We start from the raw sequence: 113,476 nt of genomic DNA, 5'->3' as shown, positions 1-113,476 counted from the left end.
GCCCGCATGTAGTCGTCCTCGGTCGCCTCGGGATTGGCGTAGATGGCGTCCCGGTCGGCCATGGCCTTCCACATCTCGACGTGGCCCATCATCACCACGTCCAGCACGCGCACGTCCTCGAAGGCGAACTGGTCCTGGCGCAGCTTGCCCAGCCGCAGGCCGGGTTCCAGCGCGACGTTGCCCGAGGTCGGCTCCAGGTCGCCGCCGATGATCTTCATCAGGGTGGACTTGCCCGAGCCGTTGGCGCCGATGAGGCCGTAGCGGTTGCCGTCGCCGAACTTGACGCTGACGTTCTCGAACAGGGGCTTGGAGCCGAACTGGATGGTGAGGTTGTTGGTGGAGATCACGGTGGCGGTGGGGAAAATTGGAGTCAAAACAACCTGCTAGTTTAGCAGGTGGGCTACCATGCCATTTTGACCGGAGGCCGAGGACGGGGACCGACATGAATGGCCCATTGAATGCCCTGCTGCAAACACCTGAAGGCAAAACGCTGGAATTCAAGCGGGACATGTCCTCTCCGCGCAATGTCGTCAAAACCCTGGTGGCCTTCGCCAATTCAGCCGGTGGGCGCCTGATCATCGGCGTGGATGACGGGCGACGACTGATCGGGGTGGCGGATCCTCTGGACGAGGAAGAGCGTATCTGCAACCTGATCGCGGACTCCATCCACCCAAGGCTGATCCCCAACGTGGAACTAATCAGTCAAGGAAATCGTACAGCGCTGGCTGTAGAAGTCTTTCCCAGCAGCAACCGGCCGCACCATGTAAAAGCCCAGGGTCCGGAACAAGGCGTCTACGTGCGCCTGGGGTCCAGCAACCGCCAAGCGGGGCCGGACCTGATCGCCGAACTGCAGCGATCCGCGCGAGGCGTGGTGTTCGATGAGATCACCATGCCGGAGCTCACTCTGGAAGATCTGGACCTGACCGCCGCCCAGAAGCTGTTCGGCGACCGCCGAACGCTGGACGAAAAATCGTTGGCCACGCTGAAGCTGGTCCGCCGCGAACAGAACCGTCTGGTTCCCACCCAAGGCGCCGTCCTGCTCTTCGGCAAGGATCGGGAACAATACTTTCCAGACGCGTGGGTGCAGTGCGGGCGGTTCCGAGGCACGGACAAGGTCCATATCTTCGACCAGATGGAAATCCATGATCCACTGCCGCAGGCGGTGGAAGCCATCGAATTCTTTCTGAAAAAACATGCCTTCAAAAGCGCGCGGTTCGGCGCCATGCGCCGCGAAGACGTGTGGAGCATCCCGCTGACCATCCTGCGCGAGGCAATCGTCAACGCCCTGGTGCACAGCGATTATTCCCAACGCGGCACCCCGATCCGCATCGCATTCTTCGATGACCGCGTCGATGTCGAGAGTCCTGGCCTGCTGCTGCCCGGCATGACGGTGGAGGACATGAAAAGCGGCGTCTCCCGCATCCGTAATCCCGTCATCGCGCGGGTGTTTCGGGAATTGGGAATGATCGAGCAATGGGGCAGCGGCGTCAGACGGATCTTTGATGAAGCGGTTGCCCAGGATCTGCCGGAACCGAAGGTGACGGAAATAGCCACCGGCGTGCGGCTGAGCATCTATTTATCGCAGGACCGGCGGTCCGTTCAAATCAAGGAACCGTCACCTCCGGCCCATTCTCTGGGCACTGCCGGCATTTCACGGCTAGAGTCACGGCTAGAGTCACGGCTAGAGTCGAAGCTGGCGGCCAAAGTCGTATTGCTGCTGAAAGAGCATGAGTCAGGCAAAGCCCAGTTGGCCGGAGCCCTGGGGCACAAGACAGTTTCCGGAGAATTGCACAAACAGATTCGGCGGCTGCTCGAAATGGGCATGATTGAAATGACCTTGCCCGATACGCCCACCAGCCGCATGCAGCGCTACCGCCTGACGGTGGAAGGCCATGCCGCCGTAGCCGCCCCGCCGAAAGGAGCTCGGGATTGAGCAAGACTGCCCCCCTCTGGGGTCAGCCGCTTGAGCAGGAAGAAATAAACGATAAGCCCGCCGACCGATGCCGCCAGGCCGAGATACGCCAGGGCGGCCCAGGAATTTGCGGTGACCAGGGAAAGGTCCGGGTGCTCAACCAGCAACCCGGTCACGAACAGCCCCAAACCCGCGATTCCGATCGGCAGCGTATTGAAGGTAATGACCCCGATGTCCGCGCCCCGCTGTTTGGTGATGACATAGACGAGCGCATGCATCACCGCCGCCGCCAAGATGGCGACGACGCCCAGAAGCTCCGAGTAATCCAGGTGCAGGCCCTGGGATTAAAAGCCCCAACCTGCTGTTGCCCGGCAACCCACCCGAATCAACAAACCGGGCCGCACGGGCCTGGCCCCGAACGAAAAAACCCTCACGGCCAGAGTTACAGCTAGAGTCAAAGCGAGTGCTCCCGCAGCACCAGGTGCGCCATGCCGTCTTCCGTGGCGATGCCCACGCGTGCGCCCACCGGCAGGGTCGCCTTGACCTTCACATGGCCGTAGGGCAGGCCCGTGACCACCGGCACGCGCACGGTCTTGCGCAGCCAGCGCACCACGGAATCCAGGTCGTAGCCCTTGTCGTGCGGCGCCAGGCGGTAGTCGGTGAACTGGCCCAGCACGATGGCGTGCTGCTTTTCCAGCACGCCCGCATGCCAGAGCTGGGTCAGCATGCGCTCGATACGGAAGGGGTGCTCGGAGACGTCCTCCAGGAACAGAATGCCGCCCTTCACGTCGGGCAGGTAGGGCGTGCCGACCAGCGAGGCCACCATGGCCAGGTTACCGCCCCACAGGACGCCGCGCGCGTCCACCGGATCGGCGTCGGGGGATTCGAAGCTGAGGATTTCCAGTTCGCCCGACAGGGTTTCCTGGAACAGGGCCTGGGTCAGGTCGTCCACCTTCTTGCCGCCGAAATCGAAGATCGCGGTGGGGCCGGCCAGGCTGACCGCGCCGGTGCGCGCCAGCAGGGCCAGGCTGAAGGCGGTGAAGTCGCTCTGGCCGATGAAGGTCTTGCCGCTGTCGGCCACGGCCCGCCAGTCGATGTGCGGCAGCAGGCGGCTCAGGCCGTAGCCGCCCCGCGTCGCCATGACGACCGGATGCTTCTGCTTCAGGGCGCGCTGGATGGACGCCAGGCGCTGCTTGTCGGTGCCGGCGAAGCGTTCGTGCACGGCCAGCGCCGTGCGGTCGACGGCGACGCGAAAGCCCAGGGCGCGCAGCCGCTCGACGGCCAGGTCCAGCGCGGCGGGATCGGCCACGGCGCCCGAGGGCGAGATCAGGTAGATCCCCGAAGGCTGTTCGTGCACGTGATGCACGCCGCACTCGGGATCGTCGCAGACCAGGTGGGTGTGTTCGCCGCCGGGGGCCGGGCGGGACGCCAAGGCGGCGGACGCGGAGGAAGCGGATTTCTGTTTGGGCATGGGGGGATGATTCCGGAAAAGAGCGGCGTCGGCCACGGGGGCCTCGGCGCAGGACACGGACGCCGCGCACGGTGCCAGAGTAGCAGTTGCGGCAGGCGCGGGGGAGACGGGCGCCACATCCGGCGCCGACGCGGGCGCGGCGGTGCCCGGTGCGGAAGCGAGCGCACCCGCTGTCCGCGCGGCGCGGGCGGCCTCGCGCCGAGCGCGGAAGAAGCCGCGCAGCAGGTCGCCGCAGGCCTGCGCCCCCACCCCGCCCCGCACCCGCGCGTGGTGGTTCAGGCGCGGCTGGACGGACAGGTCGACCACGCCGCCGCAAGCGCCGGTCTTGGGGTCGGGCGCGCCGTAGACGATTTCCGCCAGCCGCGCGTGGAACATGGCGCCCAAGCACATGGCGCAGGGCTCCAGCGTGACGTACAGGCGCGCGCCGGTCAGGCGGTAGTTGTCCAGCCGCCGGGCGGCGGCGCGCAGGGCCACGACTTCGGCATGCGCGGTGGGATCGCGGTCCAGGATGGTGCGGTTGTGGCCGGCCGCCAGCAGGCGGCCGCCGGCGTCCAGCACCACGGCGCCCACGGGCACCTCGCCCAGTTCCGCCGCCCGGCGGGCCTGTTCGAGCGCCAGCGCCATGGCGCCGTCGTCGTCCAGGGACTCAGCCACGATACATCCGCGCGCGCAGCACGATCTTGGAGGCCAGGCTCTCGACGGCAGCCTCCAGCCACTGGTAGAGCTCGGCGTCCTCGCCGAAGCGCGCCTGGTTCAGGTTGGACACCCGCCCGTCCTCGATGAAGCCCCAGGCGCGGCTGCGCTTTTCCTTATGGCGCGGGTCCCAGACCCCGAATGCGACCCCGCCCGAGCGGCGGATCAGGGAAAAGCAGGGAATGTCGGTATAGCCGTCGCCGACGAAGATCATCTGCTCGAAGGGCACGCGCAGCTTGTCGGGATCGACCTTGCGGTTGACCTCGAAGGGCTTGTTGCGCGATTCGGGACCGATGATGCCCTTCTGGATGTGGAACAGGTAGCGGGTCTTGTCGGTGAAGCTGACCACGCGGCGCGGAAATTCGATGACGCCGCCGGCGTCGTAATGGAATTCGGACGCCCAGATGTCGGAGAACCAGCCGGCGATGGGGGTTTCGCGCAGCACGTCGCCGATGCCGCTGGAAATCAGGTAGAACTCCAGTTGCACGGTCGGATGCGCGTGGCGCAGCCGCGCCCGCAGGCGTTCGAACAGCGTCGTCACGCCCTCGTGCAGCGGCAGCCGGCGCCCCCAGTCGCGCAGGCGGTCGCGGGTGATGGGGCCGTGGCTTCCCGAACGGGACAATTCCAGCATCCGGTACAGGTAGGCGGGGACCGGATCCCAGTCCTCGCGGTTCAGCAGCGGATCGACCTGCCCATGCCAGAAGGCCGGCACGTCCACGCCCATTTCCCGGAGAAAGCCCGAGGTGCTGTCCGGCGCCAGGGTGTCGTCGAAATCGAAGACCAGCGCGATCACGTCCGCCATGGGCATGCCTCCCCGGAATTCCGGTCCATGTCCGCCAGGACGGCCAGCGCCCCCGGCAAGGCGCCCGGGAGGTCCTCGGCCAGCAGCCCCCAGCCCAGCCGGTCGGCCGCCAGGCCGTGCAGCCAGACGGCGGCGCAGGCCGCATCGAAGGCCGGCATGCCGGCGGCCAGCAGGCCGGCGATGCAGCCCGCCAGCACGTCCCCCGACCCGGCGGTGGCCAGTGTCGGCGGCGCATTGTCGTTGATGACGCAACGGCCGTCGGGCGCCGCGATCACGGTGTCGGCGCCCTTGAGCACCACCACCGCGCCGCCCCGCCGCGCCGCGCCGCGCGCGCGCCGCAGCTTGTCGCCGCCCGCGCCGGACGCCGCGTCGCCCGCCCCGCCCGGCGCCGGATCGAAGAGGCGCGCGAACTCGCCCTCGTGAGGCGTGAGCACGCATTGCGCATGCAGGGCGCCGAACAGCGCGTCCGGTTGGCCGGCGAAGACGCTGAGGGCATCGGCGTCCAGCACGCAGGGGCGCCCGGTCGCCAGGATGTCCAGGACCTGGCGGCGCCCCCGGGGTTCGCGGCCCAGCCCCGGGCCGATCAGCAGCGCGTTGCGGCGCGGGTCCGCCAGGGCCTGGTCCAGCGTGCCGTCCGGCGGCAGGGCCTCGACCATGACCGAGGTCAGCGCCCCGGCCTGGATCGCCCAGGCGGCCGGCGGCACCGCCAGCGTCACCAGGCCGGCGCCGATGCGCGCGGCCGCCAGGCAGGCCAGGCGGCTGGCGCCCGTCATGCGCTCGCCGCCCACGGCCAGGACGTGGCCCCGGCGGTATTTGTGGCCGTCGGAACGCGGCCAGGGAAAGGCGTCCGCCCAGAGATCGGGATGATTGGCGTAGGCCTCGGGGACGATGGATTCCAGCGCGGCGTCGGGCATGCCGATGTCGGCGCAGGCCTGCGCGCCGCACAGCGCGCGCCCCGGCAGCAGCAGATGGCCGGGCTTGCGGCGGCAGAACGTGACCGTCAGTTCGGCCTGGACGGCGGCGCCCGGGCAACGGCCGCTGGCGCCGTCCAAGCCCGTGGGCACATCGATGGCGCACACTGGCGCACCGGCGGCGTTGATGGCATGGATGAGTGCTTCCAGCCCGCCGGACGGCGCCCGGCTCAGGCCGGCGCCCAGCAAGGCGTCGACGATCAGCCCCGCGCCATCGAGGCAGCCGGGGGCGGCGGGCTCGACCGGCCCGCTCCAGGCCTCGGCCGCCCAGGCCGCGTCTCCGCGCAGGGCGTCGCGATCGCCCCACAGGGCCACCCGCACCGGCCAGCCGGCTTCCCGCAGCAGGCGCGCGACGACGAAGCCATCGCCGCCGTTGTTGCCCGGGCCGCACAGCACCCGCACCGGCGTCGGCGCCCAGCGCTCGCGGATCGCCCGGGCCGCGGCGGCGCCCGCGGCCGCCATGAGCCGGGTGCCCGGCACCCCCGCCGCCGGGGCGGCGCGGTCGGCGGTGCCCATCTGCTCCGGACTCAGCAGGGCATGCGGCGACAGGCGCGCCGGGCCGGACGGGGAATGCCGGATCGTCATGCCCTGCCTCAGGCGGACTGGGTCGCCCGCTGGCGCAATTCGAACTTCTGGATCTTGCCGGTCGAGGTCTTGGGCACTTCGCCGAAGACGATGTGGCGCGGCACCTTGTAGCCGGCGAGATGGGCCTTGCAATGCGCGATGATGTCCTCGGCCGTCACCTGGGCGTCGGGCTTGAGCTCGACGAAGGCGCAGGGCGTCTCGCCCCAGCGTTCGTCGGGCCGCGCGACCACGGCGGCCGCGAGCACGGCCGGATGGCGGTAGAGCACGTCCTCGACCTCGATCGAGGAGATGTTCTCCCCGCCGGAAATGATGATGTCCTTGCTGCGGTCCTTGATCTTGATGTAGCCGTCCGGATACATCACCGCCAGGTCGCCGCTGTGGAACCAGCCGCCCTCGAAGGCCTTGTGGGTCGCCTGCGGGTTCTTCAGGTAGCCCTTCATGCAGATGTTGCCCTGGAACATGATCTCGCCCATGGTCTGGCCGTCGGCGGGCACGGGCCGCATCGTGGCCGGGTCCAGCACGGCGGCGGCCTTCTGCAGGTGGTAGCGCACGCCCTGGCGGGCGTTGAGCTCGGCCCGCTTGCCGATGTCCAGCGCATTCCAGTCGTCGTGCTTCACGCACACGGTCGAGGGGCCGTAGACTTCGGTCAGGCCGTAGACGTGGGTCAGGTCGATCCCCAGGGCTTCCATGTCCTCGATCATCGAGGCCGGGGGCGCGGAACCGGCCACCATCCCCTTGATGCCCTGGGGGATCGCGTCGCGCAATTCCTTGGGCGCGTTGGCCAGCATGCTCTGGACGATGGGCGCGCCGCAGTAATGGGTGACGCCGTGCTCGCGCATGCGTTCGATCATGGCGGCGGCGTCCACCCGCCGCAGGCACACGTTCACGCCCGCGCGGGCGGCCAGCGTCCAGGGGAAGCACCAGCCGTTGCAGTGGAACATCGGCAGGGTCCAGAGATAGACCGAATGCTTGGGCATGTCCCATTCGAGGATGTTGGACACGGCATTCAAGGCCGCGCCGCGATGGTGGTAAACCACGCCCTTGGGGTTGCCGGTGGTGCCGCTGGTGTAGTTCAGGGCGATCGCGTCCCATTCGTTTTCGGGCATGAGCCATTCGGCTTCCGGGTCGCCCTGGGCCAGCAGGGCCTCGTAGTCGAGGGTGCCGATGGCTTCGCCGGGACCATCGTATTCGGGATCGTCCACATCGACCACCAGGATCGGCTCGGTGCGCGTGCGCATCGCCAGCGCCTGGCCGGCGATGCGGGCGAATTCCCGGTCGACGATCAGCACGCGCGCTTCGCCGTGGTCGAGCATGAAGGCGATGGAAGCCGGGTCCAGGCGGGTGTTCAGGGAATTCAGCACGGCGCCGCACATGGGCACGCCGAAATGCGCCTCGACCATGGCGGGGATGTTCGGCAGCATGACCGCGACCGTGTCGCCGCGGCCGATGCCGTGGGCGGCGAGCGCGCTCGAGAGACGGCGGCAACGCGCGTACAGCTCGGCCCAGGTATGGCGGATGGCCGTCTCGCCCAGACCATGAACCACCGCCAGACGCTCGGGATGAACCTGAGCGGCGCGCTCGATGTAGGGCAGCGGCGTCAGGGGCGCGAAATTGGCGGGGGTCTGAGGAAGGTCCTGATCATACATATGGGTCATTGGATGTGTCTCCGTCCAAAAAGCAAGGGAGGACTTCCCTCCCGTTAGGCAACTGCGCATGCCCCATCCCGCGCGGCAAGTCGTGCGCCGCCCCCGGACATGCAGGTATGAAGGCCATTTTAGCGAGGCCGAGGCCGCCGCACCCTGTCTTTGCTCAAAGATCCGGCAAATTCCACGCCGTAGGCGGCGGCTCAGAGATTCCAGATGCCGCCCGCGCGCCGGGTCCTGCGCCGCACGGCATGGTCCAGCAGGGCATCCCCTCCCGGCAGCACCAGGGCCAGGGCGCTGCGCGCGCGGGTCGCGCCGGTGTAGAGCAGTTCCCGCGTCAGCAGGGGCGATTTCCGGTCGGGCAGCACCAGCGCCACGCGGTCGAATTCCGAGCCCTGGGACTTGTGCACGGTCAGGGCATAGACGGTCTCCACTTCCGGCAGGCGCGCCGGCGACACCCAGCGCACGGCGTCCCGGGTGGCGCCGGCGAAGGCCACCCGGATCATCGATCCGCCGTCCCGTTCCGGATCGGGCACGGGCAGGGCCACACCGATGTCGCCGTTGGCCAGCCCCAGGGCGGCATGGTTGCGCAGCACCAGCACCGGCCGGCCGGGATACCAGACGTCCTCGGCCGCCGGGACCCAGCCTTCGGCCCGCAGGCGGGATTCGATGCGCCGGTTGAGCCCGCGCGCGCCCCAGGGGCCGTCGCGCAGGGCGCACAGCACCTGGAAGCGGGCCTGCCGCGCCAGGACGGCGCGGGCCCAGCGGTCCCAGTCCGCCTGCGGCGCCCGCGGATCGGGAGCGGCCCGCAGGGCGCGGAACAGCGCGGGGCAGCCGGCCTCCTCGTCCAGGATGCCGCTGTCGTACAGCCAGTCATCGCCGGACGCGATCCGCGCGCCCTCGGCGGGCGAACCGGCCCGCACCAGGCTCAGGCCATCCGGCGGATGGCGCAGCAGTTCGGCCACGGCCGGGGCGTCGCCCCGGTTCACGGCGGCGGCGAACCGGCCGATGCCGCTGTCGGCCTGGAAGCGGTGGCTGTGGCGCAGCATGACGACGGCCTGGTCCAGCGCGGCGCCGGCCGGATCCCGCCATTGCTCGGGCACCGTCTCGCCGCAGCATTCGAGCAGGCGGCGGCATTGCGCCGGGGTATAGTGGCCCCCCTCCGCGCGCGCGCACAGTTCGCCCAGCACCGCGCCGGCCTCGACCGAGGCGAGCTGGTCCTTGTCCCCCAGCAGCACCAGGCGCGCATGGGCGGGCAGCGCGGCCAGCACGGCGTCCATCATCTCGATGTCCATCATCGAGGCCTCGTCCACCACCAACACGTCCAGGTCGAGCGGATTGCCGGCGTGGAACTTCAGGCGCCGGGTGTCGGGCCGGCTGCCCAGGAGGCGATGCAGGGTGAGCACTTCGGCGGGCACGCGCCCGAGCGCGGCGCGCAGCGAGGCGTCGGCCGATGCCGCCAGGCGTTCCAGGGCGCCAGCGATGGATTCGTTCAGGCGCGCCGCCGCCTTGCCCGTCGGCGCCGCCAGGCGGATGCGCAGGCCGCGCTCCAGGCCGCGCGCCAGGGCCAGGCCCTGGAGGACCGCCAGCAGGCGCACGACCGTGGTGGTCTTGCCCGTCCCCGGCCCTCCCGTGACGATGCTGAAGCCGTGCAGCAGGGCCGTGGCGCAGGCGATCTTCTGCCAGTCCGGCGACTCGGCGGCGGGGCCGGCGAACACCGCGTCCAGCCAGGCGCGGATCCGGGCGGGCTCGCGCACCTCCGGCGGTTCCAGGGCGAGGCGCCGGCCGAGATCCTCGCGGATGCGCCGCCCGGCGCGCCAGTAGCGGGCCAGGTACAGGCGATGCCCGTGCAGGACCAGCGGCTGCGGACCGCCGCCGTCGCCCGCGAAGCCGGCCGCCGCCAGCGCGGCCAGGCAGCCGTCCAGACCGCCGTCGATCCAGGCCGGCGGCCCCGTCCGGCCATCCGCGTCCGGATCGTCCGCCGGCGTGTCGGCATCCGGTTCGCACAGGGCCTTCAGGTCCAGGCAGGGGTGGCCGTGCGCCAGCCGGGCGCTGCACAGGACCGCCAGGCGCAGGGCCAGTTCCGGCGCATGCGGCGCCTGGCGGGCCAGCAGGCGGCCGAATGCCACGTCCAGGTCGCGCAGGCCTTCCTCGGGCTGTCCGAACGCCAGCCAGCCGGGAAACTCATGCATCGTCCGCCTCCCCTTCCCCGCCGTCGAACAGCGCGTCCAATGCCTCGATCAGTTCCGGCTCGGGCCGCAGCGCCACCAGGCCCTGGCCGGGCGCCTCCTGGCCGCGCAGGAACAGATACAGCGCGCCGCCCATGTGGCGCGCATAGTCGTAGTCCGCCAGCCGGGCGCGCAGCTGCCGGTGCAGCGCCAGCACGTACATCAGCATCTGCGCGTCGTAGCGGGACGCGCGCATGGCCGCCGCCAGCGCCTCGGGAGCGTAGTCGGCTTCGCGGGGCCCCAGATCGTTGGACTTGTAATCGACCAGGTAGTAGCGGCCGCCGGCCTGCAGGACCAGGTCGATGAAGCCCTTGAACATGCCGTTCAGCCGGCCCGCCGCCAGGGCCGGCCGGGCTGCGCCGCCGAACGTCCCGCGGCGCAACAGCCCGTCCAGCCGTCCGATGTCCACCCGATGCGCCGGCAGCCAGAATTCCATTTCCGGCAGGCAGGCCTGCAGGTCGTCCAGGCGCAGCACGGGATCGCCCGGCAGGGCCGGCCGCCATCGCGTGCTCGCCAGGCGCAGCAGCCAGCCGTGCAGCGCGTCGATGTGCGCCTCCCAGCCGCGCACCGCGCAGCGCCGGGCGATCAGGTCGCGCGCCTCCGCGTCCAGGTCGCGGAAGCCGCGCCGCGCCGCCCATTCCAGCAAACCATGCAGGAAGGTTCCAGCCTCGCTGCCGCGCGGAAAATCCCGCAGGCCCGAGGCGACCGGAGCCGACGAAGCGCCCGCCGCCCGGGGCGCAGGCGCGGGGTCGGCCTGGCGGCCTTCGCGCAGCACGTCCTCGGCGGCCGTCTCGGGCGCGGCGGCATCGGCCAGGCACAGCGCGGAATAGCTCGAAATCCACCAGGGCTGGCCGACGGCCGGCGCGGCCAGGCGGCGGGCGTCGCCCAGCGCCTCGGACGCCTCGTCGGCGGCCGGCGCGGAAGCGGTATCATCCACCGCTTCGTCCCAAGCCATCAGGCCGGGATGGGACCGCGCCAGCCCGTCCCAGGCTGCCCGCAAGTCCTCGCCCAGCAGGTGGCCGATGCCGCTGCCGCCGGCCTTCAGCGGCCCCAGCGCCATCCAGACGGCATGGCGCGCACGCGTCAGCGCCACGTACAGCTTGCGCACGTCCTCGCCCAGGCGCTCGCCGTCCAGTTGCAGCAACTGGCCGGCATCGGCCTCCATGACCCACGTCCGGTCCGTTTCCCCGGGCAGCAGGTAAGGCCCCCGGCCCGCCTCGACCGGACGCGCCTTGCAGACGAAGGGCAGGAAGACCAGGGGATATTCCAGCCCCTTGGACTTGTGCACCGTCACGACCCGCACCAGGCCCTCGTCGCTTTCCAGGCGCAGGCGGCGGCCGTCCTCGCCCTGCGGGGCCTGGGCCTGCCGGTGCAGGTACCGCAGCACGGCCTGCTCGCCGTCCAGGTGCGCGGCGGCCTGCTGCAGCAGCTCGGCCAGGTGCAGGAAATCGGTCAGGCGCCGCTCGCCCTCGTAGCCGTCGGCCAGCAGGCGGGCCGGCACGTCGAAATCGTGCAGCAGCCGGCGCAGCATGGGCAGCACGCCGCGCTGGCGCCAGATCTGGCGGTAGGCCTGGAAACGCTCGACCTGCGCGTCCCAGGCGCGCTCGTCCTCGACCAGCCGGTCCAGCGCCTGCCAGTCCAGGCCCAGCGCCGGGGCGGCCAGGGCTGCGCGCACGGCGCGCTCGTCCTCGGGATGCGCGCAGGCGTCCAGCCACAGGGCGAGTTCCGCAGTCTGCGGCGATTCGTAGACGGAATCCCGTTCGGACAGGTACACGCTGCGCACCCCGGCCCGGGCCAGCGCCTGGCGCACGCTGCGCGCCTCGGCGTGGGTGTTGACCAGGATGGCGATATCGGAGGGCCGCGCCGGCGTCCACCGCTCGCCGTCGCGCATGCCCGCCGCGCCGCGGCGGCCCAGCGCCAGGATTTCGGCCACCCGCCGGGCGCAGAGCCCGGCGGCTTCCTGCTCGTACTGGGTCGAGGACAGGGGCTTGCCTTCCGCCGCCGGTTCGATCCAGCAGGCGCTCATGGCCGGGGCCGGGCGGCCGAGGACTTCCCAGCGCTCCGGGCGGCCCTCGGCCTGCACGGGATGGAAGTCGATGCCCACTCCCGGCAGGCCGGTGGGAAAGGCCTGGACGCCGGGCCGGGCGAAGCACTGGTTGACCGCCGCGACCATGGCTTCGGACGAGCGGTAGTTGCGGCCCAGCGTCCGCACCCGTCCGGCGCAGGCCCGGCCCGCCCGCAGATAGGTGTGGACGTCGGCGCCCCGGAAGCCGTAGATGGACTGCTTGGGGTCGCCGATGAAGACCAGCGCGGTGTCGGGGTCGTCGTCGGCCACCCGATAGACGCGGTCGAAGATGCGGTACTGCACCGGATCGGTGTCCTGGAATTCGTCGATCAGCACCACCGGAAACTGCCGCCGCAGGGTCTGCGCCAGCCGGACACCCGACGCGCCCGCCAGGGCGGCGTCCAGATGGCCGAGCAGGCCGTCGAAACCCAGCAGCGCGGCGCTGGACAGGGCCTGGCGCAGGCGCCGGGCCATCCAGGCCAGGGCATGGCGCAGCAAGCGCGCGCGCGCGGCGGGCAGCGCGTCCAGGTCGGCGCGCAGGCGGCCCAGCGCCGCGCTGGCGGGATGCTCCGGCGCCGGGCCCTCGCCCTGCCACTTGTCCCGGATGCCCTGCGGCGTCAGGCGATCCCAGCCGGTCTTCAGGTCCAGGGCGTCCTGGTCGGGATCCCGCGCCCAGGTCCGCAGCGCCTGCGTCCAGCGGCGGAAATCGGCCGGCCGGACCTTGAGAGGCTTGCCCAGCGACACCAGCCAGTCTTCCAGCGCGTCGGCGGCCTCGATCCAGGGGGCTTTCAGCGCGGCCAAGCGTGCCCGCCGGTCTGCGCGGTGGCGCGCCAGCACGTCCGCCAGGGTTTCATCGGCGGCCTCGGGCAGGGACTCGCGGGTCAGCAGGCCGGACAGGCCCAGCAAGGCGTCCGGACCGGGCCAGACGGCCAGCGTTTCGGCCAGCTCATCCGGCGCCAGCGGCGCCACGTGCGCGCGCCAGTAGTCCCAGGCCGCCTGGCGGATCTCGGCGCCCAGGTCCGGCTCCAGCCGCTGCTCGAACAGGCTGCCGCTGTCGAAGGCGTGTTCCTGCAGGACCCGCGCGCACCAGGCGTGGATGGTGGAGATGGCGGCCTCGTCCATGGACTGCGCCGCCAAGTCCAGCGTGCGGGCGCAGCCCGCCCACCGCTCGCGCGGCCATTCCCGGCGCAGGGATTCCAGGAAGGGATCGGCCGGGCGGCCTTCCGCCGCATCCTGGGCGAACCAGGCGGCGGCCTCGGCCAGGCGGCCTCGGATCCGGTCGCGCAATTCCTGGGCGGCCGCCTCGGTGAAGGTGAGGACGAGGATCTCGGTGGGCAGGCGCGGATCCTGTCCGCCATGCCCCAGCACCAGCCGGACGTACAGCGCGGCGATCGTCCAGGTCTTGCCCGTCCCGGCGCTGGCCTCGATCAGGTGGCTGCCCCGCAGGGGGAATCGCAGCGGATCGACCTGGGGAATCGAGGGCGTGCCGCTCATGTCCCGGACTCCGCCGCGGCCGGATACGGCTGGATGGCTTGAGACGCCTCGCCGTACAGGGTCCTGGCCCAGTGAAAGAAGCCGCCATCCGCGCACAGGGAATCGAAATCGGGATAGCAGCGCCGCAGGTACAGATCGTCTTCCACCCGCCGGGCGTAGCTGGCCTCGGCCTCGCGCCGGGCCGTGCTGCCGGGAGCCGGATCGGCGCCCGCCCGCAGCCAGGCGCCCGCCGCGTCGATTTCCACCGGCAGCGCGGCGCGCATGCCTTCCCGCCAGGCGGCCCACAGGGCCTGCCACTGCCCGGCGGCCCGGTCCGGATCCAGCGGCTCGAAGCGCACGCTGCCCTGGGGACTGACGAGCACCGTCGTCAGGGACCGGCCATGCGCGTGCGCGGCCAGATGATCCAGCCAGGCCGGCATCATGGGCGCGATGCGGTAACGGCTGCCGCGCACCAGGTGGCTGGCGAGCAGCACGATCCGGCCCCATCCGCCCTGCCCGTCCCGGCGCCAGCCGGCGAGCGTATCCTCGAACGTCCAATGGGTGTCCGGCACGGCGCTCTCCATGCGCAGCGTCGAGGCGGACACCTGCGGCCAGTCCTCGCAGGCGCGCCGGTAGGGATCGACGGCAGCCTCCACGCTGTCGCGCAGCGCCCGGGCCGCCGCCTCGCCCAGACCGCCGGCGACCAGCGCGCCGCGCCGGCGCATGCGCTCCAGGCAGTCCCGGAACGCCGGCTCGGCATCGGCCGGGTCGGGGACCCGCCGCAGGGCCTCGAGCAGCTCGGCGCGCAGCTGCCATTGCGCCAGGACGTCCCGGACATAAGGTTCTCCCTCGTCCAGGTCGGGATCCGGCGCCTCGAAGAACACCTGCAGGCGCTGCTGGAAGAAGGCGCGCACGGGATGCCGCAGGAACTGGCGCAGGACGTCCAGCCGCACGGCGGCCTCCCGGCGCGGCGGCGGCAAGGCGGAGGGCGGCGGCGCGGCGGCGGCCCGCCGGCGGGCGCGGCCTCATTCGGCCGCATAGGTGAACAGCGCGCCGGGGCCGGTCTGCGCCCGCGCGGGAAAATAGCGGCGGCTGAAGGGCTGCAACGGATGATGCAGGCTCAGGGCGCGGGACAGGGCCCCGTCCCCGTCCGCGCGCCGCCAGCCCCGGTCCAGGTGGTCCATGAGCTGGGACACCAGCACGGAGGGCGGCTGCGGCGTGTTGTCGTGGATGCTGTGCCCGATCCAGGAAATGTAGAGCTGGTCGCGCGCGGACAGCAGGGCTTCCAGGAACAGGTAGCGGTCGTCCTCGCGCCGGGAACGGTCGCCGGGACGCGGGTGCAGCGCCATCAGGTCGAAATCGACCGGCACGCGCTGGCGGGGAAAGGCGCCGTCCTGCATGCCCAGCAGGCACACGCGCCGGAACGGGATCGCCCGCATGGGCATGAGCGTGGCGAAGGTCACCGCGCCCGCGAAGAAGCGCTGCGACAGGCCGGCCTGGTCCAGCCGGCCCAGGCAATGCTCGGCGACAATGGGCACCGGCAGGGCCTCGTCCACCCCGGCGGCCTCGCACAGCAACGCCCAGTCCTGCAGGATTTCCCGGAAACGCGCCAGCGTGTGCTCGTCGGCGTCGGACGCCGGCAGGAAGAAATCATCGAGCAGCGCCCGCAGGGACGCCGCCCATTGCGCGGGCGCGGCGTCCTGGCGCAACAGCCGCCAGTGGCGGTCCAGCGTGTCCAGCAGGCGGGCCAGCGCGCCCAGCGCCTGGGCCTGCAGCCCGCCCGTCTCGCCATAGGGCTCGATGGCCTGCCAGGCCGGCGCGTCGGGTCCCGCCGCGTAGCCGAGCAGCATGCGCTCCAGGCCGAAGCGCCAGGTGTGCCCATGGGCCGCCTCCGGCGTCTGCTCCAGGCCGAAGGCGCCGCGATGCTCGGCATGCAGCCCCCAGCGCACCTCGGCGTCCCGCGCCCAGGCCTGCAGCAGCGGCAGATCCCCGGCCTCGATGCCGAAGCGCGCCCGCAGCGCCGGCACGTCGAGCCATTCCAGGACTTCCTGGATGCCCAGGCGCAAGCGCGGCAGGGACAGCAGCTGCTCCAGGACGATGACCAGCGGATCGGCCTGGCGCTGCCCGCGATCCGCCAGGGCATAGGGCACGTGGCGCCGGTCCCCGGCGCCGTACTGGCCGAAGACCGCCTGCACGTGGGGCGCGTAGGCCTCGATGTCGGGCACCATCACGATCACGTCGCGGGGCTGCAGGCCCGGATCGGCGGCGAAGGCCGCCAGCAATTGGTCGTGCAGGATCTCGACCTCGCGCTGGGCGCTGTGGGCGACATGGAAGCGCAGCGAGTCGTCGCGCGACGCGTCCACCGCCGGCCAGCGCTCGCGCGTCTCGGCCAGGGGCCGCAGGTCGCGGATGTCGTCCTGCAACTGCTCCAGCAGCGTAGCCCCGGGCAATTCCTCGAAGGCGTCGATGCGCTGGTGCAGTGCCTCGAAGGCCAGGCCACAGCGCGCCCGGTGCGCCGGATCGTCGATGTCGTCGAGCAGGCCGATGAAATCGCGCCCCTGCCGCCCCCACGAAGCCAGCAGCGGATGCGTCTGCTGGTGCAGCGCGTCCTCGTCCAGGACTTCCGGCATGCCCGGCCGGCGCGCCTGGCGCCGGAAGCGCGCCCGCAGCAGGTCGCGGTCGCCCAGGATGTCGGCCCAGTAGTGGGCGCAGGGGTTGTTCACGCACACCAGGATCTGGATCCAGCGAGACAGGCCGGACAGGGCTTCCAGGGTCTGGCGCGGCATGGCGGAAATGCCGAAGACCAGCAGGCGGCGCGGCAGCCCGGCCGGGCGCGGCATGTCGCCCGGTGCCCGGACCCGCGCCATGAAGGCCGCGTGCACGGCGGCGCGGCCGACCGGCTCGCCGCCGGCCGCGCCCAGATCGTCCAGCAGGGCGCGCCACAGGCGGACCTGCCAGGCCTGGGAATCAGGCAGGGGCCGGTCCCGGCCCAGGGCGTCGGGCAGGACGATTTCCCCCCGGCTCCAGGCGTCCAGCCAGTCGGCCCGATAGACCTGGTACTGGTCGAACAGGTCCGCCAGCCGATGGGCCAGTTGATGGCGCTTACGCACGCCGGCATCGTCGGCCAGGAAGCGCGCCACCGGTTCGAAGCCGGGCTGGCCGGCCAGCGCCGGCAGCAGGCGCATCAGGCGCCAGGCCAGCGGGTCCTTGTCCAGGGGGGATTGCTCGGGAACCGCGTGCGCGCCCAGCACGGCGCGATAGGCCTGCCACATGAAGCGCGAAGGCAGCAGGAAATCCAGCGCGGCCGCGATGCCGCAGCCCCGGTCGCGCTCGGCCAGGGCCAGCCGCAGCCACTGCGCGATGCCGTTGCTGTGCACCAGCAGATACTCGTTTTCCAGGGGATCGAGCGGAGAATGGCGCAGCCACGCGACCAGCACCTCGCGCAGCTGTTCCGCCCGATTGCCGTGGACCAGCATCAGCCCTGGAGTGAGTTCCGCCACGCTTTTCCCTTCTCGCCTGTCGTTCCAGACTAGATGATAAAGGCTTTCGGTCCCGGGCCAGGCCGGCGGACGGAGCCGGCGCATTGGGATTGCCGCGCATTGGGGTTATCCTAGGGGCTCCCCGTGAACCATCATCCCGATTCTGTCCGAGACCGCCGCAAATGAACGCTGTGCCATCCCCCGTCCGGCCCGCCTACCGGACGGCCGCCACCCAGGAGGAAATCCAGGCCAACCTGGCCGACATCCGCGCCCGCATCGACGCGGCCTGCGCGCGTGCGGGCCGCGACCCGGCCGAAGTCCGCCTGCTGCCCGTCAGCAAGACCGTGGACGAATCCCGCATCCGCATGGCCTATGCGGCCGGCTGCCGCCTGCTGGGCGAGAACAAGGTCCAGGAAGCCTACGGCAAATGGGAGGCCATGGCCGACCTGACCGACCTGGACTGGGCGGTCATCGGCCACCTGCAGACCAACAAGGCCAAGTTCGTGGCCCGCTTCGCCCGCGAATTCCAGGCCCTGGACAATCTGCGCGTGGCCGAGGCCCTGGACCGGCGCCTGCAGGAAGAAGGCCGCGGCCTGGACGTCTTCGTCCAGGTGAACACGTCCGGCGAGGCCAGCAAGTTCGGCCTGGCGCCTGAGCAGGCGCTGGACTTCGCCCGCGCCCTGCCCGCCTATGGCGCGCTGCGGGTGCGCGGCCTGATGACGCTGGCCCTGTTTTCCCCGGACGAGGCCCGCGTGCGCCCCTGCTTCCAGTTGCTGCGCGACCTGCGCGACCGGCTGCGCCAGGACGCTCCCCAGGGCGCGGATTTCGCCGAACTGTCGATGGGCATGTCCGGGGATTTCGAATGGGCGATCGAGGAAGGCGCCACCACCGTGCGCGTCGGCCAGGCGATCTTCGGCGCCCGCGCCCTGCCCGACAGCCACTACTGGCCCGAGGGCAAGACGGTCCCGGGCTGATCCGCGCATGGCCGCCCTCCCGTTCGCAAGGATCAGGCCGAACCCGTTGCCGGGCTGGCGCGCCGTCCGCGCCCTGGCGGTCTGCCTGCTGGGCCTGTGGCTGGCGGCCTGCGCCGGCCCGGGCGCGCGCAGGCCGGCCGCGGCCAACCCCAACATCGATCCGGCGCAGCGCACCGAGGTCGTCATGACGGCCCTGAGCCTGCTGGACACCCGCTACCGCTACGGCGGATCGCAGGCCCGCCAGGGCTTCGACTGCAGCGGCCTGGTGAAATACGTGTTCGGCACGGCGGCCGGCGCCGTCCTGCCCCACAACACCGAGCAGATCGCCCGCATGAGCCGTCCCGTGCCGCGCGGCGACCTGCAGGCCGGCGACCTGGTGTTCTTCGACACGCTGGGCCGGCCGAATTCGCACATGGGCATCTACCTGGGCGACGGGCGCTTCATCAACGCCCCGTCCACCGGCGGCCAGGTCCGGATCGACCGGCTGGACAACCCCTATTACCAGCGCCACTTCCAGTCGGTGGGGACGCTGTTCGCCCGATGAGAAAAACCCGGAACCGACGCAATGCCGGCTCCGGGTTTCAAGCGCCCGATATTTACCGGGCCGGTCCGGGGCGGGGACGCCCGCCGTCGACGACGGCGATCAGGACTTCGCGGGCTTGCCGGCCTTCCGGGGCGCGCGCATGTCGGCCAGCTTCTGGCGCTGTTCGGGCGTCAGCACCGCGCGGATCTGGGCGCCGGTCTGGGCGCGCAGCAGGGCCAGTTGCGACTGGGCCTGGCCCAGGGCGTCGGCGGCCTGCTTGGCCTTGGCTTCGTCGAAGGTGTCGGCCTGGCTCAGTGCGCGCAGCGATTCGTGCGCGGCGCGCAGGGCCTTCTTCTGGTCGTAGAAGGCCTGTTCCTGGTCGTGGCGGATCTTGAAGATCCGGTCCTGCTGGTCCTGGCTGAGGTCCAGGGCGCGCATGCCGCGATCGCCGCCGAAGTGCCCGAAATCGCCGCCGCGGGGGCCGAAGTCGTGCCCGCCCTTCTGGTGGTGGCGGGGGCCGCCGTCGGCCGGCATGCCGGGGGCGGCCGAGGCGGCCAGGGGCGCGGCGACCAGGGCGGCGGTCATGGCCAGGGCGGAGAGCGAACGGGCGCGGGTGACGTAGGTGAAGTTCATGTCGGTCTTCCTTTCTTCGTTTCCGGCGGCCCCCCGATGGAGCCGCGATGAAGACAGATTAAGGGCCGACTGCGGCGCAAAAATGGGCAAATCGTGAAGACTTCATGGAGAAGCGTCAGCGGATCCTGCGGGAGTCCGCCGCACGGGCCGCGCGGGAACCGGGCGCCGCGGCCGGTCCGGGGACCTCAGAGGTCCAGCCGGTAGCCCACCCCGTAGACGGAGCGGATCAGTTCCTCGTCCGGACGCACGGCGGCCAGCTTGCGGCGCAGGTTCTTCACGTGGCTGTCCACGGCCCGGTCGGTGACGACGCGGCGGTCGTCGTACAGGCCGTCGAGCACCTGGTCGCGGGAAAAGATGCGCCCCGGCTGGCTGGCCAGCAGCGCCAGCAGGCGGAACTCCACCGGCGTCAGGTCCAGCGGCACGCCGTCCAGGCGGGCGCTCCAGGCGCCCTCGTCGATGTCCAGTCCGCCGATCCCGCTCGGCCGCGCTGGCGCCGGGTCCGCCGCGCTGCGGCGCAGGACCGCCTTGACGCGGGCCACGACTTCGCGCGGGCTGTAGGGCTTGCAGATGTAGTCGTCAGCGCCCAGCTCCAGGCCCAGCAGGCGGTCGATCTCCTCGGTCCGGGCGGTGACCATGATGACCGGGATGGAGGTCCTGGCGCGGATGTCGCGGCACAGGTCCAGGCCGTCGCGCCCGGGCAGCATCAGGTCCAGCAGCACCAGGTCGGGCGGCCAGTCCTCGATCAGGGGCATGACCTCCAGGCCGTCGCCCGCGCAGCGCGCCTCGTAGCCGGCCGCCTCCAGGTAGGTCCGCAGCACCTCGGCCAGTTTGGGTTCGTCCTCGACCACCAGAATCCGCATGCTTCACTCCTCGTCCATCGCGGGAAAGCCGTCCGCCGCGCCCGCCGCGCCCGCCGCCCGGCCATCGGCCAGGGGCCATTCGACGCGAATGGCCAGTCCGCCCAGGTCGGACGCCGTCGCCGAAATCTTGCCGCCATGGGCCTGGACGATGGAGCGGCAGATCGACAAGCCCAGGCCCGATCCGCCATGCAGGCGGCTGCGCGAGGATTCCACCCGGTACAGGCGGTCGAACAGGCGGGGCATCTGATCGGGCTCCACCGAAGGCGCGGTGTCGGCGACTTCCAGCACGATGCGCCCGCCGCGCCGGCCGGCCCGCAGGCGCACGCGCCCCGGGCTGTCGGTATAGCGCAGGCTGTTTTCCAGCAGATTCGCCAGCAGCTGTTCCAGGCGGCGCTCGTCGCCGGACAGCCGCAGCCCGGGCTCGATCGCCTGCTCCAGCGCCAGGCCGGCCCGGGCGTACCGGTCCCGCACGGCATCCAGCGCCCGCGCGGCCAGCGTCGACAGGTCCAGCGGCCGCATGCGGTAGTCCAGGGCGCCGGCGTCGGCCAGCGACAGTTCGCGCAGGTCGTCGACCAGCCGGTTCAGGCGCCCGATCTCGTGCGCCAGCGAGGCCAGGGCGGCCTCGTCCGGCTCGCGCAGGCCGTCCTGCAGGGCCTCGATTTCGCCGCGCAGCACGGCCAGGGGGGTCCGCAGTTCGTGGGACATGTCCGCCATCAGTTCGCGGCGCAGGCGGGCATTGCGCGCCAGGCTGTGCGCCAGCCGGTTGAAATCGCGCGCCAGGCTCCCGAGTTCGTCGGGCGCCCCGACCCGCACCCGGATGTCAAAATCGCCGTCGGCGAGCCGGCGGGTGGCCTGGGCGATGCGCCGCACCGGCACCAGCAGCAGGCGCGCCAGCAGCAGGCTGACCAGCGCGGCCAGCAGCACGGACAGGCCGACGATCACCCACGTCGCCCGCAGTTGCCGGGACTGGAACTGGCGGTCGATCTCGTCGTTCAGGACCATGGGCATGGGCGGAGGGCTGAGCAGCCAGCCTACCGCCCGGCCATCGACGGTCACGGGATGGCGGCGCAGTTCGGCCCCGGGACGCACGCGCGGCCCCGCCAGCCAGCCGCCGTCGGCGTCCAGCAGCGTGACGCGGGGCGGCGGCCCCGGCGGCGGGCCGCCATCGCGATCGTGGTCGCCCGGCCGCGCGTAGCGCGACAGGCGCAGGCTGCGCCACCAGCGTTCGCCGCCCTCGCCCAGGAAGCTCCAGCTGCCGGTCTCGGCGTAATCGGTGGCCAGCGCCTGCGCCAGGCTGTCCAGCCGCTGATTCTCGCGTTCCCGGATATAGTTGTCGAAGCCGCTGTCGAAGCTGTAGCGCACGGCCATGCCCATGGCGAGCGCCACGACGATGCAGGTCGCCAGGATGGCCAGGAACAGCTTGAAGGTGATGCTGGATCGCATGGAGTCTCTTCCGCTGGCGGAGACGCGGCCCCCGCCGTCCGCGATATCGTACCGTAGGCGGCCCCGGGACGGCGGCGACACCCCTCGCGGGCTACACTTGGGGCCGGAAAACCCCCGCTATGGAGACCCGCATGACGCCTTCATCCGACCCGACGCCCTTCGCCGCCCTGCTGGCCCGCTGCGCCCCCGAATGGGAGGCCTACTGCCAGCACGAATTCGTGCGCCGGCTCGCGGACGGCACCCTGCCGGCCGGATCCTTCCGCCGCTACCTGCGCCAGGATTACCTGTTCCTGGTGCACTTCGCCCGCGCCTGGGGACTGGCGGTCTACAAGAGCCGCACCATCGCCGAACTGCGCCAGGGCCTGGACAGCCTGAAGGCCATCGTGGACCTGGAAATGGGCCTGCACGTGGACTACTGCGCCCGATGGGGCATCGCCGAGGCCGAGCTGGAAGCCCTGCCCGAGGCCCGCGAAACCATGGCCTACACCCGCTACGTGCTGGACGCCGGCCACCGCGGCGACCTGCTGGACCTGCACGTGGCGCTGGCCCCCTGCCTGATCGGCTACGCGGACATCGCCCGCTGGATCGAAGCCCAGCCGTTCACCGTCCGGGGGCCGGCCAATCCCTACGAGGACTGGATCGCCATGTACGCCAGCGAGGAATTCCAGGCGGCGGCGCGGGCCGAGCGCGACTGGCTGGACGCCCGGCTGGCCGGCCAGACCGCCGAACGGCTGGACGGGCTGGCGGCCACGTTCCGCGACGCCACCCGCCTGGAGATCGACTTCTGGCAAATGGGGCTGGACGGCGCCTGAGGCCCATGCCCGGGCGCCGCGCCCGGATCCGATTACGCCTGGATCCGGTCCAGCGCCCGCGCCAGGGTATCGACGGTGCGCTCGACGTTGTGCAGCTTGTCCAGGCCGAACAGGCCGAGACGGAAGGTCTTGAAGCCCTCGGGCTCGTCGCAGGCCAGGGGTACGCCGGCGGCGGCCTGCAGGCCGGCCTCGGCGAACTTGCGGGTCGTATGGATGCCGTCGTCGGTGGTGTAGCTGACCACCACGCCGGGCGCCTCGAAGCCGGGCGCCGCGACACTCTTGAAGCCGCGCTCGCGCAGCAGCGCGCGCACGGCCTCGCCCAGCTGGCGCTGCTCGGCCTTGACCCGGTCGTAGCCGTAGGCCTCGGTTTCGGCCATCACGTCGCGCAGCACGGCCAGGGAATCCGTGGGCAGGGTGGTGTAGTAGGCATGGCCGCCCTTTTCGTAGGCTTCCATGATGCCCAGCCACTTGCGCAGGTCGCAGGCGAAGCTGGTGCTCTGCGTGGTCTCGATGTGCTTGCGGGCGGCCTCGCCCAGCATCACCAGGCCGCAGCAGGCCGACGAGGTCCAGCCTTTCTGCGGCGCCGAGATCAGCACGTCCGCATGCACGTCCCGCATGTCCACCCACATCGTGCCCGAGGCGATGCAATCGAGCACGAACAGGCCGCCCGCCTCGTGCGCGGCGTCGGCCACCTGACGGATGTAGTCGTCGGGCAGCATGATGCCGGAGGCCGTCTCCACGTGCGCGGCGAAGACGACTTCGGGCTTGAACTCGCGGATCGCCGCGACGACTTCGGCCACCGGCGGCGGCTCGAAGAAGGGCTGGGCGCCGGCCTCGGCCGGGCGGGCCTTGAGCACGCGCTCTTCGGACGGAATGCGGCCGGTTTCGAAGATCTGGCTCCAGCGGTAGCTGAACCAGCCGTTGCGGATCACCAGGCAGCGCCGGCCGGTGGCGAACTGGCGCGCCACGGCCTCCATGCCGAAGGTGCCGCTGCCCGGCACGACGATGGCGGAATGCGCCCCGTACACCGACTTGAGGGTGCGCGAGATGTCACGCATCACCTGCTGGAACGACGAGGACATGTGATTCAGGGCGCGGTCGGTGTAGACCACCGAATATTCCATCAACCCTTCGGGGTCGACATTGGGCAGCAATCCAGGCATGGGTTTCTCCGGCGGAACGATGCTGCGATTGTAGACCACCCCCGGCGTCCGGCCCGAGGCGGGACGAAAGCGACGCGCCGCGCCGGAAAGGACGCGGACCGGTGCTGACCCCGGGCGGCGGGCACAGTACAATGCTGGGCGGCACCCACGCGCGCGGGCGCGCCGCGATTGGCCGGACGTCCCCGTGACGAGCGCAAGTAACAAGACAAGACAGCCGTTTCAAGATCAAGACAGGACCGCCCCCGCACACGACCGCGCCCCCGCGACAGGCACCGCGGGCGCCGAAAAGGAGATTCGATGGAACCCACCCTGACGACCGACCCGACCACGGACGCCGCGGCCGACGCATCCGCCCCCCCGCCGCCCCGCCTGATCCGTCGCGAGCCGATCCTGGACCAGAACAAGGGCCTGGCCGGCTACCGGTTGCGCGTCCTGTGGGCCGAGCCGCAGGAACCGGACATGGACACCGGGGCCGCCCTGATCGAAACCGCGCGCGCGCACGGCGCCAGCGCCTTCTTCGCCTATGCCCCGCACTGGATCGACGGCACCCCCGGCCTGCTGCAGAACGCCTTCGCGCACATGCTGCCGCGCCACCGCACCTACCTCGAATTCCCGGAAACGCTCGAAATCACACCGGAACTGATCCAGTCGCTGCACAGCCTGGCCCACGGCGGCACCAAATTCTCCATCCGTGGCGACATCGCCGCCCAGCCCGGGCGCGAGGCGCTGCTGCCGTTCTGCAAGGTCGTGCGCTTCGATCCCAGGCTGAGCACCAAGGCGGACATTTTCCGCCAGAGCTTCCAGCACAAGCAGGCGGGCCGCCAGCTGATGGCCGTGGACACGCCGGACAAGGCCACGCACGACAACTTCATGCTGCTGGGCTTCACCCTGTTCCAGGGCCATTGGCCCGCGGACCTGGCCTCCACGGCCTCGCTCACGCCGCGCCAGAAGACCCTGCTGCGCCTGATCACGCTGATCATGGGCGAAGGCGAAGCGCCGGAAATCCAGGCCTGCCTGCAGCAGGACCCCGAACTGGTCAAGACGCTGCTGGACATGGTCAACACCCCGGCTTTCGGCCTGAGCCAGGAAGTCGAGTCCCTGAACCAGGCCATCATGCTGCTGGGCCGCCGGCAGCTGCAACGCTGGATCCAGGTCCTGATGTACACTGAAACCGGCCGCCCGGCGGGCTACCTGTCGCCCATCCTGGTCCAGGCCAGCGCGCGGGCGCACCTGATGGAAGCCCTGTCCACCCTGATCCACCCCGAGCAGACGGTACGCGCGGAAGCCGCCTTCACCACCGGCATCCTGTCCATCATGGACCAGATGTTCCAGGGCACCATGCAGGACCTGCTCTCGCAGGTCCGCGTCGACGTGCCGGTGCGCGACGCCCTGCTGCGGCGCGAGGGCGCCCTGGGCCCGGACCTGCGCCTGGCCACCCTGATCTTCCCCTCGGACCGCGACGCCGAGGAAGACCCCGCCCCCCTGCTGCGCGAGCTGGGCGTCACCGCCGAACAGCTCGACCCCCTGGTCCAGCAGGCCTTCACCTGGGCGCACAGCATCACACAAGCGGCGCCCTGAGAGAACCATTTAGAATGGCGTCCATGTCGGGGCTTGCACGCCGCTTCGATTCGTCTGGCATGGGACAGTCCGCAAAGGACTGTCCCATGTCCCGCCTCATCCAAGGAAACGCATGAGCACGGACACGATGGCTGGAGGTATCGCGGGCTGGCTCCGGATCTCGCACATCTCGGCCGGTTTCATCGCCGTCCTGGTCGGCTACACCAGTTCCGTCGCCATCGTGTTCCAGGCGGCGGCCGCCGCCGGGGCGCGGGACGCCCAGCTGGCCTCGTGGATGTGGGCGCTGGGCATCGGCATGGGCGTCACCTGCATCGGCCTGGCGCTGGCCTGGCGGGCCCCCGTGCTGACGGCCTGGTCCACCCCCGGGGCCGCCCTGCTGGCGACCAGCCTGGGCGACATCGGCCTGGCGCAATCGATCGGCGCCTTCCTGGGCTGCTCGGTCCTGATCACGCTGTGCGGCGTCACGGGCTGGTTCCAGAAGATCATGGACTGGGTGCCCCGGCACCTGGCCTCGGCGATGCTCGCCGGAATCCTGCTGCGATTCGGCATGGACCTGTTCGTCTCGATGCAGGGCCGCCCGCTGCTGGTGGGCGTGATGCTGGCCGCCTTCCTGCTGGCCCGGCGCGTCCTGCCGCGCTACGCCGTTCCCCTGGCCCTGGCCGCCGGAATCGCCTGCGCCGCCCTGCAGGGCGGCCTGTCCCTGGCGGGCCTGGACTGGACGCCCGCGAAGCCGGTCTGGATGACGCCCGAATTCTCGCTCTCGGCCTTCGTGGGCGTGGCGCTGCCGCTGTTCATCGTCACCATGACCTCGCAGAACGTGCCCGGCCTGGCCGTGCTGCGCGCCAACGGCTACGCGCGCGTGCCCGCCTCGCCGCTGATTTCCTGGACGGGCGCGACGGGCATCGTGCTGGCGCCCTTCGGCGGCTACGCCTTCAACCTGGCCGCCATCACGGCCGCCATCTGCATGAGCCCCGACGCCGACCCGGACGCCACGCAGCGCTACAAGGCCTCGGTCTGGGCGGGCGTCTTCTACCTGTTCACGGGCATCTTCGGCGCCACGGTCGTGGCCCTGTTCGCCGCCTTCCCGCACGAACTGGTCGCCGCCATCGCGGGACTGGCCCTGCTGGGCACCCTGAGCGCGGGCATCCATGACGCGCTGCAGGCGCCCGAACACCGCGACGCGGCGCTGGTGACCTTCCTGGTCACCGCCTCGGGCATGAGCCTGCTGGGCATCGGCAGCGCCTTCTGGGGACTGGTGCTGGGCGGCGCCTGCCACCTGGTCCTGCGGCGGCGGAACTGAGCCGGACCGCCGTCCGGCCCGGGCGCACGGAACCCGGCCAGGGCGGCGCCCCGGATCAACGGCCGGCCGAAAATTCCTTGACCAGATTGCGGGCGGCCGCATACAGGTCGGCGCCCTGGCCGCCCTTCTTGTCGACCGCCTGGATCCACAGGTCGCGCACGCCCTGCGTCGCGTCCACCCAGCGCTGGTATTCGGCCTCGTCCATCATGTGGAATTCGCTGCCGTTCTCCCTGGACGTCTTCATGAACCCGGCCTCCCGCTCGTCGAAGACCGTGCGGCCCGCCCAGGCGGACACCTCGATCCCGCTGTTGTCGTCGATGACCTTCCTCAGATCGGGCGGCAGGCTGTCGTAGCGCGCCTGGTTCATGCCGAACAGGAAGATCGAATTGCCCATGCGCGGCTTGCCCTTGGGCACGTCCAGGTGGTAGCGCGAGATCTCGTCGAGCTTGATGGCCGGCACGCCCTCCCAGGGCACCGCCGCGCCGTCGACCACGCCCTTGGCCAGCGAATCGGGCACGGCGGGCAGCGGCATCTGCACCGGCACGGCGCCGATGGCCTCCAGCATCTGGGAGTTGACGCGGTTGGCCGAACGGATCTTCAGGCCCTTCATGTCCGCCAGGGTCTTGGGCCGCTTGCCGACGAAGTGGATCAGGGTGCCGCCATGCACGTGCATGAAGATCGGATGCACGCCCTTGTACTCGTCCAGGGCGTATTTCTGCGTGAAGGCCCACAGGGCCCGGCTGCCGGCCTCGGCGTTCGGGACCAGCCAGGGCAGTTCATACACGGCGCTCTTGGTGAAACGGCCCGCCGAATACGTCGGCAGGGTCCAGACGATGTCGGCCACGCCGTCCCTGGCCTGGTCGAACAGCTGGGCCGGCGTGCCGCCCAGTTGCATCGCCGGGTAGATCTGGCAGACCATGCGCTGGTCCGATTCCCGCGCGATCCTGTCGCACCAGGGCTGGATCATGTTGAGCTGGGCGTTGGAGGTCGCGGGCAGGAAATGGGCGACCCGCAGGACGACCTCCGCCCCATGGGCGGACGCCGCCAGCGCCAGGCCGGCGGCCGCGCCCGCCAGCATGCGCAGTGCGTATCGGGGTGATTTCATGAGATGTCTCCTTTGAGTGGTGAAATGCGCGATGCCCGGGACGGCCGCCGCGCCGCGCGCACATGCGCGCCCCGCGGCTACAACGCCCCGAACGTCCTGACCAGCACCAGCGCCAGGCTGGGAAACAGCACCAGCGCCGCGATCCGGATGAAATCCGACGCCAGGAACGGCAGCACGCCCTTGAAGGTTTCCGTCAGCGGGACGTCCTTCGCCAGGCGGTTGATGATGTAGACGTTCATGCCGACCGGCGGATGCACCAGTCCGATCTCCACCACCATCAGCGCCAGAATGCCGAACCAGATCGACTTGTCGTCGTGGCCCATGCCGTAGAAATCCAGCCCCATCACCATCGGATAGAAGATGGGGATGGTCAGCAGGATCATGGCCAGGGAATCCATGACGCAGCCCAGGAAGATGTAGACCAGCAGGATGGCGACAATGACCAGGAACGGCGACAGGCCGCTGTGCTGTACCCAGGACGCCAGCCCGGCCGGCAACTGCGACAGCGCCAGGGCCACGTTCAGCATGTCGGCGCCCAGCAGCACCAGGTAGATCATGGCCGTCGCCTGGGCCGTCCCCAGGACGCTTTCCAGCAGTCCTTTCCAGCGCAGACCGCCCGAGGCCACGGCGATCACGCCGCAGGCGGCCGCGCCGATGGCCGCCGCCTCGGTCGGCGTGGCCCAGCCCGCGTAGATGCCGACGATGACGATGACGAACACCGCCAGCACCGGCCCGACCTGGATCAGCGCCCGGATACGTTCCGGCCACGCGGTCCGCGCGCCGGCGGGGCCCATTTCGGGATGACGGCGCACGATGATCTGGATGACGATCATGTAGCCGATCATGGCCAGCAGGCCGGGGATGACGGCCGCCATGAAAAGCTTGCCGATGGACTCCTGGGTCAGGATGGCGTAGATGATCAGGGGCACCGACGGCGGGATCATGATGCCCAGCGTCCCGCCCGCGGCCAGCGTGCCGGTTGCCAGGCTGCCGGCGTAGCCGTAGCGGCGCAGTTCCGGCAGGACCACCTGCCCCATGGTGGCTGCGGTCGCCAGGGACGACCCGCAGATGGCGCCGAAGCCGGCGCAGGCGCCCACCGCCGCCATCGCCACCCCACCCCGCCGGTGGCCGATGAAGGCGCTGACGAAGCGGAACAGGCTGCGGCTCAGCCCGCCGTGCGTCGCGAACTGCCCCATCAGCAGGAACAGCGGAATCACCACCAGGTCGTAGTTGGACAGGCGTGCATACGCCAGGTTTTTCAGGGAGGCCATCAGCGGCGCCCAGCTGCCCGTCAGCCAGGCGTAGCCCCCGGCGCCGGCGACGAACATCGAAATGCCGATGGGAATGCGGATCACCATCAGGGCGAGCAGCGCCGCGAACATGATGAAACCGACGGACATGCCGCTCATGGCCGATCCTCCCCGGAAACCCGGGCGGCCCGCAGATGCAGGGCGCACATGTAGAAGCCGGCTGCCGCCATCAGGACGAAGCCAGGCACCATGGCCGCCTGGGCGACCCACACGGGCCAGCCCAGGATGGCCGAAGTCTCGCCCGCCTCGCGCAGGGCGGCCGCGCCCGCGCCGGTGCGCCAGGCGATCAGCGCGCCGAACAGCCCCACCAGCAGGGAGCCGAGGGCGTCCAGCCCATGGACGACGGACGGCCGGGCATGGGCGGTGAAGAAGTCCACCTTGACGTCGCCGCCTTCGAGATGGCAGAAGGCGAAGAAGGCCGCCGAGGCGGCCGCCGCCACCATCATCAGCACCTCCATGTCACCCGGCACCGGCATGGCGGCGAGCTTGCGCCCGACGATGGAAATCAGCGACATGGCGACCAGCGCCACGAAGGCCAGGCCGCCCAGCGCGGCCAGGACCTTGGACGCGGCATGCAGGATCCGGCCGAACGGCCCGAACCGGTGCTCGTGGGGGCCGGGCGGCGCCGCCGCGTCTGCCGTTTGCGTATGCATGTTGTCTCCTGTTCTGTCTTGTCTTGTGGTTGGGTCCGCCTCGATGCCTCGGACGGGAGGCGATCAGGTTTCCGGTTCCGGCAGCACCTTGCCCGGATTGAGCAGGCCCAAGGGATCCAGGGCCGCCTTCAGCGCCCGCATCGCGGCCAGCTCGGCCTGGCTGCGGCTGAAGCCCAGATAGGGCCGCTTGAGCACGCCGATGCCGTGCTCGGCCGACACGGATCCGCCCCAGTCGCGCACCAGTCCATAGACGACGCGATCGATGTCCGGTTCGGGAAAAGGATCCTGGTCGACCTTGACGCCGATATGGATGTTGGAATCGCCCACATGGCCGAAAAACACGGTCTGCGCGCCGGGCCACGCTTTCTTCACGGCGCGCGTGCAGGCTTCGATGAACGCACCCAGCTCGCCCGTCGGAATGCTGACGTCGTAGCCCGCGTGCGGCCAGAAGATCCGCTGCAGTTCGCCGGACGCGTCGCGGATCGACCACAGGGACGCCACGTGCGCCTCGGACTGGGCGATGATGGCGTTCTGGACGATGTCGGACATCAGGGCCTCGCCCAGCACGGCCTCGAAGCGGGCCTGGTCGGCCTGCTGGTCGGTGCCCATCGACTCCAGCAGCACGTACGCGCCATGGCCATGCGGCATCGGCGTGGGCAAGGCGGCCAGCTTCGAGGTCACCAGCGCGTAGAAATCGGGCCACATCAGCTCGAAGGCCGACAGATTGGGCCCCAGGCCGGCGCGAACATGGTTCAGCAGCCGCACGACGGCGTCGTAGTCCGTCAACGCGCACAGCGCGGTACAGCGGCTGCGCGGCTGGGGAAACAGGCGCAGCACGACCCGCGTGATGACGCCCAGCGTCCCCTCGCTGCCGATGAACAGTTGCTTGAGGTCGTAGCCGGTGTTGTTCTTCAGCATCTTGTTCATCCGGGTGAGCACGGTGCCGTCCATCAGCACGACTTCCAGCCCCAGCACCAGGTCGCGCGCCATGCCGTAGCGCAGCACCCGGTTGCCCCCGGCGTTGGTCGACAGATTGCCACCGATGCGGCACGATCCCCGCGCCCCCAGGTCCAGAGGAAACAGGAAACCCGCGCCCTGCGCCGCGTGCTGGATGGTTTCCAGGGGCACCCCCGCGCCGACGGTCATGGTCGCGGCCGCCGGATCGATCTCCTCGATGGCGTCCAGCCGTTCCAGGCACAGCACGACGCAGTCCTGCACCGGCACCGCGCCGCCCGCCAGGCCGGTGCGGCCGCCCTGGGGCACGACCGGCACGCGGGCGGCATGGCAGGCGCGCAGGACGGCGGACACCTGGCCGGTATCCGCAGGGCGCACGACGGCCAGCGGGCTGCCCGACGGCACCTTGACCATCCAGTCGTGCAGGAAGCGGTCCTCGATCGCGTCCCCGGTCAGGCAATGCGCCTCGCCAACCGCCAAGCGCAGCGCCTCGATGACATCGTTGTCCATGTTCCGACCTTCAGAAAGGATAGGCGCGGGGCGAGGTCTGGACCGTGACCCAGCGGATCTCGGTGAAGGCCTCGATGCCGGCCTGGCCGCCGAAGCGGCCGTAGCCGCTGTCCTTGACGCCGCCGAAGGGCATCTGCGGCTCGTCGTCGACGGTGGCGCTGTTGATGTGGCAGATGCCGGACTGGATGCGGCCGGCGACGCGCAGCGCGCGGGCGACGTCGGCGCCGATGACGGCCGAGGACAGGCCGTAGGCGCTGTCGTTGGCGCAGGCCACGGCCGCGTCCTCGCCCGCCACGCGCACGATGGCCTTGACCGGGCCGAAGGTCTCCTCGGCATAGATGCGCATGTCGGGCGTGACGTGGTCCAGCAGCGTCGCCGCCATCAGGGTGTCCTCGCTCTTGCCGCCGCACAGCAGCGTCGCGCCCTTGGCGAGCGCGTCGTCGATCATCTCGTTGCAGCGCCGCACGGCGGACATGTCCACCAGGGAGCCCAGGACCACCGGTCCCTGGCGCGGATCGCCCACCGGCAGCGCGCGCGCCTTGTCGGCCAGGCGGCGGACGAATTCGTCGGCGATGCGCTCGTCGACGATGATGCGTTCGGTGGACATGCAGATCTGGCCCGAATTGGCGAAGGCGCCGAAGGCGGCGGCGTTGACCGCGCAATCCAGGTCGGCGTCGTCGAGCACCACCAGGGGCGCCTTGCCGCCCAGTTCCAGCACCGCCGGCTTGAGATGCCGGGCGCACAGTTCCGCGATGATCCGCCCGACCCGCGTCGAGCCGGTGAAGTTCACGCGCCGGGTTGCCGGGTGGGCCACCAGCGCCTCGACGACGGCGGCGGCGTCCTCGGGCGCGTTGGTGACGAAATTGACCACGCCGGCCGGCAGGCCCGCTTCCTGCAGCGCCTCGACGATCAGGCCGTGCGTGGCCGGACACAGTTCCGAGCCCTTCAGCACCACCGTGTTGCCGCAGGCCAGGGGCGTGGCCACGGCGCGCACGCCCAGGATGACGGGCGCGTTCCACGGCGCCATGCCCACCACCACGCCGGCCGGCGCGCGCAGTCCCATGGACAGGTTCCCCGGCACGTCGGACGGGATCACCTCGCCGCCGATGCGCGTGGTGAGCGCCGCCGCCTCGCGCAGCATGCCGGCCGCCAGGTGGACGTTGAAGCCGGCCCACAGGGCGGAGGCGCCCGTCTCGGCCGCCATGGCCGCGACGAAATCGCCGGACCGGGCCTCCAGGGCGCCGGCGGCGCGGTTCAGCAGCGCGCGCCGCTCGCCGGGGCCGGTTCGCGACCACGCGCCGAACGCGTCGGCCGCCGCCCGCACGGCGGCCCGGGCGTCCCCGGGCGTGGCGGCCGGCGCCGTGGTGGCGACGCCGCCGTCGAGCGGATTGCGGCGCTGGAAGGTCTTGCCGTCGGCGGCCGGGCGGCGCTCGCCGCCGATCAACAGGGAAATCGTGCTCATGATGTCCTCCTCGATGGAGATGGAAACGGGGGCGCGGCGACGGGCCGCGCCGATTCAGGCCACGTCGATTTCAAGCAGGAACGGCGCGGGCGCGGCCAGGGCCTCGCGCAGCGCGCCCCCCAGCGCGTCCGGATCGGAGACGCGCGCGGCCCCGCAGCCCAGGCCGCGGGCCACGGCGACGAAATCGATGTCGGGCAGGTCGACACCCTGCAGCGGATCGGCGGGCGTGAAGCCGTAGACCGGCGCGAATTCGCGCAGGGCGGCATAGCCGCGGTTCTTCAGGATCAGGAAGGTGATCGGCAACTTCAGCTGCGCGGCGCTCCACAGCCCCTGGATCGAATACAGGCTGGAGCCGTCGCCGATCAGGCCGATGACCTTGCGGTCCGGCTTGCCCAGGGCCACCCCCACGGCGGCCGGCAGGCCGAAGCCCAGGCCGCCGCTGCACATGGTGTAGAAAGTCTCGGAACGCAGGATCGGCAGGTGGCGCTGCATCACCGGCCGCGCGCTGGGCGCCTCCTCGACGATGATCGAGTCCGGCGCGCGCGTTCCGGCCAGCGTCTGCAGCACGTAGGCGACGGACATCGGCGACGTCGGCTCGGCGCGGGGCGCGGGCGCGCGGCGCGGCGGATCGTCCCGCCGGGGCGGCATCGGCCGGTCCAGCAGGTCGCGGACGGCCGCGCGCACACTGCCCAGCGCCGCGGTCCCGGTCGGCGCCCAGGCCAGGGTGTTGGGATCGTCGACGATCTGGGCCAGTTCGCTGCCGGGCGGGATGTGGGGGCCCTCGCCCTCGATGTGATAGGCGAAGGCCGCCGCGCCCAGGGCCAGGATGAAGTCGTGGCCCGACAGCAGGCCGACGATGCGCTCGCGCGCGGCGGGCAGGAAGCCGGCGAACAGGGGGTGGTCCTCGGGAAAGCCGTTGCGCCCCGACATCGGCGCGGTCCAGACCGCCGCGCGGTGGCGCTCGGCCAGCGCCACGACCTCGTCCCAGGCCTGGTCCCGGTCCACCGCCGCCCCCAGCACGAAGGCCGGGCGCCGCGCCGCGTCCAGCCGCCCGCCGATGCGCTCCAGCAGCGCCGCGTCCGGGCGGATCGAACGGCCGACCCGGCGCGCCCGCACCGGCTCGCACAGGCGCCCCCAGTCGTCGGCGGGCACGGACACCAGCACCGGCCCGCACGGCGGCTGCATGGCCATGTAGTAGGCCCGGGCGATGGCCAGCGGCACGTCCTCGGCGCGCGCCGGCTCGACGCTCCATTTGACGTAGGGCTTGGGCAGCTCCGTGGCCTGGCTGGAAAACAGGAAGGGATCGAAGGGCAGGATGGCGCGCGACTGCTGCCCCGCCGTGATCACCAGCGGCGTCCGGTTCTTGCAGGCCGTGAAGATCGCCCCCATGGCGTGCCCCACGCCGACCGCCGAATGCAGGTTGACGAAGGCGGCGTTGCGGGTGGCCTGGGCGTAGCCGTCGGCCATGCCGACCGCGACGGATTCCTGCAGGCCCAGGACGTAGCGGAAATCGTCCGGAAAATCCAGGAACAGGCCCAGCTCGGTCGAACCCGGATTGCCGAACAGGGTCGTCATGCCGAACTGGCGCAGCAGATCCGTCACGGCCCTGCGCACCGTCACCCGGTCCGCCTGCGATTGCTCCCGCGCGGGTTCGCGCGCCACGTCTTCCATCATGTCGTCCTCCGGGTCCTTTTCGTGGAGCCTGCGTTCACGGCGAAGCGGACCGCCGCGCGGCGACGTTTGCTTCATGCCTGATCTTTTGAGACATGATGAAATCCGGCAGAATATAAATCAATAAAATAGAATTGATATTCTTCATTCGCCATACTAATAATCAGATGAAGCTGGACCTGAACCTGCTGCGCGTGTTCGACGCGATCCACACGGCCCGCAACGTCAGCCGAGCGGCCGACGCGCTGGACCTGACCCAGCCCGCCGTCAGCCAGGGCCTGACCCGCCTGCGCAACCTGATGGGCGATCCGCTGTTCGTGCGCGCGGCCGGCGGCGTCGTGCCCACGGCCCGCGCCCAGCGCATGGCCCCGGCCATCCACGACGCGCTGCGCGCGCTGGAAAGCGCCGTGCAGGATTCATCCGAGTTCGATCCCGCCCAGGCGGAGCGGGTTTTCCGGCTGCACATGACCGACATCGGCGAAGACCAGTTCCTGCCCCGCCTGGTCACCGCGCTGCGGCTGCGCGCGCCCCGCACCCGCATCGAGACCATGCGCGTGCCCCTGGCCGACCTGGGGCCGGCCATGGACCAGGGCCGGGTGGACCTGGCCTTCGGCTTCCTGCCCGGCCTGAAATCCATGCGCTCGGCCATCCTGTTCCAGGACCGCTACATCATCCTGATGCGCGAAGGGCATCCGTTCGCCCGGAGGCACGGTGCGCGGCTGCGCGCGCCGGACGCCATCCAGGCCCTGGACTTCATCACCGTGCGCACGCACGCCTACACGCGCACGGCGCTGGAAGCCCTGCGCGCGGCCGAACGGATCAGGGTGACGACCGAGCACTTCATGGCGCTGCCCGCGCTCATCGAGGCCACCGACCTGGCCGTCATCATTCCGCGCAACATCGCCCTGTCCTTCGCCCCGCGCGGGCGCTACGCCATCATCGAAGCGGACCTGCCGCGGCGCGAGTTCGACGTCGGCATCCACTGGAGCCACCGCTACGACAAGGATCCGGCGAACCGGTGGCTGCGCGGCGTGGCGCTGGAACTCTACCGGGAAGCTTCCCCGCCCACCCCGATGGGCGCCGGCGCCAGGCTGGTGATGCGCCGGAACAGGTCGGCGTAGCGATTGTCCGGCCCGGACCAGGGATCGCCGTTGCGGATGAAGTCGGCGTTGATCGCCTCCCATTCGGCCGCGCTGAACAGGCGGCGCGCCGCCGGCAGGATGTGGCGCTCCTCGGTGTTCAGGTGCACCCACTCGTCGGCGATGTAGGCGCGCACGGCGTCCCGGAAGCCGGGGAAATTCGCCGCCCCGCCCTGCACGTAGCTGACCAGGGCGCGGTCGAGCCGGCTGGTGGCATGGACGGTGTCCCGGTGCTCGGCCTCCAGCCGGTCCAGGTGCCCGTCCTCGTCCCGCGTCTTGGTGCGCAGCAGGGCGAAGATCTGGTCTTCCTTGGGATGGTGCAGCTTGTCGGGCATCTCGGCGATGTATTCGATCATGCTCGCCAGCAGGGTGTAGTCCGGCTCCAGCTTGCCGTCCTCGATGTCCTGCACGATGCGCGACAGGCCGTTGAGGATGGCCGCGAGAGCGCGGTGCTCGTCCTGGATGGCCTCGATGGCGGGAATGCGCTCGGCCGGGGCCCGGCGCGGCGCGGCGTCCTCCGCCGCGTCCGTCGATCCGGCGCCCAGCCAGCGGTCCAGCGCGGCGCCGTCGCGCAGCAGTTCGGCGCTGCCGCCCGAATAGACCACCCGGCCGCGCTCCAGCACCAGGGCCTGGCGCGTGATCGGCAGGATCTGGCGGGCGTGCTGCTCCACCAGGATGACGGCCATGCGGCCTTCCGAGACCATGCGGTCGATGATGTGCAGCAGCTCCTGGGCGATCAGGGGCGCCAGGCCTTCCAGGGGCTCGTCCAGCAGCAGGATCTTGGGATTGAGCATCAGCGCCCGCCCCATGGCCAGCATCTGCTGCTCGCCGCCCGAGAGCTGGCTGCCCAGGTTCGCGCGGCGCTCCTGCAGCCGGGGGAACATCCCGTAGACCCGCTCCAGGGTCCATTCGCCCGGCCGGGCGACCACGGTCAGGTTTTCCTCGACGGTCAGGGAACGGAAGATGTCGCGCTCCTGGGGCACCCAGCCCAGGCCGGCCTGGGCGCGGCGATGGCTGGGCACCTGGGCGATGTCCTCGCCCTGGAAGACGATGCGGCCGCGCCGCAGCCGGGTGACCCCCATCAGGGTGGCCAGCAGCGTCGTCTTGCCCATGCCGTTGCGCCCCAGCAGCGCCAGGCTTTCGCCGGCCGCCAGGGACAGGGACAGGTCCTCCAGGACGACGGCGTCGCCGTAGCCCGCCCAGACGTTTTCCAGGCGCAAGAGCTCAGACATGGGCTTCTCCCAGATAGACTTCCTTGACGCGCGGATGATGCGCGATCACCTCGGGGGTGTCCTCGATCAGCAGCGCGCCCGACACCAGGACGGAAATGCGTTCGGCAAAGCGGAAAACCAGGTTCATGTCGTGTTCGATCAGCAGGATGGTGACGTCGCGCGGCAGCTGGGCGATGGTTTCGAACAGTTCCTGGCTTTCTCCGGTCGGCACGCCCGCCGCCGGCTCGTCGAGCAGCAGGACCTTGGGCCGCAGCGCCAGGGCCAGGGCGATCTCGATCAGGCGCTGGCGGCCGTAGGCCAGGTTGCGCGTGGTCTCGTGCGCGTCGGACAGCAGCTTCAGGCGCTCCAGGATGGCGACGGCCTCGTCGATGATCTCGCCCCGGGCCGACAGCGGCCGCCACCAGCGCGTACCCAGCCCGTTGCGCTCGCTGACGGCGAGCGCAACGGATTCGAGCACCGTCATGTCCATGAACAGCTGGTTGATCTGGAAGGTGCGCACCAGCCCCTGGCGGGCGCGCTCGTGCTGCGGCATGCGCGTGACGTCGCGGCCCATCAGTTCGACGCGGCCGGCGCTGGGCTCCAGGTAGCCGGTCAGCAGGTTGATCAGCGTGGTCTTGCCGGCCCCGTTGGGGCCGATCAGGGCGTGGCGCGCGCCGGGCGCGATCGACAGGTCGACGTGGTCGGTGGCCACGAAGCCGCCGAAGCGGCGCACCAGGCCATGGGTCTGCAGGACGGGGCTCATGAAGGGGACTCCGTGCGGGCGCGCGACTGGGCGCGTTGGCGGGAAGATTCGATCCACAGCCGGGCCGTCCCCAGGATGCCGCCCCGGGCGAACAGCACCACCAGGACCAGGATCAGGCCCAGCCAGAACTGCCAGTACTGGGGATTCATGTCGGACAGGAGATAGTTGGCGATCACGAAGACGATCGCGCCCAGCAGCCCGCCGTACAGGTGCCCCGCCCCGCCCAGGATCAGGATCAGCAGCAGGTCGGCCGAGCGCTGGAAGCTGAGCACGTCCAGCGAGACGAACGAGTTGGTCTGCGCCAGCAGGGCGCCGGCCACCCCGGCATAACCCGCGCCGATGGTGTAGACCGTGATCAGGCGGCGGTTCACGGGCACGCCCAGCGCCGGCATGCGCAGGGTGTTCATGCGGATGCCGCGCAGGCTCTGGCCGAAAGGCGAATGCACCAGGCGGCGGGCGAACCAGAACAGCACGAACAGCACGACGACCGAATAGACGTAGCCGACGCGGCCGAACATGTCGAAGTCGAACACGCCCAGGATCGGCTTGACCTCGACGCCCGGCATGCCGTCCACCCCACCGGTGACGCTGGTGAACTTGTTGGCCAGTTCGTAGAGCATCAGGGCGACGCCCAGCGTGACCATCAGGCGCGACAGGTCGCTGCCGCGCAGCAGCAGGAAGCTGCTGAGAAAGCCCAGCGCGGCGGCGATCGCGGCGGCCAGGAGCAGGCCCAGCAGCGGATCCCCGTGGCCGTGCGAACCCAGCAGGCCCACGGTGTAGGCGCCCACGCCGAAGAAGGCGGCGTGGCCCAGCGAAATGATCCCGGCGTAACCGAAGATCAGGTCCAGCGACAGGGCGAACAGGCTGGTGATGGCGATCTGGCTGAGCAGCAGGTAGTTGCCCGGGAAGGCGAAGTACGCCAGGACCGGCAGGCACCAGAACAGATATTCCAGCGGCTTCCAGCGCGCCGAGCGGCGATAGCGGTCGAGCGCGACCGCCGCGCCGGAGTGCGGTTGGGACGGCGTCCCGATCGAAGTAGTGGTCGTCATGTCGGGGCCTATTTGTGAGGACGGCCGAACAGGCCATGGGGGCGGAAGATCAGGGTCGCCACCATGACGGCATAGATGATGAAGGCGCCGATCTGCGGCACGTAGTATTTGCCCGCCACGTCGGCCACGCCGAGCAGGATGGCGGCGTACAGCGACCCGAGGATGTTGCCGCTGCCCCCCACGGAAACGACGATGAGGAAGTACACCATGTACTTCACGGGGAATTCGGGGTCCAGCCCCAGCATCTCGACGCCCAGCGCCCCGCCCAGGCCCGCCAGGGCGGAACCCAGGGCGAAGGTCAGGCTGAAGACGCGGTTGACGTCGATGCCCATGCCGCGCGCGACGCGCTGGTTGTCCACGGCCGCCCGCAGGCGCGCGCCGAAGGATGTGCGGATCACGGACCATTGCAGCAGCAAGGCCACCGCCAGGCCGGCGACGATCAGGAACAGGCGATAGACGCCGATGTCCACGCCGGGCAGGTGGATCTGTCCGGAAAGGAAGGCGGGCAGGTGCAGCGGCTGCTGCTGCGCGCCGAAGAAATAGTGGGCAGCCGCCACGGACATGAACACCAGGCCGATGGAAAACAGCACCTGGTCCAGGTCGGAGGCCGCGTACAGGCGGCGGTACAGGGTGCGCTCCAGCACGATGCCGGCCAGGGCGGGCACGATGATGGCCGCCGGCAGGGTCGCCAGGAACGGGACGCCGTAGCCGTTGAGCAGCACGACGCAGGCATAGCCGCCCAGCATGGCGAAGGCGCCATGGGCCAGGTTGACGAAGTTCATCAGGCCCAGCGTCACCGACAGGCCGACGCTGATCAGGAACAGCAGCATGCCCGCGGCGATGCCGTCAAAGAGTATGGTCATGATTGATTCCAGGACTGGGATGGATCCGGTTCCGGACCGCCCGGGCGCCGGGCCCCGCCACCAGAGACGGGGGCCGCGCGCCCGGGCCGGCGATCACTTCTGCTTGCCGGGGTCCTTGACGGCCTCGATCTTGTCGAACTCGACGTTCTGCAGCACGCCGTCCACCTTCTCCACCTTGCGGATGTAGACATTCTGGACGATGTCGCGCGTTTCCGGATCGATTTCCACCGGGCCGCGCGGGCTGGTCCACTTCATCCCCTTGACCGCCGCCATGAAGGCGTCGGCGCTGGAATCGCCCTTGGTCTTTTCCAGGGCCTGGTAGATCAGGCTCATGCCGTCATAGCCGGCCGCCGCCACGAAATTGGGGCGATCGTTGGGGAAAGCCTTGTGGTAGGCGGCCACGAAGGCCTTGTTTTCCGGCGAGTCGTGCGCGGCCGAATAGTGGAAGGACGTGATCATGCCGATCGCCGCGTCGCCCATGGCGTCGAGCACGTCCTCGTCGGTCACGTCGCCCGTGGCCAGTTCCTTGATCCCGGCCTGGTCCAGGCCGCGTTCCTTGTAGCCCTTGGCCAGGGCCACGCCCTGTTCGCCGTTGGGCACGAAGAAGAACACGGCGTCGGGCTTGGCGTCCTTCACGCGCTGCAGGAACGGCGCGTAGTCGGGCGTGTTCACGGGGGTGCGGACCTCACCCACGATCTTGCCGCCCAGGCTGGTGAAGGTCTTCTGGAACTGCTGTTCGGCGTCATGCCCCGGGCCGTAGTCCGACACCAGGGTGTAGACCGAGCGGATGCCGTTGGCATAGGCCCACTGCGCCAGCGGCGCCGTGTCCTGCGGCAGGGTCATGGACACCCGCACGATGTTGGGGGATTTTTCGGTGATCGAGGACGTGGCCGCGTTCAGCACCACCATCGGCACCTTGGCTTCCGTGGCCAGGGGCGCGACGGAGAAGGCGTTGGGCGTCAGGGTGAAGCCGGCCAGGATGTCGACCTTGTCCTTGATCAGCAGTTCCTGCGCCTGGCGCTTGGCCACCGCCGGGGCGATGCCGGTGTCGTCCTTGATGATGATCTTGACCTGCCGGCCGGCGACCTTGTCGCCGTGCTCGGCCAGGAACAGATCGATGCCGTGCTTGATCTGCTTGCCGTGGGCGGCGAACGGCCCGGACATCGGCATCACGACGCCGATCTTCAGATCCGCCGCACGGGCCGCGCCGAATGCCGTGGTCAGGCCGAAGGCCAAAGCCACCGCCCCAAGGGTTTTGCTGAGTTTCATGGTCTCGCTCCTGTTTGTAAGGAAGAAAGGGTGAATCATGCCCTGGCCGTCTGGCCGGACAGTTGCTGCTCGAGATCATGCAGCACCCGATAGCACGGCAGGACCTGGGCCACGCTGGCGTTCGGTTCCCGCCCCTCGCGGATGGCTGCGAAGAATTCGCGGTCCTGCAGTTCGATGCCGTTCATCGACACGGCCACGCGGCTGACGTCGATGGCCTCGTCGCGGCCGGTGAACAGATCGTCGTAGCGGGCGATGTAGGTCGCCGTGTCGCCGATGTAGCGGAAGAAGGTCCCCAGCGGGCCGTCGTTGTTGAAGCTCAGCGACAGCGTGCAGATGGCGCCGTTGGCCGCCTGGAGCTGGATGGACATGTCCATGGCGATGCCCAGTTCCGGGTGGATCGGGCCCTGCACCGCGTGGGCCCGCACGACGGGGCTGCCGCACTGGTAGGCGAACAGGTCCACCGTGTGCGCGGCATGGTGCCACAGCAAGTGATCGGTCCAGCTGCGCGGCTCGCCCAGCGCGTTCATGTTGGTGCGGCGGAAGAAATACGTCTGCACGTCCATCTGCTGGATGTGGAATTCGCCGCGTTCGACGCGCTGGTGCACGTACTGGTGGCTGGGGTTGAAGCGCCGCGTATGGCCGCACATGGCGGTCTTGCCGGTTTCGCGCGCCAGCGCGACCAGGGCCTCGGCGTCCGCCAGGGAATCGGCCATGGGGATCTCGACCTGGACGTGCTTGCCCGCGCGCAGGCAGGCCATGGCCTGGGCCGCGTGCATCTGCGTCGGCGTGCACAGGATCACGGCATCGACCTCGGGACGCGCCAGCGCCTCGTCGAGCTCGGTGGTGGCGTGGCCGACGCCGTATTTCTGCGCGACCGCGCGGGTCTTGTCCAGGTCCCGGCTGACCAGCGAGACGACTTCCACGCCATCGATGCGGGCGATGCCGTCCAGGTGCTTGATGCCGAAGGCGCCGGCGCCGGCCAGCGCGACTTTCAGGGTGCGTTCCGTCACGATTGTTCCTCCAGGATCAGATGGCCCACGGCCGTGTTCGAGGCCGGCACGTGGTAGAAGCGGTGCGCAACGCGCGGCGCCGGGCCGCCCGCCGCGTCCGCCATGGCGCCGCGGGCGATCAGCCACATCACCAGCTCGATGCCTTCCGAGCCCGCCTCGCGCACGTAGTCGATGTGCGGCACGTCGGCCTGGCCGGCCGGATCGGCGATCAGCCGGTCCAGGAAGGCGTTGTCGAATTCGCGGTTGATCAGGCCGGCGCGCGGCCCCTGCAACTGGTGGCTCATGCCGCCCGTGCCCCAGATGTGCACGTTCAGGGGCTCGTCGTAGCTTTCGATGGCGCGGCGGATCGCGCGGCCCAGTTCGAAGCAGCGGCGGCCCGACGGCACCGGGTACTGCACCACGTTGACGGCGAAGGGAATCACCGGGCACGGCCAGGCCTCGGGCTGGCCGCACATCAGCGACAGCGGCACCGTCAGGCCGTGGTCCACGTCCATCTTGTTGACGATCGTCAGGTCGAAGTCCTGCTGGATCACCGACTGGGCGATGTGCGCGGCCAGGGCCGGATGGCCGATCACGGGCGGCACCGGGCGGGCGCCCCAGCCCTCGTCGGCCGGATTGAACTGCGCCGCGCAGCCGATCGCGAAGGTCGGGATCATCTCCAGGCTGAACGCCGTGGCGTGGTCGTTGTAGACCAGGAAGATGACGTCGGGGCGATGGTCCTTCATCCATTGCTTGGACGGCTCGTAGCCCCTGAACAGGGGCGCCCAGTAGTCGTTCCCGGTCTTGCCCAGGTCGATGGCGGCGCCGATCGCGGGCACGTGCGAGGTGTAGACACTCGCGCTGATTCGGGCATGCGTCTGGTTCATGACTGTTTTTCTCCGGTGCGGCGGTTGCCCTGGATGCTGCGGCCGCCGGCCAGCATCATCGCGGCGTATTCTTCCTGGGACATGCCGGTCATGCTGGCCGCCATGTACTGGAAGGAACGCCCGTCGGTGGCGCCGAGCTTGGCCAGGAAGTAGATGTTGCCGCCCAGTTCCAGGCAGCGGTTCAGGTCGCGCGCCAGCACGGCCTGCTTCTGCTCCTCGGTCATGGGCCATTCATCCAGGTAGGCGCGCTCGTCGGCGCGGAAGCGTTCGCGGTTCTCCGCCTTCATCAGCGACATGCAGAACTGGTTCAGGTGGTAGCCTTTGCGGGACTGGTCCGCGTCGAAGATGGTCGTGCCGGGCACGTCGGTATAGGGCTTGTTCAGGGACATGGCTCAACTCCAGTACAAGCGATTCGGATTGTCCACCAGCAGCTTGCGCTGCAACTCGGCCGTCGGCGCGATCCGGGGGATGTAATCCACCAGCAGGCCGTCGTCGGGCATGTGGGACTTCAGGTTCGGATGCGGCCAATCGGTGCCCCACAGCACGCGGTCGGGGAAGGTTTCCACCAGCCGACGCGCGAAGGGCACGACGTCGCGGTAGGCGTCCTGCTCGCCATCGAGGGCCGGCGGGCCGGACTGGCTCAGGCGTTCCGGGCAGCTGACCTTGCTCCAGATGTTCGGGTGCTCCCGCATCATCCGCACGAACAGGCCGAATTCCGGACCGTCCACAGGCTTGGTCACGTCGGGCCGGCCCATGTGGTCGACCACCACCGTGGTCGGCAAGGCGGTGAAGAAATCATACAGTTCCGGCAGGTCCTGCGCCTCGAAATAAACCACCACGTGCCAGCCCAGCGGCGCGATGCGCGCGGCGATCTCGGCCAGCACTTCGCGCGGCGTGAAATCGGCCAGGCGCTTGACGAAATTGAAGCGCGTGCCGCGCACGCCGGCTTCGTGCATGGCCCGCAGTTCGGCGTCGGTGACCTCGCGCGAGACGGTCGCCACCCCGCGCGCCCGGCCGCCGGACGCGCGCAGCGCATCGACCAGCGCGCGGTTGTCGGTGCCGTGGCAGGTCGCCTGCACGATCACGTTCTTCTCGAAGCCCAGGTGGTCGCGCAGGGCGAACAAGGCTTCCTTGGGCGCGTCGCAGGGCGTGTACTTGCGCTCCGGCGCGTAGGGAAACACCGCGCCGGGGCCGAATACGTGGCAATGGGCGTCCACCGCGCCGGCGGGCAGGCGGAAGCGCGGACGGCTCGGGCCGTCGTAGTAGTCCAGCCAGCCCGGGGTCTTGGTGAAAGTTTCGGCGGTGGTCATCGTCAATCCTCAGTCGATATATTTCAGGCCGGCCTTCTCCAGGCCCTCGCGCATCTTGTAGTAGTCCAGGCCCAGCACGCCCGAGGCGAAGATGTCGCGCTTGGCGCCTTCGTTGTCCTCGCGGGCCTGGGCCTTGGCGGCGACCTGGGCGGCGACGGCGGCGGGCACGACCACCACGCCGTCGGTGTCGGCCACCACCACGTCGCCCGGGTTCACCTGCGCGCCGGCGCACACCACGGGGATGTTGACCGAGCCCAGGGTGGCCTTGATGGTGCCCTTGGAACTGATGGCGCGGCTGAACACCGGAAAGTCCATGGATTCCAGGGTGTCGACGTCGCGCACGCCGCCGTCGATGATCAGGCCGCGCGCGCCGCGCGCCTTGAACGAGGTGGCCAGCAGGTCGCCGAAGAAGCCGTCGGTGCTGTCGGCGGTGCAGCCGGCCACGACCACGTCGCCGGGCTGGATCTGTTCGGCGGCCACGTGCAGCATCCAGTTGTCGCCCGGCTGCAGCAGCACGGTGACGGCCGTGCCGCACATGCGCGCGCCGCGCCAGACGGGGCGCATGTAGGGCTTCATCAGGCCGACGCGGCCCATGGCCTCGTGGATGGTCGCCACGCCGAAGCGCGAAAGCTGTTCGACCGCGGCGGGATCGGCGCGCTGGATCGTGCGATGGACGACGCCGAGTTGGTTCAGAGGGGTGCTCATGTCCGTATTCCTCCTAATGCGTTACAGGCCCTTGGCCTTCAGGGCGGCGTCCAGGCGCGGATACACGCGGCGCGCGTTGCCCTCGTAGATCTGGAAGCGATCGGCGTCGCTGAGCGTCGCGGCGGCTTCGATGTAGCGTTTGGTGTCGTCGAAATGGTGCCCGGTCTCGGGATCGATGCCGCGCACCGCGCCGATCATCTCGGAGGCGAACAATACGTTCTTCACCGGGATCACCTTGGTCAGCAGGTCGATGCCCGGCTGGTGGTAGACGCAGGTGTCGAAGAACACGTTGTTCAGCAGGTGTTCGTCGAGCAGCGGTTTCTTCAGCGCCTGGGCCAGGCCGCGGAAGCGGCCCCAGTGGTAGGGCGCGGCGCCGCCGCCGTGCGGGATCACGAAGCGCAGGGTCGGGAAGTCCTTGAACAGGTCCGAGGTCAGGCACTGCATGAAGGCCGTGGTGTCGGCGTTCAGGTAGTGGGAGCCCGTGGTGTGAAAGCACGGGTTGCAGCTGGTGGACACGTGGATCATCGCGGGGATGTCGTATTCGACCATCTTTTCGTAGATGGGATACCAGGAACGGTCCGACAGCGGCGGCGAAGTCCAGTGGCCGCCGGACGGGTCCGGGTTCAGGTTGATCCCGACCGCGCCGTATTCCTTGACGCACTTTTCCAGTTCCGGGATGCAGGTGGCCGGATCGACGCCCGGCGACTGCGGCAGCATCGCGGCCATGACGAAATGCTCGGGAAACAGCGTCGCGACCCGGTGGCAGAGCTCGTTGCAGATCGCCGCCCAGGTGCTGGACACCTGGAAATCGCCGATGTGGTGCGCCATGAAGCTGGCGCGCGGCGAGAAGATCGTCAGGTCGGAACCACGCTCGCGCATCAGGCGCAGCTGGTTGGCCTCGATGCTTTCGCGCAGTTCGTCGTCGCCGATGCGCAGGTCCGAGGGGCTGGGCCGCTGCGCGGGATCCTGGATGCCGGCGATCTGCCGGTCGCGCCAGTCGGCCAGCGCCTGGGGCGCCGTCGTGTAATGGCCGTGGCAATCGATGATCAGGGGTTTTCTGCTCATGTCTTACGATTCCTTTTCTGTGTGACGCCGTATCCGGGATGATCAGCGCGCCTGGGACCAGGCCGAGGCCGGCACCATCGCTTCGCCGCGCATGATGAGCCGCGCGGTGCGCAGCAGCGCCGCGCGCACGACCTTCTGGGGATCCTGGGGGTCGAGCTCCAGCTCGACCGTGAATTCTCCGCTGGGGTGCTCGATCGACACAGCCTTGCGCGCGCCTTCGGGCAGGCGCGCCAGGTCGTGCGGCACGGAGCCTTCCAGGACGCAGGCCGTGCCCACCGTCACCGCCGCCAGCACGCCGATGGCCTCGTGGCAGACGTGCGGGATGAAGCTGCGGGTACTGATCGCCCCGCCCTCCCGGGGCTCGGACACCAGGGTCATCTTGGGATAGTTGCGCGAGGACACGTCGCCCAGGCCCATCAGTTCGCCCGTGCGCAGCCGCAGGGCCTCGATGCGGGCCTTGAGCGCCTGGTCGGCGTTGAGCTCGGCCGGGGTCTCGTGCCCCGTGCAGCCCACGTCGCCGGCGCGGAACAGTACCAGCGGCATGCCGTTGTCGATGCAGGTGACCTCGATCTCGAAGGCCTCGAAGTCCGCGCCGGCCGGCGGCTCGACGCGCACGCGGTCGCGCACCCGGCCGGTGGGCAGCAGGCCCGAACACACCGAGCCAGCCGTGTCGAGGAAATTGATCGTGATCGGCGCCGAGCGGCCGGGCACGCCGTCGATGCGCGCATCGCCCTCGTAGGACACCCGGCGGCCTTCCGGCGTCATCGGGGTGAGGACGGTGATGTCGCACTGCATGCCGGTGTTGCGGGTCAGCACGCGGACAGTGGTCTCGTCGCCCTGGGGCTGGATCAGGCCGCGCTCCAGCGCGAAGGGCACGACCGCCGCCAGCATGTTGCCGCAATTGGCTGTCGTGTCGACCGTGTCGCGGTCGGGCTGCAGTTGCGCGAACAGGAATTCCAGGTCCACGCCCGGTACCGTGCCGGGCCGCACGATGCCGACCTTGCTGGTGAGGGGGTGGGCGCCGCCCAGGCCGTCGATCTGGCGCCGGTCCGGCGAGCCCATCACCGCCAGCAGCACCCGGTCGCGCGCCGCCGTGTCCGGGGGCAGGTCGGATTCCAGGAAAAACGGCCCGCGCGACGTGCCGCCGCGCATGAACAAGGCTGGAATGGGTTTCTGCATCATGTCACCATGCTGTGCCTGGGAACCCCTGAATCCAAGGCTCCCTTGATGGGCTCATTATGGGCGCGCGCCATGCAATTCATAAGGGCATACGTCCACTATCAGCTATGCCGAAATGATATGATTCACATAGTGCAATACCGAATTTTAGGGTAAACCCTAATACGACATCGAGGCCATGGATCTCAAGCAACTGGAATACTTCATGCGCGTCGCCGAACTGGGCAGCTTCACCCAGGCTTCGCACGCTCTGAACATCGCCCAGCCGGCCCTCAGCCGCCAGGTCCGCATGCTGGAGGTCGAACTGCGCCAGAACCTGCTGAACCGCAACGGACGCGGCGTCACCACCACCGAGGCCGGCAAGCTGCTGCTGGAGCACTGCCGCGGCATCCTGCACCAGGTCGACCGAGCCAAGGAGGACATGGGCCGGGTCCAGGGCGCGCTAGCCGGCCGCGTGGCCCTGGGCATCGCGCCCAGCGCCTCGAAGATGATGACGGTGGAACTGACGCGGCAGTTCCGCAAGCGGCTGCCGAACGCCAGCCTGTCGATCAGCGAGGGCCTGTCCCTGGTCATGCAGGAATGGCTGCTGGCGGGCCGCCTGGACATCGCCCTGATGTACAATCCCTCCCCGTCCGCCGACCTGGACCTGTCGCCGCTGACCAGCGAACGGCTGTATCTGGTCGGTACCCGGGGGCCGCATCCCTCGGACCAGCCGCTGCCGCTGCACGCGCTGGTCAACATCCCCCTGATCATCCCGAACCGGCCGCACACCGTGCGCATGCTGCTGGAATCGGAAATGGCGCTGATCGGCGCCCGGCCGAACATCCGTCTGGAAATCGACAGCGTCCAGGCGATCCTGGACCTGGTGGCCGACGGCACCGGCTACGCCATCCTGACGGAGCATGCCGTCCTGACCTCGGCGCAGCCGGACCACTATCACATCCGGCCCATCACCCAGCCCGAACTGCGCAGCCGCCTGTACCTGGCGACGGCGGCGGGCCGGATCACCACCCTGACGCAGAAGGCGATGCTGGAACTGATCCGCACCACGGTGCGTCAGGTGTATCCGCCGGCGATGACGCGGGCGGCGTGACGGCGTGGCGACGGCTTGCTCCAGTCATGTCGTCGCACGCAACCCGAGCCCGAGATATGTACTCATTTCAGGAAAATTGAAACACGTCTTCTTGACGTGTCGTTGGCGGCGACATAAGCTGCGGACGTGTCGATAAAACATCATTTTTGCATCATGACCAATGCCGCCCTCGCCTGGCATCCCGAACGGCCCCACAACCGCTTGCCCTCACTCCCCCCGGCACACGACCTGGAAAGCAGGGCCGTGCTCAAAGCCTGCATCGAGGCGCGCGCGGCATTGGCCGAACTCAAGCAAGCCGCCGAACTCATCCCCAATCAGGCGATGCTGATCAACACCATCCCGCTGCTGGAAGCCAAAGACAGTTCGGGAATTGAAAACATCGTCACCACGACCGACAAGCTGTTCCAGCACGCGCAGGGCCACGACAACGCCGATCCCGCCACCAAAGAGGCGCTCCGCTACCGCACCGCGCTGCACCAAGGCTTTCAGTCACTCAAGGCGCGGCCGCTTTGCACCGCCACTGCCGTGGATGTCTGCCGCACCCTGAAAGGGGTGGACATGGACATTCGCCGTACGCCAGGCACCCAGCTCGCCAACAACCGCTCCGGCGAAGTGATCTACACTCCACCCGAAGGTGAAGCCCGCTTGCGCGACCTGCTCGCCAATTGGGAACGCTTCCTGCATCACCAGGCCGCGCTGGACCCTTTGGTCCGCATGGCGGTAGGTCACTATCAATTCGAAGCCATCCACCCCTTCACCGATGGCAACGGCCGCACAGGCCGGGTGCTCAACATCCTTTATCTGATCCAGGAGGACTTGCTGACCCTGCCCATCCTGTATCTCAGCCGCCATATCATCGCGCACAAAGCCGACTACTACCGCCTGCTGCTCAACGTCACGCGAGACGAAGCCTGGGAACCCTGGCTGCTGTTCATGCTGCAGGCCGTGACCGATACGTCCCGCTGGACCACCGACAAGATCGCCGCCATCCGCGCGCTGGCCGAGCACACCACCGAATACGTGCGCGCGCGCCTACCCAAGATCTACACTCGCGAATTGGTGGACGTCATCTTTGAACAGCCCTATTGCCGCATCGGCAACCTGGTGGACAAAGGCATTGCCCAACGCCAGGCCGCTTCACGCTACCTGCACGACCTGACCGCCCTGGGCGTGTTGCGCGAAATGCCATTTGGCAAAGAAAAGCTCTTCATCCACCCAAAGCTGATGCAACTGCTCAGCCGGGACAACAGCCAATTCCAGGCTTACACCTGAATGTGACAGGCAGTTGATGGGCTGATACATTAATTGGCGGAGCTTGTATCAGAGCAAAAAAAATAATTAACGAAGCCTGATCCGCTCGGCAGAGATGCGAAAAACCCAGCTAATGCCCTGTAACGTGGGAACTTTGGATAAACAGGACGACGATGAATATTGTAAGCACAGGGTCATTGGCGGAAACGAATATCTCAGTTTCCACTGAGCTCTGGAAGCAGCCAGGGTGGACCGACCCGCAAAACCTGATCGATATGATTTTCAAAGAATTATCAGAAAGATCATCAATAGTCGCTGGCGACAATACGGCCTAATCCCGCGCCTGCGCGATCAGCCGGTCCGCATAGGCCTGCCAGCCGCCCGCCGCTTCGACGCCCGCGAACAGGCCCTGGGCGGCCAGCCCGGCGACCCAGTCCTGCTTCTCGGCGGTCGCGGCGGCCATCCAGGGTTCGAAGCCGGCCTCGCGCACGGTGTTGGCGACCTCGCGCATTTCCTCGGCGCGGCGGCGGCCGTGCTGCACGACGCGGCTGTAGAAATAACGGCCCTGCTCCGTCCAGTCGATGGACGGGAAGGTTTCCTGCAGCGTGGGCAGCACGTAGTCCTCGACGCCGTAGGCGCGCGCGGCGGTGTAGCTTTCGATCACCAGGGCCTCCAGGCCCTTGATCATCACGCTGCGGCACATCTTGATGGCCGAGGCCACGCCCAGTTCGGGCGACACGGCGGTGGCGTCCATGCCGAAGGCGCGCAGCCGCTCGGCCAGGGCCTCGGCGTGCGGCCCGCCCAGCAGCATCGGCACCCGGATGCCGTAGGGCGGGACCGAAGTCATCACCCCCGCCTCGACGTAGCGCCCGCCCGCGGCCTCGACCAGTCCGGCGGCCTGGCGCTTGGCCCCCGGCGAAGCGGAATTCAGGTCCAGGAAGATGGTGCCCGGCCGCAGGTGCGCGGCCGCCTCGCGCGCCACCGCCACGGCGTTCGAGGCGGTGACGGCGGAAATCACCAGGTCGCTCGCCGCGCACAGCGCCGCCGCCGAATCGCACAGCGTCACGCCGTCGCGCGCCGCGCGTTCACGCAGCGGCGCCGACGCGGCCGCGTCGGCCAGCTTGATGTCCCAGGCATGGACGCTGTCCACCTCCGTTTTCAGACCGGCGCAGAAAATGCCGCCGACCTCGCCATAGCCGATCAAACCCAGTCGAGTGCCTTGCATCGCTTTCGAAGCTCCATTCAATGATGCCGATTCAAGCGCGGATCGCGCGCCCGGCCCGGCCCGACGCGGACGACGGGCCGCGAGGCGTCCTCAGGACGCCGGAAACTGTTCCGTGTCGACTTCCGCCTGCGTGGCGGCGCCATAGCGTTCGCCCGCGACCCGGTCGCGGGCGAACAGCCGCGCCAGTGCATCGCAGGCCGCCGCGTCCAGCCGCACATCGACCGCGCCCAGGTTTTCCTCCAGGTGCGCCAGCCGGGTCGTCCCGGGGATGGGGATGACGTCCTCTCCCTGATGCAGCAGCCAGGCCAGCGCCAGTTGGCCCGGCGTGCAGCCATGATCCAGGGCCATGCGCCGCAGCGGCGCCAGCAGCGCCTGGTTGTGCGCGAAGGTGTCGGGCTGGAAGCGCGGCATGCGCCGCCGCAGGTCGCCATCGTCCAGGGCCGCCGGATCGGGCAGGCCGTCGGCCAGGAACGCCCGCCCCAGCGGGCTGAAGGCCACCAGCGCTGCGCCCAGTTCGCGGCAGGCGCCCAGGACGGCGATCTCGACCTCGCGCGACCACAGGGAATATTCGCTCTGGACGGCGGCGACCGGATGCACGGCGTGCGCCCGCCGCAGCGTGGCGGCCGAGACTTCGGACAGGCCGATGGCGCGGATCTTGCCCGCGCGGACCAGGTCGGCCAGCGCGCCCACGCTGTCCTCGATGGGCACGGACTTGTCCCAGCGGTGCAGGTAGTACAGGTCGATCACGTCGGTGCGCAGGCGGCGCAGCGAATCCTCGCAGGTGCGGCGCAGGGTCTCGGGCCGGCCGTCGATGCGGCGTTGGCCGTTCTCGCGGAAGATCCCGCATTTGCTGGCCAGCATGAAGCGGCTGCGATGCGGGGCCAGCACCCGGCCCAGGAGTTCCTCGTTGTGGCCGAAGCCGTAGAGGGCCGCCGTGTCGAACAGCGTCACCCCGCGGTCCAGCGCCCCCAGCAGCAGGGCTTCGGCATCGGCCGGAGCGGCCGCCGGGCCGTAGCCGTGGCTCAGGCTCATGCAGCCCAGGCCGATGGAAAAGATCGGGAAACCGGCCAGCGTGCGCGTCGTCGTCTTCGTCGTCATCATGACCCGATTATCCCCATAAACGGGACGGCCCGGTAAGACCGGGCGCGTCACTAGCAGCTATGCCGGATTGCTATGGAGCCCCGGCGCATCATCCTGCGCTACATCTTCCCGGGGTCCTTGACCGCCTCGACCGTGGCGAATTCCACGTTCTGCAGCACGCCGTCCACCTTCTCCACCTTGCGGATGTAGACGTTCTGGACGATGTCGCGCGTCTGCGGATCGATTTCCACCGGGCCGCGCGGGCTGGTCCACTTCATCCCCTTGACCGCCGCCATGAAGGCGTCGCCGCCGGCGTCGCCCTGGGTCTTTTCCAGGGCCTCGCGGATCAGGCGCATGCCGTCGTAGGCCGCCACCGCCACCATGTTGGGCCGCGTGCCGGGATAGGCCCGGGCGTAGGCTTCGACGAAGGCCTTGTTTTCCGGCGAGTCGTGCGCCTGGGAGTAGTGGAACGAGGTGATCATGCCCAGGGCGTTGTCGCCCATGGCCGCGAGCACGTCCTCGGTGACCACGTCGCCGGTGGCCAGCAGCCGGATGCCGGCGTCGGCCAGGGCGCGCTCCTTGTAGCTCTTGGCGAAGGCGACCCCTTGTTCGCCGTTGGGCACGAACAGGAAGATCGCGTCCGGCCTGGCGTCCTTGATCTTCTGCAGGAACGGCGCGAAGTCCGGGCTGGTGAGCGGCGTGTGGACTTCGCCCACCACCTCGCCACCCGCGGCGGTGAAGGTCTTCTTGAACTGGGCCGCCGCGTCGTGGCCGGGACCATAGTCGGCCACGGCGACGTAGACCTTGCGGATGCCGTTGGCCGCCGCCCAGCTCGCCATCGGAGCGGCCACCTGCGGCAGGGTCATGGACGTGCGCACGATGTAGGGCGACTTCTCGGTGATCGAGGACGTCGCGGCGTTCATCACGACCATGGGCACCTTGGCCTCGGTCGCCAGGGGCGCGACGGAAAACGCGCCCGGCGTCAGGCCGAAGCCGGCCAGGATCTCGGCCTTGTCCTGGATCAGCAGGGTCTGCGCCTGGCGCTTGCTGATCGAGGGCGACACGCCGGTGTCGTCCTTGTCGATCAGCACGATCCGGCGGCCCGCCACCGTGTCGCCGTGCTCTTTCAGGTAGAGCTTCGCGCCGTTCACCATCTGCTGTCCGGTCGAGGCGAACGGCCCCGACAGCGGCAGGATCATGCCGACCTTCAGGTCCTGCGCCTGGGCCGCGCCCAGACCTCCGGCCGCGAAGACGCAGGCGGCCAGCAATTTACCGATCGTATGCTTCACGTTGTCTCCTTGTCTTGTCATCGTGAAATGCGTGCAATGAAGGCGCTGTCCCGTGTCTACAGGTCCAGCACCAGCATGGGGGTCCGCGCGCGCGAGCAGCACGGCGTGAACTGGTCGTTGGCCGCGTGCTCGGCGTCGGTGAGATAGCTGTCGCGATGATCCGGCACGCCTTCGCGCACGCCCGTCAGGCAGGTGCCGCAGATGCCTTCCTCGCAGGACACCGGGATGAACACGCCCTGCCGGTCCAGGGCCGAGGTGATGGTCTCGTCGGCCGGGATGTCGAAGACTTCGCCGGTGCTGGCCAGCTTGACCTGGAAGGCCGTGTCTCCCTCGACCGGCGCCGAGGGATGCTCGTCCTCACCGAGCGCGAAGCGCTCGAAGTGGATGCGCGCCTCGTCCACGCCGGCGTCGCGCGCCTGGGCGCGGATGAAGTCGATGTAGCCCGACGGCCCGCAGACGTAGACGTGGGTGCGCTCGCCGGCCGCCGAAAGGATGGCCCGCGCGTCCAGGGCGGTGTCCGGCTCGTCGTCGAAGTGCGCCTGGGCCCGCCCCGCCAGGAGCGGTCCCTGGATCTCGTCCAGGAAGGCGGCGCGGTCGCGGGAACGGCAGCTGTAGTGCAACTCGAAGGCCGCGTCCGTCGCCCGCAGGCGGCGCGCCATGCACAGCAGCGGCGTGATCCCGATCCCGCCGGCGAACAGCAGGCTGCGCTCGGCCGGCACCAGCGGGAAGCGGTTGCGCGGCGCGCTGATGCGAAGCAGGTCCCCGACCCGCACGAGGTCGTGCACAGCCGCCGACCCGCCCCGCGATTGCGGCTCGCGCAGCACGCCGATCAGGAAGTGGGAACGCTGCAGGCAGTCGTTGAGCAGGGAGTACTGGCGGATGAAGCCGCCCGGCAGGTGCACGTCGATGTGCGCGCCAGGCGAGAATTCCGGCAACGGGCCGCCATCGGGGTCCACCAGTTCGAGGCTGACGACGTCCCGGGCGGCCTGGTGCTTGCCGGCCACCCGCACGGACAGGGATTCGGTGATCATGTCTTTCTCTTTCCAATCGGCCCGGCGGACATGCCGGACCCTCCATAAGGTCCTCAGCCGGCGGCCGCGGCCTCGGCCTGGACCAGATCGTCCAGGACGCGCCGCGCCCGCACGCCGCCGGCGTCGATGTTCAGCGCCAGCAGCCGGCGGCCGGGGAAATTGCGCTGGTTGCGCTGCTGCGCCTCCAGCACGGCCAGATCCTGGCTGAAGATCCTGCCCTGCCCTTCGCGGATCGCATCGGTCAGGGCGGCGTCGCCGGGCTGGAAGTGGCGGGCCATGCCCCAGAAATACCAGTGCGAGGACTCGGTCTCGGGCGTCATGAAATCCACGACGACCGCCGAGACCTTGTCGCGGGGATCGGCGTCGAAGCCGCCCTTGCCCGCCAGTGCCACGCCCACGTCGATCAGCACATGGCCCGGTGCGGTGAACCGCGACATCTGCCAGCGGTCGACCGGCGCCTGGTCGTCCAGGCCGTGGGCCCGCATGGCCGCCTGCCAGAAAGGCGGCGCGACGATGCCGTGCATGACGCGGCTGGTGACGATCTGGTCGCCTTCCACGCGGGTCTGGACCGGCGCCTCGTCGATCTCGCCCTGGCCGATGCTGTCGGTGTGCACGTAGGCCTCGTGGGTCAGGTCCATCAGGTTGTCGATCATCAGCCGGTAATCACAGCCGATATGATAAAGCCCCCCGCCGTAGGCCCATTCCGGATGGCCGGCCCAGAACAGGTCGGGAATGGCGGACTCGTCGGCCAGCGCGGGATCGCCCGGCCAGATCCAGACAAAGCCGTGCCGCTCGACCACCGGGTAGCTGCGGATACAGGGGAAGCCGCCCACCCGCTGCCTGGGCATGGAGACGGCCTTGCCGTCGCAGCCCATGACCAGGCCATGGTAGCCGCACATCAGGTTGCCGTCCACGACCGAGCCCAGCGACAGCGCGGCCCCCCGGTGGGGACAGAAATCCTCCAGCGCCGCGACCCGGCCCTGGGCGCCCCGGTAGAGCGCGACGGGCTGGCCGCAGATCGTGCGGCCCAGGGGTTTGTCCGCGATTTCGTCGGGCGTGCAGGCCACGTACCAGGCATTCATGGGGAACATCGTCGGTCTCCTGGCGGGCCGCCCGCGATCGTGCGGCTCCGTATGTCGTTCGTCGTTCGAAAGAATATTCAGTACACTGAACATTTAGGGATATCCTATTTTCTCCGACGACGATGCCATATCGGTGCTTACCCTTAGACCCCGCCTGGAACAGGGTCTTCAGCGGGGCTTCCGGCCAGCCCGGACCGCGCCGCCGTCAGCGGCGCCCGGCTCTGGTGGTTGTTCACGTCCACCAGCTTCTGCAGCAGTTCCATGAACCGGGCCTCTTCCCGGGGCGAGAATTTCTCGAAGATGCGCCGGTGCAGGCGGCCGATGGCGTCGTTGAGTTCCAGCAGCAGGTCCCGCCCCCGGTCGGTCAGCGTCAGGATCCGCTGGCGGCGGTTCGCCGGGTCCACCCGCCGGGACAGCAGGCCTTTTTCCTCCAGCCGCATCGCCACGCTGGCCGCCGTGGACGTGTCGATGGCCGCCAGCCCCGCCACGGACACCTGGTCGACCCCGGGATTGTCCAGCAGCACGCACAACACGGCATACTGCATGGGCGTGACCCGGCTGCCGATCTCGTCGTGGAAGATCGAGGCGGAAATCTGCTGCGCGCGGCGCAGCAGGTGGCCGGGCTGGGTGTAAAGAGGTTCTCGCAGGATCGGATCGGGCATGCGCGCATCTCGCCGGAAGCCGCCGGGCGCGCGGCCGGAAAAGGATACGGACGGGCGCCGCCCCCGCGCCCTTTTTCCATCAACCCGGATTATCGTCCAGACCGCGCCCGCCGCGCGAACCGGCCGGCGCGGACCGCGCACGCATCCATCCCCCGCCGTCATTTCCAGGAGTCTTCATGAACGATACGCGCCCCACCTTCGTCCTGCTGCACGGCCTGCTGTGCGACGCGGACACCTGGACCGATTTCATCGGTCCGCTTTCGCGCCTGGGCCACGTCCTGGCCGCGAACCTGAGCGGCATCGGCTCCCTGCCCGGGGCGGCGCGCGACGTGCTGGCCCGCACGGCCGGACCGCTGATCGTGGCGGGGCATTCGATGGGCGGACGCGTCGCCCTGGAAATGGCGCGCCAGGCGCCGGCGCGCTGCCGCGCCCTGATCCTGATGAACACGGGCTACCGGGGACTGGGCGAAGGCGAGACCGAAAAACGCACGGCCCTGGTGCGCGCCGCCCGGGCGGGCGGCATCCAGGCCATCGCCGACGGCTGGCTCGACGGCATGATCGCGCCCCGGACCCGGGACGACGCCGCCCTGATGGCCAGGATGCGCGCGATGGTCCTGCGCTCGACGCCGGACTCGTTCGCCGGCCAGATCCAGGCCCTGATCGAGCGGCCCGACGCGACGGAACTGCTGGGCCGCATCGCCTGCCCCGTGCTGCTCATGAGCGGCACCGAGGACCGCTGGAGCCCGCTCGACCGCCACGCGGACATGGCTTCCAGGGTGCCGGACGCGGCCCTGGAAGCCATCGAGGGCGCCGGCCACATGGCGCCGTTCGAGGCGCCCGCGGCCTGCCTGTCCGCGATCACGGACTGGCTGGCGCGGCGGGGGCTGGCGGCCTGACCCGGCCGGACCGGGGGCGCGTTTACGCCGGTTCCAGCACCAGCAGTCCGGTCGCCGTATTGGAGATCGGCACGTGGTAATGCGCGTGGTGCCGCTTGACCGGCGTGTCGTCCAGGGCGCCGCGCGCCGCCACCCACATCAGCAGCTCGATGCCCTGGGTGCCGGTGAGTTCGACCAGTTCGTCGTTGGAGTACTGGGTGATCCAGGTCGGATCGTCCACCATGCTGTCCATGAACTGCAGGTCGAAGGGCTTGTTGATGAAGCCGGCGCGCTCGCCGTCGAGCTGGTGCGACAGGCCGCCGCTGGCGATCACCAGCACGCGCCGGTCGTCGTCCCAGGATTCGATGGCGCGGCGCAGCGACTGGCCCAGCCGGTAGCAGCGCGCGGCCGACGGATACGGCGCGAGGACGGTGTTGATGCACACCGGCACGATCTCCACCGGCCATTCGCCGGCTTCCTTGCCTTCCGGCCAGAGCAGCGCCAGGGGCAGCGACACCGAGTGGTCGATCAGGGCTTCCTGGCAGGTGGTGATGTCGAACTCGTCCTCGACCAGGGTCTCGACGATGTGCCAGGACAGGTCCACGCAGCCGCGCGCCGCCGCCAGCGGCGGAATGCCCCAGCCTTCGTCGGCGTTCTTGTAGACGTCCGCGGCGCCCACCGCGAAGGTCGGCATCTTGTCGAGGAAGAAGTTCAGGCCGTGGTCGTTGTGCAGGATGACCACCACGTCCGGGCGCTCGCGCCCCAGCCATTCGCGCGCCTTGCCGTAGGCGTCGAAGAAGGGCTTCCAGTACGGATCCTGCTGTTTCTGGCGGGCCAGCGCCCCGCCGATGGCCGGCACGTGGGACGTGCTGATGCTGCCGATGATGTGCGCCATGATCAAGCTCCCGCCGCGATGAGTTTGGCCTGGAAGGCCTCTTTGGTGACGCCCGTCTGCTGGGCGCCGATGTCCTGCATGTCCAGGCCGAAGATCCCGGCCAGCTTGGCCAGGTAGTAGGGGTGCCCCCCGGCGGCGATCATGCGCAGGACCTGGCGGCTGCGCACGGCTTCCTTCTGCGCATCCGTCAGGTGGTAGCGCGTCATGTAGGCTTCCTCGTCCCGCAGGAAGGCTTCGCGGCACTCGGCCGAGTTGAAGCTGAAGCACATGCGGTTCAGGGCGTAGCCGATGCGGGCCAGGTCGCCGTCGAAGATCACGGTGCCGGGGATTTCCCGCCGGCGCTTGCGTGTGGCTGCTGTCATGAGATGTCTCCTTGGAATCGAAGCCGCCGCGCCGGTGTCGCGGCGGGAACGGACAGCCTCATGGTGACGCAGGACGGATCGTTGGAGAATGGACTTTTGATTTTTAAAAATGTACATTTCGCGGATATCGGCACCCATCATCGGGAGGACGCCATGGAGCCCCTCACCCCGGCGCCCCCGGCCCGCGACCACACCGCCATTCCCATCTACAAGCTGTACGGCTACGGCAACGTCTGGACGGCCTCGGACCCGCTCTACTGCGAAACCATCGCGGCGCAGGAAAGATTGCACAATTGGCATGTGGCGGCCCACAAGCACACGGACCTGTTCCAGGTGCTGTTCCTGGAATCGGGCGAAGTCACGGTGCTGCTGGACGGGCAGGCGCGCACGCTGGGGCCCGGGCAGCTGGTGCTGGTGCCGCAGCGGGTGGTCCACGAATTCATCTTCCGCCCCGGCTCGGGCGGCTACATCCTGACGCTCACCTACGCGCTGCTGCACGGGCTGTGCGCGCGCTTCGGACTGGCCCTGAGCGCCGCCACCGATCCCGCCGTGCTGACGCTGGACACGGACGAGTCCGGCCGGCACGCGGCCCTGAGCTTCCACCAGCTGGACCGCGAATACCGCGGCCTGCACAGCCCGCAGCGCGGTCCGCTGCTGGAATCGCTGCTGTCGGGCATCCTGGTCTGGATCCACCGTCAGGGCTATCCCGCCGGCACGGCCGCCACGGGGGCCGATCCCGGCAGCCAGCACCTGGCGCGCTACGCGCGGATGATCGAGGAACACCACGCCCGCCAGCACCGGGTGGCCTGGTACGCGCAGCGCATCGGCGTGACGCCCGCCCACCTGAACGCCATCGTCCAGGCCCTGGCGGGCAAGTCGGCGCTGGAGCTGATCCACGAACGGCTGCTGCTGGAGGCCCGCCGCGAACTGATCTACACGCCGCGCACCATCGGCGCGATCTCCGATTCGCTCGGATTCGCGGACCCGGGCTATTTCACGCGCTTCTTCAAGCGGCTGGCGGGCGTGTCGCCCAAGGATTTCCGCCGCCGGGCGCTGGCGCCCGGCGCAGACCAGGCCACGGGTCAGACCACCGGCTCGTAGGGCAGGCCGACGTAGTTTTCCGCGATCGTGGTCAGGCCGGCCCGGGTGCTAGTGTAGTAGTCCTGCTCGGCCTTCTGGATGCGCTGGCTGAAGGCGTCGTCGTCGAAGGTGTGCAGCAGCATGCTCATCCACCAGGAAAAGCGTTCGGCCTTCCAGACGCGGCGCAGGGCGATTTCCGAGTAGCGGTCCAGCAGTTCCGGACGCCCGTCCAGGCAGGCCCCGCGCAGCGCGTGGTAGAGCGTGTACACGTCGCTGGAGGCCAGGTTCAGGCCCTTGGCGCCGGTGGGCGGCACGATGTGGGCGGCGTCGCCCACCAGGAACAGGTTGCCGAACTTCATCGGCTCGGCCACGAAGCTGCGCAGCGGCGCGATGCTCTTCTCGATCGAAGGCCCGGTCACCAGCTTGCCCGCCACGTCCTCGGGCAGCCGGGCGGCCAGTTCCGTCCAGAAGCGGTCGTCGGACCATTCCTCGACGTGCTCGGCCAGGCTGCACTGGATGTAGTAGCGGCTGCGCGTGTGCGAGCGCATGCTGCACAGCGCGAAGCCGCGCGGATTGTGGACGTAGATCAGTTCGTCCTCGACGGGCGGCGTGTCGGACATCAGGCCCAGCCAGCCGAAGGGATACACGCGCTCGAATTCCTTGATCTTGTCCTTGGGCGCCGACTTGCGCGAGACGCCGTGGAAACCGTCGCAGCCGGCGATGTAGTCGCATTCCAGCGTCTTTTTCTGGCCCTGGTGGGTGAAGGTGACGCGCGGCTTGCCGTCCAGGAAATCGTGCAGTTGCACGTCCTCGGCCTCGTAGCAGATGGGCGCGCCGCTCGCCTTGCGGGCGTCCATCAGGTCGCGCGTGACTTCCGTCTGCCCGTAGACCAGAACCGACTGGCCGGTCAGGCCCTTCAGGTCGACGTGCTCGCGCCGCCCCTGGAAGGCCAGGGTGATGCCGTGGTGCACCAGGCCCTCGCGGTCCATGCGTTCGGACACGCCGGCCTCGCGCATCAGGTCGACGAAGCCGTATTCCAGCACGCCGGCGCGGATGCGGCCCAGCACGTAGTCCGGCGTGTGGCGCTCCAGGATCACATTGTCGATGCCGCAGCGATGCAGCAGTTGGCCCAGCAGCAGCCCCGAGGGGCCCGCGCCGATGATGGCGACTCGTGTCTTCATGTTCATGTTCTCTCCTCTGCTCTCGATCAGTGCGCCCCCTGGCGGCCAGGCGGGCATGGAACCAGCGGCCCGGGTCCGATCCCGCGTTTTCCCGGGTTCCAGGCACGGAACAGATGGTGCGCCATCCCGTCCTCTTTTTGAATGGACTTTTGAGGATTAAAATTACCAATATGAAATATTTCGATCATGCGCCGATCTTCAAACTCTACGGCGGGCAGGAGGAATGGGCCCGTTCGGAACGGGTGCATTGCGAAACCATCGCCTCGCGCAGCCGCTTGCACAATTGGCATATCCGGCCCCACCGTCATTCGGGCCTCTATCAGATCCTCTACCTGCACCGGGGCCGGGCCGTCGTCTGCCTGGACGAAGCGCGCCATGCCGTGGCCGGCCCGGTGATCGTCGAGGTGCCGCAGGCCTTCGTGCATGGCTTCGAGTTCGACGAGGACTGCGCCGGCCACGTCGTGACGATCGCCTATCCCTTGCTGGCGCGCCTGGTCCAGTTGCTGGGGCCGCGGGCCGCCCTGCCGTCGCAGCCCGTCATCCACGCCCTCGAGCGCGGCGCCGGCGCGGGCCTGCGCGACGCCTTCGCGCACCTGAACGCCCATTACCTGTCCCAGGACGATTTCCGCGACGCGCGGATCGAGGCCTGGCTGACGCTGATCTACGCGCGGCTGCGCAGCCGCCGCCCCGGCGCGGAACCCGACGGCCCGCCCCGCGCCCGGGGCCTGGAGCACCACACCCGCTTCGGCGAGCTGCTGGAAGCCTCGTACGCCGCGCACCACGACGTGGCCTGGTACGCGGACCGGATGGGCATGACCGCCGCCCACCTGAACGTGATCACCCGCGCCCACGCCGGCAAATCCCCGCTGCAGCTGATCCACGAACGGCTGGCGCTGGAAGCCGGCCGCAGCCTGGTGTATACCTCGATGACCATCGGCGAGATCTCGGATGCCCTGGGTTTTTCCGAGCCCGCCCATTTCACGCGCTTCTTCCGCAAGGCGGCCGGGGAATCGCCGCGCGCGTTCCGCCAGCGCGCCTGGGAACAGGGCCGCGCGGCCGCACGGCGGCCGGAAGGCCGGGATCAGGCCCCGGAATCCTCCGCGGGCGCCTCGGCCCCGGCGCCGGCGCGCGCGTAGGCCTGGCGGTCGATGCCATAGCGGCGCAGCTTGTCGTAGAGCGTCTTGCGCGGCAGCCCCAGCGTCTCGAGCGTCCCCCGGATCTCGCCCCCATGCGCGGCCAGGGCCTCGCGGATCAGTTCGGCCTCGTAGCGCTCGACGCGCTCGGGCAGGCTGCCGGCGTCCCGCGCCGGCACGGCCGGATCCCCGGCCGGCGCCTGCTGCACGCCCAGCGCGCAGCGGTCCGCGAAGTGCGCCAGTTCGCGTACGTTGCCCGGCCAGTCGTGGCTCGTCAGGTGGCGCAGCAGCGCGGAATCCATCGGCGGCACCGGGCAGCCGAAGCGGCGGGCGGCCAGGCCGGCGAAATGGGCGAACAGCACCGGGATGTCCTCGCGGCGCTCGCGCAGCGGCGGGATGTTCACCGTCACGACGTTGAGCCGGTAGTACAGATCCTCGCGGAACCGCGCGCGCATGGCCGGATCGCCCAGATCGGCCTTGGTGGCGGCGATCACCCGCAGGTCCACGGCCCGCTGCTCGTTGGTGCCCAGGGGCGCGACCTGGCGCGTTTCCAGCACGCGCAGCAGCCGCACCTGCATCGCCGGGGACATGCTCTCGATCTCGTCGAGGAACAGGGTGCCGCCGTCGGCATGCTCGATGCGGCCCACGCGGCGCTTCTGCGCGCCGGTGAAGGCGCCCGCCTCGTGGCCGAACAGCTCGCTCTCGATCACCGATTCGGGCAGCGCGCCGCAGTTGATGGCGACGAAGGGCGCGTCCCGCCGGCGGCTGAGCCGGTGCAGGACCTGGGCCACGACTTCCTTGCCGCTGCCGGTCTCGCCGTGCACCAGCACGTCGACGTCGGCGTCGGCCACGTGCCGCAGCAGTTCGCGGATGCGCACGATGGCGGGCGCGCTGCCGATCAGCATCGATTCGGCGGCGTCCCCTCCGCCCGAGGCCTGCGCCCGCAGCCGGCGATTTTCCAGAACCAGTTGCCGCTGCGCCGTGCCATGGCGGATGGCGGCCAGCAGCCGCTCGGGCGCATAGGGCTTGGACAGGAAATCGTAGGCACCCTCGCGCATGGCGCCCACCGCCATCTCGATGTCGCCGTGGCCGGTGATGAGGATCACGGGAATCTCGGGATCCAGGCGCCGCACGTGCCGGAACAGCGTCAGGCCGTCCATGTCGGCCATGCGCACGTCCGTGACCAGGACGCCGGGGAAGGTGTCCGTGAGGATGTCCAGCGCCTCGTACGCACTCGCGCAGGCCCGCACGGACACGCCCTGCAGGTCGAGCGCCTGCGCGTTGGCGTCGCGCACGTCCTCGTCGTCGTCGACGAACACCACCTCCATCGGATTCATTCCTCGTCCCCCATCGCTTCCAGCCCCACCTCGAACACCGCGCCCTCCGGGGCGTCGAGCGCTGCCAGCGTGCCGCCGAACTCGGCCAGGATGTCGCGCGAGATCACCAGGCCCAGTCCCACGCCCTGCGCCCGGGTGGTGAAGAACGGCGTGAACAGGCGCTCGCGCGCGGCCGGGTCGATGCCCGGCCCGTTGTCCTCGATCCGCACCCGGACCCGTCCATCGCCACGCTCCACGCTCAGGCGCACGCGGGGCCGCGCGGTGTCCGCGAGGGCCTCCAGCGCGTTGTGCAGCAGATTGACGAAGACCTGCTCCAGGCGCATGGCGTCCGCCCGCACCCGGGGCGAAGGCCGCCCGGCGCGCCCGTCCTCCAGGCGCACGCCCTGCCGGCCCAGGCGCGGCCCGGCCAGCATCAGCGCGCCGTCCAGGGCCGCGTCGAGCTCGACGGATTCGACGCACGCCGCCCGCTTGCGCGAAAACGCTCGCAGTTCCTGCGTGATGCCGCCGATCCGCTCGGTCAGGCGGGCGATCGTCGACAGGTTCTCGCGCGCGCGGTCGGCCTGGCCGCGCCGCAGGAATTCGCCGGCGTTATCGGCGTAGGTCCGGATCGCCCCGACCGGCTGGTTGATCTCGTGCGCCACGCCCGCGGCGACCTGCCCCAGCAGCGACAGCTTGTTGGCCTGGACCAGTTCGTCCTGCATTTCGTGCAGGCGCGCCTCCGCGCGGCGGCGCTCGTCGATCTCGGCGCGCAGCCGCTCGTTGGCATGCCGCAGCTCGCCGGTGCGCGCGCGGACCTCGGCTTCGAGCGCGTCGCGCGCGGCCAGCAGCGCCCGGGCGCGGCGCCTGCGCTGCGCGGCCCACCACCCCGCCATGGCCAGGGCGGCCAGGACCAGGAGGGTCAGCGCCTGGGCGGCCAGCGCGGCCTGGGCCAGCGCGGCCGACACCGGCTTGAGCAGGTGCAGGCGCCAGCCGTCCATGCGCGCCAGCGGCTGTTCGACGTGCAGGACCTGCGTGCCCTTCTCCAGGCCGGCCGCCGCGCGCGTCAGGCGCAGCAGGGGTGCCGGGGACAGGTTCCGGTCCACCAGCATCGGATCCAGGGGCAGCGGGTCCAGGGGCGCCGCGCCGAACTGCAGGCTGGCGCGGACCTGGACGGCCTCGACCGGCGACATCGGCCGCGCCACCCGGTAATGCCAGTCCTCCGGATAGCCCAGCAGCACCACCTGGCGGTCGTCGGTGACGAATTGCGGCATGCCGCTGCGGGCCCAGGCGGACTCCAGGTCCTGGAAGCCGATCTTGAGCACGACCACGCCCAGCGGGCCCCGCGCCCCGTCGATCCGGCGCGACAGGTACAGGCCCGCCTCGTGGCTCACCACCCCGAGGGCGAAATGCGCGGCGTCACGGGCGGCCATCGCATCCTTGAAATATGGCCGGAAGCGGTAGTCGTGGCCGACGAAGGAATCCGGTTCGCGCCAGTTGCTCGCCGACACCGTCCAGCCGGTCGCGTCCAGCACGTAGAGGACGGAAGGCCCCAGTTCCCGGCCCAGCGCCTCCAGCCGGCGGCTCAGGTCCTCCAGCGCGCGCGGCGTGGGGGATTCCAGCACGGCTCCCAGGGCCGTGTCCTGCGCCAGCACGCGCGGAATGGCGCGGAACTTGTCGAGCTTGTGGCCCAGCGCGGTGAGGCTCAGCTGCGCCGCGGCGCGGGCCTGCGATTCCAGGTCCCGCAAGGCGCGGTCCCGCGCCCAGGCGCCGGCGCCCCAGAGCGCCCCCGCCAGCAGGGCGATCCCCGCGACCGCCAGCAGCCAGCGCACCGCCCAGGCGGATGGGCGGCGCGGCTGGACGCGCGAAGCGGCGGGCGGGTTCTGGGGGCGCATGTTCGATGTGGCGGAATTCCGGACATTCTACTTCATCGGTGTGCGGGATTCCGCCACACCGACCCACGGCCGGCGCCGACCGGCATCCGGACCAGGAAAAAAATTCCTTTCCAATCAAATGGATACATCAAATCCCCCGTCCCTGGAAAAACTGGCACGGGGATTGCTTTGCTTCTTTCCGGCGGGCCTGGCGGCACGCCGCCTTCCCTTGAAAAAAATGCCGGGGACGACGAGCAGGACTCGTCCCGCCCGGCCCTGTCTGGAGACACGGACCATGCTCGACATCCCGACCCGCGCTGTCCCCGCGCGCAAGCCCCGGTTCTACCGGATCCTCTACGTCCAGGTGCTGTTCGCGATCGCCGTGGGCATCCTGCTCGGGCATTACGCGCCCGACCTGGGCGAAGCCATGAAGCCCCTGGGCGACGGCTTCATCAAGCTCGTCAAGATGATCATCGCCCCGGTGATCTTCCTGACCGTGGCGACCGGCATCGCCGCCATGAGCGACCTGAAGAAGGTCGGCCGCGTCACGGGCAAGGCCATGCTGTACTTCCTGACCTTCTCGACCCTGGCCCTGGTCGTCGGCATGATCGTCAGCCACGTCGTGCAGCCCGGCGCCGGCATGCACATCGACCCCGCTTCCCTGGACCAGGGGGCGGTGGCCACCTACGTCAGCAAGGCGCACGCCTCCACCATCAGCGGCTTCCTGATGAACATCATCCCGGCCACGATGTTCAGCCCCTTCGTCAGCGGCGACATCCTCCAGGTCCTGTTCATCGCCGTGCTGTTCGGCATCGCCCTGGCCATCATCGGCGAGCGCGCCAAGCCCGTGCTGGACCTGCTCACCGCCCTGGCCGGCCCGGTCTTCAAGATCGTGGAGATCCTGATGAAAGCCGCCCCCATCGGGGCCTTCGGCGCCATGGCCTTCACCATCGGCAAGTACGGCATCGGATCGGTGCTGAACCTGGCGATGCTGGTGGGCACGTTCTACGTCACGGCCGTGCTGTTCGTGCTGGTCGTCCTGGGCGCGGTGGCCCGCTACAACGGCTTCTCGATCGTCAAGCTGGTGCGCTACATCCGCGAAGAGCTGCTGCTGGTGCTGGGCACCAGTTCCTCGGAAGCCGCCCTGCCCACCCTGATGCAGAAGATGGAAGGCGCCGGCTGCTCGAAATCGGTCGTGGGCCTGGTGATTCCCACCGGCTATTCCTTCAACCTGGACGGCACCAACATCTACATGACCATGGCGGCCCTGTTCATCGCCCAGGCCTGCGACATTCCCCTGAGCCTGGGCGACCAGATCCTGCTGTTGCTGGTGGCCATGCTCAGCTCCAAGGGCGCGGCCGGCGTCACCGGCGCCGGCTTCATCACGCTGGCGGCCACGCTGTCGGTCATCCCCTCGGTGCCGGTGGCCGGCATGGCCCTGATCCTGGGCGTGGACCGCTTCATGTCGGAATGCCGCGCCCTGACCAACCTGGTGGGCAACGCCACCGCCACCGTGGTGGTGGCCCGCTGGGAAGGCGAGCTGGACAAGCGCCGCCTGGACGAGGCCCTGTCCTCGGGCGCAGTGCCGCTGGACACGGACGCCCACGCCCAGCCGATCGGTCTCGCCGAGGCCGAGGACCGGGCGGCCCAGGCCGCCTGAGTCGGCCCCAGCCCCGGGCCGGACGTCCCGGCCCGTGCGGCGCGGCCGCCCGGGCCGCGGGCGAGGCCTGGGCCCCGCCCGCTCCGGGTCCGGTCCTACGCCGCCATGTCGAGCACGACGCGGCCGTCGATTCGGCCTTGCAGCATGCGCTCGAAGACCGCGTTGACGTTCTCCAGCCTTTCGGTGGAAACGGTGGCCGCCACCTTCCCCGCGCCGGCGAAATCCAGCGCTTCCTGCAGGTCCAGGCGAGTCCCCACGATGGAACCCCGCACCGTGATGCCGTTGAGCACCATGTCGAAGATCGGCAGGGGAAAGTCCCCCGGCGGCAGGCCGTTCAAGGCGATCGTGCCGCCGCGCCGCGCCATGCCCAGGGCCTGTTCGAAGGCCTTGGGGGACACGGCGGTCACCAGCACGCCGTGGGCGCCGCCGATTTCGCGCCGGAGATACGCCGCGGGGTCGGTTTCCCGGGCGTTCACCGTCACCTCGGCGCCTAGCCGGCGCGCCAGCGCGAGCTTGCCGTCGTCGATATCCACCGCCGCGACGTTCATGCCCATCGCCCGGGCGTACTGGACCGCCATGTGGCCCAGCCCGCCGATCCCCGAGATCACCACCCAGTCGCCGGGCTTGGTGTCGGTGACCTTCAGGCCCTTGTAGACGGTGACGCCCGCGCACAGGACCGGCGCGATCTCGACGAAGCCGACGGTGTCGGGCAGGCGGCCGACATAGTCGGCCTCGGCGACGGTGTAGCGGGCGAAGCCGCCGTTGACCGAATAGCCGGTGTTCTGCTGGCTCTCGCACAGGGTTTCCCAGCCGCCCAGGCAATGCGCGCAATGCCCGCAAGCCGAATACAGCCACGGGATCCCGACGCGGTCGCCCTCCTTGACGTGGCGCACGCCCGCCCCGAGACCGACCACGTACCCCACGCCCTCGTGGCCGGGGATGAAGGGCGGCTTGGGCTTGACCGGCCAGTCGCCGTGCGCGGCATGCAGGTCGGTATGGCAGACTCCCGAAGCCTCGATCCGGACCAGGATCTGGCCGGGGCCGGGCCGGGGCACGGCGACCTCCTCGATCGCCAGCGGCTTGCCGAATTCCCGCACGACGGCGGCTTTCATGGTGGTTTCCATCGATACACCTCCTTTCAGGCAAAAGGCTCCCCCGGCGCTCCGGCGGAGCGCCGTCCTTTTTCGGAGCCGGAATGAAGAACGCCGGCCATCGGGCCGGCGTCATGTCCGCGTCAGAAGAACCCGAGCGCGTCCGGGCTGTAGCTGACCAGCAGGCACTTGGTCTGCTGGTAGGCGTTCAGCGCCATCTTGTGGTTCTCGCGGCCGATGCCGGACTGCTTGTAGCCGCCGAAGGCCGCATGCGCCGGGTACAGGTGGTAGCAGTTGGTCCAGACCCGCCCGGCCTGGATCTGCCGCCCGACCCGGTAGGCCTGCGAGCCGTCGCGCGTCCACACCCCGGCCCCCAGGCCGTAGTAAGTGTCGTTGGCGATGGCGACGGCCTCGTCCTCGTCCCGGAAGGTCATGACCGAGGCCACGGGGCCGAAGATTTCTTCCTGGAAGACGCGCATGTCGTTCTCGCCGAACAGCAGCGTGGGCTTGACGTAGAAGCCCTGGTCCAGGCCGGCGCCGGGCACGTTGCGCGCGCCGCCCGTCAGGCAGCGGGCGCCTTCCTCGCGGCCGATGTCGATGTAGCCCAGGATCTTGTCCATCTGCGCCTTGGACACCTGGGCGCCCAGCATGGTGGAGGCGTCCAGGGGGTGGCCGGTCTTCATGGACTCGACCCGCTGGATGGCGCGCTCGATGAAACGCTCGTAGATGGATTCCTGGACCAGGATGCGCGAGGGGCAGGTGCAGACCTCGCCCTGGTTCAGAGCGAACATGCTCAGGCCTTCCAGGGCCTTGTCGAAGAAGGCGTCGTCCTGGTCCATCACGTTGGCGAAGAAGATGTTGGGGCTCTTGCCGCCCAGTTCCACCGTGCTGGGGATCAGGTTGTCGGCGGCCGCGTGCAGGATGTGCCTGCCGGTCGGCGTCGAGCCGGTGAAGGCGATCTTGGCGATGCGCTTGCTGGAGGCCAGCGCCGCCCCGGCCTCCTTGCCGAAGCCGTTGACGATGTTGAGCACGCCGGGCGGCAACAGGTCGCCGATCAGTTCCATCAGCACCAGGATCGAGGCCGGCGTCTGCTCGGCGGGCTTGAGCACCACGCAGTTGCCCGCCGCCAGGGCCGGACCGAGCTTCCAGGCGGCCATCAGCAGGGGGAAGTTCCAGGGGATGATCTGCCCCACCACGCCCATGGGCTCGTGGAAATGGTAGGCCACCGTGGTCTTGTCGATTTCCGAAATCCCGCCTTCCTGGGCGCGGATGCAGCCGGCGAAATAGCGCAGGTGGTCGACGGCCAGCGGCAGGTCCGCCGCCATGGTCTCGCGCAGCGGCTTGCCGTTGTCGATGGTCTCGGCCACCGCCAGCAGGCGCAGGTTCTGTTCCATGCGGTCGGCGATGCGCAGCAGCACGCCGGAGCGTTCCGCCACCGAAGTCTCGCCCCAGGCCTTGCGCGCGGCGTGGGCGGCGTCCAGCGCGGCCTCGACATCGGCTGCATCCGAGCGCGGGACCTTGCAGAACACCTGCCCGGTGATCGGCGACAGGTTGTCGAAATACCGCCCGCCGGCCGGCGCCACCCAGCGCCCGCCGATGTAGTTTTCGTAGTGCTTCTTGTAGGGAAAGCCGATATCGATGCCAAAGTGCTTCAGGTCGGTCATGTCCATGTCTGTCTCCTTGGTGAAATGGGCCGGCCCCCGCGCGGGCGAGGCGCCGGACGCGCCGCCGCGGCGCGCGGCGGGGCTCCCTTCCATCCAAGCAAGGAGCATGCCAGCTCGCGCCGAAGGCATGCGTTCCGGCCCCCAGGAGCGCCGGGACGCGGCGTCCGCGCGCGGTCCCGGCGGGCCTCGCGCGGTTCGCCCGGGCGGCGCTTTCAAAGACCGGGCGGTGGTGGCATACTGGACCCGAATCGTCTTTCAAAACAGGGACTTGTCGCATTTTGCGACAATCCGCGCCGCAAGCGGCGACAGTCTTCGCCGCGGACCGCGACAGCGTCCGCGACACCCCCGGACGGAGGACTTCCATGCAGGCACCGCCCACGATCCACCTGGCGCCGGGCGCCCGCCCGCAGGCGGCGACGCGCATCCACCAGTCCTGGGCGCGCTGCGCCGACCTGGATCCCGCCCTGCTGGCCGACCCCAATCCCCTGCCCCGCGCGGACCTGGACATCCGCCGCGAGGCCCACCGGCACCTGCTGCGCCTGGCCGAACCCAGCCTCGGCGCGCTGGGCGCGCTGGCGGACTCGGCGCACAGCGTCGTGCTGCTGGCCGACCCCAGCGGCCTGATCCTGCACGAACGCGGCAGCCGCAGCTTCCAGGACAAGGCGCGCCGCGTGGCGCTGCAGCCCGGCGTCAGCTGGGCCGAGCCCCTGCGCGGCACCAACGCCATCGGCACCGCCCTGCACGACGGCCGCGCCGTGCGCATCCACGGCGCGGAGCATTTCCTGGCCTGCAACAGCATCCTCAGCTGCCATGCCGCACCCATCTTCTCGGCCACGGGCGAGATCCTCGGCATCCTCGACCTGTCCGGCCCGGCCGACGACAGGCACGCCACCATGCTGGCCCTGGTGCAGCGCATGGCGCGGGGCATCGCCGACCAGATCCTGGGCGAAAGCCCGCTGCGCCGGCTGGACTTCCGCCTCGGCCGGGGGCCGGAGGACGACGGCCACGCCCTGCTGCTGCTGGACGACGACGCCCGCATCGCCGGCGCCAACGAGGCGGCCCTGCGGGCGCTGGACGCCGACTGGGGACGCCTCATCGGCACGCCCTGCGCGCAATGGATCGACGGACCGCTGCACACCCGGGACGCGCCGCTGCACCGCCACGACGGCCAGCCCCTGACCGGCCGCCTGATCGCGCCGCCGCACGCGCCGGCGCGCCCCGCGACCATCCCGCCGGCTCCGCGGCCCGCGGTCCCGGCCGCCGCCCGCCCGGCGGCCCGCCTCCTGCCCGAACCCGACGCCGTCAGCAGCCCTCTGCTGGACCAGGCCGTGCGCGCCCTGGACGCGGGCCTGGCCGTGCTGCTGTGCGGCGAGACCGGCACGGGCAAGGAAGTCCTGTCGCGCCACATCCACGCCCGCAGCGCCTGGCGCGCCGGCCCCTTCGTCGCCATCAACTGCGCCGCCCTGCCCGAGCACCTGGTCGAATCCGAACTCTTCGGCTACGAACCGGGCGCCTTCACCGGCGCGCGGCGCGAAGGCGCGCGCGGCCTGCTGCGGCAGGCGCAGGGCGGCGTGCTGTTCCTGGACGAGATCGGCGACATGCCGCTGGCGCTGCAGACCCGGCTGCTGCGGGTCCTGCAGGAACGCGAGGTCCAGCCCCTGGGCTCGGACAAGCGCGTACCCCTGGAATTCGGCCTGGTCAGCGCCAGCCACCAGGACCTGAAGGCCCTGGTGGCCCAGGGGCGGTTCCGCGCCGACCTGTACTACCGGCTGCAGGACATGCCGCTGCACCTGCCGCCGCTGCGCGAACGGCCCGACCTGGCGGCCTTCATCGGCGACGCCTACCGGACGCTGGGGGGCCACCTGGCCGGCGACGCGCTGGCCGCGCTGGCCCGCCACGACTGGCCGGGCAACTACCGGGAACTGTTCAGCGTGCTGCGCCGGCTGCGCTGCCAGCATCCGGGGCCCGCGCCCATCGCGGCCGGCGGCCTGCCCGGGGACATCGCGGCGCCGGGTCCCGCCCCCGACGCGGCGCCCGGCCACGAGCCGGGCGTCCCCGCCCCGGCGGCCTGGAGCACGGCCCCGGCGCTCCCGACGGACGGCGATGCCGATCCCGGCGCCGATCTGCGCGCGCTGGAACGGCGGGCCATCGAGCAGGCCCTGCGCGCCTGCCAGGGCAACGTCAGCCGCGCCGCGCGCCGCCTGGGCATCCACCGCAGCACGCTCTACCGCAAACTGCAATAACGGTACCAGCGGCAGCGGGAACGGAACGGGGCCGCCCGAAGGCGGCCCCGTTCATACGGCATCGATGCGAAAAACCCGGATCACTGCCCTTCGAGGAAGGACTTCAGCTTGTCCGCGCGGCTGGGGTGGCGCAGCTTGCGCAGGGCCTTGGCCTCGATCTGGCGGATGCGCTCGCGGGTCACGTCGAACTGCTTGCCGACTTCCTCCAGCGTCTGGTCGGTGCTCATCTCGATGCCGAAACGCATGCGCAGGACCTTGGCCTCGCGCGGGGTGAGCGAATCCAGGACTTCCTTGACCACGTCGCGCATGGAGCCATGCAGCGCCGAATCCGAAGGCGAGACGGTGCCGGTGTCCTCGATGAAGTCGCCCAGGTGGGAATCGTCGTCGTCGCCGATGGGGGTTTCCATCGAGATCGGTTCCTTGGCGATCTTCAGGATCTTGCGGACCTTGTCTTCCGGCATGTCCATCTTCTGCGCCAGCGTGGCGGGATCCGGCTCGGCGCCGGTTTCCTGCAGGATCTGGCGGTTGATCCGGTTCATCTTGTTGATCGTCTCGATCATGTGCACCGGGATGCGGATGGTGCGCGCCTGGTCGGCGATCGAACGGGTGATGGCCTGGCGGATCCACCACGTGGCGTAGGTGGAGAACTTGTAGCCGCGCCGGTACTCGAACTTGTCCACGGCCTTCATCAGGCCGATGTTGCCTTCCTGGATCAGGTCCAGGAACTGCAGGCCGCGATTGGTGTATTTCTTGGCGATGGAAATCACCAGGCGCAGGTTGGCCTCGGTCATCTCGCGCTTGGCCTTGCGGGCCTTGGCCTCGCCGGTGGCCATGCGCTTGTTGACGTCCTTCAGGTCCTTCAGGGGCAGCACCACGTTGCGCTGCAGCTCGATCAGCTTCTGCTGGACTTCCTGGATCGCCGGGGCGTGGCGCGCCAGCGTCTCGGAATAGCCGTGGCCGGCCGCGACTTCCTCGTCCACCCAGCCGAGATTGGTCTCGTTGCCGGGGAAGGCCTTGATGAAGTGGTTGCGCGGCATGCCGGCGCGGGTCACGCAGATCGCCATGGCGGCGCGTTCCTGGGCGCGGACTTCCGCGACCTGGGCGCGCAGGGCGTCGGCCAGGCGCTCGACCATCTTGGCGGTGAAGCGCACGCCCATCAGCTGGGCGTGGATGGCCTCGCGCGCCTGGACGTAGGCGGTGGAACGGTAGCCCTCGGTCTCGAAGGCCACGCGCATCTTGTCGAACCAGGTCTCGACCTCGTCGAAGATCTTGAGGGCCTTGGTGCGCAGGTATTCCAGCTGCTTGCTGCTCATGCCGCCGGCCGGGCCGTCGTCCTCGTCCGAAGCCACGCCCGAACCGGCGTAGTCCTCGCCTTCCTCGTCGATCAGGCCGTCCACGACCTCGTCGATCTGTGCGGAACCCTCGCGCACGCGGCGCACGTGTTCCAGGATCTCGTTGACCGTGGTCGGGCAGGCCGCGATGGCCATGACCATGTGCTTCAGGCCGTCCTCGATGCGCTTGGCGATCTCGATTTCGCCTTCGCGGGTGAGGAGCTCGACCGTGCCCATCTCGCGCATGTACATGCGCACCGGGTCGGTGGTGCGGCCGAAGTCCGAATCCACGGTGGTCAGGGCGGCCTCGGCCTCGTCCTCGACGTCGTCGTCGCTGGCGGCCGTGGGCACGTTGTCGCTCATCAGCAGGGTTTCGGCGTCCGGGGCCTGGTCGTAGACCGAGATCCCCATGTCGCTGAAGGTGCTGATGATGCCGTCGATGGCCTCGGCGTCGACCAGGTCGTCGGGCAGGTGGTCGTTGATCTCGCCGTAGGTCAGGTAGCCGCGGTCCTTGCCGAGCTTGATCAGGATCTTCAGGCGGTTGCGCCGGGCTTCCTGTTCCTCGGGCGTCATCTGGCTGCGCGACGGACTGTCCTTTTCGCCCTTGGCGCGCTTGCCGCCGCGCTTGGGCAGGGGCTTGAGGTCGGGGATGACCTCGCCGTCCTCGACGTCGTCGTCCACGTAGTCGCCGCCATCGTTGCCGGCGTTCTTGGCCGGGCGGCCGGGCTTGCGCCCGGAGGGCACGGCCTTGGCGGCGCGCGGCTTGTCCGCGGCGGCCTTCTTGGCGGCCGCCGGCTTTTCAGCCGGTTTTTCGACGGCCGCCTTGCGGGCGGGCTTTTTCGCCGCGGCGGCTTCCGGCACCGCAGCCGCCCTGGCCGACTTCACCTCGGCTTCGGGCGCGACGCCCGCCGCCTTGGTTTTCTTGGCAGTCGTTTTTTTGGCGGCCGCGGGGGCCTTGCCAGTTCCTTGGGTCATGTGTGGGTTCCGTAGGGTTGCACCGCGGGTTAGGCCACGATACGCGACAACTTATTGAAAACCATATAGTTTACTGCACTTGCGGGGAAGAATCACCCCGCGCCCGCCTTCAGCCGGGCCAGCCGGCGGCTGAGCTCCTGGTAGCGGCGGCGATCTTCCTCCGTCGCGAGCCCGGACTCGATCAGCCGATCGCACTGCTCCTGCACCGTCTGGCGCTCGATGGCCCGCAGGGCATCGTCCCATTCGGCCTGCGGATCGGGCAGATCCTGCGCCATCAATTCGGTGGACAGGTCCTGGATCGCCCGCGCGAGGTCCGATTCCGGATCGGCCGCCTGCAACAGCGCCCCCGCATGCGCGGCGCCGCAGGTGCTGGCCAGGCCGACGAGCTGCCTCACCAGACCCAGATGGGGATGATGGGCGAGCAATTCAAGCTGCTGGTCGCCCAGCCCCGCCACCAGGGCGGGATGCGCCAGCAGCAGCCGCAGCAGCCGCCGCGCCATGGGCGTGACCTGGCGCGACCCGCCGCCCCGGCGCGCAGTCCGGCCGGTTCCGCGCGGCGCCTGGCGCGGCGCGTCGTCCAGCCAGGAGGGGGCGGCGTCCGGATCCATGCCCGCGCCCGGATTCTCGCCGCCCGGCCACGGCGCGCCTTCCGCTTCCGCCGCATACCGGCCCTCGGAGCGGGCAAACCGCGCCGGTCCGGCCATGCCGGATCCCGCCGCGCCGCCCTGCCCCGCCAGCCTGCCCGTCCCGGCGGGCTGTCCGGCGCCCGCCGCCGGTCCGGCGGCGGCCAGGAGCTGCGCCAGTTCCTCGGGCGTCAGGCGGACCCGGCGGGCGAATTCACGCTCCATCTGCAGGCGGAAGCCGCCCTCGGGCATCTGCCCGAACAGCGGCCGGGCCTCGTGCACGCAGGCGGCCCGGCCCTCGGCCTCGTCCAGGTCGTGGCGCGAGGCCAGTTCGTCGAGCATGAAGCGCGACAGGGGCACGGCCTCGTCCAGGCAGGCGCGCAGGGCCTGGACGCCGTAGGCCCGCACGTAGGAGTCCGGATCATGGCTTTCCGGCAGGAACAGGAAGCGCATCGAGATATCCTCGGCCACCCAGGGCAGGCAGGCCTGCAGGGCCCGCCAGGCGGCCTTGCGCCCGGCGCCGTCGCCGTCGAAGCTGAAGACGATGCGGTCGCTGGCGCGGCGCAGCTTGCGCAGGTGTTCCGGCGTGGTGGACGTGCCCAGCGTCGCCACGGCGTTGTTCAGCCCGTACTGGGCCAGGGCCACCACGTCCATGTAGCCCTCGACCACCAGCACGCAGCCCTCGGCGCGGATGCCGGCGCGCGCCTCGTGCAGCCCGTAGAGTTCGTTGCCCTTGGAAAACAGGCTGGTCTCGGGGGAATTCAGGTACTTGGGCTCGCCCGGCTCGATCAGCCGCCCGCCGAAGCCGATCAGCTGGCCGCGCTGGTTGCGGATCGGGAACATGACCCGGCCGCGAAAGCGGTCGTGGCGCCGGCCGTCCTCGGCTTCGATCACCAGCCCCGATTCCAGCAGGGCGGGATCCTCGTAGTGCGCGAAGACCGCCGCCAGCCCGCGCCGGTCGCGGTCGGCCCAGCCCAGGCCGAAGCGTGCGGCGATCTCGCCGCTCAGGCCCCGGCGCTTCAGGTATTCGATGGCTTCCGGGGCCTGCTTCAGGGCGGCGCGATAGTGCGCCTGGGCCTGGTCCAGGATTTGCTGCTGGCGCGACCCTTCCTCGCGGCGTTCGCGGTCGGCGGCGCGCTGGCGGGGGCTGCGGGGTTCTTCCGGCACGGTCATGCCGACGCTGGCCGCGAGGCTGCGCACGGCCTCCGGGAACGGCGTCCCGGTGTGCTCGGTCAGGAAACGCAGCGCGGTGCCGTGCGCGCCGCAACCGAAGCAATGGTAGAACTGCTTGGTCGGGCTGACGGTGAACGACGGCGTCTTTTCATTGTGAAAAGGGCACAAACCCAGCAGGTTTGCGCCCCCTTTGCGCAGCTTGACGTATCGGCCTACGACATCGACGATATCGACGCGCGCGAGCAGTTCCTGAATGAAGGAATCAGGAATCAATCAATAGAGTCGCGGCGGCAGTTGTTGGCTGCGGATGCGCTTGTAGTGGCGCTTGACGGCGGCGGCGCGCTTGCGCTTGCGCTCGGCCGTGGGCTTTTCGTAAAACTCGCGCGAACGCAGCTCGGTCAGGAGGCCGGTCTTTTCGATGGTGCGCTTGAAGCGCCGCAGGGCAGCCTCGAAGGGCTCGTTTTCTTTGAGGCGGACAATCGGCATGTAAATCCTTGAAAGCCTGTAAATTCATGGGCGTCGGGAACCAGAGCACCCGGTGCGTCCATGGTTGGGGTTAAAGGTTAGACGCAAGATTCTAGCATGAATCCCGTGGCAAAGCCATGCTCATCCGGGCCGGGCCGCATGCCGCCGGCCCTTCCGGAATCACTTCGAGTCCGGATACGCCGTGCGCACGCCCTTGCGGATCCAGGATTCCAGCTGGTGCGGCCGCAGGCTGTCGTAGTCCTCGAAGGGCTGGTGGATCCACGGATTGGTCGGCAGGTGCTCGACGTGATAGTCGGGCTGCACCTGGGAATGGCCTTTCACCCAGAGCACCGCCGTGCGCAGTTCGGTGATGCCGGGAAACTGCTTGATCAGGTGGTCGCGCACCCGGGTGAAGGTCAGGCCGGTGTCCACCATGTCGTCCACCAGCAGCACCCGGCCGTCCAGCGTGCCGCGCGTGATCGTGATGAACTGGGCGATGTCGAGCTGGCCCTGGACCGTGCCGGCCGCCTCGCGGTAGCTGCTGGTCGCCAGGATGCCCAGCGGCAGGTCGAAGATACGCGACAGCACGTCGCCCACCCGCACGCCGCCGCGCGCCAGACAGAGGATCTTGTCGAAGGCCCAGCCCGATTCATGGACCTGCAGGGCCAGGCGCTCGATCAGGCCGTGGTACTGTTCCCAGCTGACCCAGAGGTCGCGTTCGGTGCTCGATGGGGTATTCATCCGTATTTCCCGTTCCGGTGAAGAAGAATAATGAAAAAACCGCAAGCGGGCTTGCGGTTTCGGGGTTTTTCCGGCGCATCAACCCTGGAGGGGGTTGCGCAGGACGATCGTCTCCAGCCGGTCGGGGCCGGTCGAGACCATGTCGATCGGCACGTCGCAGACTTCGGCGATGCGTTCCAGGTAGCGGCGCGCGTTGACCGGCAGCTTGTCGTATTCGGTGATGCCCACCGTGGATTCCGACCAGCCGGCCATTTCTTCCAGCACGGGTTCCGCTTCGGCGGCGGCATGGGCGCCATAGGGCAGCACGTCCAGGAACTTGCCCTTGTAGCGGTAGCCCACGCCGATCTTGAGCTGCTCGACGCCGTCGAGCACGTCCAGCTTGGTGATACACAGGCCCGTCAGGCCGTTGATCATAACCGAGCGCTTCATGGCCGCGCCGTCGAACCAGCCGCAGCGGCGCGGGCGCCCCGTGACCGAGCCGAATTCCTTGCCCACCGTGGCCAGGCGCAGTCCGGTGTCGTCCAGCAGCTCGGTGGGGAACGGCCCCGAGCCGACGCGCGTGGTGTAGGCCTTGGCGATGCCCAGGACGTAGTCCAGGGCCTGGGGGCCCACGCCCGAGCCGGCCGCCGCGGCGCCGGCCACGCAATTGCTGCTGGTAACGAAGGGATAGGTGCCGTGGTCGATGTCCAGCAGCGTGCCCTGGGCGCCTTCGAAGAGCAGGTTGTGCCCGGCGCGGCGCGCGATGTACAGGTTGCTGGAGACGTCGGCCACCATGGGTTCGAGCTGCGGCGCCAGCGCCATGACCAGGTCGCGCACCTGGGCGGCGTCCACCGGCTTGGCGCCCAGGTACTGCGTCAGCACGAAATTGTGATAGTCCAGGACTTCGGCGAGCTTTTCGTCGAACACGGCCGGATCGTACAGGTCCTGGACGCGCAGGGCGCGGCGCGCGACCTTGTCCTCGTACGCGGGGCCGATGCCGCGGCCCGTGGTGCCGATCTTGCCTTCGCCCTTGCGGGCCTCGCGGGCCTGGTCCAGCGCCACGTGGTACGGCAGGATCAGCGGGCAGGCGGCGGAGATCTGCAGGCGCGAGCGCACGTCCAGCCCGGCGGCTTCCAGTTCGCCGATCTCGGCGAGCAGGGCCTCGGGCGAGAGCACCACGCCGTTGCCGATGTAGCAGGTGACGTGCGGGTGCATGATGCCCGACGGGATCAGGCGCAGGATGGTCTTGCGGCCGTTGATCCACAGGGTATGGCCGGCGTTATGGCCGCCCTGGAAGCGCACGACGCCCTGGGCCGACTCGGCCAGCCAGTCGACGATCTTGCCCTTGCCTTCGTCACCCCACTGGGTGCCGATCACGACGATGTTCTTGCTCATAGGTCTTTCGAAAGGCGACGGAATGCCGCCATGGGAAACGGGTTAGTTTATACCATCGGTGACAGTGTTCGACGAGCGCCGCCTTCAGGCAACGCCGTCCAGGGGCCGCAGCGCCCAGCCGTCGCCGGTGGCGGCCAATTCCTGATCCACGAAGAATTCGTCCGGACACTGGGGCTCGCCCGGCAGCGCCTGGATCACGATGCGCCCCTGGGCCCGCAGCGCGCGGATGGCTTCCGCCAGGGCGGGATCGTCGGACCAGGGCGCGCGGATGGCCTGGACGGGCTGCGCGTCGGGCAGGCCGGCGGACAGCTTGCGCAGGTCCAGGCTGAAGCCGGTGGCCGGCCGGGCGCGGCCGAACTTGCGGCCGATGCCGTCGTAGCGGCCGCCGCGCACCAGGGCGTCATGCCAGCCCGCCGCATAGATGGCGAACATGACCCCGGAATGGTAGCCGTAGCCCCCGCCCATGTCCGCCAGGTCCAGCGCGATCGGCGCGTCCGGCAGGGCCGCGCACAGGGTCCGCAGGTCGTCCAGGGCGGCCCGCACGGCCGGCAGGTCGGGCAGGCATTCGCGGGCGCGGTCCAGCACCGTCAGGTCGCCGTACAGGGTGGTCAGGGCGCGCAGCGCGTCCAGGCTGTCGGCGCGCGCGCCGCATTCGGCGCACAGGGCCGCCAGGCCGGGGGCGTCCTTGGCGCTGAGCAGCTCGAAGACCGCGTCCGCGGCTTCGGCCAGGGCCGGATCGGCGTCGACCAGCGCCCGCCCCACCCCGGGATGGTTCAGGTCCAGGCGCGGCTGGCGCACGCCGGCCCGGCGCACGGATTCCAGCGCCAGGCGGATCGATTCGATGTCGGCCTGCACGCCGGCGTGGCCGAAGATCTCGGCGCCGATCTGCAGCAGCTCGCGGTCGGACATCAGGCCGGCCGCCCGCGCATGCACCACGGGCCCGCAATAGCACAGCCGGGTGACGCCCTCGCGGTTGAGCAGATGGGCGTCGATGCGCGAAACCTGGATGGTGATGTCGGCGCGCACGCCCATGGTCAGGCCCGAGAGCTGGTCCACCAGCTTGCAGGTGCGCAGGCGCAAGGCCTCGTCGTCGGCCGGCATCAGGGAGTCCAGGTATTCCACCATGGGCGGCGCGACGAGTTCGAAGCCGTAGGTCCGGTACAGGTCCAGCAGCTCGCGGCGCAATTCCTCGATGCGCCGCGCCTCGGCGGGCAGGACGTCCGACAGGTTTTCCGGCAACAGCCAGCTTGACATCATGGTCTGTCGATCCTCGTTCAGCGCGCGGCGGGCTGCGCGGCGGGCTTGTCGCCCCGGACGCGGTCCCAGAAGCGGAAGAAGTCCGAATCCGGGCTCAGGACCAGGGTGCCGCTGCGGTCGGCGAAGGCCGAGCGGTACGCATCGAGGCTCTTGTAGAAGCTGTAGAACTCGGGATCCTGGCCGTAGGACTTGGCGTAGATGGCGGCCGCGGTGGCGTCGCCCTCGCCGCGCTTGGCCTGGGATTCGGCGTAGGCCTTGGCGAGGATTTCCTGGCGCTTGCGGTCGGCCTCGGCGCGGATGCGTTCGCTGTCGGCCGCGCCGCTGGCCCGCAAGCGGTTGGCTTCCTGCTTGCGTTCGGCTTCCATGCGCCGGTAGACGGATTCCGAGATTTCCGGCGCGAAGTCGATGCGGCGCAGGCGCACGTCGACCACGTCCACGCCCAGCGGCTTGGCGCGGCGCGCCACGGCGGTCTGGATTTCCTTCATGATGGTGTCGCGGTCACTGGAGACGACCTGCTTGACGGTGCGCACGTTGACGGCCGCGTTCAGGGCGTCGCGGATCTGCGCCTGGAGGCGTTCGACCGCGGCGTTGCTGTTGGCGCCGAAGGTGACGTAGTACTGGCGCGGGTCGGCGATGCGCCACTTGACGAAGGAATCGATCAGCAGGTTCTTCTTTTCGGCGGTCTGGATGCGTTCCGGATCGCGCGTTTCGATGGTCTGCAGCCGCTTGTCCAGGTAGACGACGTTCTCGAAGGGCGGCGGGAACTTGAAGTACAGCCCCGGCTTGGTGATGGTTTCACGGACTTCGCCCAGGGCGAACAGGAGCGCGGCATCGCGCTCGCGCACGACGAACATGCACGAGGACAGCACCGCGACCAGCACGACCAGACCGACCAGGGCGGGAAAAAAGCGTTGCATCGTGGGCTCCTAGTTCGAATACGGGCTGGTCATCAGGCTGTCCAGGCCGGACGGCACGCCGCGCTGCGACGCGCGGGCGGATCCGGACTGCCCCTGGGCGGCCTGGGCGGCCCCGGCGGCGGCCGGCGCCGATCCGCCGGACGAGCCGGCGTCGTGCGAACCCGATGACGAGGAGCCCCCGGCCGCGCGCGCGGCCTGGCCCATGAGCTTGTCGAGCGGCAGGTAGAGCATGTTGTTGCCCACCGGCGTGTCGATCATGACCTTCGCGCTGTCGCTCAGGATGTCCTGCATGGTTTCCAGGTACAGGCGTTCGCGCGTGACGCCGGGCGCCTTGGCGTATTCGGCGGCGATGCTGTCGAAGCGCGAGGTGTCGCCCTGGGCCTGGCCGATGACCTGGGCGCTGTAGCCCTCGGATTCCTGGATCATGCGGGCAGCCTGGCCTTCGGATTCGGGAATCACCTTGCTGGCGTAGGCGTTGCCTTCGTTGATCTGGCGCTCGCGGTCCTGGCCGGCCTTGACGGCGTCGTCGAACGCGGCCTGGACCTGCTCGGGCGGCTGGACGTTCTGGATAGCCACGGTGGAAATCTGGATCCCGGTCTTGTAGCGGTCCAGGATGGACTGCGCCAGGGCCTGGACCTCGGACGCGACCTCGGTGCGGCCCGAATACAGGACGAAGTCCATGGGCTTGCGACCGACGATCTCGCGCATGGCGGTCTCGGCCGCCTGGCGCACGGATTCGTCGGGCTGGCTGGTATTGAACAGGTAGGCCGGCGCACCGTCGGGCAGCAGCCGGTACTGCACCACGAACTGCACGTCGACGATGTTCTCGTCGTTGGTGAGCATCAGCGATTCGGGCAGGACCTTGTTGCGCGACGAGCCGCGGAAGCCGACCTCGAAGGTGCGCAGCTGGGAGATGTTGACCGGCTGGGCGGCTTCAATGGGATACGGCAGGCGCCACTGCAGGCCCGGATTGAGCGTCTTGACGTACTGCCCGAAGCGGGTGACGACGGCCACCTGGCCTTCCTGGACGATCATGAAGCCGCTGGCCAGCCACAGCAGGACCGCGGCCACGATCAGCAGCAGGACGAAGCGGGGCGACGGCCCGGGCAGGGACGGCAGGCCGCCCGATGGCGGACGGGGACCGCGTCCGCCGCCCCGGCGGCCGAACAGGCCGTTCAGGCGCTTGCTGAAATCGCGCCAGACCTCGTCCAGGTCGGGAGGGCCGGAGGATTGGTCGGGCTTGCCGCGCGGATCGTCGTTCTGGTTCTGGTTGCCCCGTCCCCAGCCCGGATCATTCAGGTTGAACAGTTTCATCAAACGCATTGTTTCCCGTAGGCTCCCCACCAAATTCAACGATCGACTGCCGCAAGCCGTCCAGTCCGCTGCGTTGCAGGGCGCTGACGAAGACTCGCGCAATCGTACCATGTTCATTTCGCTCGACCCGGGGTTCATATCCCGCCGTGTCGATTTTGTTGTAGACCAGGATCTGCGGGATTTCATCGGCCTCGATGTCGCGCAGGACCTGGTTGACGGCCGCGGCCTGCTCGTCGCGCTGCGGGCTGGCCGCGTCGATCACGTGCAGCAGCAGATCGGCATGGACGGTTTCTTCCAGGGTCGCCCGGAACGCCGCGATCAGCATCGGCGGCAGGGACCGGATGAAGCCCACGGTGTCGGACACGACGACCTGGCCGGCGCCCTCGATCCAGACGCGGCGGGTCGTGGTGTCCAGCGTGGCGAAGAGCTGGTCGGCGGCGTAGGCGTCGGCGCGGGTCAGCGCGTTGAACAGGGTGGACTTGCCGGCGTTGGTGTAGCCGACCAGGGAGACCGACAGGGTCTTGCCGCGCACCCGGGCGCGGCGCTGGGTCAGGCGCTGTCGCTGGACGCGGTCCAGGCGTTCCTTCAGGGCGCGCACGCGCACGCCGATCAGGCGCCGGTCGGTTTCCAGCTGCGATTCGCCGGGGCCGCGCACGCCGATGCCGCCGCGCTGGCGTTCCAGGTGGGTCCACATCCGGGTCAGCCGGGTGGACAGGTGCTGCAACTGGGCCAGTTCGACCTGGAGCTTGCCTTCGTGGCTCTTGGCGCGCAGGGCGAAGATGTCCAGGATCAGCGCCACCCGGTCGACGACGCGGACCTCGAAGTGGCGTTCCAGGTTGCGCTGCTGGGCGGGCGTGAGGGCCTGGTCGAAGAGCACCACTTCCGCCCCGGTGGCCTTGACCAGGGCGGCGGCTTCCTCGATCTTGCCCGAGCCGATGAAGCCCGCGGCGTCCGGCCGGCTGCGCCGGGCGGTGAGGACTTCGACGATGTCGGCCCCCGCCCCGCTGGCGAGCATGAGGAATTCCTCGGCGTGGGCCGCGTAGTCGGGTTCGCCCAGGTCCACGCTGATGACGAGCGACTTCATGTGTCTGTGCGCCCCCTGTCCGGGCTCAATCCCCAAGGGGGCGTTTTTGCCTTGGGGCGGCCCGGCGGCAAAAAAACAAACAACGACTTATTCGGCAGAGTCGTCCACCTGGAAAGAAACGGGACGGGCGGGCACGACGGTGGAAATGGCGTGCTTGTAGACCATCTGGGTGACTGTGTTGCGCAGCAGCACGACGTACTGATCGAAGGACTCGACCTGGCCTTGCAGCTTGATCCCGTTGACCAGGTAGATCGAGACGGGCACGTGGTCCTTGCGCAAGGCGTTCAGGAATGGGTCTTGGAGAATTTGCCCTTTGTTGCTCATGGCCGAGGCTCCGGTTATTGAAGTTATGGTGGAGGGTCTATTTTAATCCGTTTCGGAATTGATGCATTGCAACAACGCCGGGCCGCCGGATCAGGCCGCCAGCAGCGCGCGCAGCGCGTCGCGCAGGCGGGCGCATTGTTCCGGCGTGCCCACGGTGATGCGCAGGTACTGGTCGATGCGCGGCGCGCGGAAATGCCGCACCAGGATGCCGGTCCCGCGCAGGCCGGCGGCGATTTCGGCGGCGTCGCGGCGCGGGTGGCGGGCGAAGACGAAATTGGCCTGCGAAGGCAGGACTTCGAAGCCCAGGGCATGCAGGTCTTGCGCCAACTGTTCGCGGGCGTCGATCACGGCCCGCCGGGTGCGGTCGAACCAGGCCTCGTCCTCGATCGCCGCCTGGGCGCCGGCCAGGGCCACGCGGTCCAGGGGATAGGAATTGAAGCTGTCCTTCACGCGCGTCAGCCCCGCGATCAGGTCGGTGCCGCCCAGCGCGTAGCCCACCCGCAGGCCCGCCAGGGAACGGGACTTGGACAGGGTGTGGATGACCAGGATGTTGGGGCATTCGCCGAGCAGCGCGGCCGCCGATTCGGCGCCGAAGTCCACGTAGGCCTCGTCCACCACCACGGCGCTGTCGGGGCGCGCGCGCGCAATGGCGGCGATCTCGTCCAGGGACAGGGTGCGGCCGGTGGGCGCGTTCGGATTGGCGAAGATGACGCCGGCGGGCTCGGGATCGGCCGCGCCGGTGTAGTCCGCCACGCGCAGGGCGAAATCCTCGTCCAGCGGGATCAGCCGGTGCGGCACGTCGTACAGGCGGCAGTAGGTCTTGTAGAAGCTGTAGGTCACGTCGGGCAGCCACAGGGGCCGCCCGCCGCGCAGGAACAGCGCGTTGAACACGTGCGCCAGGATTTCGTCGGAACCGTTGCCCAGGAACACCTGGTCGGGCGCCAGGCCAAAGCGGTCCGCGATCGCGCGGCGCAGATCCAGCGCCTGGTAATCGGGATACAGCCGCATGTCGTCGGACAGCGCGGCGCGCATGGCCTCGATCGCCCGGGGCGAGGGCCCGTACGGGTTCTCGTTGGTGTTCAGCTTCAGCAGGTTCGGGATGCGGGCCTGCTCGCCCGGCACGTAGGGAACCAGGCCGGCGATGTGATCGCTCCAGAGCGTGCTCACGACTCGTCCTTCAGATAGGGATTGTGCGAGGATTTGAATTCGACCGACAGCGGCGTGCCGGCCAGCTTGAAGGCGTCGCGGAACTGGCCTTCGAGGTAGCGGCGGTAGGAATCCGGCACCGCGTCCAGGGCGTTGCCGTGGATGATGATGCGCGGCGGATTCTGCCCGCCCTGGTGGGCGTAGCGCATCTTAGGCCGGAAGATACCCTTGCGCGGCGGCGGCTGCTGTTCCACGGCCGCCTGCAGGACGCGGGTGAGCTTCGGCGTGGACAGCTTGGCGAAGGCGGCGGCGTGCGCGGCTTCGACGGCCTTGAGCACGGGGCCGACCCCCTGCCCTTTCAGGGCCGACAGGTGCAGCACGCGGGCGAAGGACAGGAAGCGCAGCTTGCGGTCGTATTCGCGCTGCACCCATTCGCGCTGCTCGTGGTTCACCGCGTCCCATTTGTTCAGGCCCACCACCAGGGCGCGGCCGGCTTCGGTGATGAAGCCGGCGATGTGCGCGTCCTGGTCGGAAATGCCTTCGCGCGCGTCGATCAGCAGCAGCACGACGTTGGCGGCCTCGATGGCCTGCAGCGTCTTGATGACCGAGAATTTTTCCACGGTCTCGAAGACCTTGCCCCGGCGGCGCAGGCCGGCGGTGTCGATCAGCGTGTAGCGGCGTTCGCCGCGTTCGAATTCGATCTCGATGGCGTCGCGCGTGGTGCCCGGCAGGTCGTAGGCGATGACGCGGTCCTCGCCCACCAGGGTGTTGATGAGCGTGGACTTGCCGACGTTCGGCCGCCCGGCGATGGCGAGCTTGATGCGATGGTCGGGTTCCCCGCCCTCGCCCGTCGCGTCCGTGTCCTCGGCGCCCTCGGCGGCCTGCGCGGCCTGTTCGGCCAGCAGCGGGGCGAGCGCCTCGTCGGCCAGGGCCGACACGCCGTCGCCGTGCGCCGCCGAAATCGGGTGCGGCTCGCCCAGCCCCAGTTCGTGGAACTGGGCCAGGTCGGCGTGATGGCGCATGCCCTCGGCCTTGTTCACGGCCAGCAGCACGCGCTGGCCGGACTTGCGCAGCAGGCGGGCGATTTCGTGGTCGTGGGCGTTGATGCCTTCGCGCCCGTCCACCAGGAAGATCACCACGTCGGACTCGGCGATGGCCTGGGCCGTCTGGCGCGCCATCTCGACCAGGATGCCGCGCGTGGCGACAGGCTCGAAGCCCCCGGTGTCGACCACGATGTAGGGATGGTCGCCCACCCGCCCCTCGCCGTAGTGGCGATCGCGGGTCAGCCCGGAGATGTTCGCGACCAGCGCCGCGCGCGAACGCGTCAGGCGGTTGAACAGGGTCGATTTGCCGACGTTCGTGCGCCCGACCAGGGCCACGACCGGCTTGAAGCGCGTATCAGCCACCGACACCCACCAGGATCAGCTTGCCGTCGCCCGTCTGGACCACCACCCCGCGCGGGGTGGAGACCAGGGCCGAGACGACCGGTCCGCCGCCCACCTGCAGGCGGGCCATCAGGGCGCCGTCGGCACGCGACAGGAAGTGCACGTAGCCTTCGTAGTCGCCCACGGCCACGGCGGCGCCCGCCGGCGCGGGGGCGCTCAGGCGGCGGTTGAGCAGCGCCGCCTGCTTCCAGAGTTCGTGGCCGTCCTTCAGGTCCAGGGCGCGGACCGTGTCGCGCGAGTCCGCCAGATAGAGGCGCTGGCCGTCGGTGTTCATGCCGGTCGCGGAAGAGACTTCCTGGGACCAGACGGCGCGCCCGCCCTGGGACACGTCGAAGCAGGTCGTGCGGCCCTGGTAGCTGACGCCGCACAGCAGGGGGCCGGCGACGACGGGCGCGCCGACCACGTCGGTGATGCGTTCCAGGTCGGAAGCCCCGCGCGAGGTGGAGACCGAACCTTCCCAGCGCACGGCGCCGGAGGCCGCGTCGATCACCATCAGGCGGCCGTTGGGCATGCCGGCGATCAGCAGGTTGGGCACCGACAGCATGCGGATGCTGGTGCGCAGCGCCAGGGCGGGACCGGGACGCTGCACGTTCCAGCGCAGCTTGCCGGTGGCCGCGTCGAAGGCCTGGATGCGGTAATCCGTGGTGCGCACCGCGACGATGCCGTTGCCCACCGCGGGCGGCACGTTGACGGCGCTGGCGGCCTGGCTGCGCCAGAGTTCCTTGCCCTGGGCGTCGTAGGCCACGACCACGCCGGACTGGGTGGCCACGGCGACCACGCGCCCGTCGCTGCCGGCCCCGGCCGACAGCGGCCCGGCGTCGACGCGCCAGCGCAGCGCGCCGGAGGAGGCGTCCAGCGCCGCCACGGCCCCCGAGGGGGTCGCGGCGTACAGGGTGTCGCCCACCAGTTCGGGGGAGAAGCCGTAGCCGCCGCCGCTGCCGATCGAGGCCGACCAGCGCGCCGACACCGCCAGCGAGGGCGCGTAGTCGGTCAGGGGCGCGGGGTCGAAGCGGGAGTCGGTTTGGGAAAACAGGCCGCAGCCGGACAGCCCGGCGGCGACCAGGCCGACAAGCGCCGCGCGAAACAGGCGGGAGGAGGATCGCATGAGGGTCAGGCTCCGTTCAGGGCATCGATTTTCAGTTGGACGATCTGGGCGGCGGGATCCGCGCCCAGGGACTTCAAGGCTTCTTTCCAGGCCTGGACGGCCTGCTCGCGCTGCCCCTGGGCGGCCAGGACGTCGCCGCGCCGGTCGGCGTACAGGCCGGCGAAGCCGGCGGGCGGCGTGCCCTGGAGCTGGGCCAGGGCGGGTTCGTACTGCTTCTGGGCCAGCAGCACGCCGGCCAGGCGCAGGCGGGCCACGGCGCGCAGCGCGGGCGCGGATTCGTCGCGCGCCAGCCATTCGAGCTGTTCGCGGGCGCCGTCCAGGTCCTTGCGTTCCTGCAGCGCCCAGGCCGCCACCAGCACGCCGCGCGCGGCGTAGCCGGAAGCGGCGTAATCCTCGCGCAGGGCGGCGCTGGCGGCCTTGATGCGGGTCACGGCGTCGTCGCCCGGCTGGGCCGCGGCGGCTTCGAGGGCTTCGTAGTAGCCCATGGCCTGATTGGCCTGGTGCGACTGGTACCATTGCCAGCCGCGCCAGCCGGCGAACACGGCCAGCACGGCGAAGACCAGGGCCATGGAGAGCGTGCCGTAGCGTTCCCACCAGGCCTTCAGCGCGTCGAGTTTTTCCTGTTCTTCGAGATCGTATGCCATGCCTGTGTTCAGATCCTTTGTTGGAGTTGCGCGGCCAGCCGGTCGAAGGCGACCGATTCCTGCTGTCCGTCCCCGGCGGCGCCGGCGCGCAGCCATTTCACGGTCGCCAGACCCGAGGCCAGCTCGTCCTCGCCGATGACGACGGCGGCCACGGCGCCGCTGGCGTCGGCCCGGCGAAACTGTGATTTAAACCCAGTCGAACCAGCGTGGACAAGTGCCCTGAGCCCGGCGTCGCGCAGGGACTCGGCCAATCGCGCCGCGCGCCGCTGGGCGGCGTCGCCCTGGTGGACCAGGTAGACCTGGCATTCGGCCGGGTCCCGGTCGGGCGCGTCCTGCTGCCAGAGGTCGAGCAGGCGTTCCATGCCGATGGCGAAACCCACCGCCGGCGCGGGCTTGCCGCCCAGCAGTTCGATCAGGCCGTCGTAGCGGCCGCCGCCGCAGACCGTGCCCTGGGCGCCCAGGCGGTCCGTGACCCATTCGAAGACCGTCAGGTTGTAGTAGTCCAGCCCGCGCACCAGGCGCGGATTCAGCGTGTAGGCGATCCCGGCGTCGTCCAGCCGGTCGCACAGGCCCCGGTAGTGCGCCAGGGACTCGGCGCCCAGGAAGTCGAACAGGCGCGGCGCGGCGTTGGCCATCTCCTGCATGGCGGGGTTCTTGGTGTCCAGCACGCGCAGCGGATTGCTGTGCATGCGGCGGCGGGCTTCCTCGTCGAGCACGTCGACGTGCTTTTCCAGGTGCGCGACCAGGGCCGCGCGGTGGGCGGCGCGCTCTTGCGCCTGGCCCAGGGAATTGAGTTCCAGGCGGATGTCCTTCAGGCCCAGCAGACGCCACAGGCGCGCCAGCATCAGGATCAGTTCCGCGTCCACGTCCGGCCCGGGAAAGCCCAGGGCCTCGACGTCGATCTGGTGGAACTGGCGGTAGCGGCCGCGCTGCGGGCGTTCGTGCCGGAACACCGGCCCCATCGCATAGACGCGGCGCGGCCGGTCGTAGAGGAAATTGTGCTCGATCACTGAGCGCACGATGCCGGCGGTGAATTCGGGCCGCATCGTCAGGCGTTCGTCGTTCAGGGGGTCGACGAAGGAATACATTTCCTTTTCGACGATGTCGGTGACCTCGCCGATGCCGCGCGCGAACAGGCGGGTGTGCTCCAGCACCGGCGTGCGCAGGTTCTGGTAGCCGTAGCCGGCCAGCCAGTCGCGCACGATGGCCTCGAGCCGTTCCCAGCGCGCCGTTTCCGGCGGCAAGGCATCCTTCATGCCGGTCAGGCCGGCGACTTTCTTGAATTCGGACATGGATTCAGTCAATGGAGCGCGCCACGACGCCCGGGCGGCGCGCGGGCTCGGCGCCCGGTTCCCGTCCGTAGCGCCGGGCCACGTAGTTTTCGACGATGGCCTGGAATTCCTGGGCAATATGGTCGCCCTTGAGCGTCACGGTGCGCTCGCCGTCGACGTAGACCGGCGCGGACGGGACCTCGCCCGTGCCCGGCAGGCTGATGCCGATGTCGGCGTGGCGGCTTTCGCCGGGGCCGTTGACGACGCAGCCCATGACGGCCACGTGCATGTTCTCGACGCCCGGGTAGCGGGTCTTCCAGACCGGCATCTGCGCGCGCAGGAAGGCCTGGATGCTGGCGGCCAGTTCCTGGAACACCGTGCTGCTGGTGCGCCCGCAGCCCGGGCAGGCCACCACCATCGGGGTGAAGGCCCGCAGGCCCATGGTCTGCAGGATTTCCTGGGCGACGACGACTTCGCGGCTGCGGTCGCCGCCGGGCTCGGGGGTGAGCGAGATGCGGATCGTGTCGCCGATGCCTTCCTGAAGCAGCACCGCCAGGGCCGCCGTGGAGGCGACGATGCCCTTGGAGCCCATGCCGGCCTCGGTCAGGCCCAGATGCAGCGGGTAGTCGCAGCGGCGCGACAGGTCGCGGTAGACGGCGATCAGGTCCTGGACGTGGCTGACCTTGCAGGACAGCACGATGGCGTCGCCGCGCAGGCCCAGTTCCTGGGCGCGCCCGGCGTTGCTGATGGCCGAGACCACCAGGGCCTCGCGCATCACGGCGTTGGCCGACCAGGGCACGGGCCGGGCGGCGTTCTCGTCCATCATCCGCGCCAGCAGTTCGTGGTCCAGGCTGCCCCAGTTCACGCCGATGCGGATCGGCTTGTCGTGGCGGCAGGCGACCTCGATCATCTGCGCGAAGTTGTCGTCGCGGCGCTTGCCCCCGCCCATGTTGCCGGGGTTGATGCGGTACTTGGACAGCGCCTGGGCGCAGTCCGGGAACTGGGTCAGCAGCTTGTGGCCGTTGTAGTGGAAGTCCCCCACCAGGGGGACCGGCACGTTCATGCGGTCCAGCTCGTCGCGCAGGGCGGCGACCTGGGCGGCGGCCTCCGGGGTGTTGACGGTGACGCGCACCAGTTCGGAGCCGGCCCGCCAGAGCTCGCGCACCTGCTGCGCGGTGGCCCGGGGATCGGCCGTGTCGGTGTTGGTCATGGACTGCACCACGACCGGGGCGTCGCCACCCACCCGGACCACGTGGCCGCCCCAGCGCACGGCGACGGCGCGGGTCGGCCGCCGGGGCGCGGCGGCCGGTTCGGGATTCACGGAATCAGGAGTCATTGACGCAAAGCCTTCAGCCAATCGAACACCAGCCATTCCTCGGGCACCCAGCCGCGGTTGACCGCGTACACGCCGACCACGCAGAACAGCACCAGGATCAGCAGCAGCCAGGCCCAGGTGCGGTGGGCCGGCTCGCCCTTGGGCGTCATGTCGGCCTGCTGCAGGGCGCGCCGCGCGCCCAGGGCCGTGACGGCGGGCCGGGGCCGGGTCGGGCCGACGGCGTCGTCGAGGAGTTTCAGGGCGGCGTCCACGTCGGTTTCGAGGAAGCGCGCGTAGTTGCGCACCAGCCCGCGCAAGGGCACGCCTTCGGGCAGCCGCGACCAGTCGCAGGCTTCCAGGTAGCCCAATTGCACGGAGGAATACTTGATGCGCGCGGAGACTTCGGACAGCGACAGGCCGCGCGTCTCGCGCATGGCCTTCAGCGCATCGCCCAGCGACAGCGCCTCCTGGCCTTGGGCCGCATCCTGGCGCCGCAGCCCTTCGAGGGAGGTTTCGCTCATCCATGCTCCTTTTTGCGTATGACGATCTTGGCCCGGTCGGGCAGCCGTTCGGTGATGCGCGTCCGGTCGCGGACTTCCCCCGCCAGCTGTCCGCAGGCGGCGTCGATGTCGTCGCCGCGCGTCTTGCGCACCGTCACCACCAGCCCCGCGTCGGTCAGCCGCTGGGAGAACAGGCGGATGCGCGCCGCCGGGGAACGCCGCAGGCCGGACTGCGGAAAGGGATTGAAGGGGATCAGATTGAACTTGCAGCGCACCCGCTTCGCGATCTCGATCAGCTGGCGCGCGTGCTCGTCGGCGTCGTTCACCCCGTCGAGCATAATATATTCGAAGGTGATGAAATCGCGCGGCGCGTGCTCCAGGTAGCGGTTGCAGGCGTCCAGCAGTTCATCGAGCGGGTGCTTGCGGTTCAGCGGCACCAGCCGGTCGCGCAGTTCGTCGTTGGGCGCGTGCAGCGACACCGCCAGCGCCACCGGGCAGTCGCGCGCCAGGCGGTCGATCATGGGGACCACGCCGGACGTGGACACGGTCACGCGGCGGCGCGACAGGCCGTAGGCGTGGTCGTCCAGCATCAGGCGCAAGGCGCCCAGGACCTGGTCGTAGTTCAGCAGGGGCTCGCCCATGCCCATCATGACCACGTTGCTGACGGCCCGGTGGGATTCGTCCGCTGGGGCGCCCAGCCGCGCGGCCGCCGGGTCGTCGCGCAGGGCGCGGTTGGCGTACCAGAGCTGGCCGACGATCTCGGCGGTGCTCAGGTTGCGGCTGAAGCCCTGGTAGCCGGTGGAGCAGAACGGACAGGCCACGGTGCAGCCGGCCTGGCTGGAAACGCACAGCGTGCCGCGGTCGTCCTCCGGGATGAACACGGTCTCGATGGCGTTGCCCAGCCCCATGTCGAACAGCCACTTGCGGGTGCCGTCGGCGGAGCGCTTTTCCAGGTTCAGGGGAGGCGCCTGCACGACGCATTCGGCCTCCAGGCGGGCGCGGAAATCCTTGGCCAGGTCGCTCATGTCCTGGAAGCGGTCTACGCCGCGCTGGTGCACCCACTGCGACAGTTGGCGCGCGCGGAAGGGCTTGCCGCCCCACCGCGCCACGAGGGCTTCGAGGGAGGCCGGGTCCAGACCCAGGACATTGATGGTTTCGGCGCCAGACATGGGGAAGGCTTCGGCAAAGTGGGCCGGCCCCCGGCGACGCCGGGGACCGCGCCGCGATCAGCGGCTGTGGATGTTGCTTTCGGGGAAGAAGAAGGCGATCTCGACCGCCGCCGTTTCCGGCGCGTCGGAGCCGTGCACCGCGTTGGCGTCGATGCTGTCGGCGAAGTCGGCGCGGATCGTGCCCGGCGCGGCCTTCTTGGGATCGGTCGCGCCCATCAGGTCGCGGTTCTTGGAGATGGCGGATTCGCCTTCCAGCACCTGGACGAACACCGGGCCCGACACCATGAAGTCGACCAGGTCCTTGAAGAAGGGGCGTTCCTTGTGCACGGCGTAGAAGCGCTCGGCTTCGCCGCGCGAGAGCTGGCGCAGCTGGGCGGCCACGACGGTCAGGCCGGCCTTTTCGAAACGGGCGACGATCTCGCCGATGGCGTTCTTGGCGACGGCGTCGGGCTTGATGATGGAAAGGGTGCGTTCAATGGCCATGAAAATTTCCGGTAGGGAATGGAAACAGGGGTTTCCGGTGAAAATGTAGAATGACACCGCCGCAGCCGCCCGGAAAACCGGACAGGTGAACAGGGCTTATGGTCAACCGCGCATTTTACCATGGGCGGTTTTCTTCCCATGCGCCTAAAATGATCGTTTTTTCGCCGTCAGCCCCCTAGAAGAACCCATGAGCGATTCCGCCTCCCCTTCCCTGCCCAAGAGTTTCGAACCCCAGGACATCGAGTCCCGCTGGTATGACGAGTGGAATCGCCGCGGCCTGTTCGCCGGAGGCCGGCACGCCGAACCCGCCGCGGGCCGGACGCCGGAATCCTTCGCCATCCAGTTCCCGCCGCCCAACGTCACCGGCACCCTGCACATGGGGCACGCCTTCAACCAGACCATCATGGATGGCCTGATCCGCCATCACCGCATGCGCGGCGACGACACGGTCTTCATCCCCGGCACGGACCACGCCGGGATCGCCACCCAGATCGTGGTGGAACGCCAGCTCGACGCCGAGGGCGTGTCGCGCCACGACCTGGGCCGCGACAAGTTCCTGGAGCGCGTCTGGGCCTGGAAGGAACAATCCGGCAGCACCATCACCGGCCAGTTCCGCCGCCTGGGCTCGTCCTGCGACTGGTCGCGCGAATACTTCACCATGGACGAGCGCCTGTCGCGCGGCGTGGTGGAGGTCTTCGTGCGCCTGTACGAGCAGGGCCTGATCTACCGCGGCAAGCGCCTGGTGAACTGGGACCCGGTGCTGGGCACCGCGGTGTCCGACCTGGAGGTCGTCAGCACGGAAGAGGACGGCCACATGTGGGAAATCCGCTATCCGCTGGCCGAGCCCGTGGACGGGCTGACCCACCTGGTGGTCGCCACCACCCGCCCGGAAACCATGCTGGGCGACGTCGCCGTGATGGTGCACCCCGAGGACGAGCGCTACGCCCACCTGATCGGCCGCAGCGTCGTCCTGCCCCTGGTCGGGCGCGAGATCCCCGTGATCGCCGACGACTACGTCGACCGCGAATTCGGCACGGGCGTGGTCAAGGTCACCCCCGCGCACGATTTCAACGACTACGCCGTCGGCCAGCGCCACGGCCTGGACATGATCAGCGTGCTGACCCTGGACGCGAAGATCGGCGACGCGGCCCCCGATGCCTATCGCGGCCTGGACCGCTTCGAGGCGCGCAAGCGCGTCGTCGCCGACCTGGAATCCCAGGGCCTGCTGCAGCAGGTGCGCGCCCACAAGCTCATGGTGCCGCGCGGCGACCGCACCAACAGCGTGATCGAGCCGATGCTCACCGACCAGTGGTTCGTGGCCATGAGCAAGCCGGCGCCCGAGGGCAGCCTGCACCCCGGCAAGAGCATCACCCAGGTGGCCCTGGACGTGGTGGCCGACGGCCGCGTGAAGTTCGTCCCGGAAAACTGGACCGTCACCTACAACCAGTGGCTGGAGAAGATCCAGGACTGGTGCATTTCCCGCCAGCTCTGGTGGGGCCACCAGATCCCCGCCTGGCACGCGCCCGACGGCCGCATCTTCGTCGCCCGCTCGGCCGAGGACGCCGAACGCCAGGCGCGCGCGGCGGGCGTGCAAGGCCCGCTCACGCGCGACCCGGACGTGCTCGACACCTGGTTCTCGTCCGCCCTGGTGCCCTTCACCGACCTGGGCTGGCCCGACGAGACTCCCGACCTGAAACGCTACCTGCCGTCCGGCGTGCTGGTCACGGGCTTCGACATCATCTTCTTCTGGGTGGCGCGCATGATCATGATGAGCATGCACCACACCGGCGAAGTGCCCTTCCGCACGGTCTACGTCCATGGCCTGGTCTGCGACATGGAAGGCAAGAAGATGTCCAAGTCCAAGGGCAACACCATCGATCCGGTGGACCTGATCGACGGCATCGCCCTGGATCCGCTGGTCGCCAAGCGCACCGCCGGCCTGATGAACCCGAAGCAGGCCGACGCGATCCGCAAGCGCACCCGCAAGGACTACCCCGACGGCATCCCGGCCTACGGCGCCGACGCGCTGCGCTTCACCATGGCGGCCTACGCCACGCTGGGGCGCAACATCAACTTCGACCTGAAGCGCTGCGAGGGCTACCGCAATTTCTGCAACAAGCTCTGGAACGCCACGCGCTTCGTGCTGATGAACGTCGAAGGCCACGACCTGGGCCGGCCCGCCCCGGGCGACCTGTCCTTCGCCGACCGCTGGATCATCGACGGCCTGCAGCGGCTGATCGACGAGGTCGACGCCGGCTTCGCGCAATACCGCTTCGACCAGGTCGCCGACCGCCTGTACCACTTCATCTGGGACGAATACTGCGACTGGTACGTGGAGCTGGCCAAGGTCCGCCTGCAGACGGGCGACGCCACGCAGCAGGCCGCCGCGCGCCGCACCCTGATCCACGTGCTGGAAACCCTGCTGCGCCTGGTCCACCCGATCATGCCCTTCATCACCGAGGAACTCTGGCAGAAGGTCTCGGTGGCGGCCGGCGTGCGCGCCGCCGACACGCCCGCCAGCATCAGCGTCCAGCCCTGGCCGACGGCCCGCGACGACCTGCGCGACGCGGCCGCGGCCGGCCGCATGGCCACGCTGAAATCGCTCACCGACGCGATCCGCGCCCTGCGCGGAGAAATGGGCCTGGCGCCGAGCCAGCGCGTGCCGCTGCTGGTCCAGGGCGCGGAGCCCGGGCTCGACGAGCTGGCCCCCTACCTGGTGGCGCTGGCCCGCCTGGAAAGCGTCCAGGCCACGGACCGCCTGCCGGACGTGGGCGCCCCCGTGCAGGTGGTGGGCGCCACGCAGCTGATGCTGCACGTGGAAATCGACCCGGACGCCGAGCGCGCCCGTCTGGACAAGGAAATCGACCGCCTGGAAAAGGAAATCGCCAAGGCTTCCGGCAAGCTGTCGAACGCCGGCTTCGTCGAGCGCGCGCCCGCGGCGGTGGTCGAGCAGGAAAAGGCCCGCCTGGCCCAGTTCGGCGAAACCCTGGAAAAGGTCAGGGCGCAGCGGGCGCGTCTGGGGGACTGAGGGCGGCAGACCGGCGGGGTCGGAAACGGCCGCCGGTCATTCAGGCATGGCCGCCTGCGACTCAGGTGCCGCCGTATTCGGACGCCCGGTCGGATATGAGGCAAGGCGCCGCCGGCCCGTACCAGGCCGGACGCAGTTCGGCCGGCCCCAGGTCGAGCCCCCCGGCGCCCTGCGCCCCGCGCACCAGGACATGCGCGCCCCGGGCCTCGAGCGCGAGCGCCAGGGCGGCGGCCTGTCCGGCATGCGGGGGCGCGCGGGACGCGGGCAGTTCGATGGCCAGGCGCGGCGCCAGCGACGGGCGGGCGTCCAGGTAATTCAGCAGTTCCCGCCAATAGGCGTCGGGATGGAAGGTCGCGGCCGAGATCCCGCAACCCACCCGGCGGACCGGATCGGTTTCCAGGAGGCTGACCAGCGTCCAGAGCATGCTCCAGTCCAGGCGCCGGGCCAGGCCGAGCCGCTCCAGCGCCTGGGCGGCCTCGGCGGCTGGGGCATCCGGATCGGCCAGGCGCCGGGGCGAGGCCAGGAAATAGCTCAGGCAATATCCCCGGCGGCGCACCGCCGCTTGCCCATCCGGGCAGCCGGCGCCCTCCGGCACCACGCGGCACGCGGGCCGGAAGGCCAGCGCCAGATTCCCGCCGCGCAAGTCGTCCAGCCACTGCGCGGCCAGCCGCAGGTCGGCCCCCAGCCGCTGGTGCGCCAGTCCGGCATACGTGTCCGCGGCCGGCAGCGCCTCGTCCCGGATATCCAGCCCGGGTCCCAGCCCCCACAGGTCCATGCGAAGCGCGGGATAGAACCGCAAAGCGCCGTATTCGACGGGATCGCGGCCCAGATCGGCGCGCAGGCCGCGCCAGAATTGATCCACCCGTCTCGGGGTGAAGGCGCCGAAGGGCCAGACCCGCGCCAGATCGAGTTCGAGCGATTGCCCATTCAGGCTCATCGCCTCGCCGGGCATGCCGCCGTGGGCCAGACGCTCGCCCAGCCGGCGCAGGAGGCCCGCATGGCCGCCCGCCCGCTGCAAGGCGGCGATCTCGAGCAGGTGCACGACCCGGATCACGACCCTCGGGCCGGCATCCTTCGGGCCGGAGGGGCGGGTCTGCCCAGGCGCTGGAACACCCTTTTCCCGAGCGTCAAAAAGGTTCCTTTTTTGTATTCTCTGAAATAATAGATTACATTGACGAGCCAGCTGAATATTGACGCTCCGGGGCGTGTCTGATAATCGATAAAAACCCCTGGAAACTCAATATGTTATTCGGATTTTCGTTTATTTTCATGATGATGGGATATTCATTCAGGATATGGCCGAAACCATCCGGACACAATGGAACCTTTATTGTCAAACCGCATCGTCCAATATCCGTTGTCCTTTCCCCGGGCAAATGCTATAAATATAAATAAACAATTATTTAAATAATTTAATTAGAAACATTCAATTTCCTATCCGTGGATGCAAGGCTGGCAAGGAAACTCCTGATCAAGTCCCCGCGCGGTCACGCCGGGACGCCCAGTCCCGCCAGGCGATAGGCCGTCGGCATGAAAACTTCCGTACCCGCCCCCGAAGGGAGGCTCGTGGGCTATGCCCGTGTCTCGACCGACGAGCAGCACCTGGGCCTCCAGTTGCAGGCATTGCGCCAGGCCGGCTGCGGGACGATCTACGAGGACCACGGCGTCTCCGGCGCCACGATGCGGCGCGAGGGCCTGGGGCGCCTGCTGCAATCCCTGCGCCAGGGCGACAAGCTGATCGTCTGGCGGCTGGACCGGCTGGGCCGCTCGCTCGGCGGACTGATCTCCCTCCTCGAACAGCTTGGCCGGCGCGGCGTGCGTTTCAGCTCCCTGTGCGAGCAGATCGATATCGACTCGCCCAGCGGCAAGCTGGTGTTCCATATGATGGCCGCCCTGGCCGAGTTCGAGCGCGCGCTGATCGGCGAGCGCACCCGCGCCGGCATGGCGGCCGCCCGGGCCCGGGGAACCCGCCTGGGGCGGCCCCCCTCGCTGAGTCCGCCGCAATGCCGTGAAGCCCGGACCATGATCGAGGCGGGCCATCCGCCCGTGCAGGTCGCGGCCCACTACGGGGTCAGCCCCCGCACCCTGAAACGGCTGCTGGAGACGACCGCCCAACACGGAAGATGATGCGGTTTATCCGCCGGATCATGTAAAATGCCCGCTTTCGGGTGTTAGCCGCATCGTGCGGCGGGACAGGACAACGCGCAGGTCGGGCCGCCGCGCAGGAAGCCCACGACCATGTCCAGGACCCCGTCGCACGAGATCCCGCGCGCGCAACTGCTTGCCCAACGCGCCTTCGCCACGCTCGAACGCTTTCTCCACATCGAGGCCGTCAGCGGCGCCATCCTCCTGCTGGCCGCCGCCGGCGCCCTGATCTGGGCCAATTCCCCGCTGGCCCCCAGCTACCACGCGCTCTGGCACACGCCGCTGTCCATCGGACTGGGCGACCTCGTCTTTTCGCAATCCCTGCACTTCTGGATCAATGACGCCCTGATGACGGTGTTCTTCCTGGTCGTCGGCATGGAAATCCGGCGCGAGATCCACGAAGGCGCGCTCAGCAGCCTGCGCCAGGCGGGCCTTCCCCTGGCCGCGGCCCTCGGGGGCGTGGCCGCCCCGGCGCTCATCTACGCCGCGCTCAACACCGATCCCGCCAGCCTCCAGGGCTGGGCGGTCCCGACCGCCACCGACATCGCCTTCGCCGTCGGCGTGCTGGCGCTGCTGGGCCGCTCGATCCCGGGCAACGTCCGCGTGTTCCTGCTGGCACTGGCCATCATCGACGACATCGCCGCGGTGCTGATCATCGCCTTCTTCTATTCCGGCGGACTGCAGTACGGCGGTTTCCTGGTGGCGATCCTGGGCATCCTGATGGTCGTCGGCCTGCAGCGCATCGGCGCCGGCTCGGCCCTGGCCTATCTGGTTCCGGGGGCGGTCGTCTGGAGCGGGCTGCTGATCACCGGTGCCCACCCCACCCTGGCCGGCGTGGTCCTGGGCCTGATGACGCCGGTCCGCTCGATCCCCATGGGCGAGCGGCCGCTGGATGCGCTGTCGCACGCGATCGGCGACCTGCTCGGCCGGAACACCGGAACGAAGGACCTGGACGTCGACCAGTTGGCCAAGCCGCTCCGGCAGCTGCGCATGGCCCAGCGGGAAATGCGGCCGCCGGTGGTGCGGGTGCAGGCGGCGCTGCACCCCTGGGTGGCCTTCGGGATCATGCCGCTGTTCGCGCTGGCCAACGCCGGGGTCTCGCTCGACGGCGTGGATCTGTCCCTGCCGGGCCCGCAATGGGTGATGGCCGGCGTGGCGATGGCGCTGGTGGCCGGCAAGGCGGCCGGAGTGATCGGCGCGAGCTGGCTGGTGGTCCGCCTGGGCTGGTGCCGCCTGCCGCCCGGAGTGAGCTGGGGCGGCGTATGCCTGATCGGCCTTCTGGCGGGAATCGGCTTCACGATGTCGATCTTCATCGCCATGCTGGCCTTCGCCGACGAAAGCCTGCTGGCCGCCGCGAAGCTGGGCGTGCTGCTGGGTTCGTTGACGGCCGCGGTCCTGGGGCTGGCCTGGGGGGCCGTGCTGATCCGGCGGCGCGCCTGAGCCGGCGGGCGTCTCCCGCCCTTCGACGAGGAAGACGCCCGCCAGCCCGGGGAATCAGGCGATCAATTCCGCGATTTCAGCGGGCAGGTGTTGACGCCCAGCAGCATGTACAGGGGGCAGAAGCGGAACAGGGCCGTGGCTACCGCCACCAGGCCCAGCCAGCCCCACCAGCCGATGGTGCCGTTGGCGGCGAGCACGATGAGAACGAGGCCGAGGATCAGGCGCAGGACGCGGTCGATCGTGCCGATATTGACTTTCATGAGGACTCCTTGCGTGAAAAGTCGGGGAGGGGGTCGGGCAGGTCCTCGCGCAGCGCGGCGAAGGCCGCCCGCTGCGCGGCGGACTGCTCGATCTGCCGCAGGATGCTGCCGCAGACGAGATCGCACAGGGCATTGACCGAGGGATCGGCGATCCGGTAGTAGACGCTGTTGCCGCGCGCCTCGCGCGCGACCAGCCCGTGCTTCTTCAGCACGGAGAGATGGCGGGAGATGTTCGCTGCGGTGTAGTCGCATTGCTGCGCCAGTTCGCCCACGTTGTATTCGCCCTGGCGCAGCAGGCTCAGGATGTGCAGCCGGGTCGGTTCGGACAATGCCCGGAAATAGGCCGCAACCGGCTCGAGCACTTCGGGGGGCAGATGTCCCATTCCAGAAAACTCACAGAATGACAGATGAACCATGAGTGTATCCCGCTGATGGCGCCAGATCAATAATTTATCTAATTGACTATTTGCATGATTAGTTAAATAATAGCATCGAATCCGACCCCGTATCCACCGAAGACGCGGAAGCCATGTTCGCAAACCATCCGCCCCCATCCGCCCGGTTCATGTTCTTCCGGCTCGTCCTCCGGGCGGGCGTCGGCCTGCTCTGCGCGGGAACCGCGCTGGCCGCCCAGGCCCTCCCCCCCATGCAGGCCGTCCAGGTCAGCGCCCTGCCGGCCCCGGACCGCCTGAGCCTCGACGGCACGGTCCAGGCCATTCGCGAGGCCACGCTGGCGGCCCAGGTGGCCGGAACGGTCACCGCTGTGGAAATCCAGGCGGGCGACGCCGTCCGCGCCGGGCAGGTGCTGCTGCGCCTGGACAGCCAGGAAGCCGGGCAGGCGCAGCAGGCGGCACAGGCCCTGATCCGCGAAGCGGACGCGGAGCTGGCCCTGGCGCAGGCCGAACTGCGGCGTCGCGAAACCCTATATGCGCAGCGCTATATCAGCCAGGCCGCCTACCAGCAGGCCCGGGCCCGCGCGGAAACGGCCCGTGCCCAGGCCGCCGCCCGGCACGCCCAGGCGGCGGCCGCGCAGGCGCATCACGGCCATTTCACGATCAGGGCGCCGCACGACGGCCTGATCGGCCGCCTGGACGCCCACCCGGGCGACATGGTCATGCCGGGCCAGCCGCTGGCCACGCTCTTCGACCCCGGCGCGCTGCGGATCCAGGCCGCCGTTCCCCAGCGCCATATCGGCCAGCTGGCGCCCCGCGCACGCATCGAATGGCCCCCCGGGTTTCCCGACCTGCCCGCGACCCTGCCCGTCCAGATCCTGCCCGCGCGGGACGCCGCCAGCCTGACCGGCACCATCCGGCTGGCCTTGCCACCCGGCATGCGCGGCCCCGCTCCCGGCACCCCCATCCGCATCGGGATCGACCTCGACGGCACCACGCGCACCCGCCTGTGGGTGCCGGCCGGCGCCATCGTCCGCCGCGGCGATCTGTGCGGCGTCTATGTGCTGGACGCGAACGGCACGCCCCGCCTGCGCCAGGTCCGCCCGGGGCCGCAGGACGGCGACCGGATCGAAATCCTGACCGGACTGGCCGCGGGCGAAGCCGTCGTGCCGGAGCCGGGCCGCCTGTCCCTGGAAGGCCGCACGCCATGAAAACCGCGCCGGGTATCGCCGGGCGCATCACGGCCCTGTTCCAGGACAACCGCCTGACGCCCCTGCTCGCGCTGGCCCTGCTGCTGGCCGGGCTGTTCGCGCTCGCGGTCACGCCCCGCGAGGAAGAACCCCAGATCGACGTCACCATGGCCACGATCATGGTGGCATGGCCGGGGGCCTCGGCCGACGACGTCGAACACGTCATCGCCACGCCCGGGGAACGCATCCTGGCCCGGATGGAAGGCACCGAGCACGTCACCTCCATGTCCATGCCCGGGCAGGCCGTGCTGACCGTCCAGTTCAAGGTCGGCATCCCGCGTACCGAGGCGCTGGTGCGCCTGCACGATACGCTGCGGACGCAATCCTCCGAATGGCTGCCGCCGGAGCTCGGCATCCCGCCGCCCGTGGTCCGGCCGCGCGGCGTCGACGACGTCCCCATCGTCGCGCTGACGCTGCACGCCGCGGACAAGTCCCCGCGCGACCTGGAATGGATCGCCCGCAGCATCGAGCCCGAACTGAAACGCGTGCCCGGGACGCGCGACGTCTGGCTGATCGGCGGCGCCGACAACACGGTCCGCGTGGATCTGGATGCCGGACGCATGGCGGCCGCGGGCGTGACGGCCCAGGACGTCGCCCGGATCCTGGACGACGCCAATCACCGCCTCCACGCCGGCGACTGGATCGCCGCCGACCGGAGCCTGGCGGTGGACGCGGGCCAGTTCCTGCGCTCCGGCGAGGACGTCGCCGAACTGATCGTGGCCCGCCGCGACGGACACCCCGTGCGCCTGCGGGAAATCGCCCGCGTCGAAGAAGGACCGCCGCCCCCGGACGACTACGTCGGCTATCGCGCGGCCGGACGCGGCGGGGACGCCGAGACCGCCGTGACGCTCGCCATCACGAAGAAACCCGGCGAGAACGCCATCGACGTATCCAACGCCCTGATGCGCCGGGTGGACGAACTGCGCAACGCCGTCATTCCACCCGACGTCCAGGTCACGGAGACCCGCAATTACGGGGCCACCGCCGACGCGAAGGCCGGCACGCTGATCCACAAGCTGATCTTCGCCACCCTGTCGGTGGTCCTGCTGGTCCTGCTGGCCCTGGGCTGGCGCGAAGCCGTCATCGTCGGCCTGGCGGTCGGCCTGACCCTGGCCGCCACCCTGTTCGCTTCCTGGGCCTGGGGATTCACCCTGAACCGGGTTTCGCTGTTCGCATTGATCTTTTCCATCGGCATCCTGGTGGACGACGCCATCGTCGTCGTCGAGAACATCCATCGGCACGCCGGCCTGCATCCGGAACGCCCCGCGGCGCAACGCATCCCGATGGCCGTGGACGAAGTCGGTGGCCCGACCATCCTGGCCACCTTCACCGTCATCGCCGCGCTGCTGCCCATGGCTTTCGTCACGGGCCTGATGGGCCCCTACATGAGCCCGATTCCGATCAACGCCAGCATGGGCATGCTGATCTCCCTGGGCATCGCGCTGACGCTGACCCCCTGGCTGGCCATGCGCATGGGCACACCGGGCCATCCCAAGGGCGAACACCGCAGCGCGCGGCACGAAGGCGGGCCCGCGGGCGCCCAGGCGCCGGTTCATCCGTCCGCGGGCCCCGGCCGCGCGCTGCGGTTCTTCCAGCGCCTGATGGCACCCTTCCTGACCGCGCCCCACGCCGGACGCAACCGCATCTGGCTGGGCCTGGCCACCCTGGGGCTGGTCCTGGGGTCGATGCTGATGCCCGCCCTCGGCTGGGTGGAACTGAAGATGCTGCCGTTCGACAACAAATCCGAATTCCAGGTCATGGTCAGGATGCCGGCCGGCACCCCGCTGGAGCGAACCCACGCCGTCCTGCAGGCACTCGGGGACCTGGTCCTGGCCGAGCCCGAAGTCACCGACATCCAGACCTACGCCGGCACGGCCTCGCCCATCAATTTCAACGGCCTGGTCCGCCAGTACGACCTGCGGCGCGACCCGGCGCTCGGCGACATCCAGGTCAACCTGGTGGACAAGTCCCGGCGCGACGCGCAAAGCCACGACATCGCCATGCGCATCCGGCCGATCCTGCAGGAAACGGCCACCCGCCTCGGCGCCGACATCCAGGTCGTCGAAGTCCCTCCAGGCCCCCCCGTCCAGGCGCCCATCGTGGCGGAAATCTACGGCCCGGACCCGGCCGGGCGGGATGCGCTCACGGGCGCCGTGCGCAAGGTCTTCGAACAGACCGGAGGCATGGTGGACATCGACGACAGCCGCATGGCCACGGCGCCCAGGATCGTGCTGGCCGTGGATCGTGAACGCGCGGCCCGGGCGGGCGTTTCCCAGGAAGCCATCGTCCAGACGCTGAAGGCCGGATTGAGCGGCCTGCGCGTGGGCGTCCTGCGCGACGGCCATTCCCGGCCCACGGCCATCGTGCTGGGCCTGCCGCCGGAATACCAGGGGGACCCCGGCGCGCTGCTGCGCCTGCCCGTCCGAGCCGAGGACGGCGCGATGACGCCGATCGGAGAGCTGGTCCGGGAAATCCGGACCACGCGGGAACAGCCGATCCACCACAAGGATCTGCTGCCGGTCCAGTACGTGACCGCGGACATGGCCGGACGGATCGACAGCCCGCTGTACGGCATGTTCGCGGCGCGCGCGGCCCTGAAGCGGCTGGACACGCCCGACGGCCGGCCGCTGGCGGAATTCTTCACCCGCCAGCCGGAGGACGCCTACGGCGGCTACGCCATCAAATGGGATGGCGAATGGCAGATCACCTACGAGACCTTCCGCGACATGGGCCTGGCCTACGCGGTGGGCCTGCTGCTGATCTACCTGCTCGTGGTCGCGCACTTCGGCTCCTACCTGATGCCGCTCATCATCATGGCGCCCATCCCCCTCACGCTGATCGGCGTGATGCCGGGCCACGCCCTGCTGGGCAAGCAGTTCACCGCCACCAGCATGATCGGCATGATCGCCCTGGCGGGCATCATCGTGCGCAATTCCATCCTGCTGGTGGACTTCATCCTGATGCGCCTGCGCGAAGGGTCCGGCTTCGCGCAGGCGGTCGTGGAATCCGCGGCCACCCGCGCCCAGCCCATCCTGCTGACCGGCCTGGCCGCGATGCTGGGGGCCTTCTTCATCCTGGACGACCCGATCTTCAGCGGCCTGGCGATCGCCCTGATTTCAGGCATCGCCATCTCCACGGCGCTGACGCTGATCATCATCCCGATCCTGTTCTTCAGCGCCTTCCACAAGCGCGCCCACACCCTCGTTCCCCAAGGAGACCCCTCATGACATCCTGGCAACTCGTCCGCGTGTTCGCGGGCTTCTTCATCCTGCTGTCGCTGCTGCTGGGCGCCCCCGCCAGCCCCTGGTTCCAGAGCCAGTGGTGGCTGGCCTTCACGGTCTTCGTCGGCCTGAACATCCTGCAGAGCGGCGTGACCCGATGGTGCCTGCTGGAGCGCATCATGCATCGCCTGGGCGCGCGCCGGGGCGACTAGGGCCTTGTTCACACTCACCAAGGGGTCGCGAAGGCATGAAAAATTTGACTGAACAAGGCGCCTGGCGCAGCGCGTATGTCCATACGTGCAAGACGGGCAACGCAGGGCAGGCGGATTTTTCATGCCTTCCCGCAGGGTTGGGCCTGAGCGCCGCCGCCCGCTGCGTTGCCCATCCTCGCAAGACATTGAGTCTTGCTGCGGTGGACGCCTTGCGCTCGACAGCACTCAGGCTCAACGCGATCCCCTTGGTGAGTGTGAACAAGGCCCGGATGGCGCCGCATGCCGACAGGCCGCCGCGCCGGCGGCGTCCGGGGTCCGCCGCGCTCGCGCTGGCGGCCGCGCTGGCGCTCGCCTGCGCGCCTGGCGCCCAGGCGACTGACCTGCTCCAGGCCTGGCAGGCCGCGCAGGCGCACGATCCGGAACTCGCCGCGGCCCGTCAGGGCCTGCTGGCGGGCCAGGCGCGCACCGACCAGGCGGACGGCCTCTGGCGCCCCACCCTGGAAGCCCAGGCTTCCGTGGGGCGCGCGACCCAGGAAAGCCAGACCCGGGGGGCCCACTTCTCGGCGGCCGGGCTCGGCGCCATGGACGGGGCGGATTTCGACACGTCGATCCGCAACGGTTCCCGGTCGGAATACGGCATCCAGTTGCGCCAGCCCCTGATCGATCTGGGACGCGATGCCCAGGCGCGGCAATTGCGCCACGCCTCCATGCAGGCCGAGGCCGCCTGGTCCATCGCCGAACAGCAGGCCGCGCTGCGCATCGTCCGGCGCTATTTCGACGTCCTGACGGGCATGCGGCGGCTCGACGTCATGCAATCCCAGAAACGCGCCGTGGAGCAGCTGCTGGAACAGGCCCGGGCACGTTATCGGGCCGGGGACGCTTCCATCCTCGACACGCATGAAGCCGAAGCCAGGCTGGGCCAGATCGACACCCAGACGGACCTGGCCGCCACGCAACTGGAACTCGCCCGGTCCGCCTTCACCCAGGCTTCGGGCCTGCCCGCGAAGGGACTGGCGCCGCTTCGGGAAGACGCTCCCGCGCTCACGGCCCGGCCGGACCAGCCGCTGTCGGCCTGGCTGGACCGGGTCGGCAAGACCAGTCCCGAACTGCGCCAGGCGCTGGAGACGGCGGCCATGGCCACCGAACATGCCGAGGGCCTGCGCGCCGTCGCCCAGCCCACGCTGAGCCTGGTCGGCGCGGCGGGCCGCACGCACCTGAGCGGCGCCGGACAATTCGGCGACGCGGGCTACTCGGCCACGCAATGGTCCGTCGGCCTGGAATTGCGGGTGCCCCTGTACACGGGAGGCGTGCGCGACGCCCGGTACCGCGAGGCCCTGGCGGAACGCGATGGCGCGCGCTTCCGGATTTCATCGACGCAGCAGCGCCTGAACCTGCGGACCCAGGCCGCATGGCTGAGCCTGGATACGGGGCCGGCCCGCATCCGCGCATTGCGCCAGGCGCGCCAGGCCAGCGAGGCGCGGCGCGACGCGACCCGGCTGGGCGTCGAGGCGGGCGACCGCACCCTGCTGGACCAGCTGGATGCCGAGCAGGTCCTGGCCCAATCCGAACTGGATCTCCATCAGGCCCTGGCGGATCTCGTCATCGACCGGCTGGAGCTGCGGGCGCTGGCCGGAGGCCTGGGTCAGCATGAACTGGCCGAGGCCAACTGCGTCCTGCGCGGCGCGCACTGCCCTGAAACGGCCAATAGATAAAAAAGCACGACACGAGGAGACAACACCATGGCACACATCGTCATCATGGGAGCCGGCATCGGCGGCATGCCGGCCGCCTACGAGATCCGGGACCTGCTCGGCTCCGGGCACAAGGTCACGGTCGTCAATGCGACGGACCATTTCCAGTTCGTTCCATCGAATCCGTGGGTCGCCGTGGGCTGGCGCACCCGCGGGGCGGTCACGATGGAAATCGCGCCGCTCCTGCGGAAAAAGGGCATCGACTTCATCGCGGAACGGGTGGCGGGCATCGACGCGGACAACAATACGCTGACGCTCGAAAGCGGCACGGCGCTCGGATACGACTACCTGGTCATCGCCACGGGTCCGAAGCTGGCCTTCGACGAAGTGCCCGGCGCCGGTCCCATCGACGGCCATACGCATTCCATCTGCACGGTGGACCATGCCGAAAAGTGGTGGACGCAATACCAGGAATTCCTGAAGGCCCCCGGGCCCATCGTCATCGGCGCCATGCCGGGCGCGAGCTGCTTCGGCCCCGCCTACGAATTCGCCTTCATCGTCGCGGCCGATCTGCGCCGGCGCAAGCTACGCAACAAGGTGCCCATGACCTTCGTGACCAGCGAACCCTACGTCGGCCACATGGGCCTGGGCGGCGTGGGCGACAGCAAGGGCATGATCGAGAGCGATTTCCGCAACCTGGACATCCAATGGATCGTCAACGCGAGGACGACCCGGGTGGAAGCCGGCAGGATGTTCGTCACGGAGATCGACGACCAGGGCGAACCCCGCAAGGAACACGAACTGCCGTTCAGGATGGCCATGATGCTGCCGGCCTTCAAGGGCGTGGACGCCGTGGCCGCGGTGCCCGGTCTGTGCAACCCGCGCGGCTTCGTCCTGGTCGACGAACACCAACGCAGCAGGCAATACCGCAACATCTTTTCCGCCGGCGTCTGCGTGGCGATTCCGCCGGTGGAAGCCACGCCCGTTCCCACCGGAGCGCCCAAGACCGGCTACATGATCGAAACCATGGTCAGCGCCATCGCCCACAACATCGCGGCGGATCTGGCGGGTGCGCCGGCGACGGCCCGGGGCACCTGGAACGCCATCTGCCTGGCGGACATGGGCGATACCGGCGCCGCCTTCGTGGCCCTGCCGCAAATCCCCCCTCGCAACGTCAACTGGTTCAAGAAAGGGAAATGGGTGCACCTGGCCAAGGTGGCCTTCGAAAAATACTTCATGCGCAAAATGCGACAGGGAACCTCGGAACCGATCTATGAAAAATACGTGCTCAAGGCGCTCGGCGTTATCCGCCTGGAAAAATAGCGGCCGGCGGCGGGGCCCGGCCCCGTCCTCGCCATCGCCCGAGAGGCCCGGTCATGCCGGCTGATGCCCATATCGTCATCCTGGGCGCGGGATTCGCCGCCCTGAAAGCCATCCGCGAAATCCGCCGGCGGGCGCCGGGCGCCCGGCTCACGCTGGCGGCCCCGGCGGCGAAATTCGTCTACCAGCCCAGCCTGATCTGGATTCCCACGGGCCTGCGCGACGCGGACGCGCTGCGCATTCCCCTGGAAGGCTTCCTGCGCCGGCACCGGGTGGAATTCCTGGCGGCCCGCGCCACGGGCCTGACCGACGGCGGACGCCGCGTACTGACCGACCAGGGCGAGATCCCCAACGACGGCCTGATCATCGCCACGGGCGGACGTTTCATCCGCAAGCTGCCGGGCATCGAGCACGCCCACATTCCATGCGCGGGCACCGAGGCGGTCCTGGCGATCCGTGAGCGGCTGGTGGCCATGGACCGGGGCCGCCTGGCTTTCGGCTTCGGCGCCAATCCCCAGGAACCGGCGGCCATGCGCGGCGGTCCCTTGTTCGAACTGCTGTTCGGGATCGACACCTGGCTGCGGCGGCGGGGATGCCGGGAACGGTTCGAACTGACCTTCTTCCACGCCAGCGAACGGCCGGGCCAGCGGCTGGGCGAACGGGCCGTCACGGCCCTGCTCGCCGGGATGCGGGCGCGCGGCGTCCGCCTCGCCCTGGGTCATCCGCCCCAGGCCTTCTCCCGCGAGGGCGTGGCCACGGCGGGCGGCCCGATCCCCGCCGACATGATCCTGTTCATGCCCGGCATGACCGGTCCGGACTGGGCCGAGGCCAGCGGCCTGCCCCTGTCGCCGGGCGGATTCTTCCAGGCCGACGCCCACTGCCGCGTCCAGGAAACACGGCGCGTCTACGTGGCCGGGGACGCCGGCAGCTATCCGGGCCCCGACTGGCTGCCCAAGCAGGCCCACATGGCGGAATTGCAGGCCGCGGCGGCCGCGCGGAATCTGCTGGCCGAACTGTCGGGCGCCGCGCCGCGCGCACGACCGCGCCCGGAACTCCTGTGCGTGATCGACGCGCTGGACACGGGCACGCTGGTCTACCGCGGCGCGCGCCGGTCATGGATGCTGCCCAGCTCGCGCCTGCTCCATTGGGCCAAGAAACGGTTCGAGGCCCGCTACCTGGACAGCCTGCGCCAGGGCGCCCCCCGGTAGGCCCGGGACGCGCCGCGGCCGCCCCCGCGATCCGGGAAAGGCCGGCCGGGACTCAGAACGTCGAGGCGCAATGCCCGCCGCTGGGTGCGACGCCCGAGCCCGCCGCGATCAGCGGCGGTTCGGCGCGCACGTTGACCGGCGCGCTGTGCACCCAGTCCCAGGCGAAGAAGCCCACGAGCACGATCCAGAAGGCGGCGGCCAGGAATCGGAAATTCATGCGGCGGCTCCTTCAGAAAGCGTAGCGGCGGCGCACGCGCACGCCGATCAGGGATCCCAGGAAGGCCATGGGCACCCAGATCCAGCCGTGCAGGCTGCCGGTGGAGATCCCGCTGACCATGGCGCCGATGTTGCAGCCGAAGGCCAGCCGCGAGCTGTAGCCCAGCAGCAGGCCCGCGGCCAGGCCCACGGCCCACTGCGTCCCGTTCATGGGCTTGGCGGCGGAGGCCGGCTTGCCCGCCGCGATCCACAGGGCGCCCGCCAGGATGCCGATGTTGGTGATCGAGGTCACGTCCAGGAAGACCGACTGCGCCAGCGTCGCGGCGTTGACCGGTTCGCTCCAGAAGGCGTTGGCCGAGGGATCGAACAGGTGCGCGGCCGCGGCGATCTTGGCCGCCCACAGGCCGAAGCCGTAAACGATACCCCAGGGCTGGCCGGCGATCACCAGATTCAGCGCCGCCAGGACCGCCAGCAGCACGGCGCCCCACAGCAGCTTGCGGTTCCACAGCGGCGCCGCGCGCCCGGTCCAGCGCACCACGCCGACACCGACCAGGGCCAGGCCCGCCAGCGTCAGCAGCAGTGCGGCGGGCGCGCCGAAATGCGCCACCAGGCCGTAGGGCGGCAAGGCCCCCAGGGCCAGCCAGCGGTCCAGCGTGGCCGAGCCCAGGAAACTGCCGATGGCGAACAGCGGCAGGATCGCCATGTTCAGGGGAATGCCCAGGCCGGCCTTGTACAGGGTGCCCGAGCCGCAGCCGTCGGCCACCTGCATGCAGGCGCCGAACACGAAGGCGCCGACGAGCAGGCTGACGCTGGGCGGCCCGAGCGCGGCGCCCAGGTCGGTGGGATAGGCCGCCAGCAGGGGCATGGATACCGCCGCCGCGACCGCCAGCAGCACCAGTTGCGCCAGCACGCCGGAGGGGTCGCGCTGCTCGATGAGCCGCCGCCAGCCGGTGGTGAAGCCGAAGCGCGCGCCCGCCAGCACCGCCCCCAGGCCGATGCCGACCAGGAACAGCAGCGCCTGGCGCAAGGCCACCGACCAGGCGAGGAAGACGCAGAAGGCGGCGATGAGGATCGCGAGGGGAAGCCGTTTCATGCGTCAGCTCAGCCGAAGACGCCCTTCAGCTTGTCCAGGATCTGGCTGCCGCGGCCGGGGACGTGCTCCATCGGCCGGTTCGGGTCCTGCGACCATTCGGCCATGGACTCGGGATACAGCCGCACGTTCTTCTGGCCGACGATCTCGGACAGCGCGAACCAGTCGGTCGCCGCCCAATGGCCTGTGTTGCAGAACGAGATCGTTTCCGACTTCGGGTCGGGCAGGAGTTCGGCGGCAATCTTGCGGGCCTCGTCGGCCGAGACGAAGATCGAGGTGCCGGGCTTGAACCAGCGGCCGTTCTCCACGTTGACCGCGCCCTGGATCGTGCCGGGCACCTGCGCCGTCGGCGCCTTGACCTTGCCCAGGTAGAAGTCCAGCGGCCGGGCGTCCACCAGCCGGACCTGCGAATTGCCGACCTGGGCGGCCACCTGCTCGGTGGTGGCGATGATGGATTCGTCCAGCTTCGGCTCGAAGGCCGTGGCGGCGACCGACGGCGCCGCCTGGTCCTGCGGCAGGCCGGCGTCGGCCCAGGCCTTCAACCCGCCGTTCAGGACGGACAGTTCCTTCAGGCCCAGGTATTTCAGGGTCCAGTACACCCGCGCCGAGGCGCCGAAGTCGGTGCCGTCGGCCCCCGACGAAACCACCACCGCATGCGTGTCCCGGTCGACGCCCAGGCCGCGCACCAGCTGCGTCAGCCTGTCCAGCGGCGGCAGCTGGCCGGGATTGTTCGCCGGCCCGCGCCACTGGGCGTAAGGCGCCGACACCGCGCCGGGAATGTGGCCGGCGGCGTAGGCGTCGGGCGGACGGATGTCGATGACCCGCACCGACGGCTGCCGCCGGGCGGCGTCCAGTTCGGACGGCGTCAGCAGCGGCTGAGCCGCCCAGGCGGCCGAGGAGGCCCCGAAAGCGAGGAAGAGCGCGCCCAGGCGGGCGGACAGGGATTTCATGGCGATGCCTTTGGGAAACAGGGAAGCGACCGTTCATTCTCCCAGATTCGATCGCACGGCAAGCGATACCTTTAAAATCTGAAGTTATATGAACGATCCGGCCGCCCGCCCGCACCGCTCCGTGCCTCAGGCCCGCAGGAGGCCGGCCAGGTTGGCCGGGATCACCTGGATCACCCGGGCGGCGCTGTCGGCGGCGGCGGCGAGCGCGTCCATCGGCGCGGCGCCGCCGGCCCAGGCATGGACGAAGGCGGAGGCGAAGGCGTCGCCCGCGCCGATGGTGGACACCGGGACGACAGTCCGCGCGGGATGGAAATGGCCCTGTTCGCCGTCATGGAACAGGGCGCCGCCCTGCCCCAGCGTCACCAGGATGGACTGGCCGGGCCGGCGCACCAGCCGGCGCGCCAGGTCGCGGGCCGTGTCCGGCGAGGGAGCGTCGGTGTCCAGGGCCGCGTCCCCGCACAGCCGGGCGGCTTCGCGCGCATTGACGCACAGCAGGTCGGCCCGTTCCCACAGGCCGAGCAGGGCCTGGGGATCGGCCAGTTGCCGCGCGCCGGGCGTCACCACCAGCCGATGGCGCGACGCGGCCATGCGCGCCAGGGAATGTTCCAGCCAGGCCTGGGATTCCAGGGACAGGCCCGTCACGTAGACGACGTCCGCCGTCTCCAGGCCGGGAAAGCCCTGTTCCCCGACCCAGGCGCTGGCGCCGCGCTGCGCATAGGCGCGCGCCGCGCCGGTCTCGTCCACCATCACCACGGCCTTGCCCGTGGGCAGCGCGTGATCGGGGATGGCGGCCAGGATGCCGTGGCGCCGGAGGATGTCCCGCAGCAGGTCGCCTTCCAGGTCGCTGCCCACGCAGGCGTGGACGGTGACGTGGGCGCCGCGCGCGGCCACGTTCAGCGCGGCGTTCACCGCCCCGCCGCCCGCGTACAGGCCGATGTGCTCCACGTCCTGCTTGGCGGCGAGCATGGGCCGGACGCGGGATACGACGATGTCGACGACGGCCGCGCCGATGGTGGTGAATTGCATGGATCCGTCCGCCTGGAAATGAAAGAAGCCCCACGCCCGCCGCCTAGGGATTCAGGACGCCGGCCACCCAATCCGCGAAGACGCGCACGCGCCGGGGCAGATGGCGGCGATGGGGAAACAAGAGATTAACCGGCATCGGGGGCGGCGGACAATCCGGCAGGACGCCGACCAGGTCCGGAGCGCGCGCGGCGCCGGAGAGCGGCGCCTGGATCAGCCCGAGGCCCGCCCGGCAGGCGGTCTCGTAGGCCGCGCTGTTGTCCACGGTGACCCGGGACCGCATCGGCATCCGGACGACACGGCCGGCGGCGTCCAGGTATTCGAACGCCGCCGGCCCGTCCGAGGGATTGGGGCGATAGTCCACCAGCCAATGGCGCGCCAGATCCTCGGGGCCGCCGGGCCGGCCATGCGCGCGCAGGTAGTCCAGGCTGGCGAAATTGCCCAGGGGCAGCATGCCCAGGGGACGGCAGGCGAGCGACTCGTCGACCACCGCGCCGATCCGGACGACGCAATCGAGCCCTTCGCCGATCATGTCGGAACGCCGGTCCGAGCTGGAGACATCCACCCGCAAGGCGGGATGGCGCGCCAGGAAGCCGGGCAGCCGGGCCATCAGCGGGCCCGCCGACATGCCCAGGGGCATGCCGACCCTCAGGCAGCCGTCCAGCGGCCCGTCGAGGCGCCGGAAGAAGCCGCCGAGATCCTCCAGGTCGTCCAGCACGTGCGCGCACCGGTCCAGGAAGGCCTGCCCGTCCCCGGTCAGCCCGACTCGCCGCGTGGTCCGCTGGAGCAGGCGCGCGCCCAGGCGCTTCTCCAGGCGCAGGACGGCCGTGGACACCGTCGCGCGCGGCAGCCGGAGCTGTTCGGCCGCCTGGGTGAAGCTGCCCAGCGCGGCGACCCGGATGAAGATCCGCAGGTCCTCGGCCGAAGGCGCGTAGGCGGGCGCGGGGACCGCCGCGTCCGGGCGGCCGCCCGGATCCCGTTGAACACCGGGGCGCGCGCCGGCCGCGATGCCCAGCGGATTCCGATTGATCGAAATTTTCGACATGTGATGTTGAACCATCGGTATTTATCCAGGCCGGATCAAACAATATAGTGCGCTCATCCGGACCGCAAGCCGGCGGCCGCGCAAGCGGCGCCGGGAACCCCCGCCCGGACCGTCCCGCCACCCTTTGCCGGAGATCCGCCATGACCACGCCCGCCACCCACGCCACCACGTCCACCACATCCACCGCCGCCGCGCCCGCGGCGCATCCCGTCGCCTTCATCACCGGCGGCAGCCGGGGCCTGGGGCGCGCTTCCGCCCTGCACCTGGCGCGGGCGGGATGGGACATCATCCTGACCTACCAGTCCCGCGAGGACCTGGCCCGGGAGGCCGTCGCGGAAATCCGGGCGCTGGGCCGCGCGGCGCTCGCCCTGCCGCTCGACACCACCCGGACGGCGGACTTTCCCGCCCTGGCCGCCTCGCTGCCGGCGCGGCTGCGCGACACCTTCGGCCGCGACCGCCTGGACGCGCTGGTGAACAATGCCGGCACCGGCATGGACGCCGCCTTCCTGGAGACCACCGAGGCGCAATTCGACCGGATGATGAACGTGCACCTGAAGGGCGTGTTCTTCCTGACCCAGGCGCTGGTTCCGCTGCTAGCGGACGGCGCCCGCATCCTCAACGTCTCCAGCGGCCTGACCCGGTTCTCGTTCCCCGGCAAGGCGGCCTACGCCATGATGAAGGGCGGCATCGAGGTGCTGACGCGCTATCTCGCCAAGGAACTGGGGCCGCGCGGCATCCGCGTCAATGTCCTGGCACCGGGCGCCATCGCCACCGATTTCGGCGGCGGCGTAGTGCGCGACGACCCGCAGGTCCACGCCGCCATCGCCGGCAGTACGGCCCTGGGCCGCGTCGGCGAGGCGGACGACATCGGCGGCGCCGTCGCGGCGCTGCTGGCGCCCGGCAGCGCCTGGATCAACGGCCAGCGGGTCGAGGCGTCGGGCGGCATGCTCCTCTGATCCGCCCCGTGCGACCCGGGCGGCGGCGGATCGGAACTCGCCACGATCAGGGTTTTCCCTGAGTACAATAGCGGGTTTTTCCTGCCGCCAAACCCTTCATGCCTCAATCATCCTCTCCCGGCGCCCGACGGACGTCCGCCGGCGCGGTGCTCTTCGCCCTGGCGATCGGCGCGTTCGCCATCGGCACCACGGAATTCGCCACCATGAGCCTGCTGCCCTACTTCGCGCGGGACCTGGGGATCGACGCGCCCACGGCGGGCCGCGTCATCAGCGCCTACGCCCTGGGCGTGGTGGTGGGCGCCCCGCTGCTGACCGTGCTGGCCGCGCGCATGGCGCGGCGCACCCTGCTGGTGTGGCTGATGGGCCTGTTCGCCCTGTTCAACGGCCTGTGCGCCTTCGCCCCCAGCTACGAATGGCTGCTGGCGCTGCGCTTCCTGAGCGGCCTGCCCCACGGCGCCTATTTCGGCATCGGCGCGCTGATGGCCGTGTCGCTGGTGCCGCATTCCCGGCGCAACCAGGCGGTGGGCCGGATGTTCCTGGGACTGACGGTAGCCACCATCCTCGGCGTGCCCTTCGCCAACTGGCTG

At 69.8% G+C, this 113,476-nt stretch carries 97 protein-coding genes and 2 pseudogenes (2 of these 99 only partly in view); 25 read left to right on the top strand and 74 right to left on the bottom strand.

The window, feature by feature from the left end; all coding sequences use genetic code 11:
- Positions 1-347 carry the 5' end (the start) of an ABC-F family ATPase gene (locus ACFO27_RS13135; protein ID WP_376818060.1) on the bottom strand. It extends 1,255 nt beyond the left edge of the window, so 347 of the gene's 1,602 nt are visible here — the first part of the coding sequence; it begins with the start codon at positions 345-347; the stop codon falls past the left edge of the window.
- A gap of 95 nt (positions 348-442) precedes the next feature.
- Between ACFO27_RS13135 and ACFO27_RS13130 the strand changes: the two genes are divergently transcribed.
- On the top strand, positions 443-1,933 hold the full coding sequence (locus ACFO27_RS13130) for an ATP-binding protein (RefSeq protein ID WP_376817725.1): 1,491 nt from the start codon (positions 443-445) through the stop codon (positions 1,931-1,933).
- On the opposite strand, the gene ACFO27_RS13125 is transcribed toward ACFO27_RS13130, so the two are convergent.
- The 10 genes and pseudogenes from ACFO27_RS13125 to recC all read right to left on the bottom strand — a co-directional run bounded on the left by ACFO27_RS13125 (position 1,870) and on the right by recC (position 17,343).
- Positions 1,870-2,190, bottom strand: a complete 321-nt coding sequence (locus ACFO27_RS13125) for an EamA family transporter (RefSeq protein ID WP_376817724.1) — start codon at positions 2,188-2,190, stop codon at positions 1,870-1,872. The genes ACFO27_RS13130 and ACFO27_RS13125 overlap by 64 nt on opposite strands.
- A gap of 176 nt (positions 2,191-2,366) precedes the next feature.
- Positions 2,367-3,383, bottom strand: a complete 1,017-nt coding sequence (locus ACFO27_RS13120; protein WP_376818059.1) for an LD-carboxypeptidase — start codon at positions 3,381-3,383, stop codon at positions 2,367-2,369.
- A 180-nt stretch (positions 3,384-3,563) separates the two neighbouring features.
- Positions 3,564-4,037: pseudogene (tadA, locus tag ACFO27_RS13115) on the bottom strand (tRNA adenosine(34) deaminase TadA); the annotation flags it as partial.
- Entirely contained in the window at positions 4,030-4,878 is an 849-nt protein-coding gene (locus ACFO27_RS13110) for an HAD family hydrolase (protein WP_376817723.1), read from the bottom strand. The gene ACFO27_RS13110 and the pseudogene tadA, both read right to left, overlap by 8 nt.
- Complete coding sequence (locus tag ACFO27_RS13105) at positions 4,866-6,434, bottom strand: NAD(P)H-hydrate dehydratase (protein WP_376817722.1); 1,569 nt, start codon at positions 6,432-6,434, stop codon at positions 4,866-4,868. The genes ACFO27_RS13110 and ACFO27_RS13105 overlap by 13 nt, the downstream gene beginning before the upstream one ends.
- Positions 6,435-6,442: 8 nt before the next feature.
- A complete protein-coding gene (locus tag ACFO27_RS13100) occupies positions 6,443-8,089 on the bottom strand; it encodes an acyl-CoA synthetase (RefSeq protein ID WP_323023650.1) in 1,647 nt (548 codons plus the stop codon).
- Positions 8,090-8,280: 191 nt separating this feature from the next.
- Positions 8,281-10,269, bottom strand: coding sequence for an exodeoxyribonuclease V subunit alpha (gene recD / locus ACFO27_RS13095; RefSeq protein WP_376817721.1), 1,989 nt, complete (start codon positions 10,267-10,269; stop codon positions 8,281-8,283).
- On the bottom strand, positions 10,262-13,864 hold the full coding sequence (recB, locus tag ACFO27_RS13090; protein ID WP_376817720.1) for an exodeoxyribonuclease V subunit beta: 3,603 nt from the start codon (positions 13,862-13,864) through the stop codon (positions 10,262-10,264). The genes recD and recB overlap by 8 nt, the downstream gene beginning before the upstream one ends.
- The gene (locus ACFO27_RS13085) at positions 13,861-14,796 is read right to left on the bottom strand and encodes a hypothetical protein (protein ID WP_376817719.1); all 936 of its coding nucleotides are present in this window, start codon (positions 14,794-14,796) and stop codon (positions 13,861-13,863) included. The genes recB and ACFO27_RS13085 overlap by 4 nt, the downstream gene beginning before the upstream one ends.
- A gap of 72 nt (positions 14,797-14,868) precedes the next feature.
- Complete coding sequence (gene recC, locus ACFO27_RS13080) at positions 14,869-17,343, bottom strand: exodeoxyribonuclease V subunit gamma (RefSeq protein WP_376817718.1); 2,475 nt, start codon at positions 17,341-17,343, stop codon at positions 14,869-14,871.
- Between the two features lie 161 nt (positions 17,344-17,504).
- Here recC and ACFO27_RS13075 point away from each other — a divergent pair, with 161 nt between their 5' ends.
- On the top strand, positions 17,505-18,296 hold the full coding sequence (locus ACFO27_RS13075) for a YggS family pyridoxal phosphate-dependent enzyme (RefSeq protein WP_376817717.1): 792 nt from the start codon (positions 17,505-17,507) through the stop codon (positions 18,294-18,296).
- Positions 18,297-18,303: 7 nt separating this feature from the next.
- The gene (locus ACFO27_RS13070) at positions 18,304-18,840 is read left to right on the top strand and encodes a C40 family peptidase (RefSeq protein WP_376817716.1); all 537 of its coding nucleotides are present in this window, start codon (positions 18,304-18,306) and stop codon (positions 18,838-18,840) included.
- 99 nt (positions 18,841-18,939) lie between these two features.
- Here ACFO27_RS13070 and ACFO27_RS13065 read toward each other — a convergent pair whose 3' ends face one another.
- The 3 genes from ACFO27_RS13065 to ACFO27_RS13055 all read right to left on the bottom strand — a co-directional run bounded on the left by ACFO27_RS13065 (position 18,940) and on the right by ACFO27_RS13055 (position 21,755).
- The gene (locus ACFO27_RS13065) at positions 18,940-19,452 is read right to left on the bottom strand and encodes a Spy/CpxP family protein refolding chaperone (RefSeq protein WP_376817715.1); all 513 of its coding nucleotides are present in this window, start codon (positions 19,450-19,452) and stop codon (positions 18,940-18,942) included.
- Positions 19,453-19,637: 185 nt separating this feature from the next.
- Complete coding sequence (locus ACFO27_RS13060; RefSeq protein WP_376817714.1) at positions 19,638-20,312, bottom strand: response regulator; 675 nt, start codon at positions 20,310-20,312, stop codon at positions 19,638-19,640.
- A gap of 3 nt (positions 20,313-20,315) precedes the next feature.
- Positions 20,316-21,755, bottom strand: coding sequence for an ATP-binding protein (locus tag ACFO27_RS13055; protein WP_376817713.1), 1,440 nt, complete (start codon positions 21,753-21,755; stop codon positions 20,316-20,318).
- Positions 21,756-21,886: 131 nt separating this feature from the next.
- Here ACFO27_RS13055 and tenA point away from each other — a divergent pair, with 131 nt between their 5' ends.
- Positions 21,887-22,567 (top strand): thiaminase II, encoded by a 681-nt coding sequence (gene tenA / locus ACFO27_RS13050; protein WP_376817712.1) that lies wholly within the window; start codon positions 21,887-21,889, stop codon positions 22,565-22,567.
- A 32-nt stretch (positions 22,568-22,599) separates the two neighbouring features.
- On the opposite strand, the gene ACFO27_RS13045 is transcribed toward tenA, so the two are convergent.
- A complete protein-coding gene (locus ACFO27_RS13045) occupies positions 22,600-23,730 on the bottom strand; it encodes an aminotransferase class V-fold PLP-dependent enzyme (protein WP_376817711.1) in 1,131 nt (376 codons plus the stop codon).
- A gap of 297 nt (positions 23,731-24,027) precedes the next feature.
- Here ACFO27_RS13045 and ACFO27_RS13040 point away from each other — a divergent pair, with 297 nt between their 5' ends.
- Together ACFO27_RS13040 and ACFO27_RS13035 are read left to right on the top strand one after the other, a co-directional pair.
- On the top strand, positions 24,028-25,308 hold the full coding sequence (locus tag ACFO27_RS13040) for an EAL and HDOD domain-containing protein (RefSeq protein ID WP_376817710.1): 1,281 nt from the start codon (positions 24,028-24,030) through the stop codon (positions 25,306-25,308).
- A gap of 112 nt (positions 25,309-25,420) precedes the next feature.
- A complete protein-coding gene (locus ACFO27_RS13035; RefSeq protein ID WP_376817709.1) occupies positions 25,421-26,608 on the top strand; it encodes a benzoate/H(+) symporter BenE family transporter in 1,188 nt (395 codons plus the stop codon).
- Positions 26,609-26,663: 55 nt separating this feature from the next.
- Here the strand turns inward: ACFO27_RS13035 and ACFO27_RS13030 are convergent, their stop codons facing one another.
- The 6 genes from ACFO27_RS13030 to mdlC all read right to left on the bottom strand — a co-directional run bounded on the left by ACFO27_RS13030 (position 26,664) and on the right by mdlC (position 34,276).
- A complete protein-coding gene (locus ACFO27_RS13030) occupies positions 26,664-27,713 on the bottom strand; it encodes a TRAP transporter substrate-binding protein (protein ID WP_376817708.1) in 1,050 nt (349 codons plus the stop codon).
- Positions 27,714-27,790: 77 nt separating this feature from the next.
- Complete coding sequence (locus ACFO27_RS13025; protein WP_376817707.1) at positions 27,791-29,122, bottom strand: TRAP transporter large permease; 1,332 nt, start codon at positions 29,120-29,122, stop codon at positions 27,791-27,793.
- Positions 29,119-29,676, bottom strand: a complete 558-nt coding sequence (locus ACFO27_RS13020) for a TRAP transporter small permease (RefSeq protein ID WP_376817706.1) — start codon at positions 29,674-29,676, stop codon at positions 29,119-29,121. Before ACFO27_RS13020 ends, ACFO27_RS13025 begins: the two co-directional genes overlap by 4 nt.
- Positions 29,677-29,739: 63 nt before the next feature.
- Positions 29,740-31,140 (bottom strand): FAD-binding oxidoreductase, encoded by a 1,401-nt coding sequence (locus ACFO27_RS13015; RefSeq protein WP_376817705.1) that lies wholly within the window; start codon positions 31,138-31,140, stop codon positions 29,740-29,742.
- Positions 31,141-31,150: 10 nt separating this feature from the next.
- Entirely contained in the window at positions 31,151-32,602 is a 1,452-nt protein-coding gene (locus ACFO27_RS13010; RefSeq protein WP_376817704.1) for an aldehyde dehydrogenase, read from the bottom strand.
- Positions 32,603-32,656: 54 nt separating this feature from the next.
- The gene (gene mdlC, locus ACFO27_RS13005) at positions 32,657-34,276 is read right to left on the bottom strand and encodes a benzoylformate decarboxylase (RefSeq protein ID WP_376817703.1); all 1,620 of its coding nucleotides are present in this window, start codon (positions 34,274-34,276) and stop codon (positions 32,657-32,659) included.
- 164 nt (positions 34,277-34,440) lie between these two features.
- On the opposite strand from mdlC, the gene ACFO27_RS13000 reads away from it, so the two are divergent.
- Positions 34,441-35,394 carry a LysR family transcriptional regulator gene (locus tag ACFO27_RS13000; RefSeq protein ID WP_376817702.1) on the top strand — a complete coding sequence of 318 codons (954 nt, stop codon included), beginning with the start codon at positions 34,441-34,443 and terminating at the stop codon, positions 35,392-35,394.
- Here ACFO27_RS13000 and ACFO27_RS12995 read toward each other — a convergent pair.
- The 13 genes and pseudogenes from ACFO27_RS12995 to ACFO27_RS12935 form a co-directional block, all read right to left on the bottom strand.
- Positions 35,319-35,876, bottom strand: coding sequence for a hemerythrin domain-containing protein (locus ACFO27_RS12995; protein ID WP_376818058.1), 558 nt, complete (start codon positions 35,874-35,876; stop codon positions 35,319-35,321). The two genes, ACFO27_RS13000 and ACFO27_RS12995, sit on opposite strands and share 76 nt — an antisense overlap.
- 84 nt (positions 35,877-35,960) lie before the next feature.
- Positions 35,961-36,644: pseudogene (locus ACFO27_RS12990) on the bottom strand (ABC transporter ATP-binding protein); the annotation flags it as partial.
- Positions 36,637-37,386 carry an ABC transporter ATP-binding protein gene (locus ACFO27_RS12985; RefSeq protein WP_323023671.1) on the bottom strand — a complete coding sequence of 250 codons (750 nt, stop codon included), beginning with the start codon at positions 37,384-37,386 and terminating at the stop codon, positions 36,637-36,639. The gene ACFO27_RS12985 and the pseudogene ACFO27_RS12990, both read right to left, overlap by 8 nt.
- Complete coding sequence (locus ACFO27_RS12980) at positions 37,383-38,435, bottom strand: branched-chain amino acid ABC transporter permease (RefSeq protein WP_376817701.1); 1,053 nt, start codon at positions 38,433-38,435, stop codon at positions 37,383-37,385. Before ACFO27_RS12980 ends, ACFO27_RS12985 begins: the two co-directional genes overlap by 4 nt.
- An 8-nt stretch (positions 38,436-38,443) precedes the next feature.
- Positions 38,444-39,298: a branched-chain amino acid ABC transporter permease gene (locus ACFO27_RS12975; protein ID WP_376817700.1), complete on the bottom strand. Its 855-nt coding sequence runs from the start codon at positions 39,296-39,298 to the stop codon at positions 38,444-38,446.
- 93 nt (positions 39,299-39,391) lie between these two features.
- Positions 39,392-40,567 carry an ABC transporter substrate-binding protein gene (locus tag ACFO27_RS12970; RefSeq protein WP_376817699.1) on the bottom strand — a complete coding sequence of 392 codons (1,176 nt, stop codon included), beginning with the start codon at positions 40,565-40,567 and terminating at the stop codon, positions 39,392-39,394.
- Positions 40,568-40,602: 35 nt separating this feature from the next.
- The gene (locus ACFO27_RS12965; RefSeq protein ID WP_376817698.1) at positions 40,603-41,577 is read right to left on the bottom strand and encodes a Gfo/Idh/MocA family oxidoreductase; all 975 of its coding nucleotides are present in this window, start codon (positions 41,575-41,577) and stop codon (positions 40,603-40,605) included.
- The gene (locus tag ACFO27_RS12960) at positions 41,574-42,443 is read right to left on the bottom strand and encodes a class III extradiol dioxygenase subunit beta (protein WP_376817697.1); all 870 of its coding nucleotides are present in this window, start codon (positions 42,441-42,443) and stop codon (positions 41,574-41,576) included. The genes ACFO27_RS12965 and ACFO27_RS12960 overlap by 4 nt, the downstream gene beginning before the upstream one ends.
- Positions 42,440-42,832 (bottom strand): protocatechuate 4,5-dioxygenase subunit alpha, encoded by a 393-nt coding sequence (gene ligA / locus ACFO27_RS12955; protein ID WP_376817696.1) that lies wholly within the window; start codon positions 42,830-42,832, stop codon positions 42,440-42,442. The genes ACFO27_RS12960 and ligA overlap by 4 nt, the downstream gene beginning before the upstream one ends.
- A gap of 3 nt (positions 42,833-42,835) precedes the next feature.
- A complete protein-coding gene (locus ACFO27_RS12950; RefSeq protein ID WP_376817695.1) occupies positions 42,836-43,753 on the bottom strand; it encodes an amidohydrolase family protein in 918 nt (305 codons plus the stop codon).
- Between the two features lie 9 nt (positions 43,754-43,762).
- Positions 43,763-44,458: a 4-carboxy-4-hydroxy-2-oxoadipate aldolase/oxaloacetate decarboxylase gene (gene ligK / locus ACFO27_RS12945; protein WP_376817694.1), complete on the bottom strand. Its 696-nt coding sequence runs from the start codon at positions 44,456-44,458 to the stop codon at positions 43,763-43,765.
- Positions 44,459-44,479: 21 nt separating this feature from the next.
- Positions 44,480-45,508 carry an amidohydrolase family protein gene (locus tag ACFO27_RS12940; RefSeq protein WP_376818057.1) on the bottom strand — a complete coding sequence of 343 codons (1,029 nt, stop codon included), beginning with the start codon at positions 45,506-45,508 and terminating at the stop codon, positions 44,480-44,482.
- Between the two features lie 57 nt (positions 45,509-45,565).
- Positions 45,566-46,702 (bottom strand): 4-oxalomesaconate tautomerase, encoded by a 1,137-nt coding sequence (locus ACFO27_RS12935; protein ID WP_376818056.1) that lies wholly within the window; start codon positions 46,700-46,702, stop codon positions 45,566-45,568.
- A 178-nt stretch (positions 46,703-46,880) separates the two neighbouring features.
- Here ACFO27_RS12935 and ACFO27_RS12930 point away from each other — a divergent pair, with 178 nt between their 5' ends.
- Entirely contained in the window at positions 46,881-47,795 is a 915-nt protein-coding gene (locus ACFO27_RS12930; protein ID WP_376817693.1) for a LysR substrate-binding domain-containing protein, read from the top strand.
- A gap of 153 nt (positions 47,796-47,948) precedes the next feature.
- Positions 47,949-49,067 (top strand): protein adenylyltransferase Fic, encoded by a 1,119-nt coding sequence (fic, locus tag ACFO27_RS12925; RefSeq protein WP_376817692.1) that lies wholly within the window; start codon positions 47,949-47,951, stop codon positions 49,065-49,067.
- Between the two features lie 310 nt (positions 49,068-49,377).
- Here the strand turns inward: fic and ACFO27_RS12920 are convergent, their stop codons facing one another.
- The 6 genes from ACFO27_RS12920 to ACFO27_RS12895 all read right to left on the bottom strand — a co-directional run bounded on the left by ACFO27_RS12920 (position 49,378) and on the right by ACFO27_RS12895 (position 55,415).
- Positions 49,378-50,271 carry an NAD(P)-dependent oxidoreductase gene (locus ACFO27_RS12920; RefSeq protein WP_376817691.1) on the bottom strand — a complete coding sequence of 298 codons (894 nt, stop codon included), beginning with the start codon at positions 50,269-50,271 and terminating at the stop codon, positions 49,378-49,380.
- Positions 50,272-50,361: 90 nt separating this feature from the next.
- A complete protein-coding gene (locus tag ACFO27_RS12915; protein WP_376818055.1) occupies positions 50,362-51,369 on the bottom strand; it encodes an aldo/keto reductase in 1,008 nt (335 codons plus the stop codon).
- A 101-nt stretch (positions 51,370-51,470) separates the two neighbouring features.
- A complete protein-coding gene (locus tag ACFO27_RS12910) occupies positions 51,471-52,661 on the bottom strand; it encodes an ABC transporter substrate-binding protein (protein ID WP_376817690.1) in 1,191 nt (396 codons plus the stop codon).
- 35 nt (positions 52,662-52,696) lie between these two features.
- On the bottom strand, positions 52,697-53,671 hold the full coding sequence (locus ACFO27_RS12905; protein WP_376817689.1) for a PDR/VanB family oxidoreductase: 975 nt from the start codon (positions 53,669-53,671) through the stop codon (positions 52,697-52,699).
- 53 nt (positions 53,672-53,724) lie between these two features.
- The gene (locus ACFO27_RS12900; protein ID WP_376817688.1) at positions 53,725-54,762 is read right to left on the bottom strand and encodes an aromatic ring-hydroxylating dioxygenase subunit alpha; all 1,038 of its coding nucleotides are present in this window, start codon (positions 54,760-54,762) and stop codon (positions 53,725-53,727) included.
- 134 nt (positions 54,763-54,896) lie between these two features.
- Complete coding sequence (locus ACFO27_RS12895; RefSeq protein ID WP_323023686.1) at positions 54,897-55,415, bottom strand: MarR family winged helix-turn-helix transcriptional regulator; 519 nt, start codon at positions 55,413-55,415, stop codon at positions 54,897-54,899.
- A 176-nt stretch (positions 55,416-55,591) separates the two neighbouring features.
- Here ACFO27_RS12895 and ACFO27_RS12890 point away from each other — a divergent pair, with 176 nt between their 5' ends.
- The gene (locus ACFO27_RS12890) at positions 55,592-56,311 is read left to right on the top strand and encodes an alpha/beta fold hydrolase (protein ID WP_376817687.1); all 720 of its coding nucleotides are present in this window, start codon (positions 55,592-55,594) and stop codon (positions 56,309-56,311) included.
- A 22-nt stretch (positions 56,312-56,333) separates the two neighbouring features.
- Here ACFO27_RS12890 and ACFO27_RS12885 read toward each other — a convergent pair whose 3' ends face one another.
- Positions 56,334-57,185, bottom strand: coding sequence for a class III extradiol dioxygenase family protein (locus ACFO27_RS12885; RefSeq protein ID WP_376817686.1), 852 nt, complete (start codon positions 57,183-57,185; stop codon positions 56,334-56,336).
- Between the two features lie 2 nt (positions 57,186-57,187).
- Positions 57,188-57,547: a protocatechuate 4,5-dioxygenase subunit alpha gene (locus tag ACFO27_RS12880; RefSeq protein ID WP_376817685.1), complete on the bottom strand. Its 360-nt coding sequence runs from the start codon at positions 57,545-57,547 to the stop codon at positions 57,188-57,190.
- 153 nt (positions 57,548-57,700) lie between these two features.
- Here ACFO27_RS12880 and ACFO27_RS12875 point away from each other — a divergent pair, with 153 nt between their 5' ends.
- Positions 57,701-58,648, top strand: coding sequence for a helix-turn-helix domain-containing protein (locus tag ACFO27_RS12875; protein WP_376817684.1), 948 nt, complete (start codon positions 57,701-57,703; stop codon positions 58,646-58,648).
- On the opposite strand, the gene pobA is transcribed toward ACFO27_RS12875, so the two are convergent.
- Positions 58,630-59,808 (bottom strand): 4-hydroxybenzoate 3-monooxygenase, encoded by a 1,179-nt coding sequence (gene pobA, locus ACFO27_RS12870; protein WP_376817683.1) that lies wholly within the window; start codon positions 59,806-59,808, stop codon positions 58,630-58,632. The genes ACFO27_RS12875 and pobA overlap by 19 nt on opposite strands.
- Positions 59,809-59,978: 170 nt before the next feature.
- Here pobA and ACFO27_RS12865 point away from each other — a divergent pair, with 170 nt between their 5' ends.
- The gene (locus ACFO27_RS12865) at positions 59,979-60,944 is read left to right on the top strand and encodes a helix-turn-helix domain-containing protein (protein WP_376817682.1); all 966 of its coding nucleotides are present in this window, start codon (positions 59,979-59,981) and stop codon (positions 60,942-60,944) included.
- Here ACFO27_RS12865 and ACFO27_RS12860 read toward each other — a convergent pair.
- Positions 60,890-62,269, bottom strand: a complete 1,380-nt coding sequence (locus tag ACFO27_RS12860; RefSeq protein ID WP_376818054.1) for a sigma-54-dependent transcriptional regulator — start codon at positions 62,267-62,269, stop codon at positions 60,890-60,892. The genes ACFO27_RS12865 and ACFO27_RS12860 overlap by 55 nt on opposite strands.
- A gap of 5 nt (positions 62,270-62,274) precedes the next feature.
- Positions 62,275-64,149, bottom strand: coding sequence for a sensor histidine kinase (locus ACFO27_RS12855; RefSeq protein WP_376817681.1), 1,875 nt, complete (start codon positions 64,147-64,149; stop codon positions 62,275-62,277).
- 274 nt (positions 64,150-64,423) lie between these two features.
- On the opposite strand from ACFO27_RS12855, the gene ACFO27_RS12850 reads away from it, so the two are divergent.
- Positions 64,424-65,788: a dicarboxylate/amino acid:cation symporter gene (locus ACFO27_RS12850; RefSeq protein WP_376817680.1), complete on the top strand. Its 1,365-nt coding sequence runs from the start codon at positions 64,424-64,426 to the stop codon at positions 65,786-65,788.
- A 95-nt stretch (positions 65,789-65,883) separates the two neighbouring features.
- Here ACFO27_RS12850 and adhP read toward each other — a convergent pair whose 3' ends face one another.
- Positions 65,884-66,912 carry an alcohol dehydrogenase AdhP gene (gene adhP, locus ACFO27_RS12845; protein WP_376817679.1) on the bottom strand — a complete coding sequence of 343 codons (1,029 nt, stop codon included), beginning with the start codon at positions 66,910-66,912 and terminating at the stop codon, positions 65,884-65,886.
- A 110-nt stretch (positions 66,913-67,022) separates the two neighbouring features.
- Entirely contained in the window at positions 67,023-68,549 is a 1,527-nt protein-coding gene (gene exaC, locus ACFO27_RS12840; RefSeq protein ID WP_376817678.1) for an acetaldehyde dehydrogenase ExaC, read from the bottom strand.
- Positions 68,550-68,905: 356 nt separating this feature from the next.
- On the opposite strand from exaC, the gene ACFO27_RS12835 reads away from it, so the two are divergent.
- Positions 68,906-70,786: a sigma-54-dependent Fis family transcriptional regulator gene (locus ACFO27_RS12835; protein ID WP_376817677.1), complete on the top strand. Its 1,881-nt coding sequence runs from the start codon at positions 68,906-68,908 to the stop codon at positions 70,784-70,786.
- 80 nt (positions 70,787-70,866) lie between these two features.
- Here ACFO27_RS12835 and rpoD read toward each other — a convergent pair whose 3' ends face one another.
- From rpoD to ndk, 19 genes are all read right to left on the bottom strand, one after another.
- Positions 70,867-73,092 carry an RNA polymerase sigma factor RpoD gene (rpoD, locus tag ACFO27_RS12830; protein WP_376817676.1) on the bottom strand — a complete coding sequence of 742 codons (2,226 nt, stop codon included), beginning with the start codon at positions 73,090-73,092 and terminating at the stop codon, positions 70,867-70,869.
- 92 nt (positions 73,093-73,184) lie between these two features.
- Positions 73,185-75,161, bottom strand: a complete 1,977-nt coding sequence (gene dnaG, locus ACFO27_RS12825) for a DNA primase (RefSeq protein WP_376817675.1) — start codon at positions 75,159-75,161, stop codon at positions 73,185-73,187.
- Positions 75,162-75,374: a 30S ribosomal protein S21 gene (rpsU, locus tag ACFO27_RS12820; RefSeq protein ID WP_043681943.1), complete on the bottom strand. Its 213-nt coding sequence runs from the start codon at positions 75,372-75,374 to the stop codon at positions 75,162-75,164. It abuts the gene before it with no gap.
- A gap of 159 nt (positions 75,375-75,533) precedes the next feature.
- Entirely contained in the window at positions 75,534-76,094 is a 561-nt protein-coding gene (locus ACFO27_RS12815; protein ID WP_376817674.1) for a phosphoribosyltransferase, read from the bottom strand.
- 78 nt (positions 76,095-76,172) lie between these two features.
- Positions 76,173-77,468 (bottom strand): adenylosuccinate synthase, encoded by a 1,296-nt coding sequence (locus ACFO27_RS12810; protein ID WP_376817673.1) that lies wholly within the window; start codon positions 77,466-77,468, stop codon positions 76,173-76,175.
- An 84-nt stretch (positions 77,469-77,552) separates the two neighbouring features.
- Positions 77,553-78,722: an ATP phosphoribosyltransferase regulatory subunit gene (locus tag ACFO27_RS12805; RefSeq protein ID WP_376818053.1), complete on the bottom strand. Its 1,170-nt coding sequence runs from the start codon at positions 78,720-78,722 to the stop codon at positions 77,553-77,555.
- Positions 78,723-78,742: 20 nt separating this feature from the next.
- A complete protein-coding gene (gene hflC / locus ACFO27_RS12800; RefSeq protein WP_376817672.1) occupies positions 78,743-79,642 on the bottom strand; it encodes a protease modulator HflC in 900 nt (299 codons plus the stop codon).
- A gap of 9 nt (positions 79,643-79,651) precedes the next feature.
- The gene (hflK, locus tag ACFO27_RS12795) at positions 79,652-80,965 is read right to left on the bottom strand and encodes an FtsH protease activity modulator HflK (protein WP_376817671.1); all 1,314 of its coding nucleotides are present in this window, start codon (positions 80,963-80,965) and stop codon (positions 79,652-79,654) included.
- A complete protein-coding gene (gene hflX / locus ACFO27_RS12790; protein ID WP_323023809.1) occupies positions 80,934-82,040 on the bottom strand; it encodes a GTPase HflX in 1,107 nt (368 codons plus the stop codon). The genes hflK and hflX overlap by 32 nt, the downstream gene beginning before the upstream one ends.
- Before the next feature lie 87 nt (positions 82,041-82,127).
- A complete protein-coding gene (gene hfq, locus ACFO27_RS12785; RefSeq protein ID WP_043681925.1) occupies positions 82,128-82,364 on the bottom strand; it encodes an RNA chaperone Hfq in 237 nt (78 codons plus the stop codon).
- 90 nt (positions 82,365-82,454) lie between these two features.
- Positions 82,455-83,531, bottom strand: a complete 1,077-nt coding sequence (gene hisC / locus ACFO27_RS12780) for a histidinol-phosphate transaminase (RefSeq protein WP_376817670.1) — start codon at positions 83,529-83,531, stop codon at positions 82,455-82,457.
- A complete protein-coding gene (der, locus tag ACFO27_RS12775; RefSeq protein ID WP_376817669.1) occupies positions 83,528-84,916 on the bottom strand; it encodes a ribosome biogenesis GTPase Der in 1,389 nt (462 codons plus the stop codon). Before der ends, hisC begins: the two co-directional genes overlap by 4 nt.
- The gene (gene bamB / locus ACFO27_RS12770) at positions 84,909-86,060 is read right to left on the bottom strand and encodes an outer membrane protein assembly factor BamB (RefSeq protein WP_376817668.1); all 1,152 of its coding nucleotides are present in this window, start codon (positions 86,058-86,060) and stop codon (positions 84,909-84,911) included. Before bamB ends, der begins: the two co-directional genes overlap by 8 nt.
- A 5-nt stretch (positions 86,061-86,065) precedes the next feature.
- On the bottom strand, positions 86,066-86,704 hold the full coding sequence (locus ACFO27_RS12765; RefSeq protein ID WP_376817667.1) for a YfgM family protein: 639 nt from the start codon (positions 86,702-86,704) through the stop codon (positions 86,066-86,068).
- 8 nt (positions 86,705-86,712) lie between these two features.
- Complete coding sequence (gene hisS / locus ACFO27_RS12760; protein ID WP_376817666.1) at positions 86,713-87,996, bottom strand: histidine--tRNA ligase; 1,284 nt, start codon at positions 87,994-87,996, stop codon at positions 86,713-86,715.
- A 4-nt stretch (positions 87,997-88,000) separates the two neighbouring features.
- Positions 88,001-89,311, bottom strand: a complete 1,311-nt coding sequence (gene ispG, locus ACFO27_RS12755) for a flavodoxin-dependent (E)-4-hydroxy-3-methylbut-2-enyl-diphosphate synthase (RefSeq protein WP_376817665.1) — start codon at positions 89,309-89,311, stop codon at positions 88,001-88,003.
- The gene (locus ACFO27_RS12750) at positions 89,308-89,811 is read right to left on the bottom strand and encodes a helix-turn-helix domain-containing protein (RefSeq protein WP_376817664.1); all 504 of its coding nucleotides are present in this window, start codon (positions 89,809-89,811) and stop codon (positions 89,308-89,310) included. Before ACFO27_RS12750 ends, ispG begins: the two co-directional genes overlap by 4 nt.
- Entirely contained in the window at positions 89,808-90,959 is a 1,152-nt protein-coding gene (gene rlmN, locus ACFO27_RS12745) for a dual-specificity RNA methyltransferase RlmN (RefSeq protein WP_376817663.1), read from the bottom strand. Before rlmN ends, ACFO27_RS12750 begins: the two co-directional genes overlap by 4 nt.
- A 57-nt stretch (positions 90,960-91,016) precedes the next feature.
- Entirely contained in the window at positions 91,017-91,442 is a 426-nt protein-coding gene (ndk, locus tag ACFO27_RS12740; protein ID WP_376817662.1) for a nucleoside-diphosphate kinase, read from the bottom strand.
- Between the two features lie 187 nt (positions 91,443-91,629).
- Here ndk and ACFO27_RS12735 point away from each other — a divergent pair, with 187 nt between their 5' ends.
- A complete protein-coding gene (locus tag ACFO27_RS12735) occupies positions 91,630-94,470 on the top strand; it encodes a valine--tRNA ligase (RefSeq protein WP_376817661.1) in 2,841 nt (946 codons plus the stop codon).
- A 61-nt stretch (positions 94,471-94,531) separates the two neighbouring features.
- Here the strand turns inward: ACFO27_RS12735 and ACFO27_RS12730 are convergent, their stop codons facing one another.
- Complete coding sequence (locus ACFO27_RS12730; protein WP_376817660.1) at positions 94,532-95,524, bottom strand: hypothetical protein; 993 nt, start codon at positions 95,522-95,524, stop codon at positions 94,532-94,534.
- A gap of 476 nt (positions 95,525-96,000) precedes the next feature.
- On the opposite strand from ACFO27_RS12730, the gene ACFO27_RS12725 reads away from it, so the two are divergent.
- Both ACFO27_RS12725 and nhaA read left to right on the top strand, forming a co-directional pair.
- Positions 96,001-96,597, top strand: a complete 597-nt coding sequence (locus ACFO27_RS12725) for a recombinase family protein (protein ID WP_376817659.1) — start codon at positions 96,001-96,003, stop codon at positions 96,595-96,597.
- A 111-nt stretch (positions 96,598-96,708) separates the two neighbouring features.
- Entirely contained in the window at positions 96,709-98,055 is a 1,347-nt protein-coding gene (gene nhaA / locus ACFO27_RS12720) for a Na+/H+ antiporter NhaA (protein ID WP_376817658.1), read from the top strand.
- A gap of 62 nt (positions 98,056-98,117) precedes the next feature.
- On the opposite strand, the gene ACFO27_RS12715 is transcribed toward nhaA, so the two are convergent.
- On the bottom strand, positions 98,118-98,315 hold the full coding sequence (locus tag ACFO27_RS12715) for a YgaP family membrane protein (RefSeq protein WP_376817657.1): 198 nt from the start codon (positions 98,313-98,315) through the stop codon (positions 98,118-98,120).
- Entirely contained in the window at positions 98,312-98,698 is a 387-nt protein-coding gene (locus tag ACFO27_RS12710) for an ArsR/SmtB family transcription factor (RefSeq protein ID WP_323023717.1), read from the bottom strand. The genes ACFO27_RS12715 and ACFO27_RS12710 overlap by 4 nt, the downstream gene beginning before the upstream one ends.
- Positions 98,699-98,844: 146 nt before the next feature.
- On the opposite strand from ACFO27_RS12710, the gene ACFO27_RS12705 reads away from it, so the two are divergent.
- The 6 genes from ACFO27_RS12705 to ACFO27_RS12680 all read left to right on the top strand — a co-directional run bounded on the left by ACFO27_RS12705 (position 98,845) and on the right by ACFO27_RS12680 (position 107,609).
- A complete protein-coding gene (locus ACFO27_RS12705) occupies positions 98,845-99,918 on the top strand; it encodes an efflux RND transporter periplasmic adaptor subunit (protein WP_376817656.1) in 1,074 nt (357 codons plus the stop codon).
- Positions 99,915-103,184: an efflux RND transporter permease subunit gene (locus ACFO27_RS12700; RefSeq protein ID WP_376817655.1), complete on the top strand. Its 3,270-nt coding sequence runs from the start codon at positions 99,915-99,917 to the stop codon at positions 103,182-103,184. Before ACFO27_RS12705 ends, ACFO27_RS12700 begins: the two co-directional genes overlap by 4 nt.
- Positions 103,181-103,390 carry a YgaP family membrane protein gene (locus ACFO27_RS12695; protein ID WP_323023720.1) on the top strand — a complete coding sequence of 70 codons (210 nt, stop codon included), beginning with the start codon at positions 103,181-103,183 and terminating at the stop codon, positions 103,388-103,390. Before ACFO27_RS12700 ends, ACFO27_RS12695 begins: the two co-directional genes overlap by 4 nt.
- A gap of 248 nt (positions 103,391-103,638) precedes the next feature.
- Positions 103,639-105,102, top strand: coding sequence for a TolC family protein (locus tag ACFO27_RS12690; RefSeq protein ID WP_376817654.1), 1,464 nt, complete (start codon positions 103,639-103,641; stop codon positions 105,100-105,102).
- 27 nt (positions 105,103-105,129) lie between these two features.
- Positions 105,130-106,404 carry an NAD(P)/FAD-dependent oxidoreductase gene (locus ACFO27_RS12685; protein ID WP_376817653.1) on the top strand — a complete coding sequence of 425 codons (1,275 nt, stop codon included), beginning with the start codon at positions 105,130-105,132 and terminating at the stop codon, positions 106,402-106,404.
- A 53-nt stretch (positions 106,405-106,457) separates the two neighbouring features.
- Positions 106,458-107,609 carry an NAD(P)/FAD-dependent oxidoreductase gene (locus ACFO27_RS12680; RefSeq protein WP_376817652.1) on the top strand — a complete coding sequence of 384 codons (1,152 nt, stop codon included), beginning with the start codon at positions 106,458-106,460 and terminating at the stop codon, positions 107,607-107,609.
- A 52-nt stretch (positions 107,610-107,661) separates the two neighbouring features.
- Here the strand turns inward: ACFO27_RS12680 and ACFO27_RS12675 are convergent, their stop codons facing one another.
- The 5 genes from ACFO27_RS12675 to ACFO27_RS12655 all read right to left on the bottom strand — a co-directional run bounded on the left by ACFO27_RS12675 (position 107,662) and on the right by ACFO27_RS12655 (position 111,933).
- Positions 107,662-107,826, bottom strand: coding sequence for a hypothetical protein (locus tag ACFO27_RS12675; protein WP_323023724.1), 165 nt, complete (start codon positions 107,824-107,826; stop codon positions 107,662-107,664).
- A 12-nt stretch (positions 107,827-107,838) separates the two neighbouring features.
- Complete coding sequence (locus ACFO27_RS12670; protein ID WP_376817651.1) at positions 107,839-108,918, bottom strand: YeeE/YedE thiosulfate transporter family protein; 1,080 nt, start codon at positions 108,916-108,918, stop codon at positions 107,839-107,841.
- 8 nt (positions 108,919-108,926) lie between these two features.
- A complete protein-coding gene (locus ACFO27_RS12665) occupies positions 108,927-109,865 on the bottom strand; it encodes a sulfurtransferase (RefSeq protein ID WP_376817650.1) in 939 nt (312 codons plus the stop codon).
- 126 nt (positions 109,866-109,991) lie between these two features.
- Positions 109,992-110,891, bottom strand: coding sequence for a carbohydrate kinase family protein (locus ACFO27_RS12660; RefSeq protein ID WP_376817649.1), 900 nt, complete (start codon positions 110,889-110,891; stop codon positions 109,992-109,994).
- A gap of 43 nt (positions 110,892-110,934) precedes the next feature.
- Positions 110,935-111,933 (bottom strand): LysR substrate-binding domain-containing protein, encoded by a 999-nt coding sequence (locus ACFO27_RS12655; protein WP_376817648.1) that lies wholly within the window; start codon positions 111,931-111,933, stop codon positions 110,935-110,937.
- A 140-nt stretch (positions 111,934-112,073) separates the two neighbouring features.
- On the opposite strand from ACFO27_RS12655, the gene ACFO27_RS12650 reads away from it, so the two are divergent.
- Positions 112,074-112,889 (top strand): SDR family NAD(P)-dependent oxidoreductase, encoded by an 816-nt coding sequence (locus tag ACFO27_RS12650; protein WP_376817647.1) that lies wholly within the window; start codon positions 112,074-112,076, stop codon positions 112,887-112,889.
- A 98-nt stretch (positions 112,890-112,987) separates the two neighbouring features.
- On the top strand, positions 112,988-113,476 hold the 5' portion of the coding sequence (locus ACFO27_RS12645) for an MFS transporter (RefSeq protein WP_376817646.1). Its footprint extends 732 nt past the window's final position; only the first 489 of its 1,221 coding nucleotides appear in the window; the start codon lies at positions 112,988-112,990; the stop codon falls past the right edge of the window.

Source organism: Castellaniella denitrificans, from assembly GCF_042653765.1.
Lineage (GTDB): Bacteria > Pseudomonadota > Gammaproteobacteria > Burkholderiales > Burkholderiaceae_B > Castellaniella > Castellaniella denitrificans.
Note: the sequence above shows the minus strand (reverse complement) of the source record. Positions and strands in the feature narration are given on the sequence as shown.

Bases quoted from the DNA above. Each gene is read 5' to 3' on its own strand.
- ACFO27_RS13070 (WP_376817716.1), top strand. From the start codon at position 18,304: ATGGCCGCCCTCCCGTTCGCAAGGATCAGGCCGAACCCGTTGCCGGGC.
- ACFO27_RS12705 (WP_376817656.1), top strand. From the start codon at position 98,845: ATGTTCGCAAACCATCCGCCCCCATCCGCCCGGTTCATGTTCTTCCGG.
- ACFO27_RS13100 (WP_323023650.1), bottom strand. From the start codon at position 8,089: ATGACCCATATGTATGATCAGGACCTTCCTCAGACCCCCGCCAATTTC.
- pobA (WP_376817683.1), bottom strand. From the start codon at position 59,808: ATGAAGACACGAGTCGCCATCATCGGCGCGGGCCCCTCGGGGCTGCTG.
- ACFO27_RS12675 (WP_323023724.1), bottom strand. From the start codon at position 107,826: ATGAATTTCCGATTCCTGGCCGCCGCCTTCTGGATCGTGCTCGTGGGC.
- hisS (WP_376817666.1), bottom strand. From the start codon at position 87,996: ATGTCCGAATTCAAGAAAGTCGCCGGCCTGACCGGCATGAAGGATGCC.
- ACFO27_RS12905 (WP_376817689.1), bottom strand. From the start codon at position 53,671: ATGATCACCGAATCCCTGTCCGTGCGGGTGGCCGGCAAGCACCAGGCC.
- ACFO27_RS13130 (WP_376817725.1), top strand. From the start codon at position 443: ATGAATGGCCCATTGAATGCCCTGCTGCAAACACCTGAAGGCAAAACG.
- ACFO27_RS13020 (WP_376817706.1), bottom strand. From the start codon at position 29,676: ATGCATACGCAAACGGCAGACGCGGCGGCGCCGCCCGGCCCCCACGAG.
- ACFO27_RS13065 (WP_376817715.1), bottom strand. From the start codon at position 19,452: ATGAACTTCACCTACGTCACCCGCGCCCGTTCGCTCTCCGCCCTGGCC.
- rpsU (WP_043681943.1), bottom strand. From the start codon at position 75,374: ATGCCGATTGTCCGCCTCAAAGAAAACGAGCCCTTCGAGGCTGCCCTG.
- bamB (WP_376817668.1), bottom strand. From the start codon at position 86,060: ATGCGATCCTCCTCCCGCCTGTTTCGCGCGGCGCTTGTCGGCCTGGTC.
- ACFO27_RS12680 (WP_376817652.1), top strand. From the start codon at position 106,458: ATGCCGGCTGATGCCCATATCGTCATCCTGGGCGCGGGATTCGCCGCC.
- ACFO27_RS12655 (WP_376817648.1), bottom strand. From the start codon at position 111,933: ATGTCGAAAATTTCGATCAATCGGAATCCGCTGGGCATCGCGGCCGGC.
- ispG (WP_376817665.1), bottom strand. From the start codon at position 89,311: ATGACTCCTGATTCCGTGAATCCCGAACCGGCCGCCGCGCCCCGGCGG.
- ACFO27_RS12765 (WP_376817667.1), bottom strand. From the start codon at position 86,704: ATGGCATACGATCTCGAAGAACAGGAAAAACTCGACGCGCTGAAGGCC.
- exaC (WP_376817678.1), bottom strand. From the start codon at position 68,549: ATGGACATGACCGACCTGAAGCACTTTGGCATCGATATCGGCTTTCCC.
- ligA (WP_376817696.1), bottom strand. From the start codon at position 42,832: ATGTCCCTGAACAAGCCCTATACCGACGTGCCCGGCACGACCATCTTC.
- ACFO27_RS12685 (WP_376817653.1), top strand. From the start codon at position 105,130: ATGGCACACATCGTCATCATGGGAGCCGGCATCGGCGGCATGCCGGCC.
- ACFO27_RS12960 (WP_376817697.1), bottom strand. From the start codon at position 42,443: ATGAACCAGACGCATGCCCGAATCAGCGCGAGTGTCTACACCTCGCAC.
- ACFO27_RS12695 (WP_323023720.1), top strand. From the start codon at position 103,181: ATGACATCCTGGCAACTCGTCCGCGTGTTCGCGGGCTTCTTCATCCTG.
- ACFO27_RS12895 (WP_323023686.1), bottom strand. From the start codon at position 55,415: ATGCCCGATCCGATCCTGCGAGAACCTCTTTACACCCAGCCCGGCCAC.
- ACFO27_RS12880 (WP_376817685.1), bottom strand. From the start codon at position 57,547: ATGACAGCAGCCACACGCAAGCGCCGGCGGGAAATCCCCGGCACCGTG.
- mdlC (WP_376817703.1), bottom strand. From the start codon at position 34,276: ATGATGGAAGACGTGGCGCGCGAACCCGCGCGGGAGCAATCGCAGGCG.
- ACFO27_RS13010 (WP_376817704.1), bottom strand. From the start codon at position 32,602: ATGAGCACGATTTCCCTGTTGATCGGCGGCGAGCGCCGCCCGGCCGCC.
- ACFO27_RS12865 (WP_376817682.1), top strand. From the start codon at position 59,979: ATGAAATATTTCGATCATGCGCCGATCTTCAAACTCTACGGCGGGCAG.
- ACFO27_RS12750 (WP_376817664.1), bottom strand. From the start codon at position 89,811: ATGAGCGAAACCTCCCTCGAAGGGCTGCGGCGCCAGGATGCGGCCCAA.
- ACFO27_RS12660 (WP_376817649.1), bottom strand. From the start codon at position 110,891: ATGCAATTCACCACCATCGGCGCGGCCGTCGTCGACATCGTCGTATCC.
- ACFO27_RS12885 (WP_376817686.1), bottom strand. From the start codon at position 57,185: ATGGCGCACATCATCGGCAGCATCAGCACGTCCCACGTGCCGGCCATC.
- ACFO27_RS12850 (WP_376817680.1), top strand. From the start codon at position 64,424: ATGCTCGACATCCCGACCCGCGCTGTCCCCGCGCGCAAGCCCCGGTTC.
- ACFO27_RS12935 (WP_376818056.1), bottom strand. From the start codon at position 46,702: ATGCAGAAACCCATTCCAGCCTTGTTCATGCGCGGCGGCACGTCGCGC.
- ACFO27_RS12650 (WP_376817647.1), top strand. From the start codon at position 112,074: ATGACCACGCCCGCCACCCACGCCACCACGTCCACCACATCCACCGCC.
- ACFO27_RS13045 (WP_376817711.1), bottom strand. From the start codon at position 23,730: ATGCCTGGATTGCTGCCCAATGTCGACCCCGAAGGGTTGATGGAATAT.
- hflC (WP_376817672.1), bottom strand. From the start codon at position 79,642: ATGCAACGCTTTTTTCCCGCCCTGGTCGGTCTGGTCGTGCTGGTCGCG.
- ACFO27_RS13105 (WP_376817722.1), bottom strand. From the start codon at position 6,434: ATGACGATCCGGCATTCCCCGTCCGGCCCGGCGCGCCTGTCGCCGCAT.
- recD (WP_376817721.1), bottom strand. From the start codon at position 10,269: ATGCATGAGTTTCCCGGCTGGCTGGCGTTCGGACAGCCCGAGGAAGGC.
- nhaA (WP_376817658.1), top strand. From the start codon at position 96,709: ATGTCCAGGACCCCGTCGCACGAGATCCCGCGCGCGCAACTGCTTGCC.
- ACFO27_RS13035 (WP_376817709.1), top strand. From the start codon at position 25,421: ATGAGCACGGACACGATGGCTGGAGGTATCGCGGGCTGGCTCCGGATC.
- ACFO27_RS12975 (WP_376817700.1), bottom strand. From the start codon at position 39,298: ATGACCATACTCTTTGACGGCATCGCCGCGGGCATGCTGCTGTTCCTG.
- ACFO27_RS12980 (WP_376817701.1), bottom strand. From the start codon at position 38,435: ATGACGACCACTACTTCGATCGGGACGCCGTCCCAACCGCACTCCGGC.
- ACFO27_RS13125 (WP_376817724.1), bottom strand. From the start codon at position 2,190: ATGCATGCGCTCGTCTATGTCATCACCAAACAGCGGGGCGCGGACATC.
- ACFO27_RS12855 (WP_376817681.1), bottom strand. From the start codon at position 64,149: ATGCGCCCCCAGAACCCGCCCGCCGCTTCGCGCGTCCAGCCGCGCCGC.
- tenA (WP_376817712.1), top strand. From the start codon at position 21,887: ATGACGCCTTCATCCGACCCGACGCCCTTCGCCGCCCTGCTGGCCCGC.
- ACFO27_RS12835 (WP_376817677.1), top strand. From the start codon at position 68,906: ATGCAGGCACCGCCCACGATCCACCTGGCGCCGGGCGCCCGCCCGCAG.
- ACFO27_RS12900 (WP_376817688.1), bottom strand. From the start codon at position 54,762: ATGTTCCCCATGAATGCCTGGTACGTGGCCTGCACGCCCGACGAAATC.
- rpoD (WP_376817676.1), bottom strand. From the start codon at position 73,092: ATGACCCAAGGAACTGGCAAGGCCCCCGCGGCCGCCAAAAAAACGACT.
- ACFO27_RS12665 (WP_376817650.1), bottom strand. From the start codon at position 109,865: ATGAAATCCCTGTCCGCCCGCCTGGGCGCGCTCTTCCTCGCTTTCGGG.
- ACFO27_RS12890 (WP_376817687.1), top strand. From the start codon at position 55,592: ATGAACGATACGCGCCCCACCTTCGTCCTGCTGCACGGCCTGCTGTGC.
- ACFO27_RS12810 (WP_376817673.1), bottom strand. From the start codon at position 77,468: ATGAGCAAGAACATCGTCGTGATCGGCACCCAGTGGGGTGACGAAGGC.
- ACFO27_RS12970 (WP_376817699.1), bottom strand. From the start codon at position 40,567: ATGAAACTCAGCAAAACCCTTGGGGCGGTGGCTTTGGCCTTCGGCCTG.
- adhP (WP_376817679.1), bottom strand. From the start codon at position 66,912: ATGGAAACCACCATGAAAGCCGCCGTCGTGCGGGAATTCGGCAAGCCG.
- ACFO27_RS12920 (WP_376817691.1), bottom strand. From the start codon at position 50,271: ATGCAAGGCACTCGACTGGGTTTGATCGGCTATGGCGAGGTCGGCGGC.
- ACFO27_RS12710 (WP_323023717.1), bottom strand. From the start codon at position 98,698: ATGGGACATCTGCCCCCCGAAGTGCTCGAGCCGGTTGCGGCCTATTTC.
- ACFO27_RS12875 (WP_376817684.1), top strand. From the start codon at position 57,701: ATGGAGCCCCTCACCCCGGCGCCCCCGGCCCGCGACCACACCGCCATT.
- ACFO27_RS13015 (WP_376817705.1), bottom strand. From the start codon at position 31,140: ATGGACAACGATGTCATCGAGGCGCTGCGCTTGGCGGTTGGCGAGGCG.
- ACFO27_RS13120 (WP_376818059.1), bottom strand. From the start codon at position 3,383: ATGCCCAAACAGAAATCCGCTTCCTCCGCGTCCGCCGCCTTGGCGTCC.
- ACFO27_RS12735 (WP_376817661.1), top strand. From the start codon at position 91,630: ATGAGCGATTCCGCCTCCCCTTCCCTGCCCAAGAGTTTCGAACCCCAG.
- ACFO27_RS12985 (WP_323023671.1), bottom strand. From the start codon at position 37,386: ATGAGCCCCGTCCTGCAGACCCATGGCCTGGTGCGCCGCTTCGGCGGC.
- ACFO27_RS13055 (WP_376817713.1), bottom strand. From the start codon at position 21,755: ATGCGATCCAGCATCACCTTCAAGCTGTTCCTGGCCATCCTGGCGACC.
- ACFO27_RS12815 (WP_376817674.1), bottom strand. From the start codon at position 76,094: ATGAATACCCCATCGAGCACCGAACGCGACCTCTGGGTCAGCTGGGAA.
- ndk (WP_376817662.1), bottom strand. From the start codon at position 91,442: ATGGCCATTGAACGCACCCTTTCCATCATCAAGCCCGACGCCGTCGCC.
- ACFO27_RS13025 (WP_376817707.1), bottom strand. From the start codon at position 29,122: ATGAGCGGCATGTCCGTCGGTTTCATCATGTTCGCGGCGCTGCTCGCC.
- ACFO27_RS12715 (WP_376817657.1), bottom strand. From the start codon at position 98,315: ATGAAAGTCAATATCGGCACGATCGACCGCGTCCTGCGCCTGATCCTC.
- fic (WP_376817692.1), top strand. From the start codon at position 47,949: ATGACCAATGCCGCCCTCGCCTGGCATCCCGAACGGCCCCACAACCGC.
- hflX (WP_323023809.1), bottom strand. From the start codon at position 82,040: ATGAAGTCGCTCGTCATCAGCGTGGACCTGGGCGAACCCGACTACGCG.
- ACFO27_RS12860 (WP_376818054.1), bottom strand. From the start codon at position 62,269: ATGGAGGTGGTGTTCGTCGACGACGACGAGGACGTGCGCGACGCCAAC.
- ACFO27_RS13060 (WP_376817714.1), bottom strand. From the start codon at position 20,312: ATGCGGATTCTGGTGGTCGAGGACGAACCCAAACTGGCCGAGGTGCTG.
- ligK (WP_376817694.1), bottom strand. From the start codon at position 44,458: ATGAGCACCCCTCTGAACCAACTCGGCGTCGTCCATCGCACGATCCAG.
- ACFO27_RS13040 (WP_376817710.1), top strand. From the start codon at position 24,028: ATGGAACCCACCCTGACGACCGACCCGACCACGGACGCCGCGGCCGAC.
- ACFO27_RS13030 (WP_376817708.1), bottom strand. From the start codon at position 27,713: ATGAAATCACCCCGATACGCACTGCGCATGCTGGCGGGCGCGGCCGCC.
- ACFO27_RS12930 (WP_376817693.1), top strand. From the start codon at position 46,881: ATGGATCTCAAGCAACTGGAATACTTCATGCGCGTCGCCGAACTGGGC.
- ACFO27_RS12700 (WP_376817655.1), top strand. From the start codon at position 99,915: ATGAAAACCGCGCCGGGTATCGCCGGGCGCATCACGGCCCTGTTCCAG.
- ACFO27_RS13075 (WP_376817717.1), top strand. From the start codon at position 17,505: ATGAACGCTGTGCCATCCCCCGTCCGGCCCGCCTACCGGACGGCCGCC.
- ACFO27_RS12950 (WP_376817695.1), bottom strand. From the start codon at position 43,753: ATGACCACCGCCGAAACTTTCACCAAGACCCCGGGCTGGCTGGACTAC.
- ACFO27_RS12725 (WP_376817659.1), top strand. From the start codon at position 96,001: ATGAAAACTTCCGTACCCGCCCCCGAAGGGAGGCTCGTGGGCTATGCC.
- hflK (WP_376817671.1), bottom strand. From the start codon at position 80,965: ATGCGTTTGATGAAACTGTTCAACCTGAATGATCCGGGCTGGGGACGG.
- hfq (WP_043681925.1), bottom strand. From the start codon at position 82,364: ATGAGCAACAAAGGGCAAATTCTCCAAGACCCATTCCTGAACGCCTTG.
- recB (WP_376817720.1), bottom strand. From the start codon at position 13,864: ATGAGCGGCACGCCCTCGATTCCCCAGGTCGATCCGCTGCGATTCCCC.
- ACFO27_RS12670 (WP_376817651.1), bottom strand. From the start codon at position 108,918: ATGAAACGGCTTCCCCTCGCGATCCTCATCGCCGCCTTCTGCGTCTTC.
- ACFO27_RS13000 (WP_376817702.1), top strand. From the start codon at position 34,441: ATGAAGCTGGACCTGAACCTGCTGCGCGTGTTCGACGCGATCCACACG.
- ACFO27_RS12805 (WP_376818053.1), bottom strand. From the start codon at position 78,722: ATGTCAAGCTGGCTGTTGCCGGAAAACCTGTCGGACGTCCTGCCCGCC.
- rlmN (WP_376817663.1), bottom strand. From the start codon at position 90,959: ATGTCTGGCGCCGAAACCATCAATGTCCTGGGTCTGGACCCGGCCTCC.
- ACFO27_RS13110 (WP_376817723.1), bottom strand. From the start codon at position 4,878: ATGGCGGACGTGATCGCGCTGGTCTTCGATTTCGACGACACCCTGGCG.
- ACFO27_RS12910 (WP_376817690.1), bottom strand. From the start codon at position 52,661: ATGACAAGACAAGGAGACAACGTGAAGCATACGATCGGTAAATTGCTG.
- ACFO27_RS12915 (WP_376818055.1), bottom strand. From the start codon at position 51,369: ATGACGACGAAGACGACGACGCGCACGCTGGCCGGTTTCCCGATCTTT.